Genomic DNA, 113,457 nt, shown 5'->3' on the forward strand with positions numbered 1-113,457 from the left:
CCGCGCGGGTAGTCCGTTGCGGAGCGTGACCGGTCCGTGAGCCGCCGCGGCACTCCTCGTGCCGGTGGCGTGACCCGACGTCCCTCGCGCGTGTGCGCCGGTCTCCCGCGCGTACGGCCCCGAGCCGGCCGTGCGCCGGGGGTTCCGTGCAGGGGCGGGTGGTCAGCGGGCGGGGGCGGCCACCTGGAGGAGGCGGCCCTCCTCGTAGCCGAGCGCGGTGTCGGGCAGCTCGGACACGCGGCCGCTCAGCAGGACCGTGAGCCGGCTGTCGAGGTCCGCCTCGGGCACCGGGTCGGCGCCGATGCGGCGCAGCGCCTGGGCGGCGACGGCTCCCGCCGAGCCGTGCAGGACGAGCGGCGGGCGGCCGGGCTTCTGGACGGCGGCGCGGATCCGCTCGGCGACCAGTTCGTAGTTGGTGCAGCCCATGACGACGGTCGTCACGTCGTCGGGGGTGAGCGCGGCGGCCGCGGCGATCGCCGCGTCGACCGCCGCGTCGTCGGCGTGGTGCACGGCGTCCGCCAGACCGGGGCAGGGCACCTCGGTGACGGACACGCCGTCGGCGAACTTCTCGATCAGGTCGCGCTGGTACGGGCTGCCGGTGGTGGCCGGGGTGGCCCAGATCGCTACGGGTCCGCCGCCCGCAGCGGCCGGCTTGATCGCCGGTACGGTGCCGATGATCGGCAGGTCGGGCTCGAACCGGGCGCGCAGCTGGGGCAGGGAGTGCACCGAGGCGGTGTTGCAGGCAACGATCAGCACGTCCGGACCCAGTGCGGCGGCGGCTGCGGCCACGGCCAGCGCCCGCTCCGTGATGTCCTCGGGGGTGCGCGGCCCCCACGGCATCCCGTCGGGATCCCAGGAGAGGACGAGGTCGGCGTCGGGCCGCAGGCGGCGCACCGCGGCGGCGGCCGGGAGCAGGCCGATTCCGGAGTCCATGAGCGCGATCTTCACCCGGCCACGATAGACGATGGCCCCCGAACGCCCTCTCCGGTGGGGCACACTGCGCGGGTGAGCGCGCTCGTGGGGACCGCCGTCGGATCACTCGCCGCCTGGCTGTGGCTGCTGCTCGGCCAGGGCTTCTTCTGGCGCACGGACGTCAGGCTGCCGCCGCGGGCCGATCCGGCCCCCGGCGACTGGCCGCCGGTGTGCGTCGTGGTCCCCGCGCGGGACGAGGCCGCCGTGCTCGGAGCGAGCCTGCCCTCGCTGCTGGGGCAGGACTATCCGGGGCGGGCCGAGGTCTTCCTGGTCGACGACGGCAGCTCGGACGGCACCGGCGAGCTGGCCCGGGAGCTGGCGCGGCGGCACGGCGGGCTGCCGCTGACCGTGGACACGCCGGGCGAGCCTCCTGCCGGCTGGACGGGCAAGCTGTGGGCCGTGCGGCACGGCATCGCCCTCGCGCGGGCCCGCCGGCCCGAGTACCTGCTGCTGACCGACGCGGACATCGCGCACGCCCCGGACAGCCTGCGCACGCTGGTGGCGGCGGCCCGTACCGGGGACTTCGACGCGGTGTCGCAGATGGCGCGGCTGCGGGCGGAGAGCCGGTGGGAGCGGCTGGTCGTGCCGGCGTTCGTCTACTTCTTCGCGCAGCTCTACCCCTTCCGCCGGATCGGCCGCCGCGGCACGCGGACGGCGGCCGCGGCGGGGGGCTGCGTGCTGCTGCGCTCGGAGACGGCCGAGCGGGCCCGGATCCCGGAGGCGATCCGGCACGCGGTGATCGACGACGTGGCCCTCGCCCGGGCCGTCAAGGACGGCGGGGGCCACATCTGGCTGGGGCTGGCGGAGCGGGCGGACAGCGTGCGCCCCTGTCCCCGGCTGCGGGACCTGTGGCGGATGGTCTCGCGCAGTGCCTACGCCCAGCTGCGCCACCACCCGCTCCTGCTGGCGGGCACCGTCGCCGGGCTGGCGCTGGTGTACCTGGCCCCGCCCGTGACACTGGTCGCGGGTCTCGCCGCGGGCAGCGGACCGGCCGCGCTCGCCGGGGGGACCGCCTGGCTGGTGATGGCGGCGACGTACGTGCCGATGCTGCGCTACTACCGCTGCCCGCTGTGGCTCGCTCCGCTGCTCCCCTTCACCGCGTTCCTCTATCTGCTGATGACGGTCGACTCGGCGGTGCAGCACCACCGGGGCCGGGGCGCCGCCTGGAAGGGCCGCACGTACGCCCGGCCGGGCACGGCCCCGGACGCGCTGCCCGAGGAGGGCTGACCCGCCTGACGGACCGTGGAGCGGTCTCGGCGGCGCGGACGGGTCCGGGCTGTGGCGGCGGGCAACCCTGGACCGCCGAGGGCGGCTGGGGGCGGGCGCCCCCGGGAGGGTCCCGCCGCGCCGGTCGGCCTCGGGGGCTCACTTGCGGCCGGGTGTCCAGTTCATGCCCCACCCGTAGGCGCGGTCGACCGTGCGCTGCGGGCTCACCCCGCGGTCGGGCACCAGGTACCGGGCCTCCCGCTGGACGACGAGTTCGCCGCCGCTCCGGGTGATGAGGGCGAGCGCGCAGACGGGCGAGGGGATCGTGCACTCGTCCAGGGCGAAGTCGACGGGGGCGCCGTGCTGCGGCCGGAGCGTGACCGTGGCGTGCAGGTCGGCGAAGGACCGGGCGCCCTCGTAGATGGTCACGAAGACGAGGATGCGCCGGAAGTCGTGCCGGTGGTCGAGGTTGACGGTGAGGTTCTCGCCGGTGTCCACCGCACCGGTCCGGTCGTCGCCGTCGAGGTGGATGTACGGGGGGTGGTGCAGGGAGCCGAAGGCGTTGCCGAGGGCCTGGACGACCCCCTTGCGGCCGTCGGACAGCTCGTACAGGGCGCACAGGTCGAGATCGAGGTCCGTGTGCTGGGCGAACGCCCGCCCGCTCTTGCCGCCCCACCCGGAGAACTGTGTGCGCATCTGCCAGTTGAGGTTCACGCGCAGCACACCGGAGGTGCCGCCCTGCTTGGCCAGCGACACGGAGGGAGCGGCCTTGGTGAGGGTCACCTTGGCCGGCCGGACCGGCGCGGTGCCCTGCGGGGCAGCGGCGGTCGGCGGCGCGGGTGCCCGGGGCGCGACCGGCGGCGGCAGCGGCACGGCGGGGCCGGTCGGCGGGGGCGCCGGCGTCCGGAGGGCGGGGCCCGTGAGCGGAGGGGGCGGGGCTGCGGGCGAGGGAGCGGGTGGGGCGGCGGGCGCGGGCGGCCCGGCGTGCTGCGGCTCGGACACGGTGATGCCGAAGTCGGTGGCCAGGCCCTCCAGTCCGCTGCTGTATCCCTGGCCCACGGCCCGGAACTTCCAGGCCCCCTGGCGGCGGTAGAACTCGCCGAGCACGAAGGCGGTCTCCGCGGTGGCGCCGGTGCTGTCGAAGCGGGCGGCCACCGTGCCGTGCGCCTCGTCCCGGACCTCGATGTACAGACCCGGCACCTGCCCGAAGGTCCCGCCGTCCGCCGAGGCCGCGAGCACCACCCGGTCCACTCCGGGCTCCACGCGCGCGAGATCGACGACGAGGGCGTCGGTCACCGCACCGCCCGCCGTGTGCTTGCCCAGGTGCCGGACCGCGCCCGAGGCGTGCTCGGGCTGGTTGTAGAACACGAAGTCCGCGTCGGAGCGCACCTTTCGGCCGGCGAGCAGCAGGGCGGAGCCGTCCGCGTCGGGCACGCCCGGTCCGGACCGCCAGCCCATCTCGACCCGCAGGGCCGTGCTCGGCACCGGTGTGTTCGACCCCTTCGCCATCACCATGTCCGCCCCCATCACGTGTACCTGCCGCGTCCGGCCCGGCGGTCCGTCGGCCCTCCGTCCGACCAACCTATTCCCGCCGGGCCGCCCACCGCCCCGGCGAGCGGACGAAGACGTCCGTCCAACCGCCGGTAACCCATAGGGAACTCGGCCTTTACAGGATCCAAACCCCGTTCGCTGCCCCTTTTTGCCAACTTCGCTCGCATTGGGGATCCCCGGTCACCGCCGACACGGAAAACAACCCTCTTATCGGTCTCCCCAACCAGCACATCGTGGGCTTAACTTATGTGCCATGACCTCCCCCCGCTCCACCTACGGCGGCGGTTACTACTCCGCCTCCTTCCCGGACACCCCGATCTACGACTCGCTCGTGGCCGAGCGGGGCACCCCGCAGATCGCCCCGATCCGGGTCCCCGCCCCCTACGACTCGGGCAGTCACCTCCCCGCGCTCCCGTCGGCGCTGCCCGCGCTGCCTTCGGGCCCGTCCCAGCCGGCCTACGGCTACCCGCAGGCGCAGCCCGCACCGCTGCAGCAGGCGCCGGCGGCGTACATCCCCCAGCAGGCCACGGCTCCGCGGGGCTATCCCGGCCCGCAGCAGCCGCAGCGCCCGATGGGCACCGGCTACGAGGCGATGCGCCCCGCGGCTGCCCGCCCAGGTGGTGCGCCGTACCAGCAGGACCCCTACGGCAACCAGCAGTACCGCGGGTACTGATCCCGTCCTCCCCGGCCGTCCCTGCCTCCTGGCAGGATGAGGCCATGGGGACCGCGGAGCTGCACTCGATTCACGTCCACCCGGTCAAGGCGCTCCGGGGCACCTCGCCCCGGGAGGCCCTCGTGGAGCCCTGGGGGCTGGCCGGGGACCGGCGCTGGGCACTGGTCGACGACGGGGGAAAGGTCGTCACGCAGCGCCGCCATCCCCGGCTGGCCCTGGCCGCCGCCGAGCTGCTGCCCGGTGGCGGCCTTCGTCTGTCCGCCCCGGGGCGGGAGCCGCTCACGGTCGCCGTCCCGCCCGCGGGAGCCACGGCGGTCGTGGACGTCTTCGGCACCGAGGTGGAGGCCGCGACCGCCGACGCGGCCGCGCACACCTGGTGCAGCGCCTACCTCGGGGCCGCGGTGCGCCTGCTCCACCTGGACGATCCGGCCACGCGCCGGCGCATCGACCCGGACTACGCACGGCCCGGGGAGACGGTGAGCTTCGCCGACGGGTTTCCGCTGCTGCTGACCTCCCTCGCCTCCCTGGACTCGCTCAACTCGCTGATCGCGCAGGGCGACCACGCCGAGGAGGGGCCGCTGCCGATGAACCGCTTCCGGCCCAACGTGGTGGTGGCGGGGACGCCGCCCTGGGCCGAGGACGACTGGTCGCGCATCGCGATCGGCGAGGTCGTCCTCCGGGTCGCCAAGCCGTGCGGCCGCTGCGCGGTGACCACCGTCGACCAGTCCACCGCCGGACGCGGCCGGGAACCGCTGCGGACGCTGGGGCGGCACCGGCGCTTCGGCCAGGACCTGGCCTTCGGGCAGAACCTGGTGCCCGAGACCACCGGCACCGTCCGGCTCGGTGATCCGGTCCGGGTCCTCGCGTGACGGCGGCCCGTGGCGGGAACCCTCGGTACCCTGCCGCCCGTTGGGTCCCGTGAGAAGTCCGTGGGAGGCCCGGCGGGAGACGGATCTGTTCCGCCCCCGGCCGCGTCCCGGGGGAAGGGGCTCCGACCGGAGTCGTCGGGGTGTCGAGCGGGGGAAGGGGGTGCGGGGCTGTGCGTGCCCTCACCGGTCTGTGGCGCTGGCGGCGGAACCCGCTGCGCCGCAGGACCGATCTGGTCGAGTCCTGGGTGGCGCTGGTGTCCGTGCTGCTCGCCCTGGTCGCCGCGCCGGTGGCCGGCTCGCTGGTCGGCTCGGCCGCCCGGTCCACGCTCCAGCGGTCGGTCCAGGAGGAGCGCCGGGACCGGCATCCGGTGACGGCCACGGTGGTGCGCCGGCTCGACCGGTTCGCCGTGGAGCCCGATCCGGACACCTCCTCGGGGCAGGAGGCTCGCAGCAGAGTGGTCGCCGACTGGCGGGCCGTCGACGGAAGCCGGCACCGCGGCCCGGCCACGTCGGAGCTCAGGGCCCCGCGTCCCGGGGACCGCTTCCCGCTGTGGACCGACGGGCGCGGCCGGGTCGCCGCGCGCCCGCTGGAGCCCGCCACCGCCACCGCGCACGCCGTGCTGGCCGGGTGCGGCGCGGCGGCGCTGGCCGCGGGGCTGATCGAGTGCATACGCAGGCTGGCCGTCGGGATCCTGGTCCGCCGACGGTACGCGCGCTGGGACCACGACTGGGACCGTGCGGGCCCGGACTGGGGGCTCACCGGCGCCGGCAGCTGACGGCCTTCCGGCTCTGGTCATCCGACCACCGGCGCGCACGCTACGGTGGTCCGGCCGACGCATCGGCATCAACCCGCGTACGACGAGGTGGGGGCTCAGCAGCGCCATGGCACAGGGCACGGTCCAGGTGACGCACACCGGCACATCGCGGTGGCGGCGCCGCACGGGTGAGTACGCATCGCTCGCCGCAGCCCTGGAGGCCGCTGCGGAGGGCGACGTCCTCACCGTCGCCCCGGGCACCTATCGCGAGAACCTCGTCCTGCAGCGGGCGGTGACCCTGCGCGGCCCGGAGGGCTCCCCCGGCTCGGTGCGCATCGCTCCCGCGGACGGCGTGCCGCTGACGGTGCGCGCGTCGGCGGTGGTGCAGGACCTGCACGTGGAGGGGCAGGACGCGGCAGCGCCGGCGCTGCTGGTGGAGGAGGGCACCCCGGAGCTGCGCGACGTACGGGTCGTGACCCGGTCCGCGGCGGGCATCGAGGTGCGCGGCGGGGCCCGCCCCACCGTGCGGCGGTGCACGGTCGACAACCCGGCCGGCATCGGCATCGCCGTGCTCGACGGCGGCGGCGGGGTGTTCGAGGAGTGCGAGGTGGTCGCCGCCGGCCAGGCCGGGGTGGCGGTCCGCGGCGGCGCGCACCCGCGCCTGGAGCGCTGCCGGGTGCACCACGCCTCGGGCGTCGGCCTCTCCGCCACGGGCGACAACTCCGCCCTGGAGGCGGTGGGTTGCGAGGTCTACGAGGTCCGCGGCAGCGGCGTCCAGATCACCGGCCGGGCCACCGCGCACCTCACCGACTGCGATGTGCACCGCACCACGGCGGACGGGGTCACGCTCGACACCGACGCGGTGCTGACCCTCGCCGACTGCCGCATCCACGACATCCCGGAGAACGCGGTGGACCTGCGGTCGCGTTCCGTGCTGACCCTGACGCGGACGACGGTGCGTCAGTTCGGGCGCAACGGGCTGTCGGTGTGGGACCCGGGCACCCGCGTGGACGCCAACCAGTGCGAGATCTTCGACAGCACCGGCGACTACCCCGCGGTGTGGGTCAGCGACGGCGCGACCGCGGTGCTCGACTCCTGCCGGGTGCACGACGTGCCGGACGCCCTGTTCGTGCTGGACCGCGGCTCCCGCGCGGACGTCGTCGACAGCGACCTGTCCCAGGTGCGCAACACGGCCGTGTCGGTGAGCGACGGCGCCACCGCGCAGCTCGACGACTGCCGGATCAAGGACGCGGCCACCGGCGCCTGGTTCCGCGACCACGGCAGCGGCGGCACGCTCAACAACTGCACGGTGGACGGCACGCAGACCGGCGTGATCGTCACCAAGGGCGCCGACCCGACCATCGAGCGCTGCACGGTGTCCTCCCCGGCGGAGGCCGGCTTCTACGTGTCCGCGGGCGGCCGCGGCAGCTTCCTGGGCTGCCGTGTCACGGGCAGCGGCGGGTACGGCTTCCACGTGATCGACGGCTGCCGTACGACGCTGCGCAGGTGCCGCACCGAGCGGTGCGCCCGCGGCGGGTACGAATTCGCGGAGGGCGGACCGGACGCGGTCGCGGGGTCCGGGCCCGTGGTCGAGGACTGCACGAGCGACGAGAGCGGGAGCCTGCGCCCGCCGGTGGCGCGCGAGACGGCCGCGCAGCCGGCGGCCCCGGCCGCGGGACTGCTGGGCGCGATCCCCGGCCAGCGCTCGACGGAGCCGGAGCCGCTGCCCGCGGTGCCCGCCCCGGAGCCCGGCGTACCGGGCCGCAGCGCGAAGGACGTGCTGGGCGAACTGGACGCCCTGGTGGGCCTGGAGAGCGTCAAGCGGGAGGTACGGGCGCTCACCGACATGATCGAGGTGGGCCGGCGCCGCCGGGAGGCGGGCCTGAAGGCCGCCTCGGTCAAGCGCCACCTGGTCTTCACCGGCTCCCCGGGGACCGGCAAGACGACCGTCGCCCGGCTCTACGGCGAGATCCTGGCCTCCCTGGAGGTGCTGGAGAAGGGGCATCTGGTCGAGGTGTCCCGGGTCGACCTGGTGGGTGAGCACATCGGCTCGACCGCGATCCGCACCCAGGAGGCGTTCGAGCGCGCGCGCGGCGGGGTGCTGTTCATCGACGAGGCGTATGCGCTGTCCCCGGAGGATGCGGGGCGGGACTTCGGCAAGGAGGCCATCGACACCCTGGTGAAGCTGATGGAGGACCACCGTGACGCGGTCGTGGTGATCGTCGCGGGCTACACCGCCGAGATGGAGCGCTTCCTGTCGGTCAACCCGGGGGTGGCCTCCCGCTTCTCCCGCACCATCACGTTCGGCGACTACGGCCCCGGGGAGCTGCTGCGGATCGTGGAGCAGCAGGCCGAGGAGCACGAGTACCGGCTGGCGCCGGGTGCGGCGGAGGCGCTGCGGACGTATTTCGCGGAGATCCCGAAGGGCCCCGCGTTCGGCAACGGGCGGACGGCGCGTCAGACCTTCGAGGCGATGGTGGAGCGGCACGCGAGCCGGGTGGCCCAGGTGGCGGACCCGAGCACGGACGACCTGACGCTGCTCTACGCCGAGGACCTGCCCGATCTGCCCTGACGTGTCCCCGGCGGGGGGCGGCACCGTGCCGCCGCCCCCGCCCTGGCTGCCGGTGAGCCGGTCCGTGTGGCGGGGTCCCGGCAGGCCGGGGCGCCGCCGGGCCAGGAGGTGCTGCCGCTCCCCGGCGAAGGCCGGGCCCGCCCGGCGGTCCGAGTGGCCGGGGACCGGTGCGGACAGCGGGTGCGCCCGGAGGCGAGCGGGGCGGTCGGCGGGAGGGTCTCCGTCACCGGGCAGCCGGACGCTGCCGTCGGGGGCCGCGCCGCACACCCGGCGGCACCGAAACTCCCCGATCCGGCTGCCGCCGGGGCGACCCGCCGGCGGGCGGCCGGGCGCCCCTGGCGGGCGGTGGCGCGGGGGCCGGGGAGCCGTGGAAAGATGGGACCTCCACGCGCCCGGACGGCCCGTTTCTCCCAGCCGAAGCGGGTGGGCGGGGCGGGAGGACGGATGGCGGCGAAAGGAACCGGAGCGCACGTGAGTGAGAATCAGAACCTCCTCGCGGAGCAGCGGCGCGCCCTGATCCTGGACGAGGTGCGGCGCCGCGGCGGTGTCCGGGTGAACGAGCTGACCCGCAAGCTCGGCGTGTCGGACATGACCGTCCGTCGTGATCTGGACGCGCTGGCCCGCCAGGGTGTGCTGGAGAAGGTGCACGGCGGGGCGGTGCCGCTGGTGGAGGCGAGCACGCACGAGCCGGGCTTCGAGGCCAAGTCGGGGCTGGAGCTCACCGCCAAGGAGGACATCGCGAGGGCGGCGGCCCGGCTGGTCGCGCCGGGCACGTCGATCGCGCTGTCGGGCGGTACGACGACGTATGCGCTGGCGCAGCACCTGCTGGACGTGCCGGACCTGACGGTGGTGACGAACTCGGTGCGGGTGGCCGACGTGTTCCACACCGCGCAGCGCACGACGGGCCGGCGGCCGGGCGCGGCCACGGTGGTGCTCACCGGTGGGGTGCGCACGCCGTCCGACTCGCTGGTGGGACCGGTGGCCGACCAGGCGATCGCCGCCCTCCACTTCGACCTGCTCTTCCTCGGCGTGCACGGCATATCGCTGGAGGCCGGCCTGTCGACGCCGAACCTCGCGGAGGCCGAGACGAACCGGCGGCTGGTGCAGTCGGCACGGCGGGTCGTGGTGGTCGCCGACCACACCAAGTGGGGTGTCGTGGGCCTGAGTTCGTTCGCGGGACTGGAGCAGGTCGACACCCTGGTGACGGACGCCGGGCTGCCGGCCCAGGACCGGGCCGAGATCGCCGACCGGTTGCGCCTGGTGGTCGCCGGTGAGCCGGACGAGGGGGCGGACAGCCGGGAGAGCGCTGGCTAGGCTGTGCGCGGGCCCGCGGCCTTCGTACGCGCGTACGGCGCGGGTCCGACGACCCGCCCGGGGGCGGCGGCCGCTCGGGGCCGGTCTCCGCGCGGACGCCACGAAGGAGGTTCGTCATGGCTCGCCGACTGCGCCCGGTGGGAAGCGACTTCGCCGGAACCGCGCCCGTGCGGCTGGTCTTCGCCCGGGAGGTCTCCGCCGCCCCCGATCGGGTCTTCCACGCCCTGGCCGAGGATGTGGCCGGCTGGCCGCGGTGGTTCTCCGCGGTGACCGACGCACGGCCCTCCGACGGCGGCGCGGGGCGCGAGATCCGGCTGCGGGGCGGGATGCGGTTCGCCGAGACCGTGCTCGCGGCGCAGGCGCCCGAGGTCTACGCCTATCGCGTCGACACGACCAACGCGCCGGGCCTGCGCGCGCTGGCCGAGGAGTGGCGGCTGTCGCCGGCGCCGGGTGGCGGCACCCGGGTGCAGTGGACGTTCGCCGCCGACGGGACGGCCGCCTTCCGGCTCGCCCTGACCCTGGGCCGGTCCGGCCTCGGCCGGGCCTTCCGGGGTGCCGTGACCGCGCTGGAACGGCATCTGGCGGCGTCCTGACCCGGCCGGCGAGGATCCCGGACCCGGCGGGGGCTTCCGGCCCGGCGGGCGGTCCCGGGCCGGGCGGCGATTCCGGCCTCGGCAGCGGTCGGGGGTCACCTCACCCGGGCCACTCCCCCGTCGCCAGGAACGACTCGATCGAGGCCGCGTACGGGGCGATGTCCAGCCCCTGGGCGGCGAGCCAGTCGTCCGAGTAGTACTTGTCGAGGTAGCGGTCGCCGGGGTCGCACAGCAGGGTCACCACGCTGCCGTTGCGGCCCTGCGCCACCATCTCGGCGATGATCTTCAGCGCGCTCCACAGGCCGGTGCCGGTCGATCCGCCCGCCTTGCGGCCGATGGCCCGTTCCAGGGCGCGGACCGCGGCGACGGTGGCCGCGTCCGGGACCTTCATCATCCGGTCGACGGCACCGGGTACGAAGCTCGGTTCCATGCGGGGGCGGCCGATGCCCTCGATGCGGGAACCGCAGTCGCAGGTGACGTCCGGATCACCGGTCGTCCAGCCCTCGAAGAAGCAGGAGTTGTCCGGATCGGCGACGCAGATCCGGGTGTCGTACTGCATGTAGTGGACGTAGCGTGCGAGGGTCGCGGAGGTGCCGCCGGTGCCCGCGGTGGCGACGATCCACGCCGGCTCCGGGTACCGCTCCAGCTCCAGCTGGCGGAAGATGGATTCGGCGATGTTGTTGTTGCCGCGCCAGTCCGTGGCGCGTTCCGCGTAGGTGAACTGGTCCATGTAGTGGCCGCCCGTCTCGGCCGCGAGGGCGGCGGAGGCGTCGTACATCGTGCGCGGGTCGTCCACGAAGTGGCACCGGCCGCCGTGGAACTCGATCAGACGGCACTTCTCGGCGCTGGTCGTGCGCGGCATCACCGCGATGAACGGCACACCGATGAGCTTCGCGAAGTACGCCTCGGACACGGCCGTGGAACCGCTGGACGCCTCGATCACCGGACGGCCCGGTCTGATCCAGCCGTTGCACAGACCGTAGAGGAACAGCGAGCGGGCCAGCCGGTGTTTGAGGCTGCCGGTCGGATGGGTCGACTCGTCCTTCAGGTACAGATCGATGCCCCACGCCTCGGGCAGCGGGAAGCGGAGCAGATGGGTGTCGGCGGACCGGTTGGCGTCGGCCTGGACCTTGCGGACCGCCTCTTTCAGCCAGGCGCGGTAGCCGGCGTCGCTGCGGTCGGCGTCGAGGGTCTCGCCGGTCCGGCGCTGTGGGGTGGTGCTCACGTCGGGGCTCCTTACGCTGGGCGCCGACGGCGTGGAGCGCGGCCGGACGCACCCGATGATAAGCACCTTCCGGCACGCTTCCCACCTGCATAAACACGCCTTTGAGGCGGTCAAAGGAGCAGCTGGGGGCCACGGCCCGGGAGGCACCCGGCGCGCGGAGGGCGCATTCCGGGGGCGCATTCCGGCGAGTGCTCCGGGCACCCATGGCGAGCACGCCCCGCACCCTGGCGCTCCCCATCGAAGCGGGGCAGACTGCACCGACGGGACGAAGGTCCACACGGGGGCACGCCGCACCCCGCGGTGCGGACCGGTTCGCCCACCGGACGGCACCAGCAACCAGCAGCGACACAGGCAAGGGGGCGGCAGGGCATGGCGGAGCCGGAGTTCACGGCCACGGGCGTGCGGATCGACCAACGGCTGCGCTCGCTCACCCGGGCCGGGCAGGTCCGGATCAACGACGGCAGGCTGGAGTTGCTCACCAGCTACGGCAGCGAGATCGACAGCGCCCCGGTCGGGACGGTGCGCGCGTCGAGGCCGTGGTTCGCGCCGGAGGACCGGGCGCAGGCCGAGGTCAACGGCAAGCGGTACCAGCTCACCCTCGGCGACCACGACCCCGCTCCGGGCGAGTCGGGGCCGCCCGCGGCGCGCCGGTTCATCGAGGCCGTGCGCCGGGCGGCGGGACGTGACGGCTGAGGCTCCGCGCGCCGGGGTCCCGCGAGTTGCGGGGTCGGGCGCCGTGCGTCACTCTGGTCACACGTCACTCTGGGTTTACCGGCGATAACGCTGCGAACCAGCCCGCCGGCCACGACAGCAGGCGGCATTGCCACGCAGGCGCCCTGCTGATTTCCGAACGTCGTGTTCTTCCGGACCTCTATGTCGGGGAGTCGCAGCCGTGATCAGTCACCCGAGCAGGCACTGCACGGTGGAGCTCCATGCCCTGCCGTCGCGGATCGGCCAGGTCCGCAGAATCGTATCTGCGCACCTGCGCTACTGGCATCTGGACCTTCTCATCGACCGGGCCGCGCTCGGTGTGACGGAATTGCTCACCAACGTCCACCAGCACGCCGAGCCCGACAAGTTGTGCACCGTGGAGCTGGAGCTGCTGCTCGAGCGGCTCACCGTCTCGGTGCGCGACCACGATCCCCGCCTTCCCGTGGTGGAGGACGTGGGGCCGCTCGCGACCGGTGGCCGCGGGCTGGCGATGGTGGCCGCCATGAGCGAGACCTGGGGCGCGCGCCCGGACGGCGAGCGGGGCAAGGTCGTGTGGTTCACCCTGCCCACCGTCGCGACCGCCGTGGCCGCGCCGGCGCGGGCGCCACGCCTGGTGACCGCGGAGCCGTCGCTGCACCCTTTCACGCACGTGGAGACCGCGCTCGACGGCGCGCGGCCCGCGCACGCTCCCGCCCGGTCCGCCGTTCCCGGCTGACCGAGCGGTGACCGGGCCCGCGCGGACCGCTCGCCGGCCGCGTGTGCGGGCCCCTGTGGCCGCCGCCGCCGAGGAACCTCTCGGATCCTTCGGTGGCGGCGGTCCGCCGGGCCGTCGGGACTCCGTCCCGGACACGCACCGGAACGGCCCGGGGTCGCCGGCGGCGTGCGGGATCGCCGCGGGCGACCACCGGGACCGGCGGGGTGCGCACGTCCGCGCGGGCTGCCGAGGATCCCGGGCCGCCGGCTTCCGGTCCCCGTGCGGCTTCCGGCCGGGGCGGGCCCGCACCCGTCGGCAGCGCCGTCACGACGCACGGGGCCGCGGGCAACAGCCGCACCGCCCCGCCGCCGCTCTCACGCGGGACCGCCCCGGCCGCCCGCGCGGCCGAACTGCTCCTCCAGCACCGACAGTCGGCGCCAGTACTCGTCCTCCTCGATCTCGCCGGAGGCGAAGCGCCGGCCGAGCACGGCGAGTGGTGAGTCGGGCGCGGGGTGGCCGTCGGCACCGCCCCGCAGACCGTCGAACGGGCCCCGCCACGGCCCGCCTGGACCGCCGCGCCGGCCGGTCCGGCGCAGCACGGTGACGACGCCGAGCACGACGGCCGCCCAGACCAGCGGAACAAGGAGGATCCACGGCCCGGGTCCGCCGTTCCCGTACGCATGGGTGTGCATGTCCGGTTCCTTTCCCCGGGGATGACGCGGGGGTGTCCGCGGGCTCCGGAGGGTTTTCCAGGAAGCCGAATCGAGCGTGCCTCCCCACCGGGGCCCCCGTCGTCGTGCACCCGGCGACCGCGTGCGTACGCCCTGGGGAGCAGCGGGGGTGGCGGCGGCTGCTCCGCGGGGGGGCGGGCCGGCAGTGGCTCGCACCGTGATGCCGCGCGGCGGCCGTGGAGCGGCCGCCGTCCCGGCCGTGAAGGAGCCCACCCGTCGTCCGCCGCGGCGGCTCCCCGCAGCCGGCTGTCCGGCGGCCGGGTGGGTGCGGCAGGCCGCCAGGGCGGCGTTCAGGCCGGCGCTGCCTGGCCGGTGGTCAGGTCAGCGCCGCCAGCGGGTCGTCGAGGACCGGCTGCCAGGCCAGTTCGGCCGCGCCGACGAGGCTGTTGTGGTCGAGGGTGCACGGCAGGATCGGCACCCCGCCGCTCTGACCCCACAGGCTGCGGTCGGCGACGACGGCCCGCAGGCGGTCCGGGTCGGCGTCGAGGAGGGTGCGGTGCAGGCCGCCGAGGATGATCCGGTCGGGGTTGAGGATGTTCACCAGGCCGGCCAGTCCCAGGCCCAGGCGGTCGATCAGGGCGCCGACGGCCTCCCGGACGGCCGGATCGCCGTAGTGGTCCCGGATCAGGTCGTGGGCCTGCTGGAGGAGGGACACCTCGGGGCCGGGGGTGCGGCCCGCGGCGGTGAGGAAGGCCAGGGGGTCGGCCTCCACGTCCAGGCAGCCCCGGCTGCCGCAGTGGCAGGGGCGGCCCTCGGGGTGGACCGTGAGGTGGCCGACCTCGAGGGCCAGTCCCCCGCTGCCGGTGTGCAGCCGCCCGTCGAGCACCAGGGCACCGCCGACCCCGCGGTGCCCGGTGGCGACGCACAGCAGGTCGCGGGCGCCGCGGCCCGCGCCGTGCCGGTGCTCGGCCAGGGCCGCGAGGTTGACGTCGTTCGCCGCGAACGCCGGTCCGGTGATCCCGGCCTCGCGCACGCACTCGGCGAAGATCCGGCGGACCGGGGCGCCCGGGGGCCAGGCCAGGTGCAGCGGGTTCAGGGCGAGCCCGTCGGGTTCGGCGACCGCCGACGGCACGGCGAGCCCGGCGCCGACGCAGCGCCTGCCGGTCGTGCGCAGCAGCTCGGCACCGGCCTCGACGACGGAGCCGAGCACCTGGGCGGGGTCGGCGTCGACGGTCTCGCAGCCGGGGGCGGTGGCCACGATCCGGCCGCCCAGACCGACCAGGGCCGCTCGGAATCCGTCGGCGTGCACCTGGGCGGCCAGCGCGACGGGCCCGTCCTCGGCGAGGGCGAGCCGGTGCGAGGGCCGGCCCTGCGAACCGGCCGCCGCGGCCGGGCGGGCGTCCACCCTGATGAGGCCCAGCGCCTCCAGCTCGGCCGCCACCGCGCCCGCCGTCGCCCGGGTCACCCCGAGTTCGGCGGTGAGCACGGCACGGGTCGGCGCCCGTCCGGTGTGCACGAGCTCCAGCGCGGGCCCGAGGGCGCCGCGCCCCCGGTCCAGCCGTGTCCTCGAGGTGGTCCCTTCCCCCGCCGTCCGGGGGTCCGCCTTGCCGGTCATGAGGGCGAGTCTCCCATGATCCGCCGGACGTCCGTCCGGCGCCGCGGGTCAGCGGCCGCTGGCCCGGAGGGTGATGTTCAGGCGTCCGGTCAGGCCCAACTCGGGCGGTGCCGTGCCCGCGTGCACGCGCGGGACGCCGTGGTGGGCGAGCCGGGCCGGGCCGCCGAACACGAACAGGTCGCCGCTGCGCAGTGCCACGTCCGTGTACGGGCGGCCCCTGGTCCCGGTGTTGCCGAAGCGGAACACGCACGTGTCGCCGAGGCTGAGCGAGACCACGGGGGCGGTGGAGTGCTCGTCGGCGTCGCGGTGCATCCCCATCCGGGCGTCGGCGTCGTAGAAGTTGATCAGTGCGATGTCGTACGCGTCGCCCGGCACCGCGTCCGGTCCGAGCGCGTCGGCGACCGCGCGCCGGGCCAGGTCGCCGAGCCACTGCGGGAACGGCTTCACCGGGGAGCCGTCGCCGTCGACGACGGTGCGGGCGTACGCGTACGGGTACCAGTGCCAGCCCAGGCACACCTGGCGGGCGGTCATCGTCCCGCCGCCGGGGGTGTGCACGGTGCGCAGCCCCGCGGGCGGGCGGGCCCAGACCCGGCAGGCGGTCAGCAGCTCCCGCTGGCGCCGCGCGTCCAGCCAGTCGGGCACGTGCACGGCACCGGGCGCGACCCGGCGGCGCGGGCGCGGGAACAGCTCGGCGTCCATGGCCTCCATGCTCTCCATCCTCGTCCATGCCCGCGGGCATGTGCCCGGTGCCCGGGACGGCGCGGCGGCCGCGGGCACCGGTCGGCGGCCCCGCGGGCGCGGGTCCGGCCCGCGCGACCGGTCCTGAGCTGGGGCTCCGCTAGCCTGGACGGACGATGAGCGACCGTATGACGACCCCGTGGGGCGAGCTGGAGCTCGCCCGGTTCCCCGAGGATCCCCGCGACCGGCTGCGCGCCTGGGACGCCTCCGACGAGTACCTCCTGCGGCACCTCGCGGAGCAGGGGCTCGGGAGCGGGCCGCAGGACGGCGGCGGCCACGGGAGTGTGGTGGCGGTCGGGGACCGGTGGGGCGCGCTGGTCACCGCGCTGGCCGCGCACCGTCCGGTGCAGATCACGGACTCCTTCCTCACCCGGGAGGCGACGCGCGCCAACCTCGCCCGCAACGGGGTGGCGACCGGCGCGGTGCGCCTGCTGACCACGCAGGATCCGCCGCCGGAGCGGATCGACGTCCTGCTGGTGCGGGTGCCGAAGAGCCTGGCCCTGCTGGAGGACCAGCTGCTGCGGCTGGCACCCGGAGTGCACGCGGACACGGTCGTCGTCGGCACCGGCATGGTCAAGGAGATCCACACCTCGACGCTCCAGCTGTTCGAGCGCATCCTCGGACCGACCCGGACCTCGCTCGCCGAGCGCAAGGCGCGGCTGATCCACTGCGCACCTGACCCGGCCCTGGTCCGGCCGGCGAGCCGCTGGCCGCACCGGTACGAGCTGCCGGACGGCATCGGCGCCGTGTCAGGGCGGACGGTCGTCAATCACGCCGGAGTGTTCTGCGCGGAGCGCCTGGACATCGGCACCCGCTTCTTCCTTCAGCACCTGCCCGGGGGCCGCGGTGCGCGGCGCGTGGTCGACCTGGGCTGCGGCAACGGCGTGGTGGGGACGGCGGTGGCCCTGGCGAACCCCGAGGCCGACGTGCTCTTCGTGGACGAGTCCTTCCAGGCGGTGGCGTCCGCCGAGGGGACGTACCGGGCGAACGGCGTGCCGGGGCAGGCCGAGTTCCGGGTCGGCGACGGTCTGGCCGGACTGCCGGACGGCGGCGTGGACCTGGTCCTGAACAACCCGCCCTTCCACTCGCACCAGGCGACGACGGATGCGACGGCACGGCGGATGTTCACCGGGGCGCGGCGGGTGCTGCGCCCCGGTGGCGAGCTGTGGGTCGTCGGCAACCGGCACCTGGGCTACCACGTGGCCCTGCGGCGCCTGTTCGGGAACTGCGAACTGGTCGCGAGCGACCCCAAGTTCGTGGTGCTGCGGTCGGTCAGGCGGTAGCCGGGGCGGGGCGCGCGCCGAGCACCGCGACGAACCGCTCCACCTCCGCCACCATCGCCTCCCGGCCCACGCTGAGGTACTTGCGCGAGTCGACGGCCTGCGGGTGGGTGGCCAGGAAGGCGCGGATCGCTCCGGTCATGGCGACGTTGAGGGCGGTGCCGACGTTGACCTTGGCGATGCCTCCGGCGACGGCGGCGGCCAGCTCCTCGTCGGGCACGCCGGAGGAGCCGTGCAGGACGAGTGGCACCTCCAGGGCACCGGCCAGGCGCTTGAGCAGGTCGTGGTCGAGCGCGGCGGTGCGTTCGGTCATGGCGTGCGCGTTGCCGACGGCCACGGCGAGGGCGTCGACCCCGGAGTCCGCGACGAACGCGTGCGCCTCACCGGGGTCGGTGCGGGCACCGGGTGCGTGGGCGTCGAGCGGCGGGTGCCCGTGCTTGCCGCCGATCTCCCCCAGCTCCGCCTCGATCCACAGCCCCTGCGCGTGGGCCCACTCCGCGGCGGCGCGCGTCGCGGCGAGGTTCTCCGCGTACGGGAGCCGGGAGGCGTCGTACATGACGGAGCTGAAGCCCGCGTCGGATGCCTGGCGCAGCAGGTCGTCGCTCTGCACGTGGTCGAGGTGCAGGGCCACGGGGACGGCGGACCGTTCCGCCGCCGCGACGGCGGCCCGGGCGATCGGGCGCAGTCGGCCGTAGCGGAACTTGACGGCGTTCTCGCTGACTTGGAGGACGACGGGCACGCCGGCCGACTCGGCGCCGGCGACGACGGCCTCGACGTGTTCCAGCGTGATGATGTTGAAGGCGGCGACGGCGGAGCGCGCGGCGGCGGCGCGGGTGACCAGGTCGCCGGTCGTGGCAAGCGGCACGGCGTGTCCTTTCCGGGGGCGGAGGCGGATCTCCGGTGAGGCGGGGGAACTCCGGGGTGGTGCGGGAAGGTCGGAGGCTGCGGCGGGACCGCGCCGGGGGGCGTCAGCCGTCGAGGACGACCGAGCGGGTCAGATGGCGGGGCCGGTCCGGGTCCAGGCCGCGGGCCGCGGCGACGGCGACCGCGAGGCGCTGCACGCGGACGAGTTCGGCGAGTGGGTCGAGGGTCCCCTCGACCCACTGGCCGCCGGTGGCCCGCACCTGGTCGGCGAGTCCGTCGGGCGCCGGGCCGATCATCCAGGTCGCGGTGGAGCGGGTGGTGACGCTGATGGGGCCGTGCCGGTACTCCATGGCGGGGTAGGCCTCGGTCCAGGACAGGGAGGCCTCCCGCATCTTCAGCCCGGCCTCGTTGGCGAGGCCGACGGTCCAGCCGCGGCCGAGGAACGTGAACTGCGTGCACTCCACGAGTCCGGCGGGCAGCGGAGCGGCCAGGGCGGTGCGGGCGTCGGCGACGGCGGTGTCGGAGTGCAGCCCGAGGTGCGCGCGCAGCAGGGTGAGCGCGGTCGTGGCGAACCGGGTCTGCACCACGGAGCGTTCGTCCGCGAAGTCGAGCACCACGACGTCGTCGGCGGCGCCCATCACCGGGGTGTCCGGGTCCGCGGTGACGGCGGTGGTCGGGATGCGGCCCTTCACCTGCTTGAGCAGCTCCAGGACTTCGGTGGTCGTGCCGGAGCGGGTGAGTGCGACGACCCGGTCGTAGCGGCGGCCCGGCGGGAACTCGGACGCGGCGAACGCATCGGTCTCCCCCTGCCCCGCACCCTCCCGCAGCGCGGCGGCCGCCTGCGCCATGAAGTACGAGGTGCCGCAGCCGACGATCGCGACCCGCTCCCCCGGTCCCGGCAGTGCACCGCCCCGCGCGGCGGCCTCGGCCGCGGCGCGGGTCCAGCACTCGGGCTGGCTGGTCAGCTCGTCCTCGACGTACGTCATGCCCCACCTTCCTCTGGATGATCGTTCTTGCAAGATAGCGTCGCCTTTCGAGCATAATCAAGCATTCGGCGTCGCGCAGGGTGCGCTAGGGTCGCGGAGGAACGAGGAACGGAGGCGCGGGATGTCGCGCGACGCGCGCTGGAAGGCGCTGCTGGAACTGCTCGTCGAGCGCGGCCGGCTGGATGTCGAGGAGGCCGCTGCCGAGCTGGAGGTGTCCGCCGCGACGATCCGACGCGACTTCGACCGGCTGGCCGAGCAGCAGATGCTGGTGCGGACCCGGGGCGGCGCGGTCGTGCACGGTGTCTCCTACGAGCTGCCGCTGCGCTACAAGACGGCCCGCCGGGCCTCCGAGAAGCAGCGGATCGCCACCGCGGTCGCGGACCTCGTGGCACCCGGCGAGGCGGTGGGCCTGACCGGCGGCACGACCACCACGGAGGTGGCCCGCGCGCTGGCGGTCCGGGCCGACCTCGCCTCCGGCACGCCGGCGCTGACCGTCGTGACCAATGCGCTGAACATCGCGAACGAGCTGGCCGTGCGGCCCCAGTTCAAGATCGTGGTGACCGGCGGCGTCGCCCGGCCGCAGTCGTACGAGCTCATCGGGCCGCTCGCGGACGGCGTGCTGGGCCAGATCACCGTCGACATGGCGGTGCTCGGGGTGGTGGCCTTCGACGTGGCGCACGGCGCCGCGGCGCACGACGAGGCGGAGGCCGCGATCAATCGCCTGCTGTGCGAGCGGGCGGAACGGGTCGTCGTGGCGGCCGACTCCAGCAAGCTGGGCCGGCGCGCCTTCGCGCGGATCTGCCCGGCCGAGGCGGTGGACACCCTGGTCACGGACACGGCGGCAGAACCGGATGCGGTCCGGCGGTTCGAGGAGGCGGGCGTCCGCGTCGTCACCGTCTGACCTGCGCCGGCGGGCCGGCGGCACAGGTCAGACGCGCAGAAACCCCACCCCACGGCCGTCGTTGCACCCGGTGGGCACGGTCACGACCGTCTCGCGCCGCCAGGGCCGGGGCGGCACGGGGACCTGCACGGGGGCGGCCGCCCGCGTCTGGGCCTGGAGGGCGACGCTCACCAGGGTCACCAGCAGGTCGACGTCCGCGGAGGCGTCGAGACGCAGTGTCACCCAGTGCGACCCCGGCACCATCCGGACGGGGGTGAACCGCCGCAGGTCGCCCGCCAGTCGCCGGATGGCCGGGGCCGTCAGGCGGAGGTCCACGTCCCGGTCCGAGTGGAAGTGGACGACCTCGCCGCGGACCGAACTCAGCGCCCGCCCCGTGCCGCAGCTCGGCGCCGATTCCATCAGGTCGGGCCAGGTGGCGAGTTGGGACTGCGCGCGCTCTGCCAGCGTCATGGTGCCATCATGGCCCGCTCACCGCACGGCAACCGAGGCGTGAGCGAGCCTTAACCGATCCGTGTCCGACGGCGGTGCGGCACTCAATCGCCCAACGGCGGTACGGCACAAAAATCGGCAGTTCCGGCCGCTCCGGTGAGGCGACCTGCCGCTCCGCCCGCCGCACACGGGGCGTAGCCCAAATGACAGCTGTTCTTCCGTTTGACGTTCACCCCCTGGACGTCCAGCATCAAATCGATACGCTCACGGCCCGAAGCGCCCATCCCCGGTCGAGTGGAAGGCGGAGCCCCATGGCAGACGGGACGTCCAGACGGACCCTGATCGGCGAACTCACCGCCGAGTTCCTGGGCACGCTGATCCTCATCCTGTTCGGCTGCGGTGTGGTCGCCCAGGTCGTGGCCGGACAACTCGGTGATCACAACAGCATCGCGTGGGCCTGGGGTTTCGGTGTCACGTTCGGTGTGTACGTCGCCGCGCGCGTCAGCGGCGCGCACCTCAACCCGGCGGTGACGCTGGCCCTGGCGTGTTTCAAGGGCTTCGCCTGGCACAAGGTCCTGCCGTACGCCCTGGCGCAGACGCTCGGGGCGTTCGTCGCGGCCCTGCTGGTGCGCTGGAACTACACCGAGCTCCTCGCGAAGGCCGACCCCGGGCACACCTTCAAGACTCAGATCGTCTTCTCCACCCTTCCCGGCAACGGGGTCTTCCCGGTCAGCGAGTGGGGTGCCCTGCGCGACCAGATCATCGGCACCGCGATCCTGCTGCTGCTGATCTTCGCCGTGACCGACCTGCTGAACACGCCCCCGGGTGCCAACCTCGCACCCCTGATCATCGGTTTCATCGTGGTGGCGATCGGCATGGCCTGGGGCGCGGACGCCGGGTACGCCATCAATCCGGCGCGCGACCTGGGTCCCCGCCTGGCGAGCTATCTGACGGGCTACAGCACCGCCTGGCGCGACCAGTACGGCCAGCTGTACTTCTGGGTGCCCATCGTCGGGCCGTTCATCGGCGGCGTGCTCGGTGCCGCGATCTACCGTCTGCTGATCACCCCGTACCTCGCGGCGGCGCCGGAGGAGCAGGAGCCGGGCCGGGTCCCCGCGCCCGACCCCGAGCACTAGGAAACGGCCGGGTCGGGTCATGGAACGGGCCGGCGGTCCAGGGCGCGCCCGGGGCGGGCGGGTCCTCGTGGCGTTGCGCCGGCCGCCCGCCGCGGCGGCCTCCGCGCCGCCGTCCCGGGCCCGCCCGGCCTCTCTCCTGACCGTTTCCGCGCACGTTCCGGTCCCGCCGGGAGCCTCTGATCGCGTCTGGGGGCACACTGGCAATAAGCGCCGTCTGCTCACGAGGGGGTGTCGAGGGTGACACGTCGTACGGGAGTGTGGCTGTGGCGCTGGCGGAGCAATCCGCTGCGCCGGACGAGTGATGTGGTGGAGGCGTGGCTGCTGCTCGCCGCCTGCGTCCTCGCCGTGGCGGGCGGGCTGCTGTCGGCGGTGCTGACGTCGGGCGTCATGCAGCGGAGCGCGGACCGGGTGCGCGCCGAGAGCCGGCCGATGGCCGCCGAGCTGACCGCGGAGGCGACCCACGGGCCGGCCCGGCCGAGCAGCGCGGCGCTGGTCTGGGGCACGGTCCGCTGGACCGACCGGGACGGCACGGCCCACACCGGCCGGGCCCGCGTGCCGGCCGCCGCCCGCCCCGGGAACCAGGTCACGGTGTGGACGAACGGCCGCGGGAGGCTGACCTCGCCGCCCGCCTCCGCGGCGGACGCCACGTTCCAGGCGGCCCTCGGCGGTCTCTGGGCGGGCACGGCTGCGGTGGGTGCGGTCCTCGGAGGCGTCAAGCTCGTCCGGGGCCGCCTCGACCGGCACCGCATGGCCCAGTGGGCCGAGGAGTGGGCCCTGGTGGACTCGCAGTGGGGCCGCAAGACGGGCTGAGGGGGCTCCCCCGCCCGGAAGGTCGCGCCTGGCCCACCGCGGCCGAGCGTCCGGGCGGTCGGGCTCGGGACGGACCGGCGGTCGCTCCTCCGGGCCGGGCCGGTGGTCCCGTCACCGGGAGCCGGCCCGGATCTGCGGGGAGGCTGCTCAGAGGGCGCGCTCCAGGCGCTCCGACATCAGCTGGACGAACCGTGCGGGGTCCTTCGGGCGGCCGCCCTCGGCCAGCACCGCCAGACCGTGCAGCACCTCCACGGTTCCGGCGAGCCGGGTGCGGTCCTCGTTCTCCCGGTAGGCCTGGTTGAGCCCCTTCACGAGCTGGTGGTCCGGGTTGAGCTCCAGGATCCGGCGGGCGGGCGGGACCTCCTGGCCCATGGCCCGGTACATGTTCTCCAGGGCCGGGGTGAGTTCGTGCGCGTCGGAGACGATGCACGCCGGGGACACGGTGAGCCGGGACGACAGACGGACCTCCTTGATCCCCTCGTCCAGCTGCTCGGTCATCCAGCCGAGCAGGTCCGCGTAGGCGTCGGCCTGCTGCTCGCGCTCGGTGCCGGCGTCGTCGCCGGTGCGGCCGCCGAGGTCGATCTCGCCCTTGGCGACGGACCGCATCGGCTTGCCCTCGTACTCGCCCACCGCGTCGACCCACACCTCGTCGACGGGGTCGGTGAGCAGCAGCACCTCGATGCCGCGGTCGCGGAAGGCCTCCATGTGCGGGGAGTTCTCGATGCTCCGGCGCGACTCGCCGGTCAGGTAGTAGATGTCCTCCTGACCGTCCTCCATCCGCTCCAGGTACCCCTTCAGCGTCGTCGGCCCGCCGTCGCCGTACGTGGTCGGGAAGGAGGACACGGCGAGGAGCGCGTCGCGGTTCTCAGCGTCGGTGACCAGCCCCTCCTTCAGCACGGCGCCGAACTCCCGCCAGAAGGTGGTGTAGCGCTCCGGGTTCCTGGCCATCATGTCCTTCACCGAGGACAGCAGCTTCTTCGTCAGGCGGCGCTGCATCATGCGGATGTGGCGGTCCTGCTGCAGGATCTCGCGGGAGACGTTCAGCGAGAGGTCCTGGGCGTCGACGACTCCCTTGACGAAGCGCAGGTAGGAAGGCAGCAGCGCCTCGCAGTCGTCCATGATGAGGACCCGCTTGACGTACAGCTGCAGTCCGCGCCGGAAGCCCTGGGTGAAGAGGTCGTGCGGCGCGTGCGCGGGCACGAACAGCAGGGCCTGGTACTCGAAGGTGCCCTCCGCCTGGAGCCGGACCGTCTCCAGCGGGTCGCGCCAGTCGTGCCCGATGTGCTTGTACAGCTCGTGGTACTCGTCGTCGGACACTTCCTCGCGCGAGCGGGCCCACAGCGCCTTCATGGAGTTGAGCGTCTCGGGCGCGGCCGGCCCGCCCCCGGCCGCCTCGGCGCCGTCCCCGCCGGCCGGCGCCTCCTGTGCGGGGGCGGGCGTGACGAGCCGGATGGGCCAGGTGATGAAGTCCGAGTACTTCTTGACGATCTCCTTGATCTTCCGGGCGGAGGTGTAGTCGTGGAGCTGGTCGTCGGAGTCCGCGGGCTTCAGGTGCAGGGTGACGGAGGTGCCCTGCGGCGCGTCGTCGACCGTCTCCATGGTGTATGTGCCCTCGCCGCGGGAGGTCCAGCGGGTGCCCCGGGCCTCGCCGGCCCGCCGGGTCAGCAGGGTCATCTCGTCGGCGACCATGAAGCCCGAGTAGAAGCCGACGCCGAACTGGCCGATGAGCCCCTCGGCCCCCGCCGCGTCCTTGGCCTCCTTCAGCTCCTCCAGGAAGGCGGCCGTGCCGGAGTGGGCGATGGTGCCGATCAGGCGCCCCACCTCGTCGTGCGTCATCCCGATGCCGTTGTCGCGCACGGTGAGGGTGCGGGCGTCGCCGTCGGGCTCGATCTCGATGTGCAGGTCGGACGTGTCGGCGCCGGGCGCGTCGTCCCGGAGCGCCGCGAGGCGCAGCTTGTCCAGCGCGTCGGACGCGTTGGAGACGAGCTCGCGCAGGAACACATCCTTGTTCGAGTAGACCGAGTGGATCATCAGCTGGAGCAGCTGACGGGCCTCTACCTGGAACTCAAACGTTTCGGTCGGCATGGTTCGCCCTTACCTCGCAAGTCGCCGTGCGGCCATCACTACTGGTGGCTGTCACTGTAAAACACCACATCGGGCGGTGACTTGTTCCCGGCCGCGGGTCCGGGCGGTCGCGGCGGGCGGGCGTCCGGCAGACTCACCGTCATGGAGACTGTCGCATTCCTCGACGCACTGGACCGGGAGGGCCGCCTGCTCGCGGCGGCCGCCGAGGACGCGGGGACCGGCGCCCGGGTGCCGACCTGCCCGGGATGGCGGGTCCGGGACCTGCTGCGCCACACGGGCGCGGTGCACCGTTGGGCCGCGGGATTCGTCGCGGAGGGGCGCACCGCGCCGGTCCCCCTGGACGCCGGGCCCGACCTCGACGGCGACGCGCTCGTGGCCTGGTACCGGGACGGTCACCGCCGCCTCGTCGGGACGCTGGCGCAGGCGCCCGCGGACGTGGCCTGCTGGACGTTCCACCCCGCGCCGTCGCCGTCCCCGCTGGCCTTCTGGACCCGGCGGCAGGCGCACGAGACGGCCGTGCACCGGTACGACGCCGAGGCGGCCCGCGGGGGCGCGCCGACGGCGGTCGGCGCGGACTTCGCCGTGGACGGGATCGACGAGCTGCTCCGCGGCTTCCACGCCCGGTCCCGCAGCAGGCTGCGCACGGACGAGCCGCGGACCGTACGGGTGCGCGCCACGGACACCGGCGCGGTGTGGACGGTACGCCTGTCCGCGGGCCCGCCGGCCGCCGCACCGGAGGACACCCCGACGGCGGACGCCGAACTGGCGGGCCCCGCGGCGCGGTTGTACCTGGCGCTGTGGAACCGGCTGCCGGTGCCCGTGACCACCGGCGACCGCGCGCTCGCGGAGCTGTGGCGGGAGAGGGCGGCCATCGTCTGACCCGCGGGCCCGCACCGGCGCCGTCCGGCTGCGGCCCCGGGCCGCCCGACGGGGCACCGGCGCGGGGCGCTCAGCCCAGCCAGCCCGGCCGGACCAGCCCCGACTCGTAGGCGAGGACGACGAGTTGGGCGCGGTCCCGGGCGCCGAGCTTCACCATCGTACGGCTGACGTGGGTCTTGGCGGTGAGCGGGCTGACGACCAGGCGGCGGGCGATCTCCTCGTTGGACAGGCCGATGCCGACCAGCGCCATCACCTCCCGTTCCCGGTCGGTGAGGCGTGCGAGGACGTCCGCCGTCGCGGGTTCCTTGGAGCGGGCGGCGAACTCGGCGATCAGGCGGCGGGTCACCCCCGGCGACAGCAGCGCGTCGCCCGCGACCACCGCCCTGACCGCGCGCAGGAGTTCGTCGGGTTCGGTGTCCTTCACCAGGAAGCCGGAGGCTCCGGCGCGGATCGCCTCGAAGACGTACTCGTCGAGCTCGAAGGTGGTCAGCACGACCACCCTGACGTCGCGCAGCCCGGCGTCCCCGGTGATGCGGCGGGTCGCCGCCAGCCCGTCGAGCACGGGCATGCGGATGTCCATGAGGACCACGTCGGGCCGCAGTTCGCGCGCCCGGCGCACGGCCTCCTCGCCGTCCGCGGCCTCCCCCGCGACGGCGATGTCGGCCTGGGCGTCGAGCAGTGCCTTGAAACCGGCACGCACCAGCGACTGGTCGTCGGCGAGCAGGACGCGGATCACCGTTCCTCCTCCGCGGGGGACAGGGGCAGTTCGGCGCGCACCCGCCAGCCGCCGCCGGGGCGCGGGCCCGCCTCGACGGTGCCGCCGAGGGCCGCGGCCCGCTCCCGCATCCCGGCGAGCCCGTTGCCGCTGCCGCCGGCGTCGCCGCCGGTGGCGGGTCCGTCGTCGTCGACGCGCAGGCGCAGCGTGCCGCCCTCCCGGGCCAGGCGCAGCCGGGCGTGCCGTGATCCGGAGTGGCGCAGCACGTTGGTGAGGGCCTCCTGGACGATCCGGAAGGCGGCGAGGTCGGTGGCCGGCGGCAGCCGGGGCGGCTCGCCCTCGGTGGTGACCGTCAGGCCCGTGCGGGACGCCTGCTCCACCAGTTCGGGCAGCCGGTCCAGGCCGGGCGCCGGCGCGCGCGGTGCGTCGCCGGGGGCGCGCAGGGAGTCGAGCACCTGGCGCACTTCGCCGAGGGCCTCCTTGCTGGCGGCCCTGATCGTGGTGAGCGCGGTGCGCGCCTGTTCCGGCTCGGTGTCGAGGAGGGCGAGGCCGACGCCCGCCTGCACATGGATGACGGAGATGCTGTGCGCGAGGACGTCGTGCAGTTCCCGGGCGATGCGCAGCCGTTCGGCGTCCGCACGGCGGCGGGCCGCCCGCGCCCGCTCGGCACGCTCCTGGGCCCACTGCTCCCGGCGGGCGCGGGCCACTTCGGCGAGGGCGACGACGGCCACCACCCAGGTGGCGACGACGGCCTCCTGCCGCCAGGAGGCCGGCCCGTCGCCGGGCGGTGGCAGGACGCGGTACAGGAGGAGGGCGACCAGGGCGTGCCCGGCCCAGAGCAGGGCCACCGCCGTCCAGGCGGCCCGGCGGTGCCCCGTCACGACGGCGCTGAAGCAGGCGACGGCGACCGTCAGGAACACCGGTCCGTAGGGGTATCCGGCGGTGAGGTAGACCAGCGTCAGACCGGCCGCGCCGAGGACGACGGGCACCGGATGCCGGGTGCGCCACAGCAGCAGCACCGAGGCGGCGAGCAGCAGGGCGGCGCCGTACGCGTCCAGCGGCTCGCGGTGCCGCTGTCCGGCGGCGGCGGCATGGGTGCCGCCGAGCACGAGCAGCGTGAGCAGCACGGTGGAGACCACGGGAAGGCGCCGCGAGGACGGCTCGCCGCCGTGGTTCCACCAGGGCGGCCCGTGCCGCGCCCACCGCGGCGGGCCGCTCCCGCGCTCGCGTCGCTCTGCCATGACGGCCACGCTAGACCGCCCGGACCGGGCACGGCGTCGCCCGGACGAGGTGATCATGCGTACTCCCCGGGGAGTACGGGCGCCGCGGGCCGGGGCGGCGGGGCGCCGCAGGCTCAGGCGGGGAGGCCGACCCCGGCCGCGAGCCGGACGGCAGCGTGCCGGAAGAACGGCGCGCGCTCCTCCACCACCCGCTCGAACTGGCCGAACAGCTCGAAGCCGACCAGGCCGAAGAGCTGCGCCCAGGCGGCGACGAGCGCCAGGGCCGCCTCGGGCGGCAGCTCCGGGGCGAGGTCGGCGGCGATCCGCGCGGCCTCCTCCCGCAGTCCGCCGGGGAGCGGGGGCGCGGCCAGCGCGCCCCGGCCGTGGGCGTCGCGGACGATGCCGACGAGGAGGAGGCCGACGCGCGCGGCGGGCAGGACCGTGGTCCGGGGGGCGGTGTAGCCGGGCACGGGCGACCCGTAGATGAGGGCGTACTCGTGCGGGTGGTCCAGCGCCCAGCCGCGGACCGCCTCGCACACGGCGGTCCAGCGGTCCAGCTCCCCGGCTCCGGCCACCGCGGCGTGCGCGGTCTCGGCGGCGCCGCCGAGGGAGTCGTAGGCGTCGATGATCAGGGCGGTCAGCAGGTCGTCGCGGCTGGGGAAGTAGCGGTAGAGGGCGGAGGAGACCATGCCGAGCGCGCGGGCCACGGCGCGCAGCGAGAGTTTCGACGCGCCCTCGGCGGCGAGCTGTCTGCGGGCCTCGTCCTTGATCGCGGCGGTGATCTCCGTCCTGGCCCGGGCACGGGCCCCCTGTGCGGTGCTCATGGACGCCAGTGTCCCACGCTCTCGGAGCAGTGCACACAAAAGAGAGCACCGCTCTTGCCAGAGAGCACCGGCCTCGGCCAGACTGAGGGCGAACGAGAGCACTGCTCTCACATCTGCTTCCAGGAGGAAGTCATGTCCGCCCACGTCCGCACGCCCGGCTGGTTCACCGTCAACGTCCTCAACCGCGCCGTGGCCTGGACCGCCCGCCGCGGGATCAGCGTGTGGGGCTCGCGGGTGCTGGCGGTGCGCGGCCGCACGAGCGGCCAGTGGCGCACCACCCCGGTGAACGTGCTCACCGTGGACGGGCAGCAGTACCTGGTCGCGCCCCGCGGCCATGTCCAGTGGACCCGCAACATGCGGGCCGCGGGCGGCGGCGAACTGCGCCTGGGCCGGCGGGTGGAGGTGTTCTCCGCGACCGAGGTGGCCGACGACGACAAGGCCCCGCTGCTGCGCGCCTACCTCCGCCGCTGGAAGGCGGAGGTCGGGGTGTTCTTCCACGGCGTCGGCCCCGAGTCCTCCGACGAGGAGCTGCGCCGCATCGCCCCCGACCATCCGGTCTTCCGCATCACGGTCACGAACTGACGGTGTCCTCGGCGGCGGGCCGCCGGTCCAGCGCGGTCAGGGCGCGCTGCGCCAGCGGGTGAGCGCGCATCAGCTCGCCCAGCGAGGTGGAGCCGCGGGTGATGTCGCGGAAGGCGTTCCAGGCGGGGCGGAAGCCGGTCAGGACGGCGTGGAAGACACCGGGGCGGCGCTCGAAGGCCGCCAGCATGCGCTTGCCGACGGACATCTCGACGCCGAGTCCGGCCTTCACCGCGAAGGCGTAGTTCAGGGCCTGGCGGCGGGCGTCCACCGCGTCGTGCGCCTCCGCGATCCGCACCGCCCACTCCCCCGCGAGCCGCCCCGAGCGCAGCGCGAAGGAGATGCCCTCGCGGGTCCACGGCTCCAGCAGTCCGGCCGCGTCCCCGCACACCAGCACCCGGCCGCGGGAGAGCGGGGAGTCGTCGGCACGGCAGCGCGTCAGATGCCCGGAGGAGATGCTCGGCTCGAAGCCGGCCAGGCCGAGCCGGGCGATGAAGTCCTCCAGGTAGCGCTTGGTGGCGGCGCCCTCGCCGCGGGCGGAGATCACGCCCACCGTCAGCGTGTCCCCCTTGGGGAACACCCAGCCGTAACTGCCGGGCAGCGGGCCCCAGTCGATGAGGACGCGGCCGCGCCAGTCCTCGGCGACGGTGTCCGGCACCGGGATCTCCGCCTCGAGGCCGAGGTCGACCTGGTCGACCTTCACCCCGACATGGGCTCCTATGCGGCTGGCGCTGCCGTCGGCGCCGACGACGGCGCGGGCCAGCACCGTCTCGCCGCCCTGGAGCACCACGGCCACCGTGCGCCGGTCCGGCACGGCCGAGCCGTGCTGCTCGACCCGCGACACGGTCACGCCCGTGCGCAGCTCGGCGCCCGCCTTCTGCGCGTGCTCCACGAGCTGCTGGTCGAACTCCGGCCGGTTCACCAGCCCGAAGAGCATCCGCCGGGAGCGGCGGGTGCGGCTGAAGCGCCCGTTGTGGGAGAAGGTGACCGCGTGCACCCGGTCGCGCAGCGGCAGTTCGTACCCCGGGGGCAGGCAGTCGCGGGAGGGGCCGATGATACCGCCGCCGCACGTCTTGTAGCGGGGCAGCTCCGCCTTCTCCAACAGGAGCACGCTGCGCCCCGCGACCGCCGCCGCGTAGGCGGCCGAGGCCCCCGCGGGTCCCGCGCCCACCACGACGACGTCCCACACCCGCTGTACGTCGTCCGCCGAAGAGTTCTCGCTGCTCACGATGGTCTACTGCTCCCGATCACGCCGGCTTCCGCTGCTGTCCCAGGCATCCTACGGCGGCCGTCGTGGCGGGCCGCTGTGGGAGGATCGGCAGGCCCGCACGACCCGTCCGGCGGCGGGCGCCTACGCTGACACGATCACCGTAGGACACGAACGCTCGGAAAAAGCCACCGAAGCGCTCACCCGTACACCGTCGCACCCACAAGGAGCGTGCCCATGTCGTCGAATCCGGTCGCCGAGACCGTCGCCTCGCTGATGCCCCGGGCGCGGGAGGAACTCGCCGAGCTGGTGGCCTTCAAGTCGGTGGCGGACTTCGACCAGTTCCCGAGGAGCGAGAGCGAGGGCGCCGCCCGCTGGGTCGCGGACGCCCTGCGCACCGAGGGCTTCGAGGACGTGGCCCTCCTCGACACCCCGGACGGCACGCAGTCCGTCTACGGCTTCCTGCCCGGCCCGGAGGGCGCCAGGACCGTCCTGCTCTACGCGCACTACGACGTGCAGCCGCCGCTGGACGAGGCGGGCTGGGACACGCCGCCGTTCGAGCTGACCGAGCGGGACGGCCGCTGGTACGGCCGCGGCGCCGCCGACTGCAAGGGCGGCATCATCATGCACCTGCTCGCGCTGCGCGCCCTGCGCGCCGCCGGCGGCGTCCCGGTGCACGTCAAGGTGATCGCCGAGGGCTCCGAGGAGCAGGGCACCGGTGGTCTGGAGCGGTACGCCGAGGCGCACCCGGAGCTGCTGAAGGCCGACGCGATCGTGATCGGCGACGCGGGCAACTTCCGCGTCGGACTGCCCACCGTCACCACCACGCTGCGCGGGATGACCCTGGTCCGGGTCCAGGTCGACACGCTGGAGGGCAACCTGCACTCCGGCCAGTTCGGCGGGGCGGCCCCCGACGCGCTCGGCGCGCTGATCCGGGTCCTGGACTCACTGCGCGCCGAGGACGGCTCGACCACGGTCGACGGCCTGACCGGCACCTCCGCCTGGGAGGGCCTCCAGTACGACGAGGGGCAGTTCCGCAAGGACGCCAAGGTGCTCGACGGCGTCGGCCTGATCGGCTCCGGCACGGTCGCCGACCGCATCTGGGCGCGCCCGGCGGTCACGGTCCTCGGCATCGACTGCCCCCCGGTCGTGGGCGCCACCCCGTCGGTCCAGGCGAGCGCCCGCGCCCTGATCAGCCTGCGCGTGCCGCCGGGCGTGGACGCCGCCGAGGCGACGAAGCTGCTCCAGGCCCACCTGGAGGGGCGCACTCCGTGGGGCGCGCGGGTGCGCACCGAGCAGATCGGCCAGGGCCAGGCGTTCCGCGCCGACCCGGGCAGCCCGGCGTACCAGGCCATGTCCGACGCGATGGCGGTCGCCTACCCGGGCGAGGAGATGCAGTACGCGGGCCAGGGCGGCTCGATCCCGCTGTGCAACACCCTGGCCTCGCTCTACCCGGAGGCGGAGATCCTCCTCATCGGCCTGAGCGAGCCGGAGGCGCAGATTCACGCGGTGAACGAGAGCGTCTCCCCCGAGGAGCTGGAGCGCCTGTCGGTGGCGGAAGCGCTGTTCCTCCGCACCTACGCGGCGGGCTGACGGAGACCGCGCCCCGGCCGGGGCGGGCCCGGGCGTCCCCTCCGCTCCCGCGGAGGCGGCGTCCCGACGGCCCCCCCGGCCCGGGCGACGGCCGTCAACCGACCGGTACGCCCGCCTCCAGGTAGTGGGCGGCGCCCCGTTCGCGGGCCCGCAGGGCCCAGCGCAGCCGCTCGTAGCGCACCGGGGGCAGCAGGTCCGCCGCCTCGTGCTCGGTGACGAAGCGGCAGTCGCGCAGTTCGGGCCCGGGCAGGAGCACGCCCGCGGCGGTCGCGGTGTCCAGCCGGCCGCCGTCGAACAGCAGCCGCAGGCCGCCGTATCCGGGCGGCGCCGGTGTCTCCCAGTCGACGACGAGCAGCCGGGGCGGCTCCGCCAGCCGTATCCCGGTCTCCTCGGCGACCTCGCGCATCCCGGCCCGCGCGGGTGCCTCGCCCGGCTCGACCACACCGCCGGGGAACTCCCAGCCGGCCTTGTAGGTGGGGTCGACGAGCAGCACCCGGTCCTGCTCGTCGAAGAGGAGGACCCCGGAGGCGACGGTCTCCCCGGTCGGCTCGGGGGTCTGCACGATGTCGCAGACCGCCGCGGACCCGCTGCCCACGGCCCCGGCGATGCGGACGGCGGTCTCGTACGGGGTGAGGGCGCCGTTGTCGACGACGTGGGCGTCCGCGGTGAGCCAGGAGGCCAGGGCCGCGCGGTAGGGCTCGATGCGGTCGTAGGCCCACTGGCGCACCCGCAGTTCGCCGTCGGGAAGGTCCGGCGGGAGTTCGCGGCCTGCGATCCGCTCCCGCAGGATCGTTTCGGCCGGGGCGAGGAGCAGGTGCCGCACGGAAATGCGGCGGGCCGCGAGACCGCCGAACATCTCGTCGCGGTACTCCTGGCGCAGCAGGGTCATGGGGACGACGAGGGTTCCGCCCAGCTCGGCGAGCATGGCAGCCGCCGTGTCGATCACCAGCCGCCGCCAGATCCGCAGGTCCTGGAAGTCGCCGGCCTCCGCGAGGTGCTTGGGCGGCAACAGGTGCGCGAGCGCGCCGCCGACCACCTCGGGGTCGAAGATCGTGCTGTTCGGGATCAGGTCGATCAGTTCCCGTGCGGTGGTGGTCTTCCCCGCACCGAACGCACCGTTGATCCAGACGATCACGGTTCCCCCTCTTCTGTTTGGCCCCCAGTGGCTTGCCCGCTCCACCCTGCCACGGAAACCGGCTCCCGTTGAGGGCGCCCGCACGACGGTGCCGGCGCCCCCGCACCGTGGCGGGAAGCGCCGGCACCGGCCGCGGGCCGTGGCCCTCAGGCGCGGTTTCCCCTGGTGTCGTCGTCCGCGGCGACCGGGCTGTCGTGGCCGACCAGGTGGTCGACGGTCCCCACGGTGTCCTTCACGTCGGGATCGCCGAGCGGGTGGCCGGCGGCGTGGGAGGGGCTGACGGCGGCCACGACGAATCCGGTGGCCAGGGAGGCGAGGGCGAGCATGCTGCGCTTCTTCATGACCGGTTCAACCGCCGGAACCGGGCCGTGGTCACGGCCGCGCACCCGACCGGCGCACGCGCCCCGGATCCCGCAGGTCAGGAGCGGGTGCGGCGGCGGCCGAGCAGGACCACGACGCCCAGCAGGGCGAGCACCACCCCGGCGAACCAGGTCAGCGCCGCGGGCACACCGGTGAAGCGGGTCGCCAGGCCGAGCCCGACGGGCAGCAGGGCCAGTCCGAGGTACGACACCAGGAACAGTCCCGCCAGGGCCTCGCCGCGGCGCTCCGGGGCGGCCATCGCGGCGACGGACGCGACGGCGGACTTGAACAGCACCCCGGCGCCCGCACCGGCGCCGATCCCGGCGAGCAGCACCAGCGGCAGACTCGTGGTGTGCACGCCCACCGCGAGCAGCGTCACGCCGCAGGCCTGGGCGAGCAGTCCGGTGGTGCGGCGGGCGCGTTCCGTGAGCCGTCCCGAGAGGACCTGGGCGGTCGCGGCCGCGCCGAAGACCGCGCACACGACCACCCCGGCGAGCAGCCGCGAGGGATGGTGCAGGGTCACGTCGACGAACCCCGGGATGAGCGAGGTGAACAGGCCGAAGACGGCGAAGGAGGCGAATCCGGCCGCGGCCGCGGAGACGTAGCCGGCCCGGTCGCCGTGGTCGGCGCTCACCCTCTGCGGCCGGTACCGCGGCCGGACCGCGGGCCTGACGACCGTCTCCGGGGTGAGCAGCACCGCGCCGATGCCGAGCAGCAGCAGGACGCCGAAGACGGCGTAGGGCAGGCGGAGCGGGGCGGCCAGGAACGCGGCGAGCGCCCCCGCGATCAGCGGCCCGAGTCCCAGACCGCCGATGTTGGCCGCGGTGGACACGATCTCGAAGCGCTGCGCGGAGGCGCCGGGCCGGTCCGCTGCGTGCAGCTCGTGCAGGTGGGCGGTGGCCGTCGCGGTGAGCATGCCGACGCCGAGACCGGTGACCAGCCGGGCCGCGACCAGCACGGGCAGGGCGGACGAGGCGAGGAAGAGGGCCGCGGCGGCGAGTTCGAGCAGCAGGGCCGCGACCAGGACGGTACGGCGTCCCAGCCAGTCCGAGACGTGCCCGGCGAGCAGCAGGCTGACCAGGACGCCGACCGCGTACACGGCGAAGACGATGGTGACGGTGAAGGTGGAGAAGCCGTCGTGCACCTGGTAGAGCGGGTACAGCGGGGTGGGAACGGTGGAGAAGGCCATGGCGGTGACGAACACGGCGGCGACCGTCCAGAAACCGGCCCCGTGGCGGAGCCTGCCGGGGGCCCGGTCGCCGGGCCCGGGGGCGGGGCCGGTGGGCGCGCGGCGCGTGCTCGGGTTCGTCGGCATGGGGCGCTCCGTCCGCTGGCGTTTCCGCGTGGCTGCTTCACCGCGTACCCCGTGCAACCCCTCCGCCCCGCCACCGCTTCCCGCGGCACACCGCGGGGCGCGATCGGGCACCCCGGGCGCAGGGGTGCGGCCGGGCTCCCTCCACGGCGTCGGGGCGACCGGGAGCACGCCGACCCTGCGGCCGTCGGCCCGGCCGGCCGGCGAGCCGACCGGGCGCCACGCGGGGTGTCGGTCATGGCCGACGGGCGCAGCCTGCGCTCCCGCCCGGTCGCCGACCCACCTCAGACGCCCGCCGTCGCCGTCCCGGTGCGGTCGGCGTGGCCGGCGAGCGCGGCCGCGGCCGCGCCCACCAGGCCGGCGTCCGTGCCCATCCGGGCCGGCACCACGGTCAGCCGGCGCACGAAGGAGAGGGTGGCGTAGCGTTCCAGCGCCCTGCGCAGCGGGGTGAACAGGACGTCCCCGGCCTTCCCCACGCCCCCGCCGATCACCGCGATGTCGATCTCGACCAGGGTGGCGGTGGCGGCGACGCCGGCGGCCAGCGCCTGCGCGGCGCGCTCGAAGGACGCGACGGCGACCGGGTCCCCGGCACGGGCGGCGGCCGCGACCGCCGCGGCCGACGTCTCGCCGTCCGGCCCCGGCCGCCAGCCGTCGGCCAGGGCGCGGCGGGCGATGTTCGGGCCGCTGGCAATGCGCTCGACGCAGCCGCGCGAACCGCACGGGCACGGGTCGCCGTCCAGGTCGACACTGATGTGGCCGATGTGGCCCGCGTTGCCGGTCGGGCCGGGGTGCAGCCGCCCGTCGAGCACCAGGCCGCCGCCCACGCCGGTGGACACGACCATGCACAGGGCGTTGTCGTGGCCGCGGGCGGCACCCTGCCAGTGTTCCGCGGCGGTGATCGCCACGCCGTCGCCGATCAGCTCGACGGGCAGCCCGCCGACCGCGTCCCGGGCGCGCTCGACCAGCGGATAACCGCGCCACCCCGGCACGTTCACCGGGCTCACCGTGCCGGCGGAGGCGTCCACCGGCCCGGCACTGCCGATACCGAGGGCCGCGACCCCTCCCCACAGCGGCGCCGCGGTCAGCTCGCCGAGCACCTGGTCCACCGCCGCCATCACGGTGTCGCCGTCCTCCCGCGCGGGCGTCGCGCGCTGCGCGCGCACCAGGATGCCTCCGTCGCCGTCCACCAGGGCACCGGCGATCTTGGTGCCACCGATGTCGAGCGCGGCCACGAGGTCGGTGTGCATAAGAGTCGGATCTCCCCGTCAACCGTGAGAAAGCAGGAGCGAGTACGGCCCGGCCGCGCGGTGGAGCGCGGGCCGGGGATGGCGGTGGACAGTCTCTCGCGCTCATGACAACGTTGTCCAGGCTCTATGCTCGACGCCACATCCTCATACCACCCCATGGACCGACGCATCCCCGTGGACGACAGGACAGGACGCCGCCCCGTGCCCGAGACCGCCCGTCGAGCAGATCGCCTCTCCGGAAGCCGCTACGGCAACCGTCCGACGATGAAGGACGTGGCGGCCCGCGCCGGTGTCGGCCTCAAGACCGTCTCCCGGGTGGTCAACAGCGAGCCGGGCGTCACCCCGGACACCGAGCGGCGGGTCCAGGAGGCCATCGACGCGCTGGGCTTCCGGCGCAACGACAGCGCCCGGGTGCTGCGCAAGGGCCGCACGGCGAGCATCGGCCTGGTGCTGGAGGACCTCGCCGACCCCTTCTACGGGCCGTTGAGCCGCGCGGTGGAGGAGGTGGCCCGTGCACACGGCGCCCTGCTCATCAACGGCTCCAGCGCCGAGGACCCCGACCGCGAGCAGGAGTTGGCGCTGGCCTTGTGCGCCCGCCGGGTGGACGGGCTGGTCGTCATCCCCGCGGGAGACGACCACCGGTATCTGGAGCCGGAGATGAAGGCGGGCGTGGCGACCGTCTTCGTGGACCGTCCGGCCGGGCGGATCGACGCCGACGTGGTGCTGTCGGACAACCTCGGAGGTGCCCGGGACGGGGTCGCCCACCTGATCGCCCACGGCCACCGCCGGATCGGCTTCATCGGCGACATGCCGCGCATCCACACCGCGGCCGAGCGCCTGCGCGGCTACCGGGCGGCGATGCAGGACGCGGGGATAGCCGTCGAGGACGCGTGGATGTCGCTCGGGGTCACGGTCCCGGAGCGGGTGCGCCGGGCCGCCGAGGGCATGCTCGCCGGACCGTCCCCGGTCACCGCGATCTTCACGGGCAACAACCGGGTGACGGTCACCGTGGTCCGGGTGCTGGCCGAGCACCGGAGGCCGGTGGCGCTCGTCGGCTTCGACGACATCGAGCTGGCGGACCTGCTGCAGCCGGGCGTCACCGTCGTCGCGCAGGACGCGGCCGCCCTCGGCCGGACCGCCGCCGAGCGACTGTTCCGCCGGCTGGACGGCCCCTCGCCGGCCCCGGAGCGGATCGAGCTGCCCACCCGCCTGATCACTCGCGGCTCGGGCGAGCTGCCGCCGGCGGACTGAGACGCCGTGGCGGACCCCAAGCACCCGCCGGCCGGATCCCGCCGGGACGGCCGCACTCTGGAGGAGCTCGGCCTGGCCGAGGCGCCGCGCGAGCATCCCCTGCTGTATCCGGGGGTCTGGCCCGAGGAGTCGGGCGTCCTCGTCGGGGACCGGATGCTGCCCCTCGGCGACTTCCCCCTGGCGGGCCGCCATCCCCTGCTCGCCGTCGGCTCCAACGGCTGCCCCGGCCAACTGCGCCACAAGCTGGCCGAGTCGGGGATCGCCGCGCCCCTCCCGATGGTCAGGTCCCGGGTCACCGGTGTCGACGTCGGGGTGTCGGCCCACGTGAGCCGGATGGGCTACGTGTCGGCGTCGCCGTTCCGCGCTCCCACGACCGTACGCGAGCTGTTCGTGCTGTGGCTCGACGCGCGGCAGCTGGCCGCCGTCGACGCGAGCGAGGGCGTACCGGTCCCGACGGGCAACTACGAGCGGGTCTGGCTGCCCGGGTCCGACGTGCGCGTGGAACCGGAGGGCGGCCGTGCGCTGTCGGGCGTGTCCGTCTACGTGAACCGGCACGGGGTCCTGCACTCCGGCTCCGGTGCCCCGCGCCGGCACCCGGGCGAGCGGGCACTGCTCACCGAACTGCTGGTGGAGTCCTCCCGGATGCGGGACCTGTTCGGCGACACCCCGGAGACCTTCTGCGCCCGGGCCCGGGCCGACCTGCGTCTGTGCGCCCGGGGCACGCGGCTGTTCCGCGAGGAGGAGAGGGTGACCGCGTCGGGCCTGGAAGGCTACGCGCGCCGGTAGAGGACGCCTCCGGGTCAGCCGGACGAGGCCGTGAGGTCGCCCCGGCGGGGTACGGCGAAGCTCTCCAGGTCGGCGCGGGTCAGGCCGGTGAGCCGGGCGACCTCGCCGGTGTCGAGGGCGCCGCAGTCCAGGCCCCGCAGCAGGTAGCCGCTGAGGGCCTTGGCGGTGGCGGGCTCGTCCATGACGTCGCCGCCGGCGCGGTTCGCGTAGCGGGCGAGTCGGGCGGACGCCTGCGCGAAGCCCTCGCGGTAGAAGGCGAAGACCGCCGCGTACCGGGTGGGAAGGTGGCCGGGGTGCATGTCCCAGCCCTGGTAGTAGGCGCGGGCCAGTGCGCGCCGGGTCAGGCCGTAGTGCAGCCGCCAGGCCGCGTGGACCTGTGCGGCCGGGCCGACCGGCAGCACGTTGGTGGAGCCGTCGCAGACCCGGACGCCGGTGCCGGCCGCGGCGACCTGCATGACGGCCTTGGCGTGATCGGCGGCGGGGTGGTCGCTCGCCTGGTGGGCGGCGGAGACGCCGAGACAGGCGCTGTAGTCGAAGGTGCCGTAGTGCAGCCCGGTGGCCCGGCCCTCGGCGGCCTGGATCATGCGGGCGACCGTGGCGGTGCCGTCGGCGGCGAGGATGGCCTGGCTGGTCTCGATCTGGATCTCGAACCCGAGCCGCCCGGGCCTCAGTCCGTGGGTCCGCTCGAAGGCCTCCAGGAGCCGGGCCATGGCCGTGACCTGCTCGGCGTACGTGACCTTCGGCAGTGTCAGGACCAGCCCGTCGGGCAGGCCGCCCGACGCGAGCAGGCCGGTGAGGAAGACGTCCAGGGTGCGGATGCCCCGGGCGCGGACGGGGGCCTCCATGCACTTCATGCGGATGCCGCTGTACGGGGGCGCCGTGCCCCGGGCGGACGCCTCGGCGAGCAGCCGGGCGGCGCGGGCCGCCGCCTGGTCCTCCTCGTCGTCGGGGCGCGGGCCGTAGCCGTCCTCGAAGTCGACGCGCAGGTCCTCCACCGGTTCACGTTCCAGCTTGGCGCGGACGCGTGCGTAGACGGGTTCGGCGAGGTCGTCGGCGAGACCGAGGACGGCGGCGAAGGAGGCGGCGTCGGGGGCGTGCGCGTCGAGCGCGTCGAGCGCGCGGTCGCCCCAGGAGCGGACGGTGTCGGCGGCGAAGGCGTCGCCGGGGACGTAGACGGTGTGGACGGGCTGGCGGGTACCGGGGTCGCCCGGGTAGAGGCGCTCCAGCTCGGCGTCGACCGGCGCGAGGGAGGCGCCGATCTCCTCGCCGACGGCGTCCGCGAGGCTGGTCGCCACCTTCTCGTGCTGCCCCATCCCACACCCTCCTGCTTTCCGCTGTACGGAATCAACAATCCGTTGAACGAAGCTATCGGTGGATCTTCCCGCGGGTCAACACCCCGGGGCGGGAGCCGGAACGGGACACGCCGAGGCCCCCGCGACCACGGGGGTCGCGGGGGCCTCGGCCGGTCCGGGCAGCCGGGGACCGTCAGCCCTTGCGGGTCTTGACCTCGTCGGTCAGCTGCGGGACGACGTCGAAGAGGTCGCCGACGACGCCGTAGTCGACCAGGTCGAAGATCGGGGCCTCGGGGTCCTTGTTGACGGCCACGATGGTCTTCGAGGTCTGCATGCCGGCCCGGTGCTGGATGGCGCCGGAGATGCCGTTGGCGATGTACAGCTGCGGCGAGACCGACTTGCCGGTCTGGCCGACCTGGTTGGTGTGCGGGTACCAGCCGGCGTCCACCGCGGCACGCGAGGCACCGACGGCCGCGCCGAGGGAGTCGGCGAGCGCCTCGATGATCGAGAAGTTGTCCGCGCCGTTCACACCGCGGCCGCCGGAGACCACGATCGCGGCCTCGGTCAGCTCCGGGCGGCCCGTGGACTCGCGCGGGGTGCGGCCGGTGACCTTGGTGCCGGTGGCCTGGTCCGAGAAGGTCACGGCGAGCGCCTCGACGGCACCGGCGGCCGGGGCGGCCTCGACGGCGGCCGAGTTCGGCTTGACCGTGATGACCGGGGTGCCCTTGGAGACACGGGACTTGGTGGTGTAGGACGCGGCGAACGCCGACTGGGTGGCCACCGGGCCCTCGTCGCCGGCCTCCAGGTCGACGGCGTCGGTGATGATGCCGGAGCCGATGCGCAGCGCCAGACGGGCCGCGATCTCCTTGCCCTCGGCGGAGGACGGGACCAGCACGGCGGCCGGGGAGACGGCCTCGACGGCGGCCTGCAGCGCGTCGACCTTCGGCACGACCAGGTAGTCGGCGTACTCGGCGGCCTCGTGCGTGAGGACCTTCACCGCACCGTGCTCGGCGAGGGTGGCGGCGGTGTCGCCGGCGCCGTTGCCCAGCGCGACCGCGACGGGCTCGCCGACGCGGCGGGCCAGGGTCAGCAGCTCCAGGGTGGGCTTGCGGACGGCGCCGTCCACGTGGTCGACGTAGACGAGAACTTCAGCCATGGGAATGGTTCTCCTAGCGGAATTGCGAAGTCTTGAGGGGCGGTCGGGTGCGCGGGGGCCCGATCGGGCCCGCGGCCCTTAGATGAACTTCTGGCTCGCGAGGAACTCAGCGAGCTGCTTGCCGCCCTCGCCCTCGTCCTTGACGATCGTGCCGGCGGTGCGGGCCGGACGCTCGGTCGCGGAGTCGACCTTCGTCCAGGCGCCCTCGAGACCGATCTCCTCGGCGTCGACGTCCAGGTCGCCCAGGTCCCAGGACTCCACCGGCTTCTTCTTGGCCGCCATGATGCCCTTGAAGGACGGGTAGCGGGCCTCGCCCGACTGGTCGGTGACCGACACGACCGCGGGGAGCGACGCCTCGAGCTGCTCGGAGGCCGCGTCGCCGTCCCGGCGGCCCTTGACGGTGCCGTCCTCGACGGAGACCTCGGAGAGCAGGGTGACCTGCGGGACGCCCAGGCGCTCGGCCAGCAGGGCCGGAACGACGCCCATGGTGCCGTCGGTGGAGGCCATGCCGGAGATCACCAGGTCGTAACCGGCCTTCTCGACGGCCTTGGCCAGCACCAGGGAGGTGCCGATGGCGTCGGTGCCGTGCAGGTCGTCGTCCTCGACGTGGATGGCCTTGTCGGCACCCATGGACAGGGCCTTGCGGAGTGCGTCCTTGGCGTCCTCCGGACCCACGGTCAGGACGGTGACCTCGGCGTCGTCCGCGTCCTCGGCGATCTGCAGCGCCTGCTCGACCGCGTACTCGTCGAGCTCGGAGAGCAGACCGTCCACGTCGTCGCGGTCGACGGTCAGGTCATCGGCGAAGTGCCGGTCGCCAGTGGCGTCGGGCACGTACTTCACAGTGACAACGATCCTCAAGCTCACGCCGGCTCTCCTACTGCATCGTCATTTCGGGGCTGCCTTCTTGCAGGCAGCATAGGCGCCTGAAGCGGCCGATCCCTGTTGGGGCGACCAGGCGCTCCGACCGGAATATTACTCGTCAGTACACCCAGTCCATTCCCGCTAAGCAAGCGCTTTGAACTGTGACCTTCGCAACGCAGCGTAACCGGAATCCGACGGGTGCACAGGAGGCGGGGGCGCGGGAACTCAGTCGCGCAGGCCGTTGAAACGGCCCTGGTGGTAGAGGAGCGGGCGCCCGGCGCCGGTGGGGTCGCCGAGGACGACCTCGGCGATCACGATGCGGTGCTCCCCGGCCGGAACCCGCGCCACGATCCGGCAGACCAGCCAGGCGAGGACGCCGTCCAGCACGGGCACGCCCTCGGGGCCCTCGCGCCAGGCGGTCCCCGGGCCGAAGCGGTCGGCGCCGCTGCGGGCGAAGAGTGCCGCGAGGTCCTGCTGGTGCTCGCCGAGTATGTGCACGCCGACGTGGTCGGCGCGGGAGACCACCGGCCAGCTGGAACCGCCGGTGCCGATGCCGAAGGAGAGCATCGGGGGCTCCGCGGACACGGAGCTCAGGGAGGTGGCCGTGAACCCGACGGGCCCGGCCGCACCGCCGGCCGTGACGACGGCGACGCCCGCCGCGTGCCGCCGGAAGACGGAGCGCAGCAGGTCCGGGGAGGCCAGGCGGACGCCGCCGAGGCCGGAGGGGGCCGTCATGCGGGGAGAAGGGGTTCCGAGGGCATGCGGTCAGGCTGACGAGAGGCGGCCTGCACAGTCAAGTGCATCCCGGCATCTGGGAGATGCCTCACCGTCATCTGCGGGGGCGTCACACAGCCTCCCCGAGGGCGGCGATGACGTCCGCCCGGCGCGGCTGCCCGGTGGCGCGCCGCACCTCCCGGCCGTCCGCGTCGAGGACGAGCACGGTGGGGGTGCGCAGGACGCCGAGCGCGCGCACGAGGTCGAGGTGCGCCTCGGCGTCGACCTCGACGTGCCGGACTCCGGGAACCATGGCCGCGACCTCGCCGAGGACCCGTCGAGTGGCCCGGCACGGAGCGCAGAAGGCGCTGGAGAACTGGACCAGCGTCGCCCGTTGGCCGAGTTCCTCGCCCAGGTCGCCCGCTCCGAGCCGCCTGCCCTCGTCGTGCCCGCGCACCCGCGCCCTCCTGTTCCGCCGCCGCGCGCCCGCACGCCACCGGTGCCGGTGCCGTGCCGTTCTTCCGGTTCCCGGATGGTCAGCGTCGGCACCCGCCCGAGGATTCCCGGCCCGTGCGCCGTTGCGCCGACGTGACGAGGATCTCGCCGCCGCCGGGCACGTGGGCTGGCCCCCCGGCCGTTCTTCGGGCACGATCTGCGAGATGCCGTAAACCTACGGCTCCGTAACTTCCGCCGGGGAACCCTCCGCCGGCAGAGAGAAGGGTCCGCCCCGCCCATGGCAGAGCTCGTCTACCGTCCCGTCATCGGTCTCGCCCGCACGATGTTCAAGGTGTGGGACCTCAAGATCGACTGCAAGGGTACGGAGAACATCCCGCGCTCGGGCGGCGCCGTGCTGGTGAGCAACCACATCAGCTACCTGGACTTCATCTTCGACGGCCTGGCGGCTCTCCCGCAGAAGCGGCTGGTCCGCTTCATGGCCAAGGACTCCGTCTTCCGGCATCGGATCTCCGGTCCGCTGATGCGGGGCATGAAGCACATCCCGGTGGACCGCACGCAGGGCGAGGCGGCCTACGCGCACGCCCTGGACTCGCTGCGCTCGGGCGAGATCGTGGGTGTGTTCCCCGAGGCCACGATCTCGCAGTCCTTCACCCTGAAGAGCTTCAAGTCGGGTGCCGCGCGCCTCGCGCAGGAGGCCGGGGTGCCGCTGATCCCCATGGCCCTGTGGGGCACGCAGCGCCTGTGGACCAAGGGGCACCCGCGCAACTTCAGGCGCAGCCACACCCCGATCACCATCCGGGTGGGCGAGGCCGTCGAAGCCCCCCGCGACCAGTACGCGGGCGCGATCACCCGGCGCCTGCGCGAGCGCGTGCAGGAACTGCTGGACGCCGCCCAGCGCGCGTACCCGGTCCGTCCGAAGGGCGCGGAGGACAGCTGGTGGATGCCCGCCCACCTGGGCGGCTCGGCCCCCACCCCCGAGCAGCTGCGCACGGCCGAGGCGCTCTGACCGCCTCCGGCTCGCCCGCGCCCGGGCTCCGGCCCGGGCGCGCCCGCGGAGGGCATTGCGGCGGCGGCGCCGCCTGCGCGGCTACGCGGCCGGCCGCACCGCGATCCGGGCGCCGGGGCTGAACTTCTCCAGCAGCTCCGCCAGTTCGGCGGCCGCCGCCTCCACCTCGGCGACCGGCATCGGCGCGAGGCTCTCCACCAGGAAGAGGCCGGAGACGGTCTCCTCGGTCAGCCGGGTGCGCGGGCCCTGGCGCCAGTTCCAGCGCCGGCAGGTCACCCCGGCCTCGTCGCACCAGACCACCTCGCCCGCGTCGGGATGCTCGACGGCCTCCTCGCCGCCCGCCACGGTCACGAAGTCCTCGTCCCCGGCTGCGCGCACCAGCCGCATCCCGCCCCGGATCCGGTCGAGGTCCTCCCCGCCGACGGGGATCAGGTGGGCGACGCTGACGGCGTTGTAGAGGTCGACCAGCAGGTTGATGCGGGGCAGCCCGCCGTCCGCCAGCGCCCTCCTGGCCAGGGCCTCGGCGGAGTTCCGGGTGCGGGAGGGCTTGGAGCCGAAGGCGGTGTAGACCTCGCGCCAGGCGGCCATGTGCCGGTCCTCGTGCGGAGCGCGTCCGCCCAGGCGGGCGGCGAGACGGCGGGCCGCGTCGTCGAGCAGGTCGGAACTCGCCTGACTGCTGGGCCCGTTGACGAGGCCGTGCGCCTCGATCGCCACATGGGCGAAGCCGGGCGCGAGAACACGCACCTCGTCGGACACGGTCAGGGTGAGGGTCATGGCCTGCCTCGGAGTTCACTGGGGGCGTCGAGCAGCGGGGAGGCCGCTCCGGCGCCACCCGCGGGGACAGCCGGTACGACCGACCCGATGTCCAGCGTACAGGACTCCACAGTCCAACCCATTGGACTGGCATCGGAGCAGAGCATACGGATCCGGACCCGGCGCAGGGTGTGCCGGGTCCGGATCGGGCCGCACCGGACCGCGGCGGGGCAGCGGTCCGGGCGGGAAAGCGCGTGACGTGGCCGCTAGCGCGCCATCTCCTCCTTGAGGGCTGCCAGGAACGCGTCGACGTCGTCCTCCGTGGTGTCGAAGGCGCACATCCAGCGGACCACGCCCGCGGCCTCGTCCCAGAAGTAGAAGCGGAAGCGCTCCTGCAGGCGCACGGAGACGTCGTGCGGGAGGCGGGCGAAGACGCCGTTGGCCTGCACCGGGTGGAGGATGTCGACGCCGTGCACCGCGCGGACGCCCTCCGCAAGCCGCTGCGCCATCTCGTTGGCGTGGCGGGCGTTGCGCAGCCACAGGTCCTTGGCAAGCAGCGCCTCCAGCTGGACCGACACGAAGCGCATCTTGGAGGCGAGCTGCATGGACATCTTGCGCAGGTGCTTCATGTGCCGGACGGCGTCCTGGTTGAGGACGACGACCGCCTCGGCCCCCAGGGCGCCGTTCTTCGTCCCGCCCAGCGAGAGCAGGTCGACGCCGACCGCGTTGGTGAAGGTCCGCAGGGGGACGTCCAGGGACGCGGCCGCGTTGGCGATCCGGGAACCGTCCACGTGCACCCGCATGCCGCGGGCGTGCGCGTGCTCGCAGATCGCACGGATCTCGCCGGGCGTGTAGAGGGTGCCCAGCTCGGTGCTCTGGGTGATCGAGACCACCTGGGGCATGGCCCGGTGCTCGTCCTCCCAGCCCCAGGCCTGCCGGTCGATCAGCTCGGGGGTGAGCTTGCCGTCCGGCGTGGGCACGGTGAGCAGCTTCAGGCCGCCCATCCGCTCCGGGGCGCCGCCCTCGTCGACGTTGATGTGCGCGCTCTCGGCGCAGATCACCGCGCCCCAGCGGTCGGTGACCGCCTGGAGCGCGACGACGTTGGCGCCGGTGCCGTTGAAGACCGGGAAGGCCTCGGCGGTGGCACCGAAGTGGCTGCGGACGATCCGCTGGAGGTTCTGCGTGTACGCGTCCTCGCCGTACGCGACGTCGTGCCCGCCGTTGGCCACGGCGATAGCGGCGAGCACCTCGGGGTGGACGCCGGCGTAGTTGTCGCTGGCGAAACCGCGGACCTCGGGGTCGTGGTGGCGACGCGCGTCGGTCTTGGCAGGGTTCACGGCTTCTCGGTGAGCCACAGACGGTTTCCGTTCACTTCCGCGGCGGGCTGGTCCCAGACTCCGGCGATGGCCTCGGCCAGGTCCTTGACGTCCGTGAAGCCCGCGAACTTCGCGTTGGGGCGCTCGGCGCGCATCGCGTCGTGCACCAACGCCTTCACCACCAGGATCGCAGCCGCGGACGACGGGCCCTGCTCGCCCCCGGCCTTGCGGAAGTCGTCCGCCATGGCGAGCGTCCACGCCTCGGCGGCGGCCTTGGCGGCGGAGTACGCGGCGTTGCCGGCGGTGGGCCTGCTCGCCCCGGCCGCGCTGATCAGCACGTACCGGCCGCGGTCGCTGCGCTGCAGCGCGTCGTGGAAGGCGAGGGAGGTGTGCTGCACGGTGCGCACCAGCAGCTTCTCCAGCAGGTCCCAGTCGCCGAGGTCGGTCGTGCCGAAGCTCTTGCCTCCGCGCCAGCCGCCGACGAGGTGGACCACGCCGTCGACCCGGCCGAAGTCCTTCTCGATGCGGCCGGCCCACTCGCGGACCGACTGCAGGTCGAGCAGGTCGACGGTCTCGCCGACGACGGTCGCGCCACCCTTGGCGTACCGGGCCGCGTCGACGGCCTCCGCGAGCCGCTGCGGGTCGTTGTCCGAACCGACGACGGTCGCGCCCGCCTCGGCGAGCCGCAGCAGTGCCGCCCGGCCGGCGGGTCCCCCCGCGCCGGCCACCGCGATCACCGCACCGCTCAGTGCCCCGTTGCCGTTCCCCACCATGGTCTCCTCCCGAGCAGTCTGGGTGCGGTCGCTCACGCGGCGATCCGCTCGGCGCCGTCCGCGGTGATGCCCTTCGTGGAGGCGATCACGTGCTTCAGCTTCTTGGACAGTGCCTCGTAGAACATGCTCAGCGGAAACTCGTCGGGAAGCACGTCGTCCACGAGCTTGCGCGGCGGCAGGCTCAGGTCGAGGGCATCGGGGCCCTTGGCCCACTTGGAGCCCGGGTGCGGGGCGAGGAAGCCGGAGACCAGCTCGTAGCCCGCGAACCAGTGGACCAGCTTGGGGCGGTCGATGCCGTCGCGGTACAGCTTCTCGATGTCGGCGCAGAGGTGGTTGGTGACCTCGGGGGCGCGCTGCCAGTCGATGAACAGCTTGTTGTCCGTCCAGCGCACGACGTCGTGCTTGTGGAGGTAGGCGAAGAGCAGCTGGCCGCCCAGGCCGTCGTAGTTGCGCACCCGCTCGCCGGTCACCGGGAAGCGGAACATGCGGTCGAAGAGCACCGCGTACTGCACGTCGCGGGCCTGCGGGACACCGTCGGCCTCCAGCGCGACCGCCTCCCTGAAGGCGGTGAGGTCGCAGCGCAGCTCCTCCAGGCCGTACATCCAGAACGGCTGGCGCTGCTTGATCATGAAGGGGTCGAAGGGCAGGTCGCCGTGGCTGTGGGTGCGGTCGTGGACCATGTCCCAGAGCACGAACGCCTCTTCGCAGCGCTTCTGGTCGTGCACCATCGCGGCGATGTCCTCGGGCAGCTCCAGGCCCAGGATGTCCACGGCGGCCTCCGTGACACGGCGGAAGCGGGCGGCCTCGCGGTCGCAGAAGATGCCACCCCAGGAGAATCGTTCCGGCGCCTCGCGCACGGCGATCGTCTCGGGGAAGAGCACGGCGGAGTTGGTGTCGTAGCCGGCCGTGAAGTCCTCGAACGTGATGCCGCAGAACAGCGGGTTGTCGTAGCGGGTGCGCTCCAGCTCGGCCAGCCAGTCGGGCCAGACCATGCGCAGGACGACCGCCTCGAAGTTGCGGTCGAGGTTGCCGTTCTGCGTGTACATCGGGAAGACGACCAGGTGCTGCAGGCCGTCCTCGCGCCCGGCGGCGGGCTGGAAGGCCAGCAGCGAGTCGAGGAAGTCCGGGACCTGGAAGCCGTCGGTCGCCCAGCGGCGCAGGTCGGCGGCGAGCGCCTCGTGGTAGGCGGCGTCGTGCGGCAGCAGCGGGGCCAGCTCACCGACGGCCCCGATCATCCGCTCCACGGCGAGCTCGGCGTCCGTGCGGTCCGGGGCGCCCTCGGCCGTGAAGTCGATGGAGCCGTCCTTCGACTGCCATGGCCGGATCTGCTCCACGGCATCCTTGAGCACGGGCCACGCCGGGTGCTCCACCACCCTGGTCGCGGGAGGAAGCTGCCCCTCCGGGCCCACCGGCACAAGAATTTCCGTCATATCCCATCCTCCACGGGAGAAGCTCGCGTATGGAGACCGTATACATACGAGCTTTCACCCAGCAAGAGGGGCTGCGGGAAATTATTCTGCCCCCACCCATCTTCGCCGCTCATTTTCCTGCCAGACGCCCGTAAGACAGCCGCCTACCCGCGACAGCCGGGGCGACACGCCCCTACCCCGGCATGGGATGGATCACAGACGGTTTCCGGTCATGCGAGAGCGGACCGGGGCGCGCGCCCCGGCCCCGGGGCGCCCACCGGCGGGCAGCCGTCAACCCCCGCCTGGCCGCGCCCACCCCCGGGTGACCGCGGCACCGGGCGCGTCCCCGCCACCTCCCGGCCGTCACCCCTCTGCTCCGTGTACGCGCGGAGCCATCGCCGGTCCCGGCGGTTAGGCTGCGGCACTGTCGCGCGGACGGAGTCCGTCCGGTCCCCGCGCACACCGAGCCGCCGTCGACGGAAGCGAGTTGAACCTTGAACTTCCTTACCCTCGGTCATCGCGGAGTCATGGGCGTCGAGCCCGAGAACACCCTCCGTTCCTTCGTCGCCGCCGAGCAGGCCGGCCTCGACGTGATCGAACTCGACCTGCACCTGAGCAAGGACGGCGCCCTCGTCGTCATGCACGACGCGGAGGTGGACCGCACGACCGACGGAACCGGCGCCGTCGCCGACAAGACCCTCGACGAGCTGCGCGCCCTGGACGCGGGCCACGGCGAGCGGATCCCGGTCTTCGACGAGGTCCTCGACGCGGTGCGGGCGCCGCTCCAGGCGGAGATCAAGGACGTGTCCGCAGCCCGGGCGCTGGCCGAGGTGATGAAGCGGCGGGACCTCGTGTCGCGGGTGGAGGTCTCCTCCTTCCACGACGAGGCGATCGCGGAGATCGCCCGCCTGGTGCCCGGCGTGCGCACGGCGCTCGTCGCCAGCCGCTACGGCACCGACGTCGTCGCACGCGCGACCGCCGCCGGGGCGGCCACCGTCTGCCTGAACATCCGCCGCCTCACGCTGGAGGTCGTGGAGCAGGCGCGCGAGGCGGACCTCAGGATCATCGGATGGGTGGTGAACAGCCTGGACCAGCTGCGCCTCGTGCGCGCCCTGGAGCTGGACGGGGCGACCACCGACTACCCGGAGATCAGGCGCACGGGACGCTTCACCGCGTAGCCGGGTCCGCGGGGCCGTCCGTCAGTTCCTTGACCAGCAGCTCGAACTGCAGGTCGTCGCGCCGGGGGATGCCGAAGCGCTCGTCGCCGTACGGGAAGGGGCTCATGCGTCCCGTACGGCGGTAGCCGCGGCGCTCGTACCAGGCGATCAGGTCGTCCCGCACGGAGATCACGGTCATGCGCATCTCCCGCACGCCCCACGTGCGCCGGGCCCGGCGCTCCGCCTCGGCGATGATCGCCTTGCCCAGGCCCGCTCCCTGGAGCCCCGGGCTCACCGCGAACATGCCGAAGTAGGCGTGGTCGCCGCGGTGCTCGAGCTGGCAGCAGGCGACCACGCGGCCGTCGCACTCCACGGTCAACAGCCGGCTGTCGGCCGAGCCGATCACGGCGCGGACGCCCTCGGGGTCGGTGCGCTGCCCTTCGAGGATGTCCGCCTCGGTGGTCCACCCCGCCCGGCTGGCGTCCCCGCGGTACGCCGACTCGATCAGCGCGACGAGGGTGCCGACGTCGGCGTCGGTGGCGTCGCGGAAGGTCGGTCCGGTGGCGGTCTCCATGGGCGGGGCCTTTCGGTGCTCGGACACGGCGGGGCAGCCACGAGGGTATCGCCGCCGCCCGCGCCGCCCTCCGGGCGGTGGGGGCTCCGGGACGGTACGGCCTCCGGGGTACGGCACGGCGCCGCCCGGCGCGGAAGACCGGGCCGGGCGGGACGCAGGCCCTAAGCTCCGCCTGCATGGTGCACGTACTCAGCAGCAGGACCCTGATCCGCCCGACCGACCCCGAGCGCTCCCGCGCCTTCTACGGCAGGCAGCTGGGCCTCGCCGTCCACCGCGAGTTCGGCACGGGGGACGAGCGGGGCACGGTGTACTTCCTGGGCGGCGGCTTCCTGGAGGTGTCGGGGCGGTCGGACGTCCCGGGGTCCCCCGCCGTCCGGCTGTGGCTCCAGGTCGAGGACCTGGCCGCCGCCCACGACGAGCTGCGGGCGCAGGGCGTGGAGATCACCCGTCCGCCTCTGCGCGAGCCGTGGGGCCTGATCGAGATGTGGATCGCGGACCCGGACGGCACGCCCGTCGTGCTGGTGGAGGTGCCGGCGGAGCATCCGCTGCGGTTCCGTCCGGAGATCTAGGGGCCGCCCCGTCCGGCTGGAGCCGGGGGAGGCAGGAGGGGCCGCGGACCCGCCGTGCTGCCCGTGCGGCTCCGGCTGGCCGCTGTCAGTGACCGGGGCTAGCGTGCTGGTGGGTGGGTCGGATCGGCGTTTCCGGAGGAGTGCCATGAAGTTCGACAGGCCGGTGATCGGCGGCCCCTGCTGGGCGGAGCTCGGGACGAGCGACCTGGAGGCGGCCAAGCGGTTCTACGCGGAGGTCTTCGGCTGGAGCACCCGGACCGACGCCCGGCTCGAAGCGGGCGGCTACACCAGGGCGTACCTGGGCGACGCCTCGGTCGCGGCGATCACCCCGCTGTACCAGCCGTCACAGCCGGTCGCCTGGAACGTCTCCTTCGCCGTCGCGGACGCCGACGAGACCGCGAACAAGGTGGCGGAGACCGGCGGCACGGTGATCCACGGGCCGATGGACGTCTTCGACGAGGGCCGTTTCGCGGTGGCCCTGGACCCGGGCGGCGCCGCCTTCCAGGTGTGGCAGGCCAAGGAGTTCACGGGCGCCGGTGTGTTCAACGCGCCGGGTTCGCTGGGCTGGGTGGAGCTGGCCACGCGGAACGTGGAGCGGGCCCGGAGGTTCTACACCACGGTGTTCGGCTGGAGCGTGAACGCCTCGGAGTGGTACACGCAGTGGGGGCTGCACGGCGAGGACTTCGGCGGCGTCCGGGCGATGGGCGACCGCTTCCCCGCCGACGTGCCCCCGCACTGGCTGCCGTACTTCGCCGTGGAGGACGTGGACGCGACGACGGACGTGGCCCTGCGTCACGGCGCCAAGGCGCTGCTGGAGCCCACCGAGGCGGAGGGCCCGCGGATCGCGGTGCTGCGGGACCCGCAGGGTGCGGCCTTCGGGATCTACCAGGCCCGCGAGGAGTGAGGCGCGGGCCGCGGCACCCGGCGTGCGGCCCCGTGCGCCCGGCGCGCGGGCCGACTCAGAAGCGCACGGCGCCCGGCCGTCCCTCCAGCCGGACGAGCAGCTCCCCCAGCAGCCCGGCCAGCCCGTCCTGGGCGCCCTGGTCCACGCCGGACAGGACGGCCCGCTCGTAGGCGAGCTGATCCGGCAGGACCGCGTCGACGAGGTCGCGGCCTGCGTCCGTGAGACGGACGTGGGCGACCCTGCGGTCCCGGTCGTCGCCCCGCCGGTCGACCAGAGCCCGCTCGGTCAGCTGCTTGAGGCGCTTGGTGACGGCCGCCCCGGAGGAGAAGGTCTCCCGGGCCAGCTCGCTCGGGGTGAGTTCGCGGCCGGTGCGCCGCAGCGCGCCGAGCAGGTCGAACTCGGCGCGGCTCAGCCCGGCCCGGCGCAGCGGCGCGTCCTCGGCCTGCTGGAGCAGCGCGGCGCAGCGGTTGATCCGGCCGATGATCTCCATGGGTCCGGTGTCCAGGCCGGGATGGACGGCCCGCCACTGCCCGACGACCGCGGCGACGGTGTCGACCGGGACGTCCTCTCCCCCGCCGCCCGTCCGGGTGTCCGGTCGGGTGTCGTCCGCGGCCGCCTCGCCGCCCGCCGGCTCTCCCTTGCTCGCCGTCATGGGCGTGCGTCCTCCGTCGTCGCGTCCGTGCCTGCCGGGACGTGCAGTCCCCGGCGGCGCACTGTCGCCGCGAGCGTACGGTGTCCGGAGGCCTCGGCGAGCACGACCCGCTCCAGGGGCAGCGCGCGTTGCCACCACTCGCCGGAGGCGGCGTCGGCCGTGGCGCGCAGTTCGGCGAGCGCGGCGGCCAGGCCCCGGCGGGCGGACCCCAGCGCGGCGGGTGCGGGCACCGGTTCGGCGAGCACCCGGGCGGCGTGCTCGCGGGCCCGGTCGGCGGCCGCCAGGGCGTGCTCGATCCGGCCGCCGGCGCGCCGGTTGGTGACGGCGACGGCGGCCACGAAGCCGACGAGCGCACCGATCACGGTGTCCAGGGCGCGCTGGCCGATCAGCTCCCCCGTCGCCCCGGGGCCGGCGAACTCGGTGATGAGGAGCGCCATCGGGGTCACGCTGACACTGCCGAGCCAGTAGTTGCGGCCGATGAGTGCCTCCGCCCCGAAGTTGAACGCCAGGCAGCACAGGACCAGGGCGGCCCCCGAGGTGTGCGCGAGCGGGGCGACCGCGGCGAAGACCAGCACGCCGAGGAGGTTGCCGACGACGCGCTGGACGCCGCGGCTCCAGGTGAGGGTGACGTTGGCCTGGTAGAGGGAGGCGGCGGTCACCAGGGCCCAGTAGGGGCGGCCCACCCCGAGGGCGAGCGACGCGTACCCGGCGAGCGCGCAGCCGACGGCGGTGCGCACCGCGATCGGGGCGAGCGGGCCGAGGCGGCTGCGCCGGGGCCGGTGCGGGGCGGTGGCCTCGGCCTCCATGCCGAGGAGTTCCTCGGCCGCCGCGCCCGTCGCGCGGGGCCGCGGGACCGGTCCGGTGCCACGTAGCTCCCGCGCCCAGGACCGCAGGGTGCGGGGGTCGGTGTCGGCGGGAGCGGCCAGCGCGACCTCGGCGCGGACGACCAGGTGTTCCAGGGCGTGCCGGGTCCCGGTGGGGGGTCCGGCGGACAGCAGTGTCTGCCAGGCGGCCTGGACGGCGGCGGCCGCGGCGGCGCGGGTGCGCTCCCGGTCCCCGCCGGTGCCGTGGGCGGCCGCGTGGGCGGCGGCGGTGTACAGGGCGTGCGCGGTGGCCCGGCGTTCGGGGCCGTCCGGGCGCAGGAGCCCGGGTGCCATGCCGACCAGCCAGGACCAGGCGCCCGCCGCCAGCGCCAGGGCCAGATGGCCGGGGACCTGGCCGGGCTGCTGCGGGAGGAACAGCGCGGCGGAGGTGACGAAGGTGAGCACCACGTTCCCCGGCGGGCCGAGGCGGGTGGCGTCGCACAGCGCCTTCTGCACCGCGGCCATCAGGGCGCCGACGGTGACGAGGACGACCGCGTCCCCGGTGAGGGAGGCGGTGAGGAGGGCGAGCGCCAGTCCTCCGGCCATGGCGAGGACCACCAGGGCGAGCACCCGGGCCCGGGCGGCGTAGGGCCGGTTGTGGGCGTAGAGGGCGCAGAGCGAGCCGGCCATGGTGTACGCGGCCAGGTCCAGGCGGCCGAGCGCGAGCAGGGCCAGATTGGGCGGTGCGACCGAGGCGACCACGCTCAGCGCGGGCTTGAACCAGATGTCGCAGGGGCGCCCGAGGCGGAGCACACCGGCGAGCGGCAGTCGCCGGACGGGCGGATTGGTGGGGGTGCGGGACGCACTGCTCATGGAAAAAGCTTAGCAGGTGTTTTACTCGTAAATATTTTGCCCGGTCGCCCGAGCTGCCGCGCTCCCCCGGATGCCCCCCGTGTACACCCGTGCGCTTGCGTGCGCGCCGCACGCCCCGGGCATCCCCTGACCGACCGGCCGCAGCGCGGCGGACCGGCACCGTCGAACGGGGAGGTGGGCGTGCACGCACCGGCTTCGCCCGGCTGGCTGCTCGTCGCAGTGTGCGCGGCGACCGGGGCCTACTGCCTGCTGCGGATGCGCAGCGGCGTCGAGGAGCAGCGAAGGGCCGCGGGCGGCGAGGCCCTGATGGGCTTCGGCATGGCCGCCATGGCCGTGCCCGCCGGGGTGTTCACCCCGCCCGCGTGGGCCTGGCCCGCCTACGCGGCGGTCTTCGCGGCGGCCGGGCTCCGCGCCCTGTGGGCGGCTCGGCGCGACGCACACCACCTGCACCACCTCGTCGGCACGGCCGCGATGGTCTACATGGCCGTGGTGATGGCCTCCTCCCCCGGCTCGCACCACCATGAGCACGGCGGGTCGGGACTGCCGCTCGTCACCGGCGCGCTGCTGCTCTACTTCACGGGATACGTGCTGCTGTCCGGGGTCCGGCTGGTGCCCGCCGGCGCCGCGTCCGCCGCGGGCGGGGCCCCCGGGTGGGGCGACCGTCCGGAGTTGGCGCGGGCGTGCCGGCTGTCGATGGGGATCGGGATGGTCGCCATGCTGCTCGCGATGTGAGGCCCGGGGGAACCCGGGGGGAAAGGGAGTTGGGGCTGACTCGGCGTCTCCCCGGGGCACGGTGGGGCCGCGCACACGGCACCGCGCGGGTCCGCCGGGGAGGACAGGGCCGTCCCGGTCCGTGGTCTGCGTCACTTGCCCGGCGGAGCCGTACCCTGCGGCGGCGGCCGCTCATAGGGTGCTCGCATGATGGTCCCCGCGGTCCTGCTGCTGCTCGGCGCCCTGACCGCCGTGGCCGCCCCCCGGCTGCTGGCGCGCGCCGACTGGGCGGACCGCGAACCGGTGCTCGCACTGTGGACGTGGCAGTGCGCCGTGGCCGCCGTCCTGCTGTGCTGCGCGCTGTCGATGACGCTGAGCGCGGCGGCCGCCTGGCAGGCGGTGCGCGGTCATGTCTTCGCCACGGCACCCCGTGCGGTGGTCGAGGCCTATGCGCTCGGCGCGGCCGGCCCGTGGGCCGCGACCACCGCGGTGGCCCTGGCCGGGGGCGGGGCCTGGACCGCCGCGATGCTCGTCCGCGAGATCGTCCGGGCCCGGGCACGGCGCCGGCTGCGGCGGGCCGAACTCCTCGTCCGCGCGCCCTTGCTGCCTGGCGAGATCCCCGGCGCGGACCGGCTCGTGGTGCTGGAGGGCGAGCGGCCGGACGCATGGTGGCTGCCGGGGGCGCCGCCCCGGCTCGTGGTCACGACGGCCGCCCTGCGCCGCCTGAAGGGACGGCAGCTCGACGCCGTCCTCGCCCACGAGCAGGGGCACGCGCAGGCACGACACGACTGGCTGCTGCACTGCGCGGCCGCACTGGCGGGCGGCTTCCCGCGGGTGCCGGTCTTCGCCGCGTTCCGCGACGAGATGCACCGCCTGGTGGAGCTGGCCGCCGACGACATGGCCTCGCGCCGTTTCGGCCGGCTGACGACCGCGCTGGCACTGGTCGAACTCAACGAGGACCGGGGCGCGTTCGGACCCAGTCCCACCCCGCAGGCCCATGTGCCGCACCGGGTGGACCGGCTGCTCGCGCCCCCGGACCGGCTCACGGCGGCCCGGCGACTGCGGCTGACCGCGGCCGCGTCCCTGGTGCCGGTGATTCCGTTGCTGGTGGCGGTGGTCCCGGCGCTGCGCGCCCTCGGCTGACGGACGGCCCGGATCCCCCGGCCGGCGACGCGTTCGGGCCCCGCGCACCCCGGGCGTCCGTCTAGGATCACCCGCATGGCCGCTGTCCTCTTCGACTTCTCCGGCACCCTCTTCCGCGTCGAATCCACCGAGTCCTGGCTGCGCGCCGTGCTCGACGATGCCGAACTGCACATGGGCGAGGAGGAGTTGCGTTCGGCGGCGCAGGCCCTGGAGGCGGCGGGGGCGCTGCCCGGGGGCGTGCACCCGACCCGGATCCCGGAGCAACTCGCGGACCTGTGGAGGGACAGGGACCGCAGCGCCGAGCTGCACCGGGCGGCCTTCACCGCGGTCTCCCGCCAAGTCGCCCTGCCGGCGGAGGCGTTGCACGACGCCCTGTACGACCGGCACATGACCCCGGCCGCCTGGACCCCGTACCCCGACACCGCCGAGGTGCTGCGCGCGCTGCGGGACCGGGGCGTCGCCGTCGGCGTGGTGAGCAACATCGGGTGGGACCTGCGCCCGGTCTTCCGCGCCCGCGGGATGGACGCGTACGTGGACACGTACGTCCTGTCGTACGAGCACGAGATCCAGAAGCCCGATCCGCGCCTGTTCCGTCTGGCCTGCGAGGCGCTCGGCGCGGCGCCCGGGGAGACGCTGATGGTGGGTGACGACCGCCGCGCCGACGGCGGTGCGGCCGCTCTCGGCTGCGCGGTGCACTTCGTCGACCACCTGCCGGTCGCCGAGCGCCCGGACGCGCTGCGACCGGTGCTCGACCTGGCGGGGCGGAGCGCGGACCGCCTGACACCACCGGGAAAGCAGTAGCCTGAGGCAACCACAAGACGGAGAAGTGCCCGCCTCGGACGATCCCCCGTGTCGCCCGAGGCGGGACGGCAGCACGAAGTGACCCCTGGAAGGGGTCGCTCCGGTACACGTTGAGTATAGTTGGCTGGCAGCCAGTCAACGCAGGAGTTCCAGGATGTCCCCGCGCAGCGCCTCGGTCAACGAAGAGTTGCGGCGGCGTTCCCGTGAACGGCTCCTGCAGGCCGCGGTGGAGCTGGTCAACGACCGCGGCTACGACGCCACGACCCTCGGTGACATCGCCGACCGGGCCGGTTCGGCGCGCGGCCTGGTCTCGTACTACTTCCCCGGCAAGCGCCAGCTCGTCCAGTCCGCCGTGCACCGGCTGATGCACCGCACCCTGGAGGAGGCGCTGGAGCGCGAGCCCCGCACCGACGACGGGCGCGAGCGCATGGCACGCGCCATCGACGCGATCCTGGGGCTCGCCCGGGACCGGCCGGTGCTGATGCGGCAGCACATGGCGGGCATCCTGCAGGCCGAGGGGTTCGTGCAGTGCCCCGAGCAGCAGCGCCTGTCGCAGTTGCTGGGGGACACCGTCGCCCGGCACGGGTCGCGGGACGTCGACATCGACTACCCGACCCTGCGTGCGCTCCTGATGGGCGCGGTGTTCGCGGCCCTCGTCCCGGGGGCGCCGATGCCGGTGCCGTTGCTGCGGGCGGAGCTGTTCCGGCGCTACCGGCTCGACTGGGAGATGGGCCTGCCGGCCCCCGCGGAGGTGCCGCACCCGGCCGGGGAGCAGGACCTGTCGCGCTTCTTCGCCCCCGACCGGCCCGACGCGGACCCGTCCCCGGTGGACTGAGACCACGCGCGGACGCCCGGAGCGTGCCTCCGGGTGCCACGGCCGCGACACGCGACGGCCCCGGCGCGCGAGCTCTCCCGGGGCGGGCCCGGCGGTGCGATGCTGGAGCCACCAGCGACCTCCTCTGATCCGTCGGGGTAAGGAGTTCCGCCGTGCTGCGTGTCGCCGTCGTCGGCTCGGGGCCGAGCGGGTGCTACACCGCTCAGGGCCTCGTCCAGCAGGACCCCTCGGTGCGCGTCGACGTCCTCGACCGGCTGCCGTGCCCGTACGGACTCGTGCGCTACGGCGTCGCACCCGACCACGAGAAGATCAAGTCCCTGCAGAACAACCTGCGGGCGGTCCTGGAGCACGAGCGGGTCCGGTTCCTCGGCGGGGTGCGGGTGGGCGGTCCCGGCGGCCTGCCGGTCGACCGGCTGCGCCGTCTGTACCACGCGGTCGTGTACTGCGTGGGCGCCTCCACCGACCGCCATCTCGGGATCCCCGGGGAGGACCTGCCGGGGAGTTGGTCGGCGACGGAGTTCGTCTCCTGGTACAGCGCCCACCCCGACGCCGTCGACGGCGGCTTCGTGCGCGACGCACGGTCCGCGGTCGTCATCGGCGTGGGGAACGTCGCCGTGGACGTCACCCGCATGCTGGCCCGCACTCCCGCCGAACTGACCGGCACCGACATGCCCCAGGCGGCGCTGAGCGCGCTGGCCGCCGGCCGGGTGACGGAGATCCACATGGTGGGCCGGCGCGGCCCCTCGCAGGCCCGGTTCACCACCAAGGAACTGCGCGAGCTCGGCGGCCTGCCCGACACCGACGTGCTCGTCGACCCGGCGGAGCTGGCGCTCGATCCGGCGTACACGGACCCGGCGGCGCTGCCCGCGGCCCAGCGCCGCAACGTGGAGGTGCTGCGGAACTGGGCGGTGTCCCGCCCGACGGGAGCCGGCCGGCGAATCCGGCTGCGCTTCCACCTGCGGCCGGTGGAGATCCTCGCCTCGGAGGGACGGGTCGCCGCAGTGCGGTTCGAACGGACGGCCCCGGACGGGCTCGGCGGGGTGCGCGGGACCGGGCGGTACGAGGACGTCGCGGCGCAGCTGGTGCTGCGCTCGGTGGGGTACCGCGGGGTGCCGCTGGAGGGGCTGCCCTTCGATCCGGCGACCGGGACCGTGCCCCAGCGGGAGGGGCGGGTCCTGCGCGACGGCGCGGTCGCACCGGGCGAGTACGTGGCCGGCTGGATCAAGCGGGGTCCGACGGGGGTCATCGGCACCAACCGGCCGTGCGCCAAGGAGACGGTGGCGTCGCTGCTCGCCGACGCCCCCGGGCTCATCCACGGCCCGGTCCCCGCGGACTCCCTGGCAGCGCTGCGGGCCGAGGGCGCCGAGCCGGTCGAGTGGGCGGGCTGGCTGGCCATCGAGCAGGCAGAGGCGGCACTCGGCGCCTCCCTGGGACGCAAGGTGGTCAAGCTGCCGGACTGGGACTCGCTCATGGCGGCGGCGCGCACGGCGGCACGCTGAACCCTGCGGGGCGGACGGGGACGACACGGCCTTGCCGCCCGGGCGGACGGCCTCGACGCCGGGCGCACTGCCGAAGCGGGTGGGCGCTGCGGCCGGTTCGGGCGGCCGGACGGCGGATTCGAGCGGTGGGACCGCGGGTTCGGGTGGTGCCGGCTGGGCAGGACACACGGCGGCAACCGTCCGGACATCAACAGACTGTGCAAGCGCCCTACGGTCACGTGCAGTTCGCGTCGCCCCACCCGCCCGCCGCCCAGGAGTGTGCCCATGGCCACGACCACCCCCGTGCATCCCGTCGACGAGGTTCCGCCCCTGCCGCGGCTCGCGGTCTTCGGACTGCAGCACGTGCTCGCGATGTACGCGGGCGCCGTCGCCGTGCCGCTCATCGTGGGCGGCGCGATGAAGCTGTCCCCGTCCGACCTGGCGTACCTGATCACCGCCGACCTTCTGGTGTGCGGCGTCGCCACGCTCATCCAGTGCGTCGGCTTCCGGGGCTTCGGCGTCCGGCTGCCGATCATGCAGGGCTGCACCTTCGCCGCCGTCTCGCCGATGGTGCTCATCGGCACGACGGGGGGCGGGCTGCCCGCCGTCTACGGTGCCGTGATCGTGGCCGGTCTCGCCATCATGCTGCTGGCGCCGCTGTTCGGCCGGCTGCTGCGGTTCTTCCCGCCCCTGGTCACCGGCACGGTCATCCTCGTCATCGGCGTCTCGCTGCTTCCGGTGGCGGGCAACTGGGCGGCCGGGGGCGTCGGTTCGAAGGACTTCGGCGCCCCGCGCAACCTGGCCCTGGCCGCCTTCGTGCTGGCAGTGGTGCTGGGGGTGCAGCGGTTCGCCCCGGCCTTCCTGGGCCGGGTCGCGGTGCTGACCGGCATCGCCGTGGGACTCGCGGTGGCGGTGCCGTGCGGGTTCACCGACTTCGGCGGGGTCCGCGATGCAGGCTGGGTGGGCATCAGCACGCCCTTCCACTTCGGCACGCCCGTCGTGCACGCCGCCGCCGTGGTGTCGATGCTGGTCGTGGCGCTGGTGACCATGACCGAGACGACCGGCGACCTGATCGCGGTGGGGGAGCTGACCGGACGTTCCGTCGCCCCGCGCGCGCTCGCCGACGGCCTGCGGGCCGACGGCCTGTCCACCGTCCTCGGCGGGATCTTCAACACCTTCCCGTACACGGCGTACGCCCAGAACGTCGGCCTCGTGGGCATGACCCGGGTGCGCAGCCGCTGGGTCGTCGCGGCGGCCGGCGGCATCCTGGTGGTCCTCGGCCTGCTGCCGAAGCTGGGCGCGGTGGTCGCCGCGATCCCGGCGCCGGTGCTGGGCGGTGCCGGGCTGGTGATGTTCGGGACCGTCGCCGCGAGCGGGCTGCGCACCCTGGGCCAGGTCGACCTCAAGGACACCGGCAACGCGACCGTGGTGGCCGTGTCGGTGGCGGTCGGGCTGCTGCCGGTGGGCGTCCCGACGGTCTACGCGAAGTTCCCCGACTGGTTCCAGACCATCATGAACAGCGGCATCAGCGCCGGCTGCCTGACCGCGATCGTGCTCAACCTGCTCTTCAACCACCTGCCCTCACGCGGCGCGTCAGCTCCCGCCGAGACGGACGGCCTGCCGCCCGGCGGCGGCCAGGAGGCAGTCGAGTAGTCCGGGGAAGAGGCCGTCCAGTTCCTCCCGGCGCAGGGCGTTCCGCTTGGTCGTGCCCCGGTAGACCTGCCGGATCACCCCGCTCTCCCGGAGCACCCGGAAGTGGTGCGTCGTGGTCGACTTGGTGACCGGCAGGTCGAAGTGCGAGCAGGAGAGCGCCCCGCCGTCCGCGGCCAGCTCGCGGACGATCCGCAGGCGCAGCGGATCGGAGAGCGCGTGGAGGACGTCCTCCAGCCGGATCTCCTCCCGCGCGGGGTGCGGGAGGTCGCGGCCGCCGGCAGCGACGGCGGTCGGGGTGGTGGTCACGGCGGCTCCCTTTCGGACGAGGCCCTCGGCCCTCATATTACGAGAACCATCGTAGTTTGACACACGCCGTACTACGAGGGCTATCGTACGACTCGGCCAACGGCCCCGTGCCGACCCGTGACGAAGGGAGTCCGCCGTGAGCGCGCTCTTCGAGCCCTTCACCCTGCGCGAAGTGACCATCCCCAACCGGGTGTGGATGCCCCCGATGTGCCAGTACTCGGCCGAGCCGGAGGGCCCCGCGGCGGGTGTCCCGAACGACTGGCACTTCGCCCACTACGCGGCGCGGGCGGCCGGCGGCACCGGTCTGATCGTCGTCGAAGCGACGGCCGTGTCGCCCGAGGGCCGCATCTCGCCCTACGACCTCGGCCTCTGGAACGACACCCAGACCGAGGCGTTCCGCAGGATCACCGGCTTCCTGAGGGCCCAGGGCACGGTGCCCGGGATCCAGCTCGCGCACAGCGGCCGCAAGGCGTCCACCGAGCGGCCGTGGCGGGGCGGGGCGCCGATCGGGGCCGACGCACACGGCTGGCAGCCGGTGGCGCCGAGTCCGGTGGCCTTCGCCGACGGGCACCCCGTCCCCGACGAGCTGACCGCCGAGCAGATCGCCGAGGTCGTGGACGCGTTCGCGGCCGCCGCGCGGCGGGCACTCGACGCCGGGTTCGACGTCGCCGAGATCCACGGCGCCCACGGCTACCTCATTCACGAGTTCCTCTCCCCGCACTCCAACCATCGCACCGACGCCTACGGCGGCTCGTACGACAACCGCGCCCGCTTCGCCCTGGAGGTCGTCGACGCGGTGCGGGCGGTGTGGCCCGAGGACAAGCCGCTGTTCTTCCGCGTCTCCGCCACCGACTGGCTGGAGGGGGACGGCTGGACGGCCGACGACACGGTCCGCCTCGCCGCCGACCTGCACGCCCACGGGGTCGACCTGCTCGACGTCTCCACCGGCGGCAACGCCACGGGCGTCCGCATTCCCACCGGACCCGGCTACCAGGTGCCGTTCGCCGCGCGGGTGCGGGCCGAGACGGCGATGCCGGTGGCCGCGGTCGGCCTCATCACCGAGGCGGAGCAGGCCGAGAAGATCGTCGCCAACGGCGAGGCCGACGCGGTCCTGCTGGGCCGCGAGCTGCTCCGCAGTCCGTCCTGGGCACGGCACGCTGCGGGCGAACTGGGCGCCGGGGCACGGGTGCCGGAGCAGTACCACCGGTCGGTCTGAGCCCGGGGCCGGGGGCCGTGCGGCGCGCGGACCGGGAGCCGGCCCGAACCCGGACGGGCGGCGGTCCGGGCCCGTGCGGGCTCCTGGCCGGGCCGGTCCTCGGCCGGGCCGGACCACGCCCGCTCCGCCTCGCCAAGAATTCCGGCCCTCGGGTGGGGGGCTCCTCGGTCCGGGTTCGGTTCAGGTCCGCTCGGGCGGCAGCAGGCGTGTCAGGGTGTCCTCCAGGAGGGGCAGGGCGCGCTGGCCCGCCAGGGCCAGGAGGATCGCCGCGGCGACGCCGGACCACGCGGCCGGCCCCAGCGGGGTGCAGCCGACGAGGCGGCTGACGCCCGGCGTCTGCACCACCGCGACGAGGACGGCGGCGGAACCCACGGACGTGACCCGGACGAGGGTGCTGTCGCGGCGGTCGAGCAAGGTCTGGGCGAGCTGCGTGCCCACCACCGCGCACAGGGCCATGGTGCTGGAGCGGCGCGCGGTGCCCGGGGTCCAGCGGCCGATCAGCCACGCGGTGACGGCGCCCAGGCAGGTGGTCAGGGCGCGATGCCGGATCTGCCGGATCAGCGGGGCGCCGAGGACACCGCCCGCGACGTCCTCCGGGGACCCGGCGCGAGCCTGCTCCGGGTCCTCCTTGGGCGTCACCGCCACCGCCATCGCCGGGAACAGGTCGGTGAACAGGTTCACCATCAGCATCTGCCGGGTGGACAGCGGCGCGGTGCCGGACAGCAGCGTGCCCACGAGACCGAAGCCGACCTCGCCCGCGTTGCCGCCGATGAGGATGGCGATGGCGTCGGCGACGCTGTGCCACAGGGCACGGCCCTCGCCGATCGCGTCGATCAGCACGGTCAGGTCGTCGTCGGTCAGCACGATGTCGGCGGCGTTGCGCGCGGCCGCCGAGCCGCGGGCGTTGATGCCGACGCCGATGTCGGCGGCCCGGATGGCCGCGGCGTCGTTGGCGCCGTCGCCGACCATGCCGACCACCCGTCCCGCGTCCCGCAGCGCCTCGACGACCTGGAGCTTCTGCTCCGGCGCGACCCGCGCGACGACACCGGCGTCGCGCAGCATGCGGGCGCGTGCCGACCGGTCCGCGGCGGCGAGCTCGTCGCCGGTGACGACGATCGTGTCCTCGGGCCAGCCGAGTTCGGTGGCGATGGCGCGGGCCGTCTGCGGATGGTCGCCGGTCAGCATGACCGGGCGTACGCCCTCCTCGTGCAGGCCGTGCACGAGGGCCGTCGACGTCTCGCGGGGCACGTCGGACAGGGCGAGCAGCCCGGTGAACCGCAGCTCGTGCAACGGCTGTTCGAGCGTCTCGGCCTCCGTCTCGTCGTCCCGCAGCTCGCGCCGGGCCACGGCCAGCACCCGCAGCCCGCCGGCGGCCAGGTCGTGCGCGGCGTCGGCGGCGTGCGCGGGAAGGCCGGCGCAGGCGGGCAGGACGATCTCCGGGGCGCCCTTGACGACGAGGACGCGCGGCCCGTCCGCGCTGCGGCCGACGGCGGCGGCATAGCCGCGGGCGGCCTCGAACCCCCGGCCCTCCAGCTGCACCCAGTCCGGGTCGGGTCCGGCGGCGTCCAGCACGGCCTCGTCGGTGGCGTGCACGGGGCGGTCGGAGCCGCCGTCGTGCGGGGTGTCGCCGTTGAGGCGGGGGCAGGCGCGGGCGGCGGTCCGCAGGGTGGCCGCGGAGACCGCGTCACGGGCCCGGCGCACGGTGCCGTCGGCGTCGGACACGCGGACCAGGCGCAGCCGGTTCTCGGTGAGGGTGCCGGTCTTGTCGAAGCAGAGGGTGTCCATGCGGCCCAGCGCCTCCAGGGTGCGCGGGGTGCGGACGAGGACGCCGCCGCGACTCAGGCGGCGCGCCGCGGCCAGCTGCGCGACGGTCGCCACGAGCGGCAGGCCCTCGGGGACGGCGGCCACGGCGACGGCCACGCCTCCGCTGACGGCCTCCCGGATGGGCGTGCCGCGCACCAGGGCCAGGCCGGTCACCGCGGCTCCACCGGCGAGGGTCAGCGGGAGCGCCCTGCGGGTGAGCTCCTGCAACCGGGCCTGCACGCCGCCGGCGGGGGGTGTGCGGGCGGCCAGGTGGACGGCGCGGGCGGCCTCGGTGCGGTCGCCGATGTCGACCACGACGGCGCGGGCCTGCCCGCCGACGACGGTGGTGCCCTCGAAGACCATGCAGCGCCGGTCGGCGACCGGGGCGTGCGGGGTCGGGTCGGTCTGCTTCTGCACCGGGAGGGACTCGCCGGTGAGCGCGGACTCGTCGACCTCGAGGCCCTCCTGCCAGAGCAGGCGGGCGTCCGCGGGCACCACGTCGTCGCCCTTCAGCTCGATGACGTCGCCGGGCCGGAGCTTGGTGGCGTCGACGGTGCGGGTGCCGCCGGCCGGGGCCTCCGCCGCCGGGGGTGCCACGCGGGCCTTGCGTCCCTGCTCCGCGACCAGCCCGGACAGCGCCCGTTCGGCGCGCAGCCGCTGGAATCCGCCGACCAGGGCGTTCAGGTCGAGGGCGCCGACGACGAGCAGGGCGTCCACGACGGAGCCGAGGATCGCGGACGCGGCGGAGCCGACGGCGAGGACGGGGGTCAGCGGGTCGTGGAGTTCGCCGCGCACGGCTCCGCCGAGCTCGACCGTCCAGCGCGCGGGCGCGACCACCGGGTGCCGGGAGAGGCCGGCGACGGCCTTGCGCGCCCGCGCGGCGGCCTCCTGCCACGCGGTGGCGGAGGGCTCGCGTCCGAGTCGCTCCCGGGCCTCGTCGGGGTCCAGCTCGTGCCAGTGCACGCGCGGACGCGGGTGCGGAGGACGCGCGGCGGCGACACCGAGGGCGGCGCGCGTGCCGGACAGCAGGGCGGCCAACGCGGCGGCGTCGACGGGGGCGTGGCGCAGGCCCGGCAGCACCGCGCGGCGGCCGCGGCCGCCCTTGGACTCCCCGACGGCGACGAGCAGCCCGGACAGGGCGGCGCCGGAGCGGGCCAGGGTCTGCGCCCGCCGTCCGGTGGTACGGGCGGGGGGAATCGCGGTCAGCAGCCGCCACACGTCGGGCAGCCCGTGCAGGGCCAGGAGGTCGGCGCTCCAGACGACGGCGCCGCCGCGGTCGGTGAGGGCGACGGCGAGGTCGCTGGCGCGCAGTCCGGCCAGCACGTCGTGCTCGTCGGCGGACCGCATGCGGGCGACCGTGACGACGGTGCTGTCCTCACCGCGCAGCCCGTACACCACGTCGTCCAGCGGGCGCCGGGCGTCCACGACCTGGTCGGCGAGGCCGGTGAAGTCCTCCAGGGCGGGGTCGTCCAGGACCACGACACGCAGTCGGGCCCGGCGCGCGGCGTCCATCACGGCCTCGGTCCACGGGTCGGCCTCGTTCTCCTCGGTGCGCAGCGCGCTCGGGTGGAGCACGAGCGTGTCGGCCATCTCCACATGGCGCAGCCGCTCCGGGTCGCGGACGAGAGCACCGGTGCGGGAGAGGGCCGCGCTGAGCACGGCGTGGAAGGCGGCGGGACCGTACCGGGCGGCCTTCGGCGAGCCGGCGAGCACCGCTTCGGCGGCCTCGGCCGGGTCCTGCTTCACCAGGAGGGTGACGGCGGCGCCCAGGACGCTGCCGGCGGAGGCGTGGGTGGCGTACTCCTGGGCGGGCGAGATGCGCAGATCCGGGCGGGCGGAGCCGTCCGCGGCGACGCTGACGCGGTCGGGTGCGCACAGCTCGTCGTGGACGGCCTCGAAGGCGGTGGCGCGGGCCACGGTCTCGGCGAGCTGACAGGCGCGCAGCGCACCGTCGAGCACCAGCGAGGTCGGGCTCTGTCCGGCACCGTGGGCGGCCGCGTTGGCGCAGGCCAGCAGGAGGTCCATGCCGTGGGCGCCGAGCCGGGCGTGCAGCCAGGCGCGGAAGCGCGGGTTCTCCCGCAGGAGGGTGACCGCGGCGGTCACGAGGCGGGGCGAGGGCGGCAGGCGCATCGCGTACGCGGTCACTCCGGCGGCCACGCCCGCCACGTCGGCGGCCAGCGTGACGCTCGCGGCGCGGATCCCGGCGGGGTCCGCGGGATGGGTGACCTCCTCCGGTTCGCCGCCCGCGAGCAGCAGTCCGTGCTCTTCGGCCAGCTCGGCCGCGTGGTCGACGACTTGGTCGGAGAGTTCGTCCTCGGTGGCGGTGACGACCAGCCGGGCCAGCCCCTCGTCCCAGTAGGCGAAGGCGACGTCGGGGTGTTCGGCGAGGGCCTCGGCCACCCGGCGCGCCAGGTGCGCGCGTCCGCCCGCGCGGCGGACCTGTTCCGGTTCCTCGGGGCTGAGCACGAGGTGGGCGCGGGCGCCGGAGCGCCAGTGGTCGCCGCCGCCGGGCAGCGCGTTGCGGGCGACCCGCACGACCCGTGCGGCGGCGTCCGCGCCGCGCACACCGGCGCGGGCGGTGCCGGCGGCAGCACCGGCGGCGAGACCGACGGCGGGGGCGGCGGCCCGTACGAGCGTCCGGGGCGCCGTGAGCAGTCCGAGCACCATGGCGGGTCCTCAGCGGGTGGTGCGGCCGGGCCGCGTCGTCGGTCCGAGGGGGCCGGTGGCCGGCTTGGGCGTCGGCGGCTCGCCCTCCGCGGGCGCTGCCGGGCGGCCCGCGCCGGCGTCGGCGGCGGTCGCGCGCCGGGCGGCCGCCCGCTCCGCCGACGTCGCCGTCGCCTTCGCCGAACTGCGCCCGGTCGTCGAGGACTTCGCGGTGCTCCGCTCGACCGCTGACGCCTTGGCCGCGCTCCGCTCGGCCGCGGACCGGCCGGACGTCCCGGCGGCGGCCGCCGTGCGCGACGTCTTCTTGGGGGCGTCCGCCCCGCCCGCCGCCGTCCTGCGAGCGGCCGCCGTCCGGGGCGTCGTCGTCCGGTGCACCGCCGTCTTGTGCGTCGTCCGCGCCGTCGTGCCGTGGGCCGTGGCGTGCCGGGTCGTCGTGGTGCGCGCCGACCGGGTCGGCCGGGCGGTGGCCGTCTCCCCCGCCGGGCCGGTGTCCTCGGAGGCGTGCAGCGCCGCCTCGGTGATGTCGTGCGCGGCGTCCGGGGCCGCCGGGCCCGGCTTCGCCCCGGCCTTGCCGGAGGCGGCCCTGCCCGACGCGGCCCTGCCCGACGCGGCCCGGCTCGTCGCGGTCGTGGCGGCCGACGTCCGCGGTGCGGCGCCGCCCGCCGCGGGTGCGCGGACGGCCGTGGTGCCCTGCGCGTCGGTGCGTCCCGCCGCACGGGCCGCCCGGGTGCGCGTCCGCTCCGCGCTCCGCGACCGCCCCGTCGACGGCCCGGGCGCCGCCGCGGGTGCGTCCTTCGGCGTCCGCGTGATCCGCGTCGCCGGCCCGTCCTGCGCCGCTCCGGAGCTCTTCGCAACAGGCGCCTTCGTCCGTGCCGTCCGTGACCGCCCGGTTCCCGCCGCCTTCGCCGACGCGGTGTCCGCGGTCTGGCCGGGGCGGTCGGCGGACCGGGGCCGGGTGAACCAGGCGACGGCGGCACCGGTGACGGCGACGGGCCACTCCACCACACCCGCGAGGCCGAGCGCGCCGGCCCCGGTGTAGACGACCAGGCGGCGCCCGCGCGGGGAAACGGCACCGATCCGGTCCAGGGTGCCCGCGGCGGCGCTGCCCACCGCCTCGGCACCGGGGACCTTCCGCAGCGCGGAGGTCGCGGTGCGCAGGGGCGCCGTGAGGACCGAAAGGACCGACGACGACTTCTGCTCCGCCATTGACTCTCCTCGACCTGGTGAGACCGCCGCGCGTGCGCGCAGGGCGCCCTCGAACGCGCTGGTCGCCCCGTCCTCTCAGGGAACGCCACGGACCGCACCCTCGCCACCGGGCACCGGCCGTAGTGGTACGGGATGCCCCCGTGCGGTCGCATCGGCGCCGGACCACGACCGGCGGACGACGCCCCTCCGGCGGCACCCGCCCGGAGGGGGAATGCGTCCGCCAAGCGGCCGGAACCGCGTCACCCAGCGCCCGCCGCGCCACGGAGGGACCGGAGCCCATAGGACCGGCAGGGGCCGGACCGACCGGAGCGCATCGGACGGGCAGGGGCCGGACCGACCGGAGCGCATCGGACGGGCAGGGGCCGGACCGACCGGAGCCCGCCGTGCCGGCCGGTCCGGACCGGCCGGCACGGCATCAGTTGTCGCCGCCGCCACGCGGACGGGAGCCGACGGAGAAGTCCCGGCCGCCCTGTCGGCCGGCGCGGCCGAGCATCTCCTCGGTCAGTTCGCGCTGGTGTCCCGTGTAGGCGGAGCGCAGGGCGGGACCGGGCCAGTCGGCCGGCAGGAGTTCGGGCGGCAGCACCGGGTCGGCGAGCAGGTGCCGTACGACCGCCGCCAGGGCGGTGAAGCGGTCGGCGGGGCGATCCGTCCGGGCCACGTGCGCGAGCAGCGCCCGCGCGGTCCCGGCCCAGGCGTCGAGCGGCCACAACCGGGCTGCCAGTGCCCGGGCGGGCTGGTCCGGGCGGGCCAGGTAGCGCTGGGACGCCCGGTCGAGCCCGGCGGGCCAGTCCCGGTCCAGGTTGGCCGGCCGCAGCCAGACGCCCTCGCGGAGTTCGGCGAGACGGAGTGCCGCCAGCCGGGCGCGCAGCTCCGCCCGCTCGGCCGGACCCCGCCCGGTGGCGGTGACCACGGCCATCTCCCATTCCCCGTGCCAGGGCCGGGTCGCCGGGTGCACGGCCGTGTCCTGGCGCCGTTGGCGGTCGAGCAGCCGGTCGCTGAGGCGGTACACGGCGTCCGAACGGCGCAGGTCCCCCGCCGCCACCATCCGGCTGAGCGCCGCCCGCAGGGTCGATCCGCCCACGCCGAAGGGAGCGACGGCGCCCACGAGGTCCTTCACCGGCAGCTCGGGCGGGTGCGTGCCCAGCAGCAGGCTCAGGACGACCGACCGCGCGGACAGCGGACGCAGGTCGGGCCCGGCGGGCTCCTGGGAGGCGTTCATGGTCACGTACTGTACGGACGACTGGTGTATTGCAGTATTGCTGCGATCGCAGAACAAGTGCAACACTCGTCGTATGGCCTCGACATTCGCGCACGAACAGCAGGAGCAGCGGGCGGCGCAGGGCGGGACGGAGCCCCGGCCGGGGCAGCCGGCCGCCGGGCGGCCCGCACCGCGGACCGCACCGCAGGCGTCGTCCGCCACGCACGACGTCACCAACCAGGCACCGCCCCTGGCTCCCTACGACGCCTCCGAGGACGCGGCCCTGCTCGAAGGGGTGCGGCGCGAGGGCGCCGGATGGGCCGAGGAGGACCTGCGCCGGCTGGGGCTGCAGGCAGGCAGCGCGCAGGTGCAGGAGTGGAGCGAGCTGGCCAACCGGCACGAGCCGGAGCTGCGCACGCACGACCGGTACGGCAACCGGATCGACGAGGTCGACTTCCACCCGAGCTGGCACCACCTGATGGGGGCGGCGGTCGCCGGCGGGCTGGCCGGTGCGCCCTGGGCGGACGGACGGGCCGGCGCCCACGTCGCCCGGACCGCGGGCGCCCTGGTGTGGGGGCACACCGACGCGGGGCACGCCTGCCCGACGTCGATGACGTACGCCGCCGTCCCCGCGCTGCGCGCCCAGCCGGAGCTCGCCGCCGTCTACGAGCCGCTGCTGACCAGCCGGGTGTACGAGCCGGGGCTGCGCACGCCGGCCGAGAAGCAGGGCCTGCTCGCGGGCATGGGGATGACGGAGAAGCAGGGCGGCTCGGACGTCCGGACGAACACCACCGCGGCCACGCCCACCGCCGAGCCGGGCGTCTACACGCTGCGCGGGCACAAGTGGTTCACCTCGGCACCGATGTGCGACGTCTTCCTCGTGCTGGCGCAGGCGCCGGGCGGACTGTCCTGCTTCCTCGTGCCGCGCGTCCTGCCCGACGGCACCCGCAACACGTTCCGCATCCAGCGGCTGAAGGACAAGCTGGGCAACCGGTCGAACGCGTCCTCGGAGCCCGAGTTCGACGGCACGGTAGCCTGGCTGGTCGGGCCCGAGGGGCGCGGCGTCAAGACGATCATCGAGATGGTCAACTGCACGCGGCTCGACTGCGTGACCATGTCGGCGGCCCTGATGCGCAAGACGCTCGTGGAGGCGGGACACCACACGCGGCACCGGAGCGCCTTCGGCGCCCGGCTCGTGGACCAGCCCCTGATGCGCAATGTGCTCGCCGACCTGGCCCTGGAGTCGGAGGCCGCCACCACGCTCGCGCTGCGGCTGGCCGGCGCGGCCGACCGCGCGGTGCGCGGGGACGGAACGGACGAGGCCGAGGTCGGCTTCCGGCGGATCGCGACCGCCGTGGGCAAGTACTGGGTGACGAAGCGCGGCCCGGCCTTCACCGCGGAGGCCCTGGAGTGCCTCGGCGGCAACGGTTACGTCGAGGACTCCGGCATGCCCCGGCACTACCGCGAGGCTCCCCTGCTGTCGATCTGGGAGGGGTCGGGCAACGTCAACGCCCTGGACGTGCTGCGGGCGCTCGGCCGGGAGCCCGGCGTGGCGGAGGCGCTGTTCGCCGAACTCGCCCTGGCGCAGGGGGCGGACGCCCGCCTCGACGCGGCCGTGGCCGGGCTACGGGCCCGGCTGGGCGAGGCGTCACCGACGAGCGCGCGCCGCCTGGTGGAGCTGATGGCGCTCACCCTGCAGGGCTCGCTCCTGGTCCGGCACGCGCCGGCCGCGGTCGCCGACGCGTTCTGCGCCACCCGGCTCGGGGGCGACTGGGGCCACGCCTTCGGCACCCTGCCCGACGGCGCCGACCTCGACACGATCCTGACCCGGGCGCTGCCGGACCGCGGGTGAATCCCGGGCCCGCCGGGGGCGGACGCGGGGGACGCCGGGGCTGCGGGCACGGGGGCTGACCGGCGGCGGGGCCGGCCCCGCAGGGCAGGGCGACGGACGGTGGCCGCGACCATCCCGGCCCGTCGGCTCGAGTGGCCGCCCGCCCGGCCGGGGTGGTCGCGGCTCGAACCCGCGGCCGCCCCGGCCCGAACGGGCGCCGGCTCGACTCCCGTGGTGACCCCACCGGGATGCAACCTCTCCGCCCCGCGTCGGCCCCGCCGGAGCGGCCACGGGAGACGGACGGACCGGGCGCGGCCTGCAGCCCCGCCCACGCCCGCTCACCAGGTCTTGCGCCCCCACAGAGGGCCGAAGCGGGCCCACTCGGCGGCCCAGCGGTCCATGCTGCGCTCCTCCAGACGGCGGCGCAGGACGCGGCCCCCCACGAGCGGCAGGGCCGCGGCCGTCACCCCCACCAGTCCGCCGATCACCATGACCCGGGTGCGCGCCTGGGCGTCCGTGGCGGGGCGCGTGACCAGCCGGCCCTGCGGGTCGGTCCACACGCTGACCGGCGTGCCGGGGGGACTGCCGGGCCGGACGCGGACCTGACCGGTGTGCGTGGAGCCGTCCGGGGCGGTCCAGGCCACCTTGGTCCAGACCCGCACGGCGGACTCCGCCCGGGCACGGCCGTCGCCTCCGGTGGCCGTCGGCTGCCCGGCGCTCGACGGGTGTCCGGTACCCGGCGGGTGTCCGGTACCCGGCGGGTGTCCGGTGCCCGGCGGACGTCCGGCGTTCTTCGCGTCGCCCGCGGGTGCGGCGTAGGTGCCGGGCGCCTTCCGGGCCACCAGCGCCACCGTGGGCCGCCATTCCGCGCGTTCCCGGGACACCCCGTGCTGCACGGCGTGCGCCGCCGTCCACCCCCCGAGCAGCCCGGCCAGTACGGTGCAGATCCAGGCTCCGAGCACGACCCAGGCCTCCACCACGTCGGTGGGACGTCTGAGCGGATTGCGGCGCCAACGCCACAGCCACACCTTCCGACCACGGAACCCCATCGAAGGCTTCCTCCTCACGAGCGCATGGACATGCCGAACCGCCCTCCCATACGGGAGAGGGCTCCTCGATGCTCACGGCGAGTCCCCCGTTCGACGGTGCCACGAGTCGCCGCGCCCGCGCACGGTTCTGCGCGAATCCGCCGGATCCGACCGGCCCGTGACACCCACCGGGGACCGACACCGCCGCCCCCACCTGCGGGGAAGCCGTCCCGCGGGAGACTGTCAGTGGTGGGGTGCAGACTGGCCGGTGTCCGGGACGAAGGGGTTCGGGACAACGACGCGGAGGTGACCGGCATGACCGAGGTACTGCTCGCCGTGGGCACACGCAAAGGCCTGTTCATCGGGCGACGGCGGGGAGGTGTCTGGGAGTTCGACGACCGGCCCCAGTTCAACGCCCAGGCGGTCTATTCCGTCGCCGTCGACACCCGGGGCGGCACCACCCGGCTGCTGGCCGGGGGCGACAGCGCGCACTGGGGCCCGTCCGTCTTCCACTCCGACGACCTGGGCCGCACCTGGACCGAGCCGGCCCAACCGGCGGTCAAGTTCCCGAAGGACACCGGGGCTTCGCTGGAGCGGGTGTGGCAGCTGCATCCGTCGGCCGCCGAGCCCGACGTGGTCTGGGCGGGCACGGAGCCGGCCGCGCTGTACCGCTCGGAGGACCGCGGCGAGAGCTTCGAGCTGGTCCGCCCCCTGTGGGAGCACCCCACGCGGTCCCGGTGGGTGCCGGGCGGCGGCGGTGAGGGCCTGCACACGGTGCTCACCGACCCGCGCGACCCGCGGGCCGTCACCGTCGCCGTGTCCACCGCCGGGGTGTTCCGCACCCTGGACGGCGGCGCCAGCTGGCAGCCCTCCAACTCCGGCGTGTCCGCGGTGTTCCTGCCCGATCCGCACCCGGAGTTCGGCCAGTGCGTCCACAAGGTCGCCCGGGACGCGGGCAGCCCGGACCGCCTCTACCTGCAGAACCACTGGGGTGTGTACCGCAGCGACGACGCGGGCGCGCACTGGACGGACATCGGCGAGGGCCTGCCGTCCACCTTCGGCTTCGCGGCCGCCGCGCACCCGCACCGCGCCGACACGGCGTACGTCTTCCCGATCAACGCGGACGCGGACCGGGTGCCGGCCGACCACCGCTGCCGCGTGTTCCGCACCGGGGACGCGGGCCGGAGCTGGGAGCCGCTGACGGCGGGCCTGCCCCAGGAGGACCACTACGGCACGGTGCTGCGCGACGCGCTGTGCACCGACGACGCGGACCCGGCGGGCGTCTACTTCGGCAATCGCAACGGCGAGGTGTACGCCTCGGCCGACGACGGCGACAGCTGGCAGCAGCTCGCCTCCCACCTGCCGGACGTGCTGTGCGTCCGGGCGGCGGTGATCGGGTGAGCACCGGGCGGGCCCCGCGGGGCCGAACGGGCCCGCGTGCGGCCCGCGTTCACGGGGGCGGCCGGTCCGGCGCCGGACCGCCGGCTCCGGGCCACCGCTTGGTCGACGCCCCGCGTCCGGCAGTAGGGTGACGCCCGTGGCACCACGACCGTTGCATGAAATCCTCGAACCGGGCTGGGCGCAGGCCCTGGAGCCCGTGGCCGGCCGGATCGCCGAGATGGGCGACTTCCTGCGTGCGGAGATCGCCGCCGGCCGTACCTACCTCCCCGCCGGGCAGCACGTCCTGCGCGCCTTCCAGCAGCCGTTCGACGACGTACGCGTCCTGATCGTCGGACAGGACCCCTACCCGACCCCTGGGCACGCGGTGGGGCTTTCCTTCTCGGTCGCGCCCGAGGTGCGGCCCCTGCCGCCCAGCCTGATCAACATCTTCCGGGAGCTGCACACGGACCTGGGCGCGCCGCAGCCGTCCACCGGAGACCTCGCCCCGTGGACGCAGCAGGGCGTGCTCCTGCTCAACAGGGCCCTCACCACGGCGCCCCGCAGCCCCGGCGCGCACCGCGGCAAGGGCTGGGAGGAGGTCACCGAGCAGGCCATCCGCGCCCTTGCGGGGCGCGGGAAGCCGCTGGTGTCGATCCTGTGGGGCCGGGACGCCCGCAATCTGCGCCCGCTGCTCGGTCCGCTGCCGTCGGTGGAGTCCTCCCATCCCTCCCCCATGTCGGCCGACCGCGGCTTCTTCGGCTCCCGTCCCTTCAGCCGTGCCAACGACCTGCTGATCCAGCAGGGAGGGCAGCCGGTCGACTGGCGCCTGCCGTGACGGACGGCCCGTCCGGGTATCTCGCGGTGGACTCCGGCGGCTCCGGTCTGCGCGTCGCGGTCGGCGTCCCCGGCGGGCCGCCGTCGGCGCACGGGGAGTCGAAGGAGCCGGTGCGCACCGGTGCCCGGGGCATCGATCCCGGGCACCTGCTGGAGCAACTGCTGCCGCTGGCCCGGGCGCTGTCCGTGCAGGCCGGACTGCCCCGGCTGGACACGGCGGTGGTGGGGGCCGCCGGCTTCGCCACCCTGGGCGACGGTCTGCGGGCCGAACTGCCGGACGCGCTGGCCCGCGAGCTCGGGGTCCGGACGGTCGCGCTCGCCGCCGACGCGGTGACCGCCTACGTCGGCGCCCTGGGCCTCGGCCCCGGTGCGGTGGTCGCCGCCGGGACCGGTCTGATCGCCCTCGGCACCGACCTGGTCCGGTGGCGCCGCGCGGACGGGTGGGGCCATCTGCTCGGCGACTGCGGCAGCGGGGCGTGGATCGGCCGGGCGGGGCTGGAGGCCGCGCTGCGCGCCCGTGACGGACGGGACGGCGGGTCGGCCTCGCTGCTCGCCCACGCCGAGGAGGCGTTCGGCCCGATGCCCGGGCTGCCCGGGCGGCTGTATCCGCGCTCCGACCGCGCCGCGGCCCTCGCCTCCTTCGCCCCGCGTGTGGCCTCGTGCGCGGCGGCCGACCCCGTCGCGGCGGGCATCCTGCGCACCGCGGCCCGGCACATCGCCGAGTCGGCCGCCGCGGTCTGTCCCGCGGAGGGCGAGCCGCGGATCGCCCTCACCGGCGGCCTGTTCAGGATGGGCGACCCCCTGCTGACTCCGCTGGAGGAGGAGTTGACGGCACGGCTTCCGTATGCCCGGCGTGTCCCGGCGGAGGGCGATCCGCTGCACGGCTCGGTCCGCATCGCGGCCGCGCTGGCCGCCGGCTCGCTGGGCCTGCCCGGCGACGACGAGAGGATGCTGCAGGTCGTCGGCGTTGCGAGGAACTGATCCGCCCAGTCCCGCAGGTGTCGGACAAGTGCCGCCATGCACCGAGCGAGTTGTCACAACAAGCCTGATTCCGTGCACCGACGGTTCGAATCCGTACGTAACTCATCAGACAAAACCGGACGGATACCGCTCACCTGCACCCTCCCCGAACAGGAGGACCCGGGAAGCCAGTAACATGCGGCGCCATGAGCTCCCCCACTGGGCCCGCCGGCCTGCCCGTACGAATGCCGCGCCCCCGCCAGCCCGGACGGCACCGCCGTCCCGAGCCGCTGGCGGCGCCCGATGGCGCGCCCGCGCTCGTCCTCGCGGTGCCGGGCACGCCCGCCGCCGCCGCGCGCAGCCTCGCCGAGGAGGTCGTGAGCATCGCCCGCTCCGAGCTGCCCGGCCTCGACGCCCGCATCGGGTACGTCGAGGGGGACGACGCGGAGTTCCCCTCACTGCAGTCCGTGCTCGCGCACACCGCGCAGGAGCGCACCGCCCGCTACGAGCAGGCCGTCGCCGCCGGTGTGGACGCCAAGGAGCCCGACGGCCCGGTCGCGGTCGTGGTGCCCCTGCTGGCCGGCCCCGACAGCGCCATGATCCGCCAGATCCGCCACGCCGTCATGGAGAGCCGGGTCGCCGCCGAGCTGACCGATGTGCTCGGCCCGCACCCGCTGCTCGCCGAGGCGCTGCACGTGCGACTCTCCGAGGCCGGTCTGGCGCGCGCCGACCGTGCCCGCCTGTTCACGGTGGCGACCGCGGCGGACGGCATCATCCTCGCCTCCGTCGGTGGCGACGAGGCCGTGCAGGCGGCCGGGATCACCGGCATGCTGCTCGCCGCCCGGCTCGCCGTGCCCGTGATGGCGGCCGCCCTCGACCAGGAGGGCGCCATCTCCGCCATCGCCGAGCAGCTGCGCTCGTCCGGCTCCCAGCAGCTCGCGCTCGCGCCCTACCTGATCGGCCCGGAGATCGACGCGGGGCTGATCGAGGCCGCCGCCGCGGAGGCCGACTGCGCCGCCGCCGAGGCCCTCGGCCCCTACCCGGCGATCGGCAAGCTCGCGCTGGCCAAGTACACGACGGCGCTGGGCATCGCCCCGCCGCAGCCGCAGGGCGCGCCGGTCCGCTGACCCCCGCGCCACGCCCGTACGGCCGCAGGGCCCCGCTCCGGTGAGGAGCGGGGCCCTGCGCCGTCCCGCCTGCGCAGGAGGGGCCGGTCCTCCGCCAGTTACGGTGCGGTCGGCCGCCTCAGCCGAGGACGACGCAGGACGCGGCCGGCACCGGCACCGAACCGGCGCGCCGGGGCAGCCCCGTGCCGGGGTCCAGGGCGAACCAGGTCACGTCCCCGGAGCGCTCGTTCGCCACGTAGAGGCGGCCGTCGAGGAGAGTGAGGGCGCGCGGCCAGTGCCCGCCGCACGGGACGGTGCCCACCAGGCGCAGCGTCCCGCCGCCGTCCTCCGCGGCGAAGACGGACAGCACGTCCTCGCCGCGGGTCGCTGTCCACACGAAACGGCCGTCGGGGGCGACGGCGATGCCCGAGGGGTGGGCGTCCCCGGCCGGGGCGTCGGGGAGCACGGACGCCTCGGCCAGCGGACGCAGCGAACCGGTCCCGGCGTCCCAACGGCAGACGGTGACCGTGGGCGTCAGCTCGTTGACGACGTAGGCGTGGGTGCCGTCCGGGTGGAAGGCCAGGTGGCGGGGGCCGGAGCCGGGGCGCAGCGCGATCTCCCGGTGCAGGAGCAGCTTGCCGCCGCTCAGGACGCAGACGCGGACCGAGTCGGTGCCGAGATCCACGCTGACGGCCCAGCGGCCGCTCGGATCCGGCTGGACCTGGTGGGCGTGCGGGCCGCGCTGGCGGCGGTCGTGCGGGCCGGATCCGGTGTGCTGGAGCACGTCAGAGGCGGCGGGGGCGAGCAGCCCGTCGGCGCGCAGGGGGACCGCGCTGACGCTTCCGGAGCCGTAGTTGGCGGTCAGGACGTGCCCGTCGAGGAGGCTCAGGTGGGTGGGTCCGCTGCCGCCGACCCGGACGGGTGACCCGGCGAGTTCCACCGTCTCGCCCTTGATCCGGTACGCGGCCACCGCGCCCTCGGCCGTCTCGCTGACCGCGTAGAGGGTGCGGCCGTCGTCCGACAGGGCCAGGTAGGACGGGTCGAGGACCCCGTCGGTGCTGCTCAGCAGGGTCAGCGCACCGTCCTGCGGGGCCACGGACGCGGTGACGACTCCGGGGCCGCCCGCCGCCGTGAACGAACCGATGAACGCCCGCCGCCGCCGTGCGCCGCCGTCTGCCACCGCTGTCCCCTTCCGGACGTCCCGTCGGGGTGACGGTAGCAAGCCGGGTGTGCCGTCGGCCCGTCAGACCGCGGCCCCTCGGCGAATCAAGGGTCCGGAGCGGATCAGGCGCCGACGAGCGGGGATCCGGGCGGGGTGCGCAGGGGTTCGGCCAGGTCCGCCAGGGCGCGCTCCAGGCCGTGCAGGTGGGCGAGCACGGGCTCGGCCACCGGAGGCCGGGCGGCGGCCGCGCCGACCCGGTCGGCGCGGCCCGTGGTGAGCGCCTCCACGGCGGCCTCCACCCGCCAGCACGCGGCGGCGAGCCGCGCGTCGTGGGAGGCCACGGGGTCGGCGGCGACCGCGACGAGACCGCGGACCTCGCGGGCGCAGTCGTCGAGCAGCGCGAGCACCCGGCGGGCGCGGCCCTTGCGGCCCCGCATCGGGTTCAGCGGGTGCGTGAGCGGTGCGACGGACAGCCGGACCCGGCCGAGCAGCTGCTCCAGCTCGGCCACCCGGGGCGCCGGGTCGGCACCCTCGGTGCCCGCGAGTCGCGCGGCGGCCTCGGCGGTGCAGGCGTGGACGCAGTGCAGGGAGCGCTGGATCCACTCGTCGGTGACGGCGTGCGTGGTGACCGGCAGGACGAAGAGCACCGCCAGCGCCGCGCCCGCGGCCCCGAGCGCGGTCTCCGCGAGCCGGAGCGCGACCAGGCCGGGGGTCAGGACGCCGAGCAGGCCGTAGAGCGACTCGGCGAGCAGGGTCACCCAGAGCATCATCCAGGTGTACGACACGGCCGCCGTGTAGAAGATCCCGAAGACGGAGACCGCGACGAGGGCGGCGGTGGGGAGCGCGGCGCCGTGCAGCGGGGCGGCGATCCCGAGGCCCAGACCGATACCGAGGACGGTCCCGAGGACCCGCCGGAAGCCGCGGACCAGGGTCTCGCCGCGGGAGGCCGTGTTCACGAAGATCCACCAGGTGGCGCCGACCGCCCAGTACCAGCGCTGTCCGGACACCAGCTGGCCGGCGACGAGCGCGAAGCCGGCGCCGGCGGTCGCCTGCACGGCCTGCCGGGTGGTCACCCGGGCCAGTCCGGTGCCCCCGGTCGGGGCGGGCGCCGCGGCCGCCGGGAACCGGCGCTCGTAGCACCACAGCCCGAAGCGGACCGCCGCGGCGGTCAGCACGGACAGCAGGACCGCAGCCGACAGCTCGGGCAGCTGCTCGGGGACGGCGTGCAGGAACTGCGCGACGAAGAAGGTCATGAACGCGAACACCCCGAGGCTGTGCCCCCGGGGTCCCCAGCGCCGCGCGTACACGCCCGCCCCGACGACGGCGAGGAAGGCGAGGTCGCGGGCCACCGGGACATCGTGCAGCACGGCCGCGGCGGCGAGTACGGGCAGGCCGACCGCGGGCAGCAGGGCGGTGGTGACCGCCTGCCCGCGGACGGTCGGGTCGGCGACGGTGAACAGGGCGAGCAGCGCCGCGAGACCGCCGGTGACGGCTCCCGGGAGGGAGTGGCCGGCCAGGCCGCAGACCGCGGCGGCCAGCCCGATGCCGACCACGGCCCGGGCGGCGAAACGCAGCCGCACACGGCCCGGGTCCGGAGCCGCGAACACCCTCTTCAGCACTGCCTACCGCCCCCAGGGGAAAGGTCCGCCGCGGCACCGTTCGCCGCGGACTGGGACACCGAACCGACATCGCCGGGCCCGTCGGGACACCGGCACGAAAAAGGCGCCGCGGAGTCCGCAGCGCCATCGACGGCTCCATGAGAGCATCCCGGACCCGGCTGGCTCAAGTGACCACCCCACGACTGTGCCATTGGCCCAACTGGAGCGAGGCGATCCGGCCGGGCAGCGGGCCATTGGACGAGCTCGGCTGGTACACCCGGGCCGCGCCACGCTGAGCCATTGGTACAGTCGGCAGAACGCGCCGGACGGGCCGGACGGGAGGGAGCCGCAGTGCCGTGGCCGTGGACGAGCTCGACACCCGCATCCTCCGCCTGCTGCTGGAGCAGCCGCGTACCAGCGTGCGCGAGTACGCCCGGATCCTCGGTGTCGCCCGCGGCACCCTTCAGGCCCGGCTCGACCGGCTGGAACGGGACGGGGTGATCACCGGCACCGGTCCGGTGCTGTCACCGGCCGCGCTCGGCCTCCCGGTGCTCGCCTTCGTGCACATCGAAGTCACCCAGGGCCACCTCGACGACGTCGGCGACGCCGTCGCGGGCGTACCGGAGATCGTCGAGGCGTTCTCCATCACGGGCGGCGGCGATCTGCTGACCCGTGTCGTGGCCCGCGACAACGCCCACCTGGAAGACGTGATCCAGAAGCTCATCAGCCTGCCGGGCGTGGTGCGCACCCGCACCGAGGTGGCCCTGCGCGAGCGGGTCCCCCACCGTCTGCTGCCCCTGGTGGAGTCGATCGGCCGGGTGGCGAAGGAGCGGAGCGGCTAGGGTCCCTTTTTCGGATCTTGCCGGGGGACGCGGGGTCCGGCACGCACGTCTGCGGCGTTGTCGTCGGTTGTCGACGCTCCGCGTCGCCGCCCTCCTCCGCCTTGCAGCCGCACGCACCGGACCCCGCTCGACCCCATGGCAAGGCGCCGCCGGCGGAAGCCGACCTGATCCGAAAGAAAGGCCCGAGGCGGAGCGGCCGGAGGGAGCGGCTGGGCGAAGCCGGGGACGGCACGCAGCACCGCTGCCCACCGCGCACCGCGCACCGCGTGCCAGGGGCCCGCCGCCGAGGGCCTGCCGCCGTGCGCCGACTAGGAGTGGCGGCGCGGACGGCCGCCGCGGGCGGAGCCGGAGGACCGGGTGGAGCCGCCCCGTGTGCCGCGTCCGGACTGCTTCTGGCCCGCCGCGCCCTTCCGGCCGCCCGTCCCGCCCGCTGCGGTGCGCCGGCCGGCCGACCCGTCGGAGCGCTTCTTCTCCGCCGCGGTCTTCGACCCGTCCTGGGACTGCTGGGCCCGGGAGCGGCCGCGGCTGCTGTTCACGGTCCGTCCGCGGACGATGCCGATGAAGTCCTCGACCAGGTCGGTGGTCGCCTCCTCCGGCCAGGACAGGGCGACCGCGGACTGCGGCGCGTCCACGACCGGCCGGTAGGTGAGGTCCCTGCGGTGGTGCAGCCGGGCCAGCGACTGCGGGACCAGCAGCAGACCCACGCCGGCCGCGACCAGCTCGATCGCGTCCGCCGTGGTGGCCGGGCGCTCGAAGGCGGGCTCGCCGGGAGGCTGCTCCCAGCCGAGGACGTCGTCGAGGGGATGGAAGACGACCTCGTCGGCGAGGTCCGCGACGCTGACCTCCTCCGCGGCCGTGACCAGATGGTCCTTCGGCACGACGACCACCGTCGTCTCGGTGTAGAGCGGGATCGCGCTGAAGAACGTGCGGTCCACGGGCAGCCGTACGAGGCCCGCATCCGCCTCCCCGCCGCGCAGCACGTCGGACGCTTCGGCGGCCGGGACCTGGACCAGGGTGAGGGGGACGTCCGGCAGGCGCTCGTTCCAGATCCGCGCCCACTTGGCGGGCGTCACCCCGGGGACGTACGCGAGCCGGAACGAGGGGGATGCTTCCGAGCCTGTCACCCCGCCAGGTTACCCGGCGTGGTCGGAGGCCTTCTCCACGGTCGATAGTCTGGACACCATGAAGTCGCACCAGACCACCCAGACGATGAAACCCGCCACCGCGGCGAAGAAGCTGGGTGTGTACCTGCCCGCCACGCCCCCCGAGTTCCAGGAGGGCGTCGTCTCGCGCGCCGAGCTCAACGAGCTCCAGGCCGATCCGCCCGCGTGGCTGCAGGAGCTGCGACGCAACGGCCCCCACCCCCGCCCGGTCGTCGCGGCGAAGCTGGGCGTCTCCATCGCCGGACTGGCCCGCGGCGGGATCACCGACCCCCTCACCTCCGACCAGATCGAGGCCCTGAAGGAGAGCCGGCCCGAGTGGCTGGAGAAGGAGCGGGCCACGCAGGCGGACGTCCGCAAGGAGGCGGCCCGGCTGAAGAAGCGGGACGCCGAGCGCGCCGAGCAGGAGCAGGAGTCGCGTTCCTGAGTCGCACCGACCGCGCACCGGCCCGGCCACGCACGCTGCGTGCCGGGCCGTCCCCGTCCCCCGCGTCACTGCGGTGACGTGACGCCGGGCGCCGTCGGCCGCTCCCCGCTCCGCCGCAGCGCAGGACCGCTTCCCGTCTCGGGACGGGTCGCGCCCGGCGAACGACGTGGCTCAGTGACGTGCACGGACTCTCGAGAACGGGCACGCCCACGATGGGCGGGGCGGACCGCCCGAGCCGGGGCGGCCTCACGTCGCCGTCCCGCCCCGGGCACCCGGACCGCCGCCGTGCGAATCCGCCCTACGCCGCCTCGCTCTCCCGCTCCGCGCCGTCCCGGTGGATCGGCAGACGCGAGCCGGTCAGCGGGGTGCCCGACCCTCCGCGGCGGACGGCGACGATCTCCGCGGCGATCGACAGCGCGGTCTCCTCCGGCGTACGGGCTCCGAGGTCGAGGCCGATCGGCGATCTGAGCCGGGCCAGCTCCCGCTCGCCGACGCCCGCCTCCCGCAGCCGCTGGTTGCGGTCCTCGTGGGTGCGGCGCGAGCCCATCGCCCCGACGAACGCCACGGGCATCCCCAGCGCCTCCTTGAGCAGCGGCACGTCGAACTTGGCGTCATGGGTGAGCACGCACAGGACGGTGCGGGCGTCGGTGTCGGTGCGCCGCAGATAGCGGTGCGGCCAGTCGACCACGACCTCGTCCGCCTCCGGGAAGCGGGCCCGGGTGGCGAAGACGGGCCGGGCGTCGCACACGGTCACCCGGTACCCGAGGAAGGCGCCCGCCCGCACCAGTGCCGCGGCGAAGTCGACCGCCCCGAAGACGATCATGCGGGGCGGCGGCAGGCGCGATTCGACGAGCAGCGTGAATCCGCCGGGGCAGTGCGAGCCGTCCTCCGAGACGTCGACGGTGCCGGTGCGGCCGGCGTCGAGCAGGGCGCGCGCCGCGGCGGCCGCCGCACGGTCCACCTCGGGCCCGGCGCCCAGGCCGCCCTCGGCGGTCCCGTCGGACCGGACGACCAGCATGCGCCCCAGCAGCGCCGCCGGGCCCCGGGCGACCCGGACGGCCGCCGCCGGCTCCCCGCGGACGGCGGCCGCGAGCGCCGAGCGCAGCGGCGCGCGGACCGGTGCCTCGGACCTGATCGGGGTGATCAGGACCTCGATGGTCCCGCCGCAGGTCAGACCGACGGCGAAGGCGTCCTCGTCGCTGTACCCGAACCGTTCGAGCCGGGTCCGGCCGTCCGCGAGCGCCTCGACGCAGAGGTCGTACACCGCTCCCTCCACGCAGCCTCCGGAGACCGAGCCGACGACCGTGCCCCCGCTGTCGACGGCGAGGGCCGCACCGGGGCCGCGCGGGGCGCTGCCGCCGACGGCCACGACGGTGGCGACGGCGAAGGACCGCCCCTCCTCGGCCCAGCGGTGCAGTTCCTCGGCGATGTCAAGCACGTGGCGCTCCCGTGCCGGCTGCCAGCACACGGTCGGGCCTGATGGGGAGGTGGCGGTGCCGGACACCTGTGGCGTGCCAGACCGCGTTGGCGATCGCGGCGGCGGCGCCGACGATGCCGATCTCCCCGATGCCCTTGATCCCGACCGGGTCGTCCGGGTCCGGGTCGTCCACCCAGTCGGCCTCGACGAGGGGGACGTCGGCGTGCGTGGCCACGTGGTAGCCCGCGAGGTCGGCGCCGACATGGCCGCCGGTGGCGGGATCCCGGACGGACTCCTCGTGCAGGGCCATGGAGATGCCCCAGATCATGCCGCCGGTCAACTGGCTGCGCGCGGTCAACGGGTTGACGATCCGGCCGGCCGCGAACACGCCCAGCATGCGCCGGACCCGGACCTCGCCGGTGGTGACGTCCACGGCGACCTCCGCGAACTGCGCGCCGTATGCGTGCCGTTCCTTCCGGGCGAGGGCGCCGACGGCCGCGGAGGTGTCGGAGCGGACGGTGATGCCCTCCGCGGGGATGTCGCTGCCGAGGGCGAGCCGCTCGCGCAGTTCCTCGGCGGCCGCGGTGACGGCCCATGCCCAGGAGCGGGTGCCCATCGACCCGCCGGCGATCATCGCCGGCCCGAAGTCGCTGTCCCCGATGCGTACGCGGACCCGGTCGGGCGGTACCGCGAGGGCGTCGGCGGCGACCTGGGTGAGGGCGGTGCGGGCGCCGGTGCCGATGTCGGCCGCGGCGATCCGGACGGTGAAGGACCCGTCGGGCTCCGCGGTCGCGACGGCGGTGGAGGGTGCGGCCCCGGCGGGGAAGGAGGCGGCGGCGGTACCGGTGCCGAGCAGCCAGCGGCCCTCGCGGCGCAGGCCGGGTCGCGGGTCGCGCTCCGCCCAGCCGAAGCGGCGGGCGCCCTCCTGGAAGCAGGCACGCAGATTGTGGCTGGCGAAGGGCAGGCCGGAGACCGGGCCTCTGTCCGGTTCGTTGCGCAGGCGCAGTTCGACGGGGTCGATGCCGCAGCCCTCGGCGAGTTCGTCGAGGGCGGACTCCAGGGCGAAGGATCCCGGTGCCTCGCCGGGGGCACGCATCCAGGTGGGCGTCGGCACGTCGAGGCGCACGACGCGGTTGGCCGTGTGGTGGGCGTCGGCGTCGTACATCGCCCGGGCGACGCCGGCGGCCGGCTCGACGAACTCGTGCACGGTGGAGGTCACGCTGAGGGAGCGGTGCTCCAGGGCCCTCAGGCGGCCGTCCGCGTCGGCGCCGAGCCGCACCTGCTGGACGGTGGGGCTGCGGTACCCGATGAGGGTGAACATCTGACGGCGGGTGAGCACGACGCGGACCGGTCGCTGCAGGGCGGTCGCGGCCATCACGGCGGCCACCTGGTGGGCACGGACGCCCTTGCTGCCGAAGCCGCCGCCGACATGCTCGGAGCGCACCCGCACGGCGGAGGGGTCCATCTGGAACAGCTTCGCCAGTTCGCCCTGCACCCAGCCGGCACCCTGATTGGAGTCGACGACCTCGAGCCGGCCGTCGTCCCAGCGGGCCGTGGCCGCGTGCGGCTCCATCGGGTTGTGGTGTTCCTCCGGGGTGGTGTACTCGGCGTCCACGACGGTGGCGGACGCGGCGATTTCGGCGTCCAGGTCGCCCTTGCCGGTGACGGCGGGCATGACGCCGTCCATGGCGTACGCGTCGGGGTGCGCGGCGGAGAAGGCGACGTCGTGGTCCTCCTTCTCGTACTGCACGACGAGGGTCTCGGCGGCCTCGCGGGCCTGCTCGGAGGTCTCGGCGACGACGAGTGCGACCGGCCAGCCCATGTGGGGTACCCGGTCGTGCTGGAAGAGGGCGCACGTCGGGTCGGGCCTGGTGCCCAGGAGGCCGACGAAGTCGACGTCGACGCGCGGGGCGTTCCCGTGGTGCAGCACGGTGAGGACACCGGGGAGCGCGAGCGCGGCTCCACTGTCGATGGAGAGGATCCGGCCGCGGGCGACGGTGGAGAGCACCAGCCAGCCGTGGGCCAGGTCGGCGAAGGGCACTTCGCCTGCGTAGCGCGCCGCGCCGGTGACCTTGTCCCGGCCCTCGACACGGGTGCGGGCGGTGCCGACGGAACCGGCCGGTGCGGGCGTGGCCCGGGTCGTGGCGGTGCTCATCGTGCGGCCTCCTCGGCGGATCGGGTGCCGTCCTCGGCGAGTTCGGTGAGCACGGCGACGACGAGGTTGCGCATCAGGGTCACCTTGTACGCGTTGTCGGGCAGTGGCCGGGCCGCGGCCAGTTCGGCGTCCGCGGCGGCGGCGAAGACGGCGGCGTCGGCCGGTGCGCCGGTCAGCACCCGTTCGGCGGCGCGGGCCCGCCAGGGCCGGGAGGCCACCGCGCCGAGGGCCACGCGGGCCTCGCGCACCATGCCGTCGCGGATGTCCAGCGCGGCGGCGACGGAGCCGATCGCGAAGGCGTAGGAGGCGCGTTCGCGCACCTTGCGGTACCGGGAGCGGGCGGCGGCCGGCGCCGGTGGGAGGGTGACGCCGGTGATCAGCGCCCCGTCGGGCAGGGCTGTCTCGCGGTGCGGGGTGTCGCCGACGGGCAGGTAGAAGTCGTTCAGTGCCACGTCCCCGGGGCCGTCGGCGGTCTCGTAGGAGACGACGGCGTCGAAGGCGCTCAGCGCCACGCCCATGTCGGACGGGTGGACGGCGACGCAGTGATCGGAGGCGCCGAGGATCGCGTGGTTGTGGTGCACGCCTTCGACAGCCGGGCAGCCGGTGCCGGGCGCGCGCTTGTTGCAGGGCTGGGAGACGTCGGTGAAGTAGCCGCAGCGGGTGCGCTGCAGGAGGTTGCCGCCGACGGTCGCCATGTTGCGCAGCTGTCCGGAGGCGCCCGCGAGGACCGCCTGTGCGAGTGCCGGATACCGGCGGCGGACCTCGGGATGGGCGGCCAGCTCGCTGTTGGTGACGGTGGCGCCGATGCGCAGGCCGCCGTCCGGGGTGGGCTCGATGTCGTCCAGGGGGAGTTCGCGGACGTCGACGAGGTGGGAGGGGCGCTCGACGCCCGCCTTCATCAGATCGACGAGGTTGGTGCCGCCGCCGAGGAAGCGGGCGTCCGGGTCGGCGCCGAGCAGGGCGACGGCGCCCGCCACGTCGGAAGCCCTGCGATAGCCGAATTCCTTCATGCCACGGTCTCCTCGGTGTGCGCGACGCCCGTCCGGCCGTCGCTCCGTGCCGGCGCGGAGGCCGCTCGGGCGACCGCCTGGACGATCGACGCATAGGCTCCGCAGCGGCAAAGGTTGCCGCTCATCCGCTCGCGGATCTCGTCGGCGGTCAGGGACGGCGGTCCGGCTTCGGGCCGGACGTCGTCAGTGGCCGCACTGGGCCAGCCCGCCGCGTGCTCCTCGATCATCGCCACGGCGGAGCAGATCTGGCCCGGTGTGCAGTACCCGCACTGGTAGCCGTCGAGGTCCAGGAACGCCTGCTGCACGGGGTGCAGCCGCTCGCCCTCGGCCACGCCCTCGATGGTGGTGATCTCACGCCCCTCGGCCGCGACCGCCAGTTGCAGGCAGGACACCGCTCTGCGCCCGTCGACGAGCACCGTGCACGCGCCGCACTGGCCCTGGTCGCAGCCCTTCTTCGTGCCGGTCAGGTCGAGCCGCTCACGGAGTGCGTCGAGCAGGGTGGTGCGGTGGTCGACGGACAGCGGGTACTTCTCGCCGTTGATGTTCAGGGTGATGGCGCTGGACGTCGATGGGGCCATGAGGAGCCTTCCTTCGCATGTCCGGACCGGGTCCTCGGGACCGTCCGGTGGGGCAGAGGCATCAGGAGCCGGTGGGCGTCGGGACTCGGGGGCTGAGCGCCGGACACGACCTGGGCGCCGGACGCGGTGTCTCGGGACGGAGGTGCGGACTCGGGGACACCGGCGGGGGTGCCCCGGGGGACGGTGGGCCGACCGGGTGCACCGGGGCCGTCCGTCGCTATGGTGGAAGCAAGCGGACATGTGTCCGTTATGCATCCAACGTACCGGACAGTTGTCCGCTTAGCAAGACCGGGTTCCGGACATGCGCCCGCGAGGAGGACGAGTGCAGGAGAAGAAGGACGCCAAGGACGCGCCGCTGCGTTCGGACGCCCAGCGCAACCGCGAGCGCATCCTGGAGGTCGCCCTCGCCGAGCTGACCCGCTCCGCGGACACGCCGCTGAGCGTGATCGCCAAGAAGGCGGGGGTCGGACAGGGCACCTTCTACCGCAACTTCCCGCACCGCGAGGCTCTCGTCCTGGAGATCTACCGCCACGAGATGCACCAGGTCGCCGACAGTGCGTCCCAGTTGCTGGAGAGCCGCGAGCCGGACCGGGCCCTGCGGGAGTGGATGGACCGCCTCGCCCAGTTCGCCATGGCCAAGGCGGGCCTGGCGGACGCGCTCCGGCAGGCCACCGGCGCGCCCGGCGGACCCGCGAAGCCCAGCAACTCCCCCGTGACCGCTGCCGCCGAGCTCCTGCTCCGCGCCAACGAGGCGGCCGGGACCATACGGCCGGGGGTGACCGCCGACGACTTCGTGCTCGCCATCGCCGGCCTGTGGCAGATCGACCCGCACGGCGACTGGCAGCCACGCGCCGGCCGCCTGCTCGACCTGGTCATGGACGGACTGCGCGCGGGCGCCCCCGGCCAAGCAGACCCCGGCGCACCGGGCGGTGCGGCGGGGGCGCATCTCTGACGAGGCATTAGGGTGCGAACGGACGCGCCCCGGCATCGGCCGGCTCTGCGCGCCGACGACGGAGCGGACCGGCGAAGGGGCGGGCATGACGGAGGCGTTGGTACTGGGCGGCGGCGGTGTCGGCGGCATCGCGTGGATCACCGGGCTGCTGGCCGGACTGGCCGACGCGGGCCGGGACGCCACCGGTGCCGACCTGATCGTGGGCACCTCGGCCGGCTCGACCGTGGCGGCCCAGCTGGGCAGCGGCCTCTCGCTGGAGGAGCTGTACGCACGCCAGGTCGACCCGGCCCTGCAGAACGCCGAGCTGATGGCCGAGATGGACCTGGAGGCGTTCGCCGCGGAGATCGGGGCGGCGGCGGGCAGCGCCACGTCGATCGTGGAGCTGCGGCAGGCCGTCGGAAGGTTCGCGCTCGGCACCAAGACCGTCGCGGAGCCGGAGCGCCGGGCGGTGATCGAGTCGCGACTGCCCGCGCACGGCTGGCCGGCGCGCGCCCTGAGGATCGTCGCGGTGGACGCGGTGAGCGGCGAGCCGCGGGTGTTCGACAGCGCGTCCGGCGTGGACCTGGTGGACGCCGTCGCGGCCAGCTGCGCCGTGCCCGGCATCTGGCCGCCGGTGACGATCGGCGAGCGCCGCTACGTCGACGGAGGCGTCCGTTCCATCGCCAACGCCGACTACGCCGCCGGGGCCTCGCGCGTGCTGATCGTCGTACCCATGGGCGGCACCGAGCCCTTCCCGAGCGACCAGCCGCTGGAACGCGCCGTCGCCGACCTGCGGGCGCAGGGCGCGGAGGTCGCGCTCGTGGAGCCGGACGAGGCGTCGAAGGCCGCGATCGGCAGCAACGCCCTGGACCCGGCCACCCGCCGGCCGGCCGCGGAGGCGGGGCGCGCCCAGGGACGCGGCCTGACGATCGACTGGCAGCGCGCCTGAGCCGGCGCGGCCGGGCGCCCGGCCTCGGGTCGGGCGCCGGGCGCCGTCCCTCGATCTCCGAGCGCCGGCAATTGTCTCGACGCCACCCGCCCCGTCCGGCAGAGTGGCCGCTCATGACGAGCAGTGAACTGTGGGGCCACGCCACCGCCGAGCGCTACGACGCCGAGGAGGCCGGGATCTCCTCGGCCGCCGCCCTCGGCCCAGCACTGGCTTTCCTCGCCGACCTCGCCGGAGACGGCCGGGCACTGGAGTTCGCGATCGGAACAGGGCGGGTGGGCGTCCCGCTCCGGGAGCTCGGCATCCCCGTGTCGGGGATCGAGCTGTCCGCGCACATGGCCGCGGTACTGCGGCGCAAGGTCGACGAGGGGCGGCTCCCCGTCACCCTCGGGGACATGGCCACCACCGTGGTGCCCGGCGAGTTCTCCCTGGTCTACCTCGTCTACAACACCATCACGAACCTGCTCACCCAGGACGAGCAGGTCGAGTGCTTCCGCAACGCCGCACGCCATCTGCGGCCGGGCGGCCGCTTCGTCATCGAGCTGGGCGTGCCACCACTCCGGTTCCTGCCGCCCGAGCAGGTCGCCGTGCCGTTCGACGTCTCCGAACGGCACGTCGGCTTCGACACCTTCGACCTGGTCGGGCAGGTCCTCGTCTCGCACCACCTCACCCAGGACGGCGACGACGGCCGCTACCGCCGCACCGCCTCACGCCACCGCTACGCATGGCCGGCGGAGCTGGACCTGATGGCGCGGATCGCGGGCCTCACTCTGGAACGCCGCGTCGCCGACTGGGACGGCACACCGTTCACCCAGGACTCCCGGAAACACGTCTCGGTGTGGCGCAAGGCGGGGTGAGCGCCACCGGACCGTCCGCCCAGCGGATGCTGAAGGCCGGCGGCCGATCGGCCGGGTTCCGGCCGCAGGCCGGTCCAGGAAGCTCGGCCGCGCCTGACGCTTCGGATCGTCCCTCTCGGTGTCCGCCTCCCTCTGCCAGGGCCGCCGATAGGGTCCGCCCATGGCCACGCACGAACGTGAGATCACCGCTCCCGTCGACCTGTGCCGTGGCGACGGACGCCTCGAGCCGTCCGCGGTCGGCTGGTCACGCCGACCACTGCACCGCTGCCGGATTCCCGGCTGGGGGCGGACGAAGCGCTGGGAGTACTGGTGCGTGACCACGCCGGCCCACCTCGTGGCCCTCACCGTGAGCGACCTCGACTACCTGGCCCTGACCTCGATCTACGTCCTGCAATACGGGCCTGTGTCACGGGAGCTCGAGCGCACCGCGATCGTGCCCGGCGGTTTCGGCGTCCGTCTCCCCGACACCGTCGCGGGCGCTCCGGGCTCCCCCGCGCTCGTGGTCGGACCGCGGCGGCCGGCCAGGGGCCGGGTGCGGATCGGGATCGACGGCGAGGGCACCGCCACCCGGCTGCGGGCCTGCTGTCTGAGCCCGCAGCGTCTCCCGCTCCGGGACCGCTGGTACCTTACGCACCCGGTCCACGCAGCGTGAGGCACTTCCGGCCGGCGCTGCCGATCGTGCCCCGCGGCGGCGGCTGCGCCCAGGGCCGTCGACCGGTCCTGCAAGGGCCCCTGGACGCTGCGCTCGAGCCCTTGCCCGCAGCCCGTCTTCCGCGGGTGACTCAACTCAGGTTCGGACGGCACTCGCTGCGTGCAGGTGACGGCGTCGGGGGTCGGACGGCCTCCGCCTTCTCATGCACTCGACGACGGCTGCCGATGCGTCTGCCCCGCACGGCCGTTCAGGAACGACGGGCGAGCGAGCGATCAGGCCGCCCCACAGCCGGCTCAGCCTGCGCCTGTCGGATGCTTGAGATGTCGTCGCGGCCGGCCACCCCTGGCTCCGGCGGCTTCGGCCGGCCGGCCGAACGTGAGCAGCGGAATGTCGTAGAGCCGACAAACCCATCACCGACGGGTACCGGCGCTCTCCGCCGAGTAGAACGACACGGCAGCGCTCCCGCCGAGATACTGATCCCCTGCCCGAACAGGGGAAATACAGCGGTCACGTCCGGAAGGACACACGTCCGGAAGGACAAGGGCATGCCAGAGGAAGAGGTCCCGGTGGGTACAACAACCATCGGGGTAGGCGGGAGCACCTGTGCGGGAGCGGCAGCAGGGGTTCGGTGAGCTCGTGGGGAGAACGCCCCGCGCTCCTCCTACGGCGTCCGTGGAGGCAGCCGCCTGAATCAAGCGGGCCGTCGTGTCAGCCGATAGGTGCCGGCATCGGCTGGACGTCGTAGTCGAGGCGGATGGTGTCCCCGGTGACGGGGTCGCCCAGTTCCACGCTCCAGCCACGTGCGAACTGGTCGACGCCAGGGGCCATGGGGATGGTGCCGGAGACCAGGACCGTGCCGGGCGTGAGCGCGCCGCGTGAACGCAGGACGTCGACCCAGTACGCGGGAGTGAGGAGTTCGGCGAGAGTACCGTGCTGGATCTCGGTCCGCTGGTCGCCGTGGGTGACCCAGGCGCGCAGGGTGAGCTCGTCGATGCGGGTCTCGACGTCGGCCAAGAGCCAGGCGCGGCGGGCGAGGACGTCCGGGCCGGCGTTCTTGCTCCAGGCCACGCCGTGCACCTCGAGGTCACGGTCGGTGTGGTCGCAGGCGGCCGTCAGCAGGAGCTCCCCGCCGGCCGCCACCACGAGCGCCCACTCCGCCTCCCCGGAGGTACGCGCGTGCTGCGCCAGGACCCGGTCGGTCTGCTGGGCCAGGTAAGGAGAGACGGGGTAGAGGGCCGGGGTCACGGAAGGACCGGGCACGCCCAGCTCGGCGAGCTCCGCGACGTGCGCGGCGACGTCCGCCTGACTGCGTCCGGCGTACCCGGCGTTGAGGACCTGGACGACGTCGACCTCGCGCGTCGATCCGTCGGGCAGTTCGAAGGTCAGCACGGCCATGAGGGCACTCCCACAGATCGGGTGAGACCGCAGGAGGGATTCTCCGCGGTCGGTTTCTCGCGCAGGGCTTGCGCATACGGTCTGTATACAAGAAGTATGCCAGAAGGTCGATGTCCCCGAGCAAGGATGGGAACCATGCGCGACACCTCGAAGGACGACGCGAGGGCGGACGACAGGCACTCCGGTGTCGGCCGGGCCTTCGCCGCGAGCCTGACCGGCACGACCCTGGAGTGGTACGACTTCGCCGTCTACTCCGCGGCGGCCGCCCTGGTCTTCGGCAAGCTGTTCTTTCCCTCGGAGGACCCGCTCACCGGAACGCTCCTGGCGTTCTCCACCTACGCGGTCGGCTATGTGTCGCGCCCGCTCGGCGGGGTCGTCTTCGGCCGCCTCGGCGATGTGATCGGCCGCAAGAAGGTGCTGATGGCCACGCTGGTCCTCATCGGCGTGGCAACCTTCCTGATCGGCGTCCTCCCCGCGTACACGACGGCGGGCGTGACCGCCCCGATCGCCCTGGTCGTGCTGCGCTTCGCCCAGGGCGTCGGTGTCGGCGGTGAGTGGGGCGGCGCCGTACTGCTGTCCAGTGAGTTCGGGGACCCGCGCCGCCGCGGCTTCTACGCGTCCGCCGCGCAGGTCGGCCCGCCCGCCGGAAACCTGCTGGCCAACGGCGTCCTGGCCGCCCTCGGCGCACTGCTGACCGATGCACAGTTCGAGTCGTGGGGCTGGCGCATCGCCTTCCTGCTCTCCGGGGTGCTCGTCGGGTTCGGGCTGTGGATCCGGGCGAAGCTCGAGGAGACACCGGTGTTCAAGGCGATGGAGGCCGAACACTCCCGTCCCGAGGCGCCGATCCGCGAGGTCCTCACCACCCAGCCACGAGCGCTGCTCGCTGCGACCCTCTGCCGCGTCGGCCCGGACGTGCTGTACGCCATGTTCACCGTGTTCGTCCTTACGTACGCCACCCAGCAACTCGGTATGTCGCGCGGCTCCGCCCTCGCGGCCGTCCTCATCGGCTCCTCGCTCCAGGTCTTCTTCATGCCGCTTGCTGGCGCCCTCTCCGACCGAGTGGACCGACGCCTGCTGTACGGCTGCGCCGCGGTGGCAGCCGGCGTGTGGCCCTTCGTCTTCTTCCCGATGGTCCGCGGCGGCGCGTGGCTGCCACTCGCCGCCGGTGTCGTCGGGGGTCTCGTGATCCACTGTTTGCTGTACGGACCACAGGCCGCCTTCATCGCCGAACAGTTCTCGCCCCGGCTGCGCTACACCGGCTCCTCCCTCGCCTACACGCTGGCCGGGATCATCGGCGGCGCCGTCGCACCGCTGCTGTTCACCAGCCTGCTGAGTGCCTACGACAGCTGGCTGCCGCTGGCCGCGTACATCGCCCTCGCCTCGGCCGTATCCCTCGCCGGAGTCTGCCTGGGGCGCAGCCCCGACTCCGCCGTCGACGAGGACGCCCGGCTGGCCGCGCCGGACACCCGGGCCACGGCAGACGCCACCGGACACCGCTGACCCGCACTGGACGCTTCCCTCGGTTTCCGTCCGTTGCTGTCCGTTGCTGTCCGTCCGTCTTCCTGCAACTTCCCCGACCCCCGTCCCGCCAAGGAGGAACCGCACCGTGCGGATCGCCCTGAGCCAGCTCATCACCGGTCCCGATCCCGAAAAGAACCTCCGTCTCGTCGAGGAATGGACACGGCGCGCCGCGGACGCCGGAGCCCGCGTCGTAGTCTTCCCGGAGGCGTCGATGGCCTGTTTCGGCACCCCGCTGGCCCCGCTCGCCGAGCCCCTGGACGGTCCCTGGGCCGACGGGGTACGGCAGATCGCCCGGGCCACCTCCACGGTGGTCGTCGCCGGCATGTTCACCCCGGCCCCGGACGGCAGAGTGGCGAACACCCTGCTGGCCACCGGGGCCGGCGTCGAGGCGTCGTACGACAAGATCCACCTCTACGACGCCTTCGGCTACCGCGAGTCCGGGACCGTCGCCCCGGGCTCCACCACGACGGTGATCGACGTGGACGGCACACGGCTGGGCCTGGCCACCTGCTATGACGTCCGCTTCCCGGAACTGTTCCGGGCCCACGCCGACGCCGGAGCCGTCGGCACGCTGCTGGCCGCCTCCTGGGGAGCAGGGCCCGGCAAGCTCGCGCAGTGGGAGCTGCTGCTGCGGGCCCGCGCACTGGACGCCACCGTATGGCTCGCCGCCGTCGACCAGGCCCGCCCGGGCACTCCGGCAGGCCCGTTGCCGACGGGCATCGGGCACAGCCAGGTCGTCGGCCCCGACGGCACGGTCCGGAACTCTCTCGGTGCCGAGCCCGAGCTGCTGCTGGCCGACCTGGACGTCGACGAGGTCACCGCGGTCCGGCAGAAGACCTCTGTGCTGGCCAACCGGCGTCCGGAGGTGTGGCGGTGAGCAAGCCCGAGCTCGAATTCCACCTCCCCGACGGACGGTGGAACACCCCGGCCGGTGCCGGCCCGGGCGTCGAGGAGCGGGTCCTGGCCGATGACCCCGAGCGCGGGTGCCGTACCGCGCTCGTCCGGTGGGCGCCGGGCACCACCGACACCTCGGCACAGGGCGTGGCGCGCCACGACTTCTGGGAGGAGGTCTACCTGGTCGAGGGAACGTTGCACGACCTGACACTGGGCCGGACCTTCACCGCGGGCATGTACGCGTGCCGCCCTCCCGGGATGCCGCACGGCCCCTGGACGTCGCAGGACGGTGTCACGATGCTGGTGATCACCTATCCCGAGCCGGGCCGGCGGTGATCGAGGGACCGAGGTAAGTCCGACCCCCGATGCGGCGGCCGGCGAGCCAACGAAGGCGCGGCGGGGGGAACGGACCGGTCCAGCGTCACCGGGGTGGCCCGAGCGCCGGGGAAGATCTGACGCACAGGTGGCCCCGGACCGTTCCACCACGGGTCCAGCCGCCTGACCGCGTACGTTCAGCCGGCGAGCAGCACCTTGAGCGTCGACCCCAGATGGTGGTCGATGGCGGCACACGCCGCCTGGGCGTCACCGGCGGCCAGGGCGTCCAGGATGGCCCCGTGTTCCTCCAGCACGGCTTCCTGACGTCCCTGCCGGTTGAAGAGGGCCACCACTCCGGCGCGGACCTGGCGGCTTCGCAGACCGTCGTAGTGCCGGTCCAGAAGCGTGTTGCCGACGGCGGACACCAGTGCCGAGTGGAACCGGTGGTCCACAGCGATGAACTCCCGGGCCTGATCCTCCCCGGTGAGTTCACGCTGCCGTTCCAGCAGGTTCCGCAGCTCCGCGACCGGCGCTCCGCCACCGGAGACGAGCTGCTGGGCGGCGTACCGCTCCACGATGCCCCGCAGCTCCATCAGCTCGCGGATCTCCCGCCCCGTCAACGGCGCCACCCGGGCGCCCCGCTTGGGAACGAGCTCGACCAGATCCTCGGCCGCGAGCTGCAGCAGAGCCTCCCGGATCGGCGTACGGGAGACACCGATCCGGTCGGCGAGCTCCTGCTCCGACAGGAAGACTCCCTGCATCTCGGGGTCCGTCAGCACCGTGTCCTTGAGATACGTGTACGCCCTTTCCCGACCGGACGGCACGGCAACCCCCATAGATCGCATACAATTTGTATACAAACGCTACCACGCCCCTACCACGGTGAGCGTCCTACGGCGGCACTTCCCAAAGCCCTCCGAGCCTCGCCGAAGGGCCGTCACCGGAAGATCACCCCGGCCAGAGACCTTCGCGTCGCCCACATCGGCACGGGGCCGCAACGGCCGGCGCTGAACCATAGCGGGGTGTACACCGGATACACGCCGAAAGGACAATGAGTTGACCTTGAGGCTCTGACAGGCGTCGGGGCTCACTCGCTGCCGTCAGCGCCCTCTGCGAGCATGCGGTGGACGGTAGGGCGACCGAGGGTCGCTTGCCCCGGTTCTCACCCGAGGTGATGACGCGCTTGCGGACGACCTCGGGGACAGGGACGCCGCCGGCCCGCAGGCTGCGGGCGTAGGCGGCCATATCGCCGTCGACACCCGAACTGGCGACGTCGCACGCATCAATCACCAGCCGGGCGTTGAGGGCCGAGTCCCACTGCTCGGGCAGGCCCGCTTTCAGATCCTCGCAGCGGACGGTGATCGACGCGTCGGTGAGCGCGATTTCATGCACGCAACCACCATCCTCGTACGGGAGGATCTCATCGAGGAGCACGGTGTCAACCAACATCCAGTCGATGGCATGCGTATAGTCGATGGAGAAATGCGTCACCCCTGAATCGTTGATGCGCAACCCAGCGTCGCGCTTCTACTGATTCGGGGAGAATGTTAGCGTCAGCCCTCCGCTTTTATCAGCAGTCACCTGAATACCTGACAGTTCCAGGTCCTTGACGCAGCGACTGTTGCCGTGACCCAAAGCATAATGCGCGGAATCGGACGCGAATTCCCTTGCCCCGATCGGGCAACCGATCTTGAAACTTGGGGAGTTCGGCCAGATATTCCGTGGGATCGACGTAGAAACCGCCATCATCCCAAACGGCCGTAACGTACTTCATTTGCAACCTTCCGCGGCGAGAGGTGGCCGCCTCAATTTTTCTCCTCTGATATCCTCGGTCCCCTTGGGCCCGATTCGGCCGATCTTTCGCAGTCCATAGATCATCCGGCCCTTGATGGCGTTCTCCCCAGCGGGCGGGACTTCGACGTCCGCGGCTTTGATGCCGCGCTTATTGAACCATCCCTGACTGTTGAACAATCCGACTTCGCGCATGGTTTTGTCGTAGACGTGAATTTCCACGTCCATTCCCTTGTTGCCCACGGGGAAGGGGTCACGCCGGCCCGTGTACCCCTGCCCGAAATTCAGCGGGTTCTGAGGCCCCGCAGGTCCCTTCCCTGCCAGACCAAGGTCGTCACTCCAGCTCAGCGGGTTCAGTACGTACGAGTGGTGATCAAGGGCGGGGACGCGGCCCAGTGGATCCGCGCTGAGGTACCGCGCTGTCTCGGGATCGTAGTACCGGTGCAGACTGTAATGCAGGCCGGTCTCAGAATCGGCGTACTGCCCAGGGAAACGCAGGGGACACTCGACCGACTCCGTGGCCTTGTCCGGGGCTAGGACATGGGTGCCCCACAGGCCGGTACGGCGCTGCCAGGCCAGCTCACCGGTTGCGGAGACGAGTTCCGTGGGAGTGCCGACGGAGTCGGTGACGACGCTGTGGAACCGGGGGCCGTGCTCAGGGGCCGACTCCGCTGCCAACTGCGCGGGGAACGACGTGTTGTCGGCTGTCGCGGTTAGCTTGTGCCCCGTCTGAGCGACCGGCCGGGGACTGTTCGGCGCATGGTCCCAAGTGGTGACCCAACCGTCCGGCGCGGTCGGCTCGGCCAGACACAGGGCATCCCAGATGAATTCCCTACGATCGGCCACGGAACCGTCCTCGGCCAAGCGGTGCTTGGAAATACGCCGACCCGGTCACTGACTCACGCAAAATCCGTCCGTCTCCGCGAAGCCGGCCGCCGAATCTCACGTGCGACCGAAAGGTTCTGGGGGTTCGATCACCGCCGCCCCGAGCGTGCCCACGAACATCACGCTCAGGGAGCCGATCACGCAGCGACAAGGCTCATTCGGCGCGGCCGGAATTCGACGCTACGGTCACCTCACAGGGGTCACCCCAGGAAGCTCAACCGCACCTGCCGGTTGGGATTGTCCTTGTTGGTGTCCGCCAACCTCCGCAAAGACAGCCCCAGGCTAAACGGACGCGACGCGCGCCCAGCATCGGTGCCTTGGTCATGGCCTCTCAAGTTGACCACGGTGGTTGAAGCAGCAGTGAGGTGCGCCGCGCTACGTACCAGGACGGAAGTGACCGATCCAGTTTCGATTTCCGGAGCCGCGGATGGCTGACTACCGTGGACCTTCTCAGGTACACGGAGTGATGATTTCCCAGTCCTTCGCGGGGTCCCCAGTCAGTAGGTACTCGCTCAGGTACATGTCTGTGTCCTCATGGAGGTCGTCCTCCAGGTCCCACACGGACTCGCATTCGGGGCAGAGAAAGAACCTCTGTCCCGTGTCCTTGCGCTCATAACAACGCACCCAGTCCTGGCCACAGTGCGCGCAGGCGACCTTGTCCATCAATTCCAGCTCCTCGGGAAGGCCGTGATCACTTCATTGCCGTGTTCGACGGTGATCGAAAGATATTCCTCCCCGGGGTTGTAGCCCACCTGCCGGGCCATGGGGATGATGTAGGTGGTACGAGCGCCCTGCTGGTTGACCGACACCGCCATGGCGCGTCGGCCCCACGCCTCGTCAACCGTCTCCAACCCGCCCTGATTGCCGGTGTCGAACACTCCGTGAGCGGGCTTCGCAGGGTTATCCCGGGTGTGCTGCATGACGTGGGTGATGCGGTGTCCCTCAGCCGAACCCGGACCGTAGTCCAATCCTTCAGGCGAGCGGTACCAGCCGCCCCCGAGGTCCTCCAGCTCACAGCCGTACAGACCCAGCGGGTCCGACCAGGTGCCTGGATGGCGGATGTATACCGAGGGGTTGGGGGCCGGCTTCAGGCCCATGGGGTCCTGGCTGAGGTAACAGGCTGTCTCGGGATCGTAGTAGCGGAAGTAGTTGTAGTGCAGGCCGGTTTCGGCGTCGGCGTACTGGCCCGGGAAGCGCAGCCGACAGTCGGCGGAGGAGGGGTCGGTCGGGCCGGTGAGGAGGGTGCCCCACAGAGTAGTCCGGCTCTGCCATGTCGTCTCGCCCTCGGCGGTGACCAGCTCGGTGGGCGTGCCTACAGCATCTGTGACGACTACATGGAACACGGCTTCGCAGTCGCGGGCAGACTCCTCGGCCAGCCGGGCCAGAAACGAGGAGGTGCTCCCGACGACTGATCGCCGGTGGTCAGTCTGAGCGATCGGCCGGTGGGTTCCGGGCTCGTAGTCCCAGGTGGTCACCTTGCCGTCCGGGCCGGTCTGTTCCGCCAGCCTGGTGTCGTCCCAGGAGAAGTCGGTGCGATCGGCCTGAGTTCCGTCTTCCGCCAGACGGTACTTGCAGAGGCGACGTCCGAGCGGATCGTACCCGTACCGCCAGCGTTCACCCTCCGGCGTGCCGACCTCGGCTAGGCGATCCTCGGCGCTCCAAATGAACGTCCAGGTCCGGGTCTGTCCGTTGAGGAGCTTGCGGGTCCTGCGGACCAGCCGCCCTTGGGCATCGTGCTCGTGAGTGCTGCGGCCCGCTCGGCGGACGAGAGTGCCGTCGAAGTCTCGGTCCCCGGCGGAGTCATGGCCGGGTGCCGCTGCGTGCACCAGATTGCCGACCTGATCGTAGGCGTATTTCTCGGTCCAACCGTGGGCGCGTACGCCCGTGACGCGACCTGTCGCGTCCAGGTCGAAGCGGCGGATACCCGTGGTGAGCTCGGGGACCTCTGCAAGATAGCCGTCGCTGCGGTATGCATAGACGCGGTGCTGAAGCAGATTCTGCGCATCGGCCGAACCTGCGGTGAGAGACTGGCGGGTCAGGCGGCCAGCCGCGTCCCACGACTGGGTCTGCAGAACCTCGGTACCGAGACGACGCTCCGTCTCGTGTCCGGCGGCATCATGGGTGAAGGCCAGGGTGCCCGCCTCCGAACGAAGCTCCGAGGGCTGCCCTGCCGCATCGTACGCCCACAGCGAGACCAGTCCGGACGGGGTCTCGCGACGGGCACAGCGGCCCAACGGGTCATAGACGTAGGCCGTGACGTCTTCGTCGACAGCCTCGCTGAGAGTGCGCCCGAGAGCGTCCCGGACTAGAACTATCTCGGCGTCTGGATTGGCCGCCCGAGCAAGCAGCCCGTCCGCTCCGTACTCGAAGATCGTCGTCTCACCTGTGCCGCTGCGCTGCTCCACGACGCGACCCGCTCCGTCCCGGACGAAGCTCAGCGTCTCCCCCGCCCCGTTAGTACGTGAAGCCAGCCGGCTTGCCGGGTCATGCATGTACGTCAGCGTGCGGCCATTGAAGTCCGTCTCGGCTACCAGTCGACCGGCTTCGTCGTAGGTGTACGACCAGGTCCGGCCCTGCGGGTTGGTGACACCCGTCAGGCGCATTTCCGTGTCGTACGAGAACGCGTAGTGGGCGCCGTCCGGGTCCGTCCGGGTGGCGGGCACGTCGAAGTGTGTCGTCGTGTGGCGGGTCGTGTTGCTCGCCGCGTCCGTGTGCCTGAGTAGGTTGCCCTCAGCATCCCACGTCCACGACTCGCGGGTGCCGTCGGGCTGTTCGCGCCAGGACGGCTTGCCCTCCGTCGTCCAGCCCAGGCGCGTGGTGTGGCCCAGAGGATCGGTCACCGCGATGACCCGCCCGAACGCATTGCGGCGGATTATTGTCGTATGACCTAGTTCGTCCGTAAGGGAGATGGGCAGGCCCGCTGCATCGTAGGCCACCGTACGGGTGTGGCCGAGGGCATTGGTGATGACGGTTGGACGGCCTGCCTCGTCGTTCGTGTATCGCGTCTCGGCGCCGGCCGGATCCACAGTCCTGAGCAGATTGCCCCGCTCGTCGTAGGTGTGATGCCAGGTCGCGCCACCTGGCTCGATCACCTCGGTCGGCAGGTCGAGCTCACTGTAGGAAGCCTGAGCCAGCGAGCCGTCGGCAAGGTTGAGGGCGGTCAGATTGCCTGATTCGTCATAGGTGTACCGCGTGGTGTGCCCCAGTGGGTCCGTCACGGCGACCGGCCGGGCTCCGTACTGATCCCACGCGGTATACGTGACATGCCCGAGCGGGTCCGTCTCCTCCTCGACTTGGCCCTCGGCGTTGTAGCGGTGCACCGAGACACGACCTTGCGAGTCTGTGTATGTCGTCCTACGGGCCGCGTCGTCATAGGTCAGGGTGCCGGAGAGAATGCCGTCGACGCCCTCGGTACGGACGACCCGCCCGCGGTCGTCGTAGACGTAGCCGAACCAGGTGCCGTTGCGGTCGGTCCAGCGAGTGACGCGGCCCTCGGCGTCGTAGGTGAAGCGCAGGGGCTTGCCGCTGGAGTTGATGACCTCGGTGAGGTTGCCGGTGGCGTCGTAGCCGTAGCGCATCACGACCGTGCCCTCGCCGGGCACGGCGCCGGGGCTGTAGCGGGAGGGCGGCTGGTCCAGCAGCCGCAGGGCCGTGATGCGAGGGCCCTGGGTGTCGACGGCGACGTAGTAGCCACCGGAGTGGCGGATACCGAACGGGATCCCCTCGTCGTCGCGTTCGACGTCGATGCGGTTGCCGTTGCGGTCCGTCCAAGAGTCCAGGGCCAGGTGGAACACGCCGAAGGAGGGTGACGGGACCGGCGCGGCGAAGGTGCGGACCACGCCCGTCGACGGGTCGGTGACCGTCATCGCGCCGTCCGGCTTGCCGTCCCACTCCAGCGGCCAGCGGGCACCCTTCGCCGGCATCACGGGCACGCCGGGTTCCGGCACCGGGTACACCAGGCGCATGCCGTCCGCCGCGGCGAAGACGACACCCTCGCCGTCGATCTGGAGGCACTCGTCCAGGGTCGAGATCCAGGTCGTGCCGAAGCACATACCACCCCGGTAGGAGGAGAGATGAGTGCGCGTGAACCGAAACGGCAGTGTGCCCGGCAGGGTCAGATCCGTCTGCGTCATCAGCACGGCGCCGGTCGCCACGTCGATCGGCTCACCCACGCACGGAGTTTCCTCGGCGTTGCGGGCCGCCGGGCCCAGATCGACCAGGTCGGGGCGGAGCGACGCAGGGCGCAGCAGCGTCGGGGTGGTGTCGGCGAGACCGCCTTCCATGCTCGACTTCAGCAGGCCGCCACCCGCGCCCAGAGCTCCGCCGAAGATCATGCCGTTCTCGGCGGCCTTGTTGACCTCGTCCAGGCTGAAGCCGTGCTGCAGACCCGTCGCCATCTGCAACGGCTGGGCCACCGCCAGGTCTACGGTGACCGACTCGACCCCGCCGAACGCGACACCGGCGAAGGCACCACCGATGATGTCGGCCACCACCGCGGAGACCCCGACGCCGATCGTGGCGCCGAACTCGATGACCGCGTCCGCCGCCGCTGCCGCCGCACCCGAGGCGATGCCCGCGGTCATGATGGCCAGCGCCACACCACCCGCGATCACGGCCGCGTCGATGGCTATCCGCGTCCAGAGCTTGTTGATGGCGTCGTCGATGCCGTCGGCGAACTTGTCCAGCGCACTGGCCATGTCCCGCGAGGTCTTCGCGAGGTCACTCAGCCAGCCGCCGTCCTCGTCCTTCGCGTAGCGGTCCCAGAACTTGTGGAACGCCTCGATCGACTCACCCGTGTTGTTGTGGATGATCCCGGAGGCGCTGCGGTGCACCGGGGAGCGGACGTCGTCCACGGAGTCGGCGAACGCACGCCACGCCTTCGCCGCATCCCGAAGCTTGCCGGAGTCGGCCTCCGGCCACCACAGGCCCATGTCGAGAAGGATGTGGCGGGCCTTGTCCTCAATGCTCACCGGCACCGTCGCTCTGCTTGTCGGTCTTCACCTTGGTGAACATGCCGGCGACGAGCTCGTCGTGGTCCACGTGTCCGTCCGCCATGTCGGCCATCGCCTCGTGAATGCTCGTCAGCCCCAGCACCAGGATCCCCGTCGCGCTCTCGATCGACTTCTGGTGCGGCTTGTAGACGCCACCGAACTGCTTGCCCTGCTTGTCATGACCCCACGGCTCGCCCAGGCCGTCCAGGGTCTTGATGAGAGTGGTCAGCGCCTTGCTCAGATCGACGGCGCCCTGCTGGAAGGTCGGCGCTGCCGCCTTGATGTCGGCGGTCTTGATGTCCAGTACCTTGCCGGGGACCTTGCCGTCACCCATCGCTGCCGTCTCCCCCCGGTTCGCAACTGCGGCTTCCGACCCTAGAGGAATCGAGTCAAGAGATAGTCATATCGAAGGAACATGCAGGCAATGTGCTGGCGCGGGCGTCACCCCGCAACGACGGCGCCGACACCGTCTCCGCCCTCGCCGCTGGGGTGACTACCGAGACCGTAGCGAGAAGCTGGCTGAGACGCTTCGCGACAGCACCCCCGGCACGGGACAGAGACTCCACGCATGGGGAACCAGCTCGGCCAACGCACTGCCAGGTCCCCTGCAAGCCAGGCGAGACCGGCCTCGCACCGGTCACAGACTCACGCAAACTCCGTCCGTCTCCGCGAAGCCAGCCGCCGAACCTCACGTGCGACCGCGAGGTCCTGGGGGTTTCGATCACCGCCGCCCCGAGCGTGGCCACGAACATGACACCCAGTGAGCCGATCACGCAGCGACAGGGCCCATTCGGCGCGGCCGGAATCCGACGCTACAGTCACCTCACAGAGGTCACCCCAGGAAGCTCAACCGCACCTGTCGGTTGGGATTGTCCTTGTTCGTGTCCACCAGGCAGACCGACTGCCACGTCCCCAGCTCCAGGTGGCCGGCGAGGACCGGGATCGTTGCGTGGGGCGGGACGAAGGCGGGCAGGACGTGGTCGCGGCCGTGGCCGGGGCTGCCGTGGCGGTGCTGCCAGCGGTCGTCCGCGGGCAGCAGGGTGTGCAGGGCGGTGAGCAGGTCGTCGTCGCTTCCGGCGCCCGTCTCGATGATCGCGATTCCGGCGGTGGCGTGCGGCACGAACAGGTTCAGCAGACCGTCGCGTCCCGCGGCGGTCTCCCGGAGGAAGGCCTCGCAGTCACGGGTCAGGTCGACGACCGTCTCCCTGGAGCCGGAGGCGACGTTCAGCACGCGGGTGGTGAAGGCATCGGACATGCCCCCATCCTCACCCCTGGCCCGGCTTTCACACGTGTGCGACCCGTCCGCCGCGCGCCCGGCGGTCCGCCGGGCGAGACGGCCATGGGCCGCGTCACCGGCATCTGGCTCCTTGCAGCGCATGTTGCGTTCAGCCTCCCTCACCACGCGCGGTCACATCGACCTGTTCCGGGTGGCCTCCGCCGCGTGTCGCCGCGGCCGCTGACGCCCTTCCACCTCCTCCCCCGGAATGGATTGCCGTCCCGTAGGACGTCGAGCCTCGGTCCGTCGCGGTATGTCCGCGGGACGCCCACCTCCGTACCCCTGTGCCCCCACCGGCTTCGCAGCCGCTCGTACATGGCCCCGCCGAGGGCCGGCCGTGATGAGGGCGAGCGCGGTGCGGCGTACGGACGGTGGGTGTGGTCCGCCGCGGGCGGGTGCTGTCGATGACCTCGCCGAGCCGGAGGAGGGACAAAACCTGGACGACTGGGACATCTGGGACAGCCGGACAGCCAGGAGGAGCACTGTCGATCCGGCACTGTCGAAGAAGTACGGAATGCATCGGTGTCCGGTGCCGGTGCCTGAGGCGTCGGCGTCGCCGGTTGGGGCACTGCGACTCGACGGCGACCCGGCACGCGTCGACGGCCGCACCGGCCTCGAAGCGATCGGGGCCCACGGGTGGCGTGTTCGCACCGAGGCCGCACCCATGGGCGTGCGGGCGTGTGCACAAGACATGGTGGATCGAAGGACATCACGTGAGACCTGCGACCACGTCGTCGTTGGAGGCGGATGCAGTGCCACCAAGGTCTTGCCGGTGATCGCGACCGGGGAGATCCTCAAGCGGGTACGGGGCCGGGAAGCACCGCGAGGAGCCGTGGTGAACGCAGGCAGTGCGCGCCGCCGGGAGGACAGTTGACGGACATGGAACCCCCCTCTGCACGACGGGGACAGGAACCCGCGGCAGCCGGGCCGGGGCGGCGGCGCTTCCTCGGCTACGTGCTGGCCGCCTCGACGCTGACCGTCGCCGCCGAACTCGGTGAGGCGGTGCTCGCGCCGGACGAGGCGGAGGCCGTCGTCCCGTCCGTGCCGGGTCCGGCGGAGATCTACGACCTCAACGACATGCTCACCCATGCGACGCTGCCGACGGCCAACCTGATCACGATCCGGATCGACGCCGCCGGCACGGCCTCCTTCGCGCTGCCGCGGTCGGAGGTCGGGCAGGGCATCACGACGTCGAGCGCCATGCTGATCGCCGAGGAACTGGACCTGCCGCTGGAGCGGGTCCGGGTCACGCTCGCGGACGCGCGACCGGAGCTGCTGTTCAACCAGCTCACCGGCGGCTCCAACACCACGATCTCGACCTTCACCCCGATCCGCGTCGCCGCCGCCGTGGCCCGGGGCCGGCTGCTGAAGGCCGCCTCCCTGGAACTCGGCGAGGCCGTGGACACCCTGACGGCGAAGGCCGGTGTCATCACCTCCTCCGCCACCGGGCGCAGTCTCACCTACGGTGAACTGGCGCGGAAGGCGGCAGCAGTGACGACCGGCCGGGTCTCAGTGGGGCTCAAGGAGGCGGCGGAATTCAAGGTCATCGGCACTCCCCAGGGGCGCGTCGACGCGATCGACGCGGTGACCGGGCGCAAGAAGTTCGCCATGGACCTGCACGTCCCTGACGCCCTGCCGGCGATGGTGTGCCGACCCCCGACGATCAACGGCACCGTGCGCTCGGTGGAGAACCTCGCCGAGGTGCGGGCCATGCCCGGTGTCACCGACGTCGTGACCGTCTCCACCGGGGTCGCCGTCCGCGGCCGTACCTTCGGCCAGTGCATCGACGCCGTGCGCGCGCTGAAGGTCTCGTGGGGGCCGGGAAGTGCCGAGGGCGCCTCCGACAGCACGATCCGCGACGAGCTGAGAAGGGCAGAACCGCCGCTCCCCGCGGTGGGCTTGCTGACCAAGTCGGTCGACGCCCGGTTCACCTTCCACTTCGCGAGCAACAGCGCGCTGGAGACCAACTGCGCCATCGCGGACGTGCGGCAGGACTCGGCCGAGATCTGGGGGAGCCTGAAGTCCCCGATCGTCACTCAGGAGCAGATAGCGTCGAAGCTGGGGCTGCCCGTCTCCGCGGTGACGGTCCATGTCACCGAGGGCGGCGGCTCGTTCGGGCGGAAGCTCTTCCACGACGCCGCCGCCGAGGCCGCCGAGATCTCGAAGGCGACGGGTAAGCCGGTCAAGCTGATGTGGCACCGCACCGACGACTTCCGGCAGGGACGTACCCACCCGATGGCCACCTCGCGGGTGCGCGCCACCTATGCCCTCGGCCAGGTGCTCACCTACGACCAGCGGCACACCTCCGTCGCCACCGACTTCGGCCACGGCGTCGGCGAGATCATCACCTCCGAGGCCGCGCGGCTGCCGGTCGGCGATCTGACCTTCTCCGAGACGATCTTCGCCCTCAGCCAGCAGACGCCGTACAACTTCGGCGTCGTCACCCAGTTGCTCAGCGAGGTCGACAAGGGCTTCAACACCGGCTCCATGCGCAACATCTACTCGCCCAACGTGCGCTGTGCGCAGGAGCTGGTCGTGGACGAGCTGGCCGGGCGGATGGGCAAGGACCCGTACCGGTTCCGCCGTGAGTTCGCGAAGGACGAGCGGGTGCGGGCCGTCCTCGACAAGGTGGCCGCGGTCGGGAACTGGGGCCGGAGCATGACCGCCGGCACGGCGCAGGGCATCGCACTGCATCCCGAGTACCACGCCTGTGTCGCCGTTCTCGCCGAGATCGACTGCCGTCCGCAGACCACCGGCCGAAAGGTCCGCGACGCCTACACCGGTCCCCGCGTCACCAAGGTCGTGTGCGCCGTCGACGTGGGCCTGGCGGTCAACCCGCAGGGTCTTCAGGCGCAGATGATGGGCGGCATCATGGACGGCATCGCGATCACCCTCAGCTCCGGCCTCCATCTCGACGACGGGCACTTCCTGGAGGGCAGCTGGGACAACTACTTCTACACCCGGCAGTGGAACGCCCCGCCCGAGCTGGAGATCGTCGTCATGCCGCCGACCACCGGGCAGCCCGGCGGCGCCGGGGAACTGGCCGTGGGGGCTGCGGCGGCCGCCGTGGCCTGCGCCTACGGCCGCGCCACGGGAACCATGCCGACGAGCTTCCCGATCAACCACGCGGGACCGCTCGGCTTCGAACCGCTGCCCACCACCCCGCCGATCCCCGCGTCCCCGACCGACGGACTCAACCGCGCCTTCTAGGAGTTGCCGTGCCCGAACAGACCTTCATCCTCAACGGCAAGCGGGTGACCGTCGACATCGAGGACGACGTCCGGCTGTTGTGGGTGCTCAGAGACGTCCTCGGGGTCACCGGACCGAAGTACGGCTGCGGGCTGGGCGTCTGCAAGGCATGCACCAGCCACATCAACGGCAAGGCGTTCAATCCCTGTTCGGTGCCGGTCGGCGCGGTCGGACCGGACGACGCGATCACCACCATCGAGGGCCTGCCCGCCACCGTCGGCAAGGATCTGCACCCGATGCAGGAGGCCTGGCTGGAGCACGACGTGGCGCAGTGCGGCTACTGCCAGCCCGGCCAGATCATGACCGCCGTGGCCAAGGTCCGCCAGGCCCGCGAGGAGGGCAGGGAGATCACCGAGGCCGACCTCGACGAGATCCGCAACGTCTGCCGGTGCGGCACGTACCACCGCATCCGGGAGGCGATCGTGGCCGGCGCGAAGAAGTACTGAGGCGCGTGCCGGAACTCGCCGGGCAGTCCACCGTCCCCCGGCTCCGAGCGGTGCAGGGGGCGGGAAGATCCCCGCCCCCGACCCGGTTGGTAGAAGCGTGAACGAAATGCGCGAGGTCGACGTGGTCGTCGTCGGCGCCGGTCAGGCCGGTCTGTCCAGCGCCCATCACCTGCGGCGGGCCGGTTTCGTGCCGGACCGGGACTTCGTCGTGCTCGACCGCTCCCCCGGTCCGGGCGGCGCCTGGCGGTACCGGTGGCCCTCTCTGACCTTCGGCAAGGTGCACGGGATGCACACCCTGCCGGGGATGGAACTGACCGGAGCCGATCCCGCCCGGCCGTCCTCCGAGGTCGTGCAGGAGTACTTCGCCGCCTACGAACAAGCCTTCGACCTGCGGGTGCGACGGCCGACCGTGGTCCGGTCGGTCCGCGAGGGCACCGCCGGACGCCTGCGCGTCGAGACCTCCGACGGAGCGTGGGGGACGACGGCGCTGATCAATGCCACCGGCACATGGGACAGGCCGTTCCGGCCGCACTACCCCGGCCAGGAGACCTTCCGCGGACGGCAGCTGCACACCGCCGGATACCGCGGGCCGGAGGAATTCGCCGGACTGCGGGTGGTCGTCGTCGGCGGCGGGGCGTCCGGCACCCAGCATCTGCTGGAGATCGCGCCGTTCGCGGCCGCGACCACATGGGTGACCAGGCGGCCGCCGGTGTTCCGGGAGGGCCCGTTCGACGCGGAGGCGGGCCGGGCCGCGGTCGCACTGGTCGAGGAGCGGGTACGGCAGGGGCTGCCACCGCGGAGCGTCGTCTCGGTCACCGGACTGCCCCTCAACGACGCTGTCCGGCAGGGCCTGGCGGACGGGATCCTGGACCGGCAGCCGATGTTCGACCGGATCACCCCGGACGGTGCGGTCTGGCGGGACGGGCGGCACGTGGCCGCGGACGTCATCCTCTGGGCGACCGGTTTCCGGGCCGCACTGGATCATCTGACCCCGCTGCGGCTGCGGGAGCCGGGCGGCGGGATCCGCGTCGAGGGCACCCGCGCCGTCGCCGATCCACGCGTCCACCTGGTCGGGTACGGGCCCTCGGCCAGCACCGTCGGTGCCAACCGGGCCGGGCGGGCCGCGGTGCGGGACATCAGGGGGCTGCTGTCCCGTGACTCCGCCGCGGCCTGAGACCCGGATCACCTCGCCGACCGCGGGCCGCCGTCCACGCCGTCACGCCGTCACGCCGTCACGCCGTCACGCCGTCACGCCGTCACGCCGTCGGCTCCAGGCTCGCGTCGCGGCGGACCAGCGCGGCGTAGCGCCCGTCGAGGGCCAGGAGTTCCTCGTGGGTGCCGCGCTCGGCCACCCGTCCGGAGTCGAGCACCACGATCTGGTCGGCCGCCCGGACGGTGGACAGGCGGTGCGCGATCGTGAGGGTGGTGCGGTTGGCCGACAGGGCGTCGATGGCCTCCTGCACGGCGGCCTCGGTACGGGTGTCCAGGGCGCTGGTCGCCTCGTCGAGAAGGAGGACGGGCGGGTCGCGCAGGATGGTGCGGGCGATGGCCAGGCGCTGCTTCTCGCCACCGGAGAAGCGGTGACCGCGCTCGCCGACCACGGTGTCGTAGCCGTCGGGGAGGGCGGCGATGTGGTCGTGTATCTGCGCCGCCACGGCGGCCGCGCGCAGTTCGTCGTCGGTGGCGTCCGGCTTCGCGAAGCGGAGGTTCTCGGCGACGGATGCGTGGAAGAGGTACGTCTCCTGGGAGACCACGCCCACCGCGCGGGCGAGGGTGTCGAAGTCGAGGTCGCGGACGTCGACGCCGTCCAGGGAGACCCGGCCACCGGTCACGTCGTAGAGCCGCGGCACCAGATACCCCAGCGTGGACTTGCCGGCGCCGGTCGGGCCGACGATCGCGAGGCTGGTGCCGGCGGGGACCGTGAGGTCGACGCGGTCGAGGATCGGGCCGCTCCTGCCGTCGTAGTGGAAGGAGACGTCGTCGAAGCGGACCTCGCCGCGGACGCGGTCCAGGTGGACCGGCTCGGCGCGCTCGGTGATGTCGACCGGCAGGTCCAGGTACTCGAAGATGCGCTGGAAGAGAGCCAGCGAGGTCTGGATCTGCACCCCGGTCGACAGCAGGCTGACAGCGGGCCGGAAGAGCCCCTGCTGCAGCGAGACGAAGGCGACGATCGTGCCGATGGAGGCCCCGGGTCCGCCGAGTTGCAGCGTGACGCCCGCGGTCCAGTAGATGACGGCCGGCATGGCGGCCATGACGATCGTGATGACGGCCATCCGCCAGCGCCCGGCCATGTTCGACCGCACCTCGAGGTCGACCAGGCGCTCGGACTCCTCCGCGAACGACGCGGTCAGCGAGTCGGAACGGCCCATCGTGCGGCCGAGCAGGATGCCACTCACGGAGAGTGACTCGGTGACGGTGGCCGCCATCGCGGCCATCTGCTTCTGCCGCTGGGTGGTGATCTTCTTGCGTTCGTTGCCGACCCGTCGGCTGATCCACACGAACACCGGCAGCAACAGCAGGGAGACCACGGTGAGCCGCCAGTCGAGGGCGACCATCGCGACGATGGTGGCGACGACACTGGTGAGGTTGGAGACCAGGGAGGTGGCCGTGGAGGTGACGGTGGCCTGCATGCCGCCGATGTCGTTGGCGATGCGGGACTGCACCTCGCCGGTGCGGGTGCGGGTGAAGAAGGCCAGCGACATGCGCTGCAGCCGGCCGTAGACGGCGGTGCGCAGGTCGTGCATGACGCGCTGGCCGACGGTCGTGGAGATCAGGGTCTGCAGGACGCCGAAGACGCTGGTGAGGACGGCGCTGAGGATCATGCCGAGGGCGAGCAGGCTCAGCAGCCCGGTGCGGCCCTGCGGGATCGCGACGTCGAGGGTCGCCTTCAGCAGGAAGGGCGTGGCGACGGAGACCAGGGAGGCGGCGCCGACCAGCAGGCCGACGATCGCGAGGCGGCCACGGTAGGGCCGGAAGAGGGCGAGGATGCGACGGACCTGACGCGGCTGTTCCTTCGCGTCGGCGGGTGGCGTCCAGACGGGCGGTCGGTCGGGGTGCATGGGCTCCTACGGAGGTGGGCGGGCACCGGCGCGGGAATGCGGACGGTGACGGCTGACGGATCCTAGCTCATTGTTACCTATGTTCACAATGAACGCCGTCCTGATATTGTTCCCGCATGACCACCCCCGACCCCGACGGGCTCCTCGCCGAGCAGTTGCTGCGGCTGACCCGACGGGTGCACCGCATCCAGAAGCGTCATCTGGAACAGCACGAGCTGGGCATCACACCGGCCCAGTCCCGGCTGCTGCGCACCCTGGCGCACTTCGGCGACCCGCCCCGCATGGCGGACCTCGCCGCGTACCTGGAGGTGGTGCCCCGCGCGGTCACCACCCTCGTGGACGGCCTGGAGGCGAGCGGCCGGGTGCGCCGGGTGCCCGACCCGGCCAACCGGCGGGTGATCCGGATCGAGCTCACCGACGAGGGGCGCAGCACCCTGGGCGTCCTGCGCGGAGCGCGCCGGGCGGCCGCACAGGAGATCCTCGCCCCTCTGACGGGCGAGCAGCGCGAGGCCCTCGGCGGGCTGCTGGACACGCTGGTCGGCACGGAGCACACGCACGCGCGCCACTGCTGAGGCCCGGCGCGAGGGGCGGGGCGGCCCGCCCGTTCGCGTCCTCCTCGCCGGACGCTCGGGCCACGTGGGCCGCTCGGGCTCTTCGGTCGCCCCGGCTCCGTGGGGTGAACCGGCCTCGTACGCCACTCCGGCTTCGTGGGCCGCCCCGGCTTCGTGGGCTGCTGTCCGGGCTGCCAGCTGCTCGCCGCGAGCGGGGGCGCCCGGCCCGGGCGCCGAGACGGTACTGGTCCGAGCCCGGGCGGGGAGGCCCGGGCCCCGCCGCCTCGCCCCGCCGACGCGCGGAGGCGGTCCGTGGCGGCGGACTCGGCCCGGATCAGCAGCCGTTGCGGTCCCGGGTGAGCACCCCCTGCACCGTGGTGAGGGTGTGGTCGTAGCAGCCTCCCGCGCCGTGCAGCCGATAGCGCTCGCTCGTCGTCGCGGCGGCATGGCGCTGCTCGCGCGGCACGTTCAGGGTGTAGGCGGCGTCGCCCGTGTAGGTGTCGTCGAGCCAGGTCCGGGACGTGCGCCGCCCGCCCCGGGTACCGGCCACCGCGGCGCGGTCACCGAGGGTGAGCTCGGTGCGCAGACGTCCGTCGGAGCCGATGACCGTCGTGCCGTTCATCGTGTAGGTGCGGTGGGTCCGCGTCGCGGTGGCCGGACGCCCGTGCGTCGCGACGGTCACGGTCTCGTCGTCGGTCCAGGTGGCGTCGAGCCCGTCGGTGTTCTCCCCGTCGGTCCAGCGGTGGACGGAGGTGTTGGCCAGACTGCGGGCGACGGTGGTGCTGACCCGGCCGTGCGAGGTGTCCACGTAGCCGGCGACGGTCAGCCGGTGGCCGCCCCGGGTGTCCACGCGCTGCTCCGGCCCGGGAGTGTAGGCGGCGGTGTCGGCGAGATCGCCCGCCCGGTCGACGGTGAGGACGCCGCCGACGTGCTCACGGTGGGCATCCTGCCAGACGAGCACGTTGACCGGGGTGCTCCAGCCGGCCTGACCCTGTGGCACTCCCGCGACCGAGACCTCGATCCGGTGCGGCCGGCCGTCGTTCAGGAGTCCGGCGAACGGCGTCAGGTCGTACTCGATCGGCCGGACGTCGAAGGCCCGGGGCGCGGCAAGCACGTACCACAGGAAGGGGTTGGACCAGCCGCCCGTCCACACGGTCGGGAACGGCGACGCGATTCCGGCCAGCCGGCCGTCGACCCTGATCTGCACCTCCCGGTACGGCCCCCGGTCCGCGGTGCACGAGTACGGTGCCTGCTTCGGCACCGCCAGATACCAGAACTCCTCGCACCCCCCTCCCGAACCGGTGGCGTACACCTCCGCGACGATGCGCTCGCTGTTGCGCGGGGTGGTCAGCGCGGTGCCCCCGGCGAGAGTGAGGACACGGTCGGGCACGGCCGCGGGCCGGGTGTCTCGGTCCGCGGCGTAGAACGTCAGCGTGGCCCTGACATCGAGCACGCCGGTGTAGGTGTCGTCGACGACGTTGCCGATGAGCATCTCGACGTCCTCGGCGCGGCGGAACGTGTCGCTGTAGCGCGTGACGTCCTTCTCCACCGACCAGGAGATCCCGTCGGGCGAGGGCTCCGGCGTCGAGGTGCGCAGGATCTCCACCCCGCCGACGTGCAGATAGCCGAGCCGGTCGAACTGCCGTCCCTTGACCTTGCCGTCGAGCCGCAGCACCACCTTGCTCCAGCGGCTGCCGCAGCCGCGCGGCGGCGTGTACCGGCCGCGGTACGGCGTGAAGTCCCGGAACTGCGTCTCGGCCAGGGTGACGCGGCAGGCCGCCCCGGGAGGCCGGGCCACCGGGGGTGCCGCGGTGACGGGATCGTGCCAGTCGGTTCCGAACTCGGTCGGAGGCTCAACCGGTCGACCGGCCGGGACGGACGCCTCCGTGCGCCCCCCGGCCGACTGCGCCGGAGCCGCACCGAGAAGGGTGCCCGCCAGAAGCGCCGCCCCGGTGAGCATGCACATGATTACCCGATGTCTCATGGCCCGTGTTCTACGGGGAGTCGGCGGCGACCGCAATGGCGCCCGTCGCCCGGCAGCCCGGGTCGGCCACCCCTGCCGGAACATGTCTGCGGGGGAGCGATCGCACTCCGTCCGGGCGACTGTCCCCCGTACCGTCGTACGAGGGTCCCGTCCCGGCCGTCCCCTCCCGTCAGTACCGATCCCGGGCGGCCTTCAGATTGGCCCGGTCCCCCATCACCACGACCGGCTTCTGCTGGGGGTCGAGTCTGCGCAGCAGGAACCGCATCGCCCGCTCGGGCACACTCACACAGCCCAATGTGCCGTCACCGTGGTCGAGATGGAGCCAGATGCTGCCCCCCTTGTCCTTGCCGAGAGGACGCGTGGGGTCGTCGGGGCGGGTGCCTCGCAGCCGGTTGTAGTCGATGGCGATGACGTAGTCGAAGTCGTGCCAGTGCGCCTCGTCCCACTCGTAGGGGGAGACGAAGGCGTCCTCGTCCTGGGTGTACGGGAGCTGCGCTCCCGGATCCTCCAGGAGGCCGCCGGCATCGGAGAGGGAGAAGACTCCGACCGGGGTGCGCTCGTCGCCGTCGTGATGATCGGTGGTCCAGCCCCGCTTGCCGTTGTGCGACGGCCAGCTGCGGATGCGCTCCCACCTGGCTCCGTGCTTCTCGTAGAGCACCAGCGTGCCGTCCGGGGAGCTCTCCCCGTCCCCGTACACGGCCACGATCTGGCGCGAACCGGCAGGTACGTGCCGCCACAGCCGGTCCCCCACACCTGGCACACGGGGTGGCTCCACCGGACGGGGCCGGACGCTCGCGTCCGTACCGCCGGGCCTGGGGACGCCACCGCCGTGATCGGTCACCGTCCGGGGGCCGCCGCACGCGGCCAGAACCGACATGAAGAACCCACAGGTCGCCGCGGCGACCATCGCTCGCCTTGTACCACTCAGCATGATCCCATCGTGGGCACCGCGCCCAGGATGATCCACTTGAGTTGGGCCAAACAGTCTCACCCCACGTCATTTCACCCGGCCCAGTGCCTACTTGCGGCTGACGACGGGCCTCGGGAGCCTGGTCCGCGGGGGTCCGCGGGGGTCGGCAGGAGTCCGCGGGGTGGGGAAAGGGGCGGGGGCGGATCGAGGCCGGGTACGGCACGGGACCGGCGCCGGTCCGCACCCCACGTCCCGGAAAACCGGTTGCCTTCCGCCACGCTGCGACGCGACCCTGTCACGGCTTGTTGCCCGGGCCGCCTCCGCCTGCTCTCCCCCGCCCGATGCCGGCCGCCCTCCTCCCCTCGACCCGTCACTCTTTCCGCCCCGACTCGAGCTCCTGGGACGCCATGCGAATCCAAGACCTTCCGTACTCCGACCCGGGTGTACCCGACGCACGCTCAGGACCTCGATTCCTGTGGTGGCTCGGGCGGAACCAACTGGGCGTTCAGGCGAAGGCCCTGGCCTGGGGACTGCTGCACTTCACCTCCGTCTCCGCCCTGCCGTTCTGCGTCGGGCTCGCTGTCCAGGCCGTCGTCGACCGGTCCGCCGCCCACCTGGTCCGGGCCGGCGCACTGCTGGTGGTGTGCTGCCTCGGCAACGCGCTCGGCGACACCTTCCTGCACCGCGCCGCCGTCACCAACTGGATCACTGCCGCAGCCCGCGTCCAGCAGCTTCTGGCCCGTCAGGCCACCCATCTGGGTGCGGGGCTGACCCGGCGGGTGGCCGCGGGCGAGGTCGTCGCCGTATCCACCGGTGACGTCGAGAAGATCGGCTGGTTCGTGGAGGCGGTGTCGCGGTTCACCGCCGCCGCTCTCACCCTCGTGCTGGTCTCCGTGGGTCTGATGGTCTACCAGCCCGCCCTCGGTGCGGTCGTCGCCGTGGGCCTGCCCCTCCTCGCGATCGCGGTCCTGCCGCTGCTGCCCCGCGCGACCCGGCGCGCCGACCTCCAGCGCGAGAAGGCGGGCCGCGCCACCGAACTGGCCTCGGACACCGTCGCCGGGCTGCGGGTGCTGCGCGGCATCGGCGGTGAGGAGCTGTTCCTCGCCCGCTACCGCCGGGCCTCACAGGAGGTGCGGCAGGCCGCTGTGCGCAGTGCCCGCATGTGGTCGCTGATCTCGGCGATCCAGGTGATGCTTCCGGGGCTGCTGCTGATCGCGGTGGTCTGGCACGGCGTCCAGTTGGCCCGCGCGGGCCGTGTCACCGTCGGCGAACTGGT

The 113,457-nt window shown here is 73.9% G+C and carries 99 protein-coding genes and 1 pseudogene (1 of these 100 only partly in view); 48 read left to right on the top strand and 52 right to left on the bottom strand.

What is annotated here, in order from left to right; all coding sequences use genetic code 11:
* Positions 1-162 precede the first annotated feature (162 nt).
* Positions 163-948: a glutamate racemase gene (locus P3H78_RS11745; RefSeq protein ID WP_276108856.1), complete on the bottom strand. Its 786-nt coding sequence runs from the start codon at positions 946-948 to the stop codon at positions 163-165.
* A gap of 57 nt (positions 949-1,005) precedes the next feature.
* Between P3H78_RS11745 and P3H78_RS11750 the strand changes: the two genes are divergently transcribed.
* The gene (locus tag P3H78_RS11750) at positions 1,006-2,199 is read left to right on the top strand and encodes a glycosyltransferase (protein WP_276108857.1); all 1,194 of its coding nucleotides are present in this window, start codon (positions 1,006-1,008) and stop codon (positions 2,197-2,199) included.
* 138 nt (positions 2,200-2,337) lie between these two features.
* On the opposite strand, the gene P3H78_RS11755 is transcribed toward P3H78_RS11750, so the two are convergent.
* A complete protein-coding gene (locus P3H78_RS11755) occupies positions 2,338-3,687 on the bottom strand; it encodes a TerD family protein (protein WP_276109223.1) in 1,350 nt (449 codons plus the stop codon).
* Positions 3,688-3,982: 295 nt separating this feature from the next.
* Between P3H78_RS11755 and P3H78_RS11760 the strand changes: the two genes are divergently transcribed.
* The 6 genes from P3H78_RS11760 to P3H78_RS11785 all read left to right on the top strand — a co-directional run bounded on the left by P3H78_RS11760 (position 3,983) and on the right by P3H78_RS11785 (position 10,505).
* Positions 3,983-4,402: a DUF6643 family protein gene (locus tag P3H78_RS11760; RefSeq protein ID WP_276108858.1), complete on the top strand. Its 420-nt coding sequence runs from the start codon at positions 3,983-3,985 to the stop codon at positions 4,400-4,402.
* A gap of 44 nt (positions 4,403-4,446) precedes the next feature.
* Positions 4,447-5,271, top strand: a complete 825-nt coding sequence (locus P3H78_RS11765) for an MOSC domain-containing protein (protein ID WP_276108859.1) — start codon at positions 4,447-4,449, stop codon at positions 5,269-5,271.
* A gap of 170 nt (positions 5,272-5,441) precedes the next feature.
* A complete protein-coding gene (locus tag P3H78_RS11770) occupies positions 5,442-6,047 on the top strand; it encodes an Rv1733c family protein (protein ID WP_276108860.1) in 606 nt (201 codons plus the stop codon).
* Positions 6,048-6,153: 106 nt separating this feature from the next.
* On the top strand, positions 6,154-8,598 hold the full coding sequence (locus tag P3H78_RS11775) for a right-handed parallel beta-helix repeat-containing protein (protein WP_276108861.1): 2,445 nt from the start codon (positions 6,154-6,156) through the stop codon (positions 8,596-8,598).
* A 471-nt stretch (positions 8,599-9,069) separates the two neighbouring features.
* Positions 9,070-9,912: a DeoR/GlpR family DNA-binding transcription regulator gene (locus P3H78_RS11780; protein ID WP_276108862.1), complete on the top strand. Its 843-nt coding sequence runs from the start codon at positions 9,070-9,072 to the stop codon at positions 9,910-9,912.
* A gap of 116 nt (positions 9,913-10,028) precedes the next feature.
* Positions 10,029-10,505 carry an SRPBCC family protein gene (locus P3H78_RS11785; RefSeq protein ID WP_276108863.1) on the top strand — a complete coding sequence of 159 codons (477 nt, stop codon included), beginning with the start codon at positions 10,029-10,031 and terminating at the stop codon, positions 10,503-10,505.
* A 100-nt stretch (positions 10,506-10,605) separates the two neighbouring features.
* Here P3H78_RS11785 and cds1 read toward each other — a convergent pair whose 3' ends face one another.
* Entirely contained in the window at positions 10,606-11,730 is a 1,125-nt protein-coding gene (cds1, locus tag P3H78_RS11790) for an L-cysteine desulfhydrase Cds1 (RefSeq protein WP_276108864.1), read from the bottom strand.
* A gap of 369 nt (positions 11,731-12,099) precedes the next feature.
* Between cds1 and P3H78_RS11795 the strand changes: the two genes are divergently transcribed.
* Together P3H78_RS11795 and P3H78_RS11800 are read left to right on the top strand one after the other, a co-directional pair.
* Positions 12,100-12,423 carry a hypothetical protein gene (locus tag P3H78_RS11795; protein ID WP_276108865.1) on the top strand — a complete coding sequence of 108 codons (324 nt, stop codon included), beginning with the start codon at positions 12,100-12,102 and terminating at the stop codon, positions 12,421-12,423.
* Between the two features lie 199 nt (positions 12,424-12,622).
* Positions 12,623-13,156, top strand: a complete 534-nt coding sequence (locus tag P3H78_RS11800; protein ID WP_276108866.1) for an ATP-binding protein — start codon at positions 12,623-12,625, stop codon at positions 13,154-13,156.
* A 353-nt stretch (positions 13,157-13,509) separates the two neighbouring features.
* Here P3H78_RS11800 and P3H78_RS11805 read toward each other — a convergent pair whose 3' ends face one another.
* The 3 genes from P3H78_RS11805 to P3H78_RS11815 all read right to left on the bottom strand — a co-directional run bounded on the left by P3H78_RS11805 (position 13,510) and on the right by P3H78_RS11815 (position 16,120).
* Positions 13,510-13,827 carry an SHOCT domain-containing protein gene (locus P3H78_RS11805; protein WP_276108867.1) on the bottom strand — a complete coding sequence of 106 codons (318 nt, stop codon included), beginning with the start codon at positions 13,825-13,827 and terminating at the stop codon, positions 13,510-13,512.
* A gap of 355 nt (positions 13,828-14,182) precedes the next feature.
* Positions 14,183-15,421, bottom strand: coding sequence for an ROK family protein (locus P3H78_RS11810; RefSeq protein ID WP_276108868.1), 1,239 nt, complete (start codon positions 15,419-15,421; stop codon positions 14,183-14,185).
* Between the two features lie 48 nt (positions 15,422-15,469).
* Positions 15,470-16,120: an alpha-ketoglutarate-dependent dioxygenase AlkB family protein gene (locus P3H78_RS11815; protein ID WP_276109224.1), complete on the bottom strand. Its 651-nt coding sequence runs from the start codon at positions 16,118-16,120 to the stop codon at positions 15,470-15,472.
* A 167-nt stretch (positions 16,121-16,287) separates the two neighbouring features.
* Here P3H78_RS11815 and P3H78_RS11820 point away from each other — a divergent pair, with 167 nt between their 5' ends.
* Positions 16,288-17,442: a methyltransferase gene (locus P3H78_RS11820; protein ID WP_276109225.1), complete on the top strand. Its 1,155-nt coding sequence runs from the start codon at positions 16,288-16,290 to the stop codon at positions 17,440-17,442.
* Here the strand turns inward: P3H78_RS11820 and P3H78_RS11825 are convergent.
* Positions 17,432-18,304 (bottom strand): class II fructose-bisphosphate aldolase, encoded by an 873-nt coding sequence (locus P3H78_RS11825; protein WP_276108869.1) that lies wholly within the window; start codon positions 18,302-18,304, stop codon positions 17,432-17,434. The genes P3H78_RS11820 and P3H78_RS11825 overlap by 11 nt on opposite strands.
* Positions 18,305-18,407: 103 nt before the next feature.
* Complete coding sequence (locus tag P3H78_RS11830; protein WP_276108870.1) at positions 18,408-19,289, bottom strand: SIS domain-containing protein; 882 nt, start codon at positions 19,287-19,289, stop codon at positions 18,408-18,410.
* A gap of 121 nt (positions 19,290-19,410) precedes the next feature.
* On the opposite strand from P3H78_RS11830, the gene P3H78_RS11835 reads away from it, so the two are divergent.
* Complete coding sequence (locus P3H78_RS11835; protein WP_276108871.1) at positions 19,411-20,190, top strand: DeoR/GlpR family DNA-binding transcription regulator; 780 nt, start codon at positions 19,411-19,413, stop codon at positions 20,188-20,190.
* Between the two features lie 27 nt (positions 20,191-20,217).
* Here the strand turns inward: P3H78_RS11835 and P3H78_RS11840 are convergent, their stop codons facing one another.
* Positions 20,218-20,640, bottom strand: coding sequence for a luciferase domain-containing protein (locus P3H78_RS11840; RefSeq protein WP_276108872.1), 423 nt, complete (start codon positions 20,638-20,640; stop codon positions 20,218-20,220).
* A gap of 290 nt (positions 20,641-20,930) precedes the next feature.
* On the opposite strand from P3H78_RS11840, the gene P3H78_RS11845 reads away from it, so the two are divergent.
* Together P3H78_RS11845 and P3H78_RS11850 are read left to right on the top strand one after the other, a co-directional pair.
* Positions 20,931-21,755, top strand: coding sequence for an MIP/aquaporin family protein (locus tag P3H78_RS11845; RefSeq protein WP_276108873.1), 825 nt, complete (start codon positions 20,931-20,933; stop codon positions 21,753-21,755).
* 237 nt (positions 21,756-21,992) lie between these two features.
* The gene (locus tag P3H78_RS11850; protein WP_276108874.1) at positions 21,993-22,565 is read left to right on the top strand and encodes an Rv1733c family protein; all 573 of its coding nucleotides are present in this window, start codon (positions 21,993-21,995) and stop codon (positions 22,563-22,565) included.
* A 147-nt stretch (positions 22,566-22,712) separates the two neighbouring features.
* Here P3H78_RS11850 and htpG read toward each other — a convergent pair whose 3' ends face one another.
* Positions 22,713-24,650 (bottom strand): molecular chaperone HtpG, encoded by a 1,938-nt coding sequence (gene htpG, locus P3H78_RS11855; RefSeq protein ID WP_276108875.1) that lies wholly within the window; start codon positions 24,648-24,650, stop codon positions 22,713-22,715.
* Positions 24,651-24,791: 141 nt separating this feature from the next.
* Here htpG and P3H78_RS11860 point away from each other — a divergent pair, with 141 nt between their 5' ends.
* Complete coding sequence (locus P3H78_RS11860; RefSeq protein ID WP_276108876.1) at positions 24,792-25,529, top strand: maleylpyruvate isomerase family mycothiol-dependent enzyme; 738 nt, start codon at positions 24,792-24,794, stop codon at positions 25,527-25,529.
* Positions 25,530-25,599: 70 nt separating this feature from the next.
* On the opposite strand, the gene P3H78_RS11865 is transcribed toward P3H78_RS11860, so the two are convergent.
* The 3 genes from P3H78_RS11865 to P3H78_RS11875 all read right to left on the bottom strand — a co-directional run bounded on the left by P3H78_RS11865 (position 25,600) and on the right by P3H78_RS11875 (position 28,288).
* Positions 25,600-26,265: a response regulator gene (locus P3H78_RS11865; RefSeq protein ID WP_276108877.1), complete on the bottom strand. Its 666-nt coding sequence runs from the start codon at positions 26,263-26,265 to the stop codon at positions 25,600-25,602.
* Entirely contained in the window at positions 26,262-27,485 is a 1,224-nt protein-coding gene (locus P3H78_RS11870) for a sensor histidine kinase (protein ID WP_276108878.1), read from the bottom strand. Before P3H78_RS11870 ends, P3H78_RS11865 begins: the two co-directional genes overlap by 4 nt.
* Before the next feature lie 113 nt (positions 27,486-27,598).
* The gene (locus P3H78_RS11875) at positions 27,599-28,288 is read right to left on the bottom strand and encodes a TetR/AcrR family transcriptional regulator (RefSeq protein WP_276108879.1); all 690 of its coding nucleotides are present in this window, start codon (positions 28,286-28,288) and stop codon (positions 27,599-27,601) included.
* 132 nt (positions 28,289-28,420) lie between these two features.
* Between P3H78_RS11875 and P3H78_RS11880 the strand changes: the two genes are divergently transcribed.
* Positions 28,421-28,870, top strand: a complete 450-nt coding sequence (locus P3H78_RS11880) for a nitroreductase family deazaflavin-dependent oxidoreductase (RefSeq protein ID WP_276108880.1) — start codon at positions 28,421-28,423, stop codon at positions 28,868-28,870.
* Here P3H78_RS11880 and P3H78_RS11885 read toward each other — a convergent pair.
* Positions 28,860-30,095, bottom strand: a complete 1,236-nt coding sequence (locus tag P3H78_RS11885; RefSeq protein ID WP_276108881.1) for a geranylgeranyl reductase family protein — start codon at positions 30,093-30,095, stop codon at positions 28,860-28,862. The two genes, P3H78_RS11880 and P3H78_RS11885, sit on opposite strands and share 11 nt — an antisense overlap.
* A gap of 216 nt (positions 30,096-30,311) precedes the next feature.
* Here P3H78_RS11885 and P3H78_RS11890 point away from each other — a divergent pair, with 216 nt between their 5' ends.
* Complete coding sequence (locus P3H78_RS11890) at positions 30,312-31,667, top strand: dipeptidase (protein WP_276108882.1); 1,356 nt, start codon at positions 30,312-30,314, stop codon at positions 31,665-31,667.
* 94 nt (positions 31,668-31,761) lie between these two features.
* Here P3H78_RS11890 and P3H78_RS11895 read toward each other — a convergent pair whose 3' ends face one another.
* From P3H78_RS11895 to P3H78_RS11910, 4 genes are all read right to left on the bottom strand, one after another.
* On the bottom strand, positions 31,762-32,802 hold the full coding sequence (locus P3H78_RS11895) for an NUDIX hydrolase (RefSeq protein WP_276108883.1): 1,041 nt from the start codon (positions 32,800-32,802) through the stop codon (positions 31,762-31,764).
* A gap of 146 nt (positions 32,803-32,948) precedes the next feature.
* A complete protein-coding gene (locus tag P3H78_RS11900; protein ID WP_276108884.1) occupies positions 32,949-33,143 on the bottom strand; it encodes a hypothetical protein in 195 nt (64 codons plus the stop codon).
* 77 nt (positions 33,144-33,220) lie between these two features.
* On the bottom strand, positions 33,221-34,477 hold the full coding sequence (locus tag P3H78_RS11905; protein WP_276108885.1) for an MFS transporter: 1,257 nt from the start codon (positions 34,475-34,477) through the stop codon (positions 33,221-33,223).
* A gap of 281 nt (positions 34,478-34,758) precedes the next feature.
* Positions 34,759-35,721, bottom strand: a complete 963-nt coding sequence (locus P3H78_RS11910) for an ROK family protein (protein WP_276108886.1) — start codon at positions 35,719-35,721, stop codon at positions 34,759-34,761.
* Positions 35,722-35,877: 156 nt separating this feature from the next.
* Here P3H78_RS11910 and P3H78_RS11915 point away from each other — a divergent pair, with 156 nt between their 5' ends.
* Together P3H78_RS11915 and P3H78_RS11920 are read left to right on the top strand one after the other, a co-directional pair.
* Positions 35,878-36,972 carry a LacI family DNA-binding transcriptional regulator gene (locus P3H78_RS11915; RefSeq protein WP_276108887.1) on the top strand — a complete coding sequence of 365 codons (1,095 nt, stop codon included), beginning with the start codon at positions 35,878-35,880 and terminating at the stop codon, positions 36,970-36,972.
* A 6-nt stretch (positions 36,973-36,978) separates the two neighbouring features.
* Positions 36,979-37,758 (top strand): hypothetical protein, encoded by a 780-nt coding sequence (locus P3H78_RS11920; protein WP_276108888.1) that lies wholly within the window; start codon positions 36,979-36,981, stop codon positions 37,756-37,758.
* Between the two features lie 14 nt (positions 37,759-37,772).
* On the opposite strand, the gene P3H78_RS11925 is transcribed toward P3H78_RS11920, so the two are convergent.
* The 5 genes from P3H78_RS11925 to P3H78_RS11945 form a co-directional block, all read right to left on the bottom strand.
* A complete protein-coding gene (locus P3H78_RS11925) occupies positions 37,773-39,071 on the bottom strand; it encodes a DUF6986 family protein (protein ID WP_276108889.1) in 1,299 nt (432 codons plus the stop codon).
* Positions 39,072-39,243: 172 nt separating this feature from the next.
* Positions 39,244-40,206 (bottom strand): electron transfer flavoprotein subunit alpha/FixB family protein, encoded by a 963-nt coding sequence (locus P3H78_RS11930; RefSeq protein ID WP_276108890.1) that lies wholly within the window; start codon positions 40,204-40,206, stop codon positions 39,244-39,246.
* 78 nt (positions 40,207-40,284) lie between these two features.
* A complete protein-coding gene (locus tag P3H78_RS11935; RefSeq protein WP_276108891.1) occupies positions 40,285-41,070 on the bottom strand; it encodes an electron transfer flavoprotein subunit beta/FixA family protein in 786 nt (261 codons plus the stop codon).
* Positions 41,071-41,292: 222 nt separating this feature from the next.
* Positions 41,293-41,802, bottom strand: a complete 510-nt coding sequence (locus P3H78_RS11940; RefSeq protein WP_276108892.1) for a flavin reductase family protein — start codon at positions 41,800-41,802, stop codon at positions 41,293-41,295.
* 109 nt (positions 41,803-41,911) lie between these two features.
* Positions 41,912-42,238, bottom strand: coding sequence for a TlpA family protein disulfide reductase (locus P3H78_RS11945; protein WP_276108893.1), 327 nt, complete (start codon positions 42,236-42,238; stop codon positions 41,912-41,914).
* A 276-nt stretch (positions 42,239-42,514) separates the two neighbouring features.
* Between P3H78_RS11945 and P3H78_RS11950 the strand changes: the two genes are divergently transcribed.
* Positions 42,515-43,243 (top strand): lysophospholipid acyltransferase family protein, encoded by a 729-nt coding sequence (locus tag P3H78_RS11950; RefSeq protein WP_276108894.1) that lies wholly within the window; start codon positions 42,515-42,517, stop codon positions 43,241-43,243.
* Between the two features lie 81 nt (positions 43,244-43,324).
* Here the strand turns inward: P3H78_RS11950 and P3H78_RS11955 are convergent, their stop codons facing one another.
* The 4 genes from P3H78_RS11955 to P3H78_RS11970 form a co-directional block, all read right to left on the bottom strand.
* Entirely contained in the window at positions 43,325-44,017 is a 693-nt protein-coding gene (locus P3H78_RS11955; RefSeq protein ID WP_276108895.1) for a B3/B4 domain-containing protein, read from the bottom strand.
* 245 nt (positions 44,018-44,262) lie between these two features.
* Positions 44,263-45,333 (bottom strand): threonine aldolase family protein, encoded by a 1,071-nt coding sequence (locus P3H78_RS11960; protein ID WP_276108896.1) that lies wholly within the window; start codon positions 45,331-45,333, stop codon positions 44,263-44,265.
* Complete coding sequence (locus tag P3H78_RS11965; protein ID WP_276109226.1) at positions 45,330-46,085, bottom strand: SDR family NAD(P)-dependent oxidoreductase; 756 nt, start codon at positions 46,083-46,085, stop codon at positions 45,330-45,332. Before P3H78_RS11965 ends, P3H78_RS11960 begins: the two co-directional genes overlap by 4 nt.
* Positions 46,086-46,117: 32 nt before the next feature.
* A complete protein-coding gene (locus P3H78_RS11970) occupies positions 46,118-47,515 on the bottom strand; it encodes a DUF6421 family protein (protein ID WP_276108897.1) in 1,398 nt (465 codons plus the stop codon).
* Between the two features lie 473 nt (positions 47,516-47,988).
* Here P3H78_RS11970 and P3H78_RS11975 point away from each other — a divergent pair, with 473 nt between their 5' ends.
* Positions 47,989-48,672: a glycerophosphodiester phosphodiesterase gene (locus P3H78_RS11975; protein WP_276108898.1), complete on the top strand. Its 684-nt coding sequence runs from the start codon at positions 47,989-47,991 to the stop codon at positions 48,670-48,672.
* On the opposite strand, the gene P3H78_RS11980 is transcribed toward P3H78_RS11975, so the two are convergent.
* Positions 48,662-49,225 carry a GNAT family N-acetyltransferase gene (locus P3H78_RS11980; protein WP_276108899.1) on the bottom strand — a complete coding sequence of 188 codons (564 nt, stop codon included), beginning with the start codon at positions 49,223-49,225 and terminating at the stop codon, positions 48,662-48,664. The genes P3H78_RS11975 and P3H78_RS11980 overlap by 11 nt on opposite strands.
* 176 nt (positions 49,226-49,401) lie before the next feature.
* Between P3H78_RS11980 and P3H78_RS11985 the strand changes: the two genes are divergently transcribed.
* Together P3H78_RS11985 and P3H78_RS11990 are read left to right on the top strand one after the other, a co-directional pair.
* A complete protein-coding gene (locus tag P3H78_RS11985) occupies positions 49,402-49,794 on the top strand; it encodes a VOC family protein (protein WP_276108900.1) in 393 nt (130 codons plus the stop codon).
* A gap of 145 nt (positions 49,795-49,939) precedes the next feature.
* Positions 49,940-50,698, top strand: a complete 759-nt coding sequence (locus P3H78_RS11990; RefSeq protein ID WP_276108901.1) for a VOC family protein — start codon at positions 49,940-49,942, stop codon at positions 50,696-50,698.
* A gap of 55 nt (positions 50,699-50,753) precedes the next feature.
* On the opposite strand, the gene P3H78_RS11995 is transcribed toward P3H78_RS11990, so the two are convergent.
* Together P3H78_RS11995 and P3H78_RS12000 are read right to left on the bottom strand one after the other, a co-directional pair.
* Positions 50,754-51,350: a MarR family winged helix-turn-helix transcriptional regulator gene (locus P3H78_RS11995; RefSeq protein WP_276108902.1), complete on the bottom strand. Its 597-nt coding sequence runs from the start codon at positions 51,348-51,350 to the stop codon at positions 50,754-50,756.
* Positions 51,347-53,026, bottom strand: a complete 1,680-nt coding sequence (locus P3H78_RS12000) for an FUSC family protein (protein WP_276108903.1) — start codon at positions 53,024-53,026, stop codon at positions 51,347-51,349. The genes P3H78_RS11995 and P3H78_RS12000 overlap by 4 nt, the downstream gene beginning before the upstream one ends.
* Positions 53,027-53,206: 180 nt before the next feature.
* Between P3H78_RS12000 and P3H78_RS12005 the strand changes: the two genes are divergently transcribed.
* The 6 genes from P3H78_RS12005 (at position 53,207) to P3H78_RS12030 (ending at position 59,647) form a co-directional block, all read left to right on the top strand.
* Positions 53,207-53,758 carry a DUF5134 domain-containing protein gene (locus P3H78_RS12005; protein ID WP_276108904.1) on the top strand — a complete coding sequence of 184 codons (552 nt, stop codon included), beginning with the start codon at positions 53,207-53,209 and terminating at the stop codon, positions 53,756-53,758.
* 186 nt (positions 53,759-53,944) lie between these two features.
* Complete coding sequence (locus tag P3H78_RS12010; RefSeq protein ID WP_276108905.1) at positions 53,945-54,880, top strand: M56 family metallopeptidase; 936 nt, start codon at positions 53,945-53,947, stop codon at positions 54,878-54,880.
* 75 nt (positions 54,881-54,955) lie between these two features.
* A complete protein-coding gene (locus tag P3H78_RS12015) occupies positions 54,956-55,681 on the top strand; it encodes an HAD family hydrolase (RefSeq protein ID WP_276108906.1) in 726 nt (241 codons plus the stop codon).
* A gap of 154 nt (positions 55,682-55,835) precedes the next feature.
* Positions 55,836-56,516 carry a TetR/AcrR family transcriptional regulator gene (locus P3H78_RS12020; protein WP_276108907.1) on the top strand — a complete coding sequence of 227 codons (681 nt, stop codon included), beginning with the start codon at positions 55,836-55,838 and terminating at the stop codon, positions 56,514-56,516.
* Between the two features lie 152 nt (positions 56,517-56,668).
* Positions 56,669-58,015 carry an FAD-dependent oxidoreductase gene (locus P3H78_RS12025; protein ID WP_276108908.1) on the top strand — a complete coding sequence of 449 codons (1,347 nt, stop codon included), beginning with the start codon at positions 56,669-56,671 and terminating at the stop codon, positions 58,013-58,015.
* Positions 58,016-58,279: 264 nt separating this feature from the next.
* Positions 58,280-59,647 (top strand): nucleobase:cation symporter-2 family protein, encoded by a 1,368-nt coding sequence (locus tag P3H78_RS12030; protein ID WP_276108909.1) that lies wholly within the window; start codon positions 58,280-58,282, stop codon positions 59,645-59,647.
* Here P3H78_RS12030 and P3H78_RS12035 read toward each other — a convergent pair.
* The gene (locus P3H78_RS12035; RefSeq protein WP_276108910.1) at positions 59,588-59,953 is read right to left on the bottom strand and encodes an ArsR/SmtB family transcription factor; all 366 of its coding nucleotides are present in this window, start codon (positions 59,951-59,953) and stop codon (positions 59,588-59,590) included. The genes P3H78_RS12030 and P3H78_RS12035 overlap by 60 nt on opposite strands.
* Before the next feature lie 136 nt (positions 59,954-60,089).
* Between P3H78_RS12035 and P3H78_RS12040 the strand changes: the two genes are divergently transcribed.
* Positions 60,090-61,169: an NADH:flavin oxidoreductase/NADH oxidase gene (locus P3H78_RS12040; protein WP_276108911.1), complete on the top strand. Its 1,080-nt coding sequence runs from the start codon at positions 60,090-60,092 to the stop codon at positions 61,167-61,169.
* A gap of 180 nt (positions 61,170-61,349) precedes the next feature.
* Here P3H78_RS12040 and P3H78_RS12045 read toward each other — a convergent pair whose 3' ends face one another.
* From P3H78_RS12045 to P3H78_RS12055, 3 genes are all read right to left on the bottom strand, one after another.
* On the bottom strand, positions 61,350-65,639 hold the full coding sequence (locus P3H78_RS12045) for a cation-translocating P-type ATPase (protein ID WP_276108912.1): 4,290 nt from the start codon (positions 65,637-65,639) through the stop codon (positions 61,350-61,352).
* Between the two features lie 9 nt (positions 65,640-65,648).
* On the bottom strand, positions 65,649-66,842 hold the full coding sequence (locus P3H78_RS33305) for a hypothetical protein (RefSeq protein WP_313884399.1): 1,194 nt from the start codon (positions 66,840-66,842) through the stop codon (positions 65,649-65,651).
* A gap of 415 nt (positions 66,843-67,257) precedes the next feature.
* On the bottom strand, positions 67,258-68,061 hold the full coding sequence (locus tag P3H78_RS12055) for a PaaX family transcriptional regulator C-terminal domain-containing protein (protein WP_276108913.1): 804 nt from the start codon (positions 68,059-68,061) through the stop codon (positions 67,258-67,260).
* A gap of 73 nt (positions 68,062-68,134) precedes the next feature.
* Between P3H78_RS12055 and P3H78_RS12060 the strand changes: the two genes are divergently transcribed.
* Positions 68,135-69,892, top strand: coding sequence for an acyl-CoA dehydrogenase family protein (locus P3H78_RS12060; RefSeq protein WP_276108914.1), 1,758 nt, complete (start codon positions 68,135-68,137; stop codon positions 69,890-69,892).
* A 317-nt stretch (positions 69,893-70,209) separates the two neighbouring features.
* On the opposite strand, the gene P3H78_RS12065 is transcribed toward P3H78_RS12060, so the two are convergent.
* Entirely contained in the window at positions 70,210-70,920 is a 711-nt protein-coding gene (locus P3H78_RS12065; protein WP_276108915.1) for an Rv1733c family protein, read from the bottom strand.
* A gap of 225 nt (positions 70,921-71,145) precedes the next feature.
* On the opposite strand from P3H78_RS12065, the gene P3H78_RS12070 reads away from it, so the two are divergent.
* The 4 genes from P3H78_RS12070 to P3H78_RS12085 all read left to right on the top strand — a co-directional run bounded on the left by P3H78_RS12070 (position 71,146) and on the right by P3H78_RS12085 (position 75,200).
* Positions 71,146-72,300: a WD40/YVTN/BNR-like repeat-containing protein gene (locus P3H78_RS12070; protein ID WP_276108916.1), complete on the top strand. Its 1,155-nt coding sequence runs from the start codon at positions 71,146-71,148 to the stop codon at positions 72,298-72,300.
* A 136-nt stretch (positions 72,301-72,436) separates the two neighbouring features.
* A complete protein-coding gene (locus tag P3H78_RS12075) occupies positions 72,437-73,114 on the top strand; it encodes a uracil-DNA glycosylase (RefSeq protein WP_276108917.1) in 678 nt (225 codons plus the stop codon).
* A complete protein-coding gene (locus P3H78_RS12080) occupies positions 73,111-74,094 on the top strand; it encodes an N-acetylglucosamine kinase (protein WP_276108918.1) in 984 nt (327 codons plus the stop codon). The genes P3H78_RS12075 and P3H78_RS12080 overlap by 4 nt, the downstream gene beginning before the upstream one ends.
* Positions 74,095-74,279: 185 nt before the next feature.
* On the top strand, positions 74,280-75,200 hold the full coding sequence (locus P3H78_RS12085; RefSeq protein WP_276108919.1) for a sirohydrochlorin chelatase: 921 nt from the start codon (positions 74,280-74,282) through the stop codon (positions 75,198-75,200).
* A 118-nt stretch (positions 75,201-75,318) separates the two neighbouring features.
* On the opposite strand, the gene P3H78_RS12090 is transcribed toward P3H78_RS12085, so the two are convergent.
* Both P3H78_RS12090 and P3H78_RS12095 read right to left on the bottom strand, forming a co-directional pair.
* Complete coding sequence (locus P3H78_RS12090; RefSeq protein ID WP_276108920.1) at positions 75,319-76,359, bottom strand: lactonase family protein; 1,041 nt, start codon at positions 76,357-76,359, stop codon at positions 75,319-75,321.
* A 104-nt stretch (positions 76,360-76,463) separates the two neighbouring features.
* Positions 76,464-77,960, bottom strand: coding sequence for an FUSC family protein (locus tag P3H78_RS12095; RefSeq protein ID WP_276108921.1), 1,497 nt, complete (start codon positions 77,958-77,960; stop codon positions 76,464-76,466).
* Positions 77,961-78,295: 335 nt separating this feature from the next.
* Here P3H78_RS12095 and P3H78_RS12100 point away from each other — a divergent pair, with 335 nt between their 5' ends.
* Positions 78,296-78,781, top strand: a complete 486-nt coding sequence (locus P3H78_RS12100) for an Lrp/AsnC family transcriptional regulator (RefSeq protein WP_276108922.1) — start codon at positions 78,296-78,298, stop codon at positions 78,779-78,781.
* 308 nt (positions 78,782-79,089) lie between these two features.
* Here P3H78_RS12100 and P3H78_RS12105 read toward each other — a convergent pair whose 3' ends face one another.
* On the bottom strand, positions 79,090-79,905 hold the full coding sequence (locus P3H78_RS12105; RefSeq protein ID WP_276108923.1) for a LysR family substrate-binding domain-containing protein: 816 nt from the start codon (positions 79,903-79,905) through the stop codon (positions 79,090-79,092).
* A gap of 58 nt (positions 79,906-79,963) precedes the next feature.
* Here P3H78_RS12105 and P3H78_RS12110 point away from each other — a divergent pair, with 58 nt between their 5' ends.
* Positions 79,964-80,368, top strand: coding sequence for a DUF5997 family protein (locus P3H78_RS12110; protein ID WP_276108924.1), 405 nt, complete (start codon positions 79,964-79,966; stop codon positions 80,366-80,368).
* 298 nt (positions 80,369-80,666) lie between these two features.
* Here P3H78_RS12110 and P3H78_RS12115 read toward each other — a convergent pair whose 3' ends face one another.
* Genes P3H78_RS12115 through P3H78_RS12130 form a run of 4 tightly spaced genes read right to left on the bottom strand, consistent with a single transcriptional unit; the run spans position 80,667 to position 85,528 of the window.
* Complete coding sequence (locus P3H78_RS12115) at positions 80,667-81,806, bottom strand: XdhC family protein (protein WP_276108925.1); 1,140 nt, start codon at positions 81,804-81,806, stop codon at positions 80,667-80,669.
* Positions 81,799-83,940, bottom strand: a complete 2,142-nt coding sequence (locus P3H78_RS12120; protein WP_276108926.1) for a xanthine dehydrogenase family protein molybdopterin-binding subunit — start codon at positions 83,938-83,940, stop codon at positions 81,799-81,801. Before P3H78_RS12120 ends, P3H78_RS12115 begins: the two co-directional genes overlap by 8 nt.
* Positions 83,937-84,950 carry an FAD binding domain-containing protein gene (locus P3H78_RS12125; protein ID WP_276108927.1) on the bottom strand — a complete coding sequence of 338 codons (1,014 nt, stop codon included), beginning with the start codon at positions 84,948-84,950 and terminating at the stop codon, positions 83,937-83,939. The genes P3H78_RS12120 and P3H78_RS12125 overlap by 4 nt, the downstream gene beginning before the upstream one ends.
* Positions 84,947-85,528, bottom strand: coding sequence for a (2Fe-2S)-binding protein (locus P3H78_RS12130; RefSeq protein WP_276108928.1), 582 nt, complete (start codon positions 85,526-85,528; stop codon positions 84,947-84,949). The genes P3H78_RS12125 and P3H78_RS12130 overlap by 4 nt, the downstream gene beginning before the upstream one ends.
* A 322-nt stretch (positions 85,529-85,850) precedes the next feature.
* Between P3H78_RS12130 and P3H78_RS12135 the strand changes: the two genes are divergently transcribed.
* The 4 genes and pseudogenes from P3H78_RS12135 to P3H78_RS12150 all read left to right on the top strand — a co-directional run.
* Positions 85,851-86,480: a TetR/AcrR family transcriptional regulator gene (locus P3H78_RS12135; protein WP_498073045.1), complete on the top strand. Its 630-nt coding sequence runs from the start codon at positions 85,851-85,853 to the stop codon at positions 86,478-86,480.
* A gap of 85 nt (positions 86,481-86,565) precedes the next feature.
* A complete protein-coding gene (locus P3H78_RS12140; protein WP_276108930.1) occupies positions 86,566-87,408 on the top strand; it encodes a patatin-like phospholipase family protein in 843 nt (280 codons plus the stop codon).
* Positions 87,409-87,521: 113 nt separating this feature from the next.
* Entirely contained in the window at positions 87,522-88,262 is a 741-nt protein-coding gene (locus P3H78_RS12145; RefSeq protein ID WP_276108931.1) for a class I SAM-dependent DNA methyltransferase, read from the top strand.
* A 160-nt stretch (positions 88,263-88,422) separates the two neighbouring features.
* A pseudogene (locus tag P3H78_RS12150) lies at positions 88,423-88,872 on the top strand (DUF2804 family protein); the annotation flags it as partial.
* Between the two features lie 750 nt (positions 88,873-89,622).
* Here the strand turns inward: P3H78_RS12150 and P3H78_RS12155 are convergent.
* On the bottom strand, positions 89,623-90,309 hold the full coding sequence (locus P3H78_RS12155) for a DUF2848 domain-containing protein (protein ID WP_276108932.1): 687 nt from the start codon (positions 90,307-90,309) through the stop codon (positions 89,623-89,625).
* Positions 90,310-90,444: 135 nt separating this feature from the next.
* Between P3H78_RS12155 and P3H78_RS12160 the strand changes: the two genes are divergently transcribed.
* The 3 genes from P3H78_RS12160 to P3H78_RS12170 all read left to right on the top strand — a co-directional run bounded on the left by P3H78_RS12160 (position 90,445) and on the right by P3H78_RS12170 (position 93,060).
* Positions 90,445-91,809, top strand: a complete 1,365-nt coding sequence (locus P3H78_RS12160; RefSeq protein ID WP_276108933.1) for an MFS transporter — start codon at positions 90,445-90,447, stop codon at positions 91,807-91,809.
* Positions 91,810-91,915: 106 nt separating this feature from the next.
* Positions 91,916-92,707, top strand: coding sequence for a carbon-nitrogen hydrolase family protein (locus tag P3H78_RS12165; RefSeq protein ID WP_276108934.1), 792 nt, complete (start codon positions 91,916-91,918; stop codon positions 92,705-92,707).
* On the top strand, positions 92,704-93,060 hold the full coding sequence (locus tag P3H78_RS12170) for a cupin domain-containing protein (RefSeq protein WP_276108935.1): 357 nt from the start codon (positions 92,704-92,706) through the stop codon (positions 93,058-93,060). The genes P3H78_RS12165 and P3H78_RS12170 overlap by 4 nt, the downstream gene beginning before the upstream one ends.
* 176 nt (positions 93,061-93,236) lie before the next feature.
* Here the strand turns inward: P3H78_RS12170 and P3H78_RS12175 are convergent, their stop codons facing one another.
* The 6 genes from P3H78_RS12175 to P3H78_RS12200 all read right to left on the bottom strand — a co-directional run bounded on the left by P3H78_RS12175 (position 93,237) and on the right by P3H78_RS12200 (position 101,961).
* The gene (locus P3H78_RS12175; RefSeq protein WP_276109227.1) at positions 93,237-93,863 is read right to left on the bottom strand and encodes a GntR family transcriptional regulator; all 627 of its coding nucleotides are present in this window, start codon (positions 93,861-93,863) and stop codon (positions 93,237-93,239) included.
* 124 nt (positions 93,864-93,987) lie between these two features.
* On the bottom strand, positions 93,988-94,530 hold the full coding sequence (locus P3H78_RS12180; protein WP_276108936.1) for a hypothetical protein: 543 nt from the start codon (positions 94,528-94,530) through the stop codon (positions 93,988-93,990).
* Between the two features lie 279 nt (positions 94,531-94,809).
* On the bottom strand, positions 94,810-95,676 hold the full coding sequence (locus P3H78_RS12185; RefSeq protein ID WP_276108937.1) for an RHS repeat domain-containing protein: 867 nt from the start codon (positions 95,674-95,676) through the stop codon (positions 94,810-94,812).
* A gap of 701 nt (positions 95,677-96,377) precedes the next feature.
* Complete coding sequence (locus tag P3H78_RS12190; protein WP_276108938.1) at positions 96,378-100,685, bottom strand: DUF6531 domain-containing protein; 4,308 nt, start codon at positions 100,683-100,685, stop codon at positions 96,378-96,380.
* Entirely contained in the window at positions 100,675-101,040 is a 366-nt protein-coding gene (locus P3H78_RS12195) for a hypothetical protein (protein ID WP_276108939.1), read from the bottom strand. The genes P3H78_RS12190 and P3H78_RS12195 overlap by 11 nt, the downstream gene beginning before the upstream one ends.
* 498 nt (positions 101,041-101,538) lie before the next feature.
* Positions 101,539-101,961 carry a secondary thiamine-phosphate synthase enzyme YjbQ gene (locus tag P3H78_RS12200; protein ID WP_276108940.1) on the bottom strand — a complete coding sequence of 141 codons (423 nt, stop codon included), beginning with the start codon at positions 101,959-101,961 and terminating at the stop codon, positions 101,539-101,541.
* A 900-nt stretch (positions 101,962-102,861) separates the two neighbouring features.
* On the opposite strand from P3H78_RS12200, the gene P3H78_RS12205 reads away from it, so the two are divergent.
* The 3 genes from P3H78_RS12205 to P3H78_RS12215 all read left to right on the top strand — a co-directional run bounded on the left by P3H78_RS12205 (position 102,862) and on the right by P3H78_RS12215 (position 106,851).
* The gene (locus P3H78_RS12205) at positions 102,862-105,192 is read left to right on the top strand and encodes a molybdopterin cofactor-binding domain-containing protein (RefSeq protein ID WP_276108941.1); all 2,331 of its coding nucleotides are present in this window, start codon (positions 102,862-102,864) and stop codon (positions 105,190-105,192) included.
* 8 nt (positions 105,193-105,200) lie between these two features.
* A complete protein-coding gene (locus tag P3H78_RS12210; RefSeq protein WP_276108942.1) occupies positions 105,201-105,677 on the top strand; it encodes a (2Fe-2S)-binding protein in 477 nt (158 codons plus the stop codon).
* A gap of 97 nt (positions 105,678-105,774) precedes the next feature.
* Complete coding sequence (locus tag P3H78_RS12215) at positions 105,775-106,851, top strand: NAD(P)-binding domain-containing protein (RefSeq protein WP_276108943.1); 1,077 nt, start codon at positions 105,775-105,777, stop codon at positions 106,849-106,851.
* A gap of 82 nt (positions 106,852-106,933) precedes the next feature.
* Here the strand turns inward: P3H78_RS12215 and P3H78_RS12220 are convergent, their stop codons facing one another.
* Positions 106,934-108,736, bottom strand: a complete 1,803-nt coding sequence (locus tag P3H78_RS12220; RefSeq protein WP_276108944.1) for an ABC transporter ATP-binding protein — start codon at positions 108,734-108,736, stop codon at positions 106,934-106,936.
* Positions 108,737-108,852: 116 nt separating this feature from the next.
* On the opposite strand from P3H78_RS12220, the gene P3H78_RS12225 reads away from it, so the two are divergent.
* Entirely contained in the window at positions 108,853-109,308 is a 456-nt protein-coding gene (locus P3H78_RS12225; protein ID WP_276108945.1) for a MarR family winged helix-turn-helix transcriptional regulator, read from the top strand.
* Between the two features lie 313 nt (positions 109,309-109,621).
* Here P3H78_RS12225 and P3H78_RS12230 read toward each other — a convergent pair whose 3' ends face one another.
* Both P3H78_RS12230 and P3H78_RS12235 read right to left on the bottom strand, forming a co-directional pair.
* Entirely contained in the window at positions 109,622-111,271 is a 1,650-nt protein-coding gene (locus P3H78_RS12230) for a peptide-N4-asparagine amidase (protein ID WP_276108946.1), read from the bottom strand.
* 169 nt (positions 111,272-111,440) lie between these two features.
* Positions 111,441-112,031, bottom strand: a complete 591-nt coding sequence (locus tag P3H78_RS12235; protein WP_313884400.1) for a L,D-transpeptidase family protein — start codon at positions 112,029-112,031, stop codon at positions 111,441-111,443.
* A 557-nt stretch (positions 112,032-112,588) separates the two neighbouring features.
* On the opposite strand from P3H78_RS12235, the gene P3H78_RS12240 reads away from it, so the two are divergent.
* Positions 112,589-113,457, top strand: partial view of an ABC transporter transmembrane domain-containing protein gene (locus tag P3H78_RS12240; RefSeq protein ID WP_276108947.1) — the 5' portion only. The gene runs 1,147 nt beyond the window's last position; 869 of the gene's 2,016 nt are visible here — the first part of the coding sequence; it begins with the start codon at positions 112,589-112,591; its stop codon lies off the right edge, out of view.

Source organism: Streptomyces tropicalis (assembly GCF_029269835.1).
GTDB lineage: Bacteria > Actinomycetota > Actinomycetes > Streptomycetales > Streptomycetaceae > Streptomyces > Streptomyces tropicalis.

Excerpts from the sequence above, each read along its gene's own strand:
- P3H78_RS11755 (WP_276109223.1), bottom strand. The coding sequence starts at position 3,687 with ATGGCGAAGGGGTCGAACACACCGGTGCCGAGCACGGCCCTGCGGGTC.
- P3H78_RS11760 (WP_276108858.1), top strand. The coding sequence starts at position 3,983 with ATGACCTCCCCCCGCTCCACCTACGGCGGCGGTTACTACTCCGCCTCC.
- P3H78_RS11765 (WP_276108859.1), top strand. The coding sequence starts at position 4,447 with ATGGGGACCGCGGAGCTGCACTCGATTCACGTCCACCCGGTCAAGGCG.
- P3H78_RS11775 (WP_276108861.1), top strand. The coding sequence starts at position 6,154 with ATGGCACAGGGCACGGTCCAGGTGACGCACACCGGCACATCGCGGTGG.
- P3H78_RS11785 (WP_276108863.1), top strand. The coding sequence starts at position 10,029 with ATGGCTCGCCGACTGCGCCCGGTGGGAAGCGACTTCGCCGGAACCGCG.
- P3H78_RS11795 (WP_276108865.1), top strand. The coding sequence starts at position 12,100 with ATGGCGGAGCCGGAGTTCACGGCCACGGGCGTGCGGATCGACCAACGG.
- P3H78_RS11805 (WP_276108867.1), bottom strand. The coding sequence starts at position 13,827 with ATGCACACCCATGCGTACGGGAACGGCGGACCCGGGCCGTGGATCCTC.
- P3H78_RS11810 (WP_276108868.1), bottom strand. The coding sequence starts at position 15,421 with ATGACCGGCAAGGCGGACCCCCGGACGGCGGGGGAAGGGACCACCTCG.
- P3H78_RS11815 (WP_276109224.1), bottom strand. The coding sequence starts at position 16,120 with ATGGACGCCGAGCTGTTCCCGCGCCCGCGCCGCCGGGTCGCGCCCGGT.
- P3H78_RS11820 (WP_276109225.1), top strand. The coding sequence starts at position 16,288 with ATGACGACCCCGTGGGGCGAGCTGGAGCTCGCCCGGTTCCCCGAGGAT.
- P3H78_RS11830 (WP_276108870.1), bottom strand. The coding sequence starts at position 19,289 with ATGACGTACGTCGAGGACGAGCTGACCAGCCAGCCCGAGTGCTGGACC.
- P3H78_RS11835 (WP_276108871.1), top strand. The coding sequence starts at position 19,411 with ATGTCGCGCGACGCGCGCTGGAAGGCGCTGCTGGAACTGCTCGTCGAG.
- P3H78_RS11840 (WP_276108872.1), bottom strand. The coding sequence starts at position 20,640 with ATGACGCTGGCAGAGCGCGCGCAGTCCCAACTCGCCACCTGGCCCGAC.
- P3H78_RS11845 (WP_276108873.1), top strand. The coding sequence starts at position 20,931 with ATGGCAGACGGGACGTCCAGACGGACCCTGATCGGCGAACTCACCGCC.
- htpG (WP_276108875.1), bottom strand. The coding sequence starts at position 24,650 with ATGCCGACCGAAACGTTTGAGTTCCAGGTAGAGGCCCGTCAGCTGCTC.
- P3H78_RS11860 (WP_276108876.1), top strand. The coding sequence starts at position 24,792 with ATGGAGACTGTCGCATTCCTCGACGCACTGGACCGGGAGGGCCGCCTG.
- P3H78_RS11870 (WP_276108878.1), bottom strand. The coding sequence starts at position 27,485 with ATGGCAGAGCGACGCGAGCGCGGGAGCGGCCCGCCGCGGTGGGCGCGG.
- P3H78_RS11875 (WP_276108879.1), bottom strand. The coding sequence starts at position 28,288 with ATGAGCACCGCACAGGGGGCCCGTGCCCGGGCCAGGACGGAGATCACC.
- P3H78_RS11880 (WP_276108880.1), top strand. The coding sequence starts at position 28,421 with ATGTCCGCCCACGTCCGCACGCCCGGCTGGTTCACCGTCAACGTCCTC.
- P3H78_RS11890 (WP_276108882.1), top strand. The coding sequence starts at position 30,312 with ATGTCGTCGAATCCGGTCGCCGAGACCGTCGCCTCGCTGATGCCCCGG.
- P3H78_RS11900 (WP_276108884.1), bottom strand. The coding sequence starts at position 33,143 with ATGAAGAAGCGCAGCATGCTCGCCCTCGCCTCCCTGGCCACCGGATTC.
- P3H78_RS11905 (WP_276108885.1), bottom strand. The coding sequence starts at position 34,477 with ATGCCGACGAACCCGAGCACGCGCCGCGCGCCCACCGGCCCCGCCCCC.
- P3H78_RS11910 (WP_276108886.1), bottom strand. The coding sequence starts at position 35,721 with ATGCACACCGACCTCGTGGCCGCGCTCGACATCGGTGGCACCAAGATC.
- P3H78_RS11915 (WP_276108887.1), top strand. The coding sequence starts at position 35,878 with ATGGACCGACGCATCCCCGTGGACGACAGGACAGGACGCCGCCCCGTG.
- P3H78_RS11925 (WP_276108889.1), bottom strand. The coding sequence starts at position 39,071 with ATGGGGCAGCACGAGAAGGTGGCGACCAGCCTCGCGGACGCCGTCGGC.
- P3H78_RS11930 (WP_276108890.1), bottom strand. The coding sequence starts at position 40,206 with ATGGCTGAAGTTCTCGTCTACGTCGACCACGTGGACGGCGCCGTCCGC.
- P3H78_RS11940 (WP_276108892.1), bottom strand. The coding sequence starts at position 41,802 with ATGACGGCCCCCTCCGGCCTCGGCGGCGTCCGCCTGGCCTCCCCGGAC.
- P3H78_RS11950 (WP_276108894.1), top strand. The coding sequence starts at position 42,515 with ATGGCAGAGCTCGTCTACCGTCCCGTCATCGGTCTCGCCCGCACGATG.
- P3H78_RS11955 (WP_276108895.1), bottom strand. The coding sequence starts at position 44,017 with ATGACCCTCACCCTGACCGTGTCCGACGAGGTGCGTGTTCTCGCGCCC.
- P3H78_RS11965 (WP_276109226.1), bottom strand. The coding sequence starts at position 46,085 with ATGGTGGGGAACGGCAACGGGGCACTGAGCGGTGCGGTGATCGCGGTG.
- P3H78_RS11970 (WP_276108897.1), bottom strand. The coding sequence starts at position 47,515 with ATGACGGAAATTCTTGTGCCGGTGGGCCCGGAGGGGCAGCTTCCTCCC.
- P3H78_RS11980 (WP_276108899.1), bottom strand. The coding sequence starts at position 49,225 with ATGGAGACCGCCACCGGACCGACCTTCCGCGACGCCACCGACGCCGAC.
- P3H78_RS11985 (WP_276108900.1), top strand. The coding sequence starts at position 49,402 with ATGGTGCACGTACTCAGCAGCAGGACCCTGATCCGCCCGACCGACCCC.
- P3H78_RS11990 (WP_276108901.1), top strand. The coding sequence starts at position 49,940 with ATGAAGTTCGACAGGCCGGTGATCGGCGGCCCCTGCTGGGCGGAGCTC.
- P3H78_RS11995 (WP_276108902.1), bottom strand. The coding sequence starts at position 51,350 with ATGACGGCGAGCAAGGGAGAGCCGGCGGGCGGCGAGGCGGCCGCGGAC.
- P3H78_RS12000 (WP_276108903.1), bottom strand. The coding sequence starts at position 53,026 with ATGAGCAGTGCGTCCCGCACCCCCACCAATCCGCCCGTCCGGCGACTG.
- P3H78_RS12010 (WP_276108905.1), top strand. The coding sequence starts at position 53,945 with ATGATGGTCCCCGCGGTCCTGCTGCTGCTCGGCGCCCTGACCGCCGTG.
- P3H78_RS12015 (WP_276108906.1), top strand. The coding sequence starts at position 54,956 with ATGGCCGCTGTCCTCTTCGACTTCTCCGGCACCCTCTTCCGCGTCGAA.
- P3H78_RS12020 (WP_276108907.1), top strand. The coding sequence starts at position 55,836 with ATGTCCCCGCGCAGCGCCTCGGTCAACGAAGAGTTGCGGCGGCGTTCC.
- P3H78_RS12030 (WP_276108909.1), top strand. The coding sequence starts at position 58,280 with ATGGCCACGACCACCCCCGTGCATCCCGTCGACGAGGTTCCGCCCCTG.
- P3H78_RS12045 (WP_276108912.1), bottom strand. The coding sequence starts at position 65,639 with ATGGTGCTCGGACTGCTCACGGCGCCCCGGACGCTCGTACGGGCCGCC.
- P3H78_RS33305 (WP_313884399.1), bottom strand. The coding sequence starts at position 66,842 with ATGGCGGAGCAGAAGTCGTCGTCGGTCCTTTCGGTCCTCACGGCGCCC.
- P3H78_RS12055 (WP_276108913.1), bottom strand. The coding sequence starts at position 68,061 with ATGAACGCCTCCCAGGAGCCCGCCGGGCCCGACCTGCGTCCGCTGTCC.
- P3H78_RS12060 (WP_276108914.1), top strand. The coding sequence starts at position 68,135 with ATGGCCTCGACATTCGCGCACGAACAGCAGGAGCAGCGGGCGGCGCAG.
- P3H78_RS12065 (WP_276108915.1), bottom strand. The coding sequence starts at position 70,920 with ATGGGGTTCCGTGGTCGGAAGGTGTGGCTGTGGCGTTGGCGCCGCAAT.
- P3H78_RS12085 (WP_276108919.1), top strand. The coding sequence starts at position 74,280 with ATGAGCTCCCCCACTGGGCCCGCCGGCCTGCCCGTACGAATGCCGCGC.
- P3H78_RS12110 (WP_276108924.1), top strand. The coding sequence starts at position 79,964 with ATGAAGTCGCACCAGACCACCCAGACGATGAAACCCGCCACCGCGGCG.
- P3H78_RS12120 (WP_276108926.1), bottom strand. The coding sequence starts at position 83,940 with ATGAGCACCGCCACGACCCGGGCCACGCCCGCACCGGCCGGTTCCGTC.
- P3H78_RS12125 (WP_276108927.1), bottom strand. The coding sequence starts at position 84,950 with ATGAAGGAATTCGGCTATCGCAGGGCTTCCGACGTGGCGGGCGCCGTC.
- P3H78_RS12130 (WP_276108928.1), bottom strand. The coding sequence starts at position 85,528 with ATGGCCCCATCGACGTCCAGCGCCATCACCCTGAACATCAACGGCGAG.
- P3H78_RS12140 (WP_276108930.1), top strand. The coding sequence starts at position 86,566 with ATGACGGAGGCGTTGGTACTGGGCGGCGGCGGTGTCGGCGGCATCGCG.
- P3H78_RS12145 (WP_276108931.1), top strand. The coding sequence starts at position 87,522 with ATGACGAGCAGTGAACTGTGGGGCCACGCCACCGCCGAGCGCTACGAC.
- P3H78_RS12155 (WP_276108932.1), bottom strand. The coding sequence starts at position 90,309 with ATGGCCGTGCTGACCTTCGAACTGCCCGACGGATCGACGCGCGAGGTC.
- P3H78_RS12160 (WP_276108933.1), top strand. The coding sequence starts at position 90,445 with ATGCGCGACACCTCGAAGGACGACGCGAGGGCGGACGACAGGCACTCC.
- P3H78_RS12195 (WP_276108939.1), bottom strand. The coding sequence starts at position 101,040 with ATGGGTGACGGCAAGGTCCCCGGCAAGGTACTGGACATCAAGACCGCC.
- P3H78_RS12200 (WP_276108940.1), bottom strand. The coding sequence starts at position 101,961 with ATGTCCGATGCCTTCACCACCCGCGTGCTGAACGTCGCCTCCGGCTCC.
- P3H78_RS12205 (WP_276108941.1), top strand. The coding sequence starts at position 102,862 with ATGGAACCCCCCTCTGCACGACGGGGACAGGAACCCGCGGCAGCCGGG.
- P3H78_RS12220 (WP_276108944.1), bottom strand. The coding sequence starts at position 108,736 with ATGCACCCCGACCGACCGCCCGTCTGGACGCCACCCGCCGACGCGAAG.
- P3H78_RS12225 (WP_276108945.1), top strand. The coding sequence starts at position 108,853 with ATGACCACCCCCGACCCCGACGGGCTCCTCGCCGAGCAGTTGCTGCGG.
- P3H78_RS12230 (WP_276108946.1), bottom strand. The coding sequence starts at position 111,271 with ATGAGACATCGGGTAATCATGTGCATGCTCACCGGGGCGGCGCTTCTG.